Below are 96,402 nucleotides of genomic sequence, written 5' to 3'. Positions count from 1 at the left end.
GTCCTTCTTGGGTGCTCTGATGTAGCTGTCGAGGTCATACCTTCTCGCCCTACCGGATGGTGTACGTACTGCATGGATCCAGCCCTTCTGTTCCCATCGCCTCAAGGTGTGGAGACACACCCCAAAATAATCCGCCGCTTCTCTCGGTTTTACATACCTAGCCATACCAAGCAGCCATACTGAACATACTGGGCATTATTTTCAGTATAGTCCAGCATATCATTGACTAGAGTCATGCTCCCTTCCTGCAGCGCCGCCCGCCCCCCAGCCACCATCGGGTGAATCTTCTGGTTAGCTGACCTGTTGTACTTGGCCGACTGCCGCTTGCGTAAGCAGAAGAGGGAAAGACAGCACTCTGCACCGCTCCTGCAAGAGGGTGGCTGGGCGCTCTTTCAGCGTGGTTGGCCTACCAACCCTGTCGCTGGAAAAAGCTGGAATCCACAGCCATAGGTTTTGCCCTGCAATCAAGTCGATTCTTCCGGCAACAGACCCTTGGGATCCTCCGGCGGCGGCAGATGGGCCAGATCCCCACGGGATTCGCTCCCCAAAACTCGCGCCTGGATTCTCTTGATCACGACATAGAGCACCGGCACCACCAGCAGGCTGAGCAGGGTCGAGACGAACATACCGCCGATAACAGCCGTGCCCAGAGACTGGCGGCTGGCAGCCCCGGCGCCACTGGCCACGGCCAGCGGGAAAATCCCCAGGATCGTGCTCAGGGCCGTCATGAGGATGGCGCGGAAACGGGTCTCCGCCGCCTGGATCGCGGCCTTGACCAGCGGGATCCCCTGGGCAACCAGTTGGTTGGCAAACTCCACGATCAAGATCGAGTTCTTGCTGGCCAGACCGATCAACATCACCAGCCCCACCTGGCAAAAGATGTCGTTGGCCAGGCCCCGCAGCAGTTGGGCCGAGAGCGCCCCCAGAACCGCCAGCGGCACCGCCAGCAGAATGATCAAGGGATCCACATAGCTCTCAAATTGGGCCGCCAGCACCAGGAAGACGAACACCGACCCCAAAGCGAAGATCAGCGGCGCCTGTCCCCCCGACTCGATCTCTTCCAAGGACAGGCCCGACCACTCGAAGCCAAACCCCTGCGGCAGCAAGCGGGCAGCCAGACTTTCCATAGCCCGAATGGCTTGCCCTGAGCTGAAGCCCGGCAGCGGGCTGCCCTGGATCTCCGCCGAGCGGAAGAGGTTGAAGTGGTTGATGATTGCAGGGCCGGTGGTCTCCTCCACCTGAACCAGGGTGCTCAAGGGCAAAAGCTGCCCCTGCCCACTGCGCACGTAGAACTGGCCGATACGTTCGGGGCTGCCCCGGAAAGCCTGATCCGCCTGCACATAGACCCGGTAGTTGCGGTTGAACAGGTCGAAATCGTTGACATAGGTGCCCCCCAACAGGGTCTGCAGCGTGCCGAAGACCTCGGCCAGCGGGATCCCCAGCACCTGGGCCATGTCCCGATCCACCTTGACCTGCAACCGGGGGGAGTTGGCGTTGAAGGTGGGCGGGTTAATCCGCACGCCCAGGGGGGGTTGGCCCGGCGGGGGCGGCGCGTTGCCCACGAAGAAAAGCGTGTTGGCCGTCTGCTGCAGCAGGTTGAAATCGTTCACCCCCCGATCCTGGAGCTGGAAGGTGAACCCGCCCGTAACCCCCAAATCGGGAATGGCTGGCGGCAAAATCGGGATCACCAACGAGCGGCTGATCCCGCCCAAAAAGGGCCCGAACAGCCGGTTGACAATCGCCTGCGCCGATTGTTCCGGTCGCCGCCGCTCGTCCCAGGGCTTGAGGGTGGCGAAGATTAACCCGTTCCCCGGCGAGGGCCCGGTAAAGCTGAACCCCCCCACGATCACCTGGTTTTCGATTTCCGGGATCCCGTCCAAAATGGCGCTGGCCTGCCGGATGACCCGGTCGGTGTAATTGAGAGAAACCCCCGGCGGCCCCTGGATGATGGTGATGAAAAAGCCCTGATCCTCATCCGGCACAAACCCGGTCGGCACGACCTGGAACAGCCAGTAGGTGAGGCCCAGACAGGCGACAAACCCCGCCACCACCAGCAGCCGCAGCTTCACCACCAGCTCCAGGAACCGACGATAGGCGGCGCGGATCCCTTCCACGGCCCGGTCAAACCAGCGCAACAGCCAAAACATCTGCTCCGAACGGGGGCGGATCAGCAGCGCCGACAACGCCGGAGCCAGGGTAATGGCATTGAAGGTAGACAGCGAAACCGATACGGCAATGGTGACGGCAAACTGCCGGTAGATGCGGCCACTGGTGCCGGGAAAGAACGCGATTGGCACAAACAGGCCCAACAGCACCAGCGTCGTGGCGATCACCGCCCCCAGGACCTCGTTCATCCCCGCCGAGGCCCCCTGCAGAGGCCGCATGCCGCGGTCGCGGATGTAGCGGGAGATGTTCTCCACCACCACGATGGTGTCGTCCACCACCAGGCCGGTGGCCAAGGTGAGGCCGAACATGGTCAGGGTGTTGATGGAAAAGCCGAACAGGCGCACAAACGCAAACGTCCCCAGCAGCGCCACCGGGATCGTGACAGTGGGGATGAAAGTGATGCGCCAATCCTGCAAAAAGATAAACAGCACCAGCACCACCAGGACAATAGCCTGCAGCAGGGTGAAGATCACCTCCTGCACCGACTCCGTAATAAACAGCGTGGCGTCGAAGGCGATCTCGTAGATCAAGCCGGGCGGGAAGCTACGGGAGAGCTCCGCCAACGTCTGCCGCACCTGCCGCGACACCTCCAAGGCGTTGGCATCCGGCTGCTTGGTGATGGCGATCCCCACCGCCTCCTGGCCGCCGATGCGGAAGAACGTATCGTAACTTTGGGCCCCCAGCTCCACCCGACCCACGTCGGCAATGCGCACCAAGCTGCCGTCGGGGCTGGCTTTGAGCACAATTTGGGCAAACTCCTCCGGCTGCGACAGCCGCCCCGTAGCCTGGACGCTGATCTGAACCTCCTGATCCGGGGGGCTGGGCTGGCTGCCGATCTGTCCGGCAGGCACCTGGATGTTTTGCTGGCGCACGGCGTTCACCACATCCAGCGCCGTCAGCCCATAGCCGGCCAGCCGCGTCGGATCCAGCCAGATGCGCATGGCATAGGTGCGCTCCCCGAAGACGATGACATCGCTGACGCCGCGAATGCGCCGCAGGGCATCGCGCACGAACAGCTCGGCGTAGTTGCTCACAAACAGCTCGTCGTATTCCCCTGCCTCTGAGCGCAGCGCCACCACCTGCACAAAAGCGCTATCGCCGGCCTTTTCTACACTAAGGCCGTTTTGGATCACCTCTGCCGGCAGCCGCGCCTGCACCCGTGCCACCCGGTTTTGCACATCCACAGCCGCCGTGTCCAGATCCCGATCCGGGCTGAAAGTGACGGTGATCTGGCTGGTGCCGTTGCTGCTGCTCACCGAAGAGATGTAGCGGATGCCCTCGACGCCGTTGATCTCCTGCTCCAGCACATTGGTTACCGCCGTCTCCACCGTCTCGGCATCGGCTCCAGGGTAAACGGCGGTCACCCTCACCGCCGGCGGCGCCACCTGCGGGTAGTAGTCCACCGGCAATAGGGGAATGCTCACCGCTCCCACCAGCACAATGATGATGGAGCAGACGCTGGCAAAAACAGGACGGCGAATGAAAAAGTCGACAAACATAGGCCAGGGATCCGCGTAAGGAGTAGAAGGGGATGACCAAGTTGGGAAACCGCTCAAGAGGAGAAATCTAGGGCGGGGATCCAGGCGGTCTCCCCTCCCCTTGCATCCTCTGCTGCAAAAGCACCTCATCGACAATCGGGGCGCCATCGCGGATTTTTTGCAGGCCGCTCAGCACAATCGGCTCGTTGGCCTTCAGCCCCTCCAGCACCTCGTAGCTGTTGCCGTAGAGGGATCCCAGCCGCACCGGCCTTTGCACCGCCACCGCCCCGGGGGGCTTGCCCTCCTCAGGTGGCTCTGTCGTCTGCACCGTGTAGACAAAGGTTTGGGCGCCCAGACGGGCTACCGCCGTTGCCGGCACCAGCAAAGCTGGCCGCTCCTCCCAGAGGATGCGGGTTCGCACAAACTGGGCTGGTCGCACCAGCGGGCCGTAGGCCTTGCGCAACTGGCCGGCGGGGTTCTCCAGCAGGGCCTTGGCCAGCACCGATTGCGTGCTGGCATCGGCTTCAGGCGCGATGAAAGAGATTTGGCTGGTGCCGATCACCTCGCCGCGGCTGTCCAAGATCTGCACCGGTGTGCCGATGCGCAGGCGGGGGGCCTGCTGCAGCGGGATATTCAGGTTCAGCTCCAGCGCCTGGGTTTGGGTCAGGGTGGTCAAAACCGTCTGGGGCGTCACATAGTCCCCCTGCCGCACCAACACTTCCCCGACAATACCGGCAAAGGGAGCCGTGACCTGGAAAAACTGCAATTGCACCTGCTGCCGCTCCGCCTCGGCCCGGGCCCGCTCCACCTCCCGCTCTGCCCGCACAATGGCCGCCTCTTGGGCCCGGATCTGCTCCTGTTGCGCCGCCAAGGCCGCCTCCGCCTGGCGCAGATCGCGGCTGGACTGATCCACTTGCGCCTGGCTGATGGCCCCCTCGGCCAAGAGGCGCAGGTTGCGCTGGTGTTGATCCCGGGCGAACTCCGCCGCTGCCTCCAGCCGCAGGCGATCCGCCCGCAATTGGCTGAGCACGGCTCGGCTGCTCTCCAGGTTGGCCTGAGCCGCCGCGATCCCGGCCGCTTGGCCGGCCACCGCCGCCTGTTGTTGCCGGCTGTCGATGGCAAACAGAGGCGCCCCGGCAGAAACCTGGGATCCCAGCCGCACGAACACCTGGGTCACCTGGCCGCTCACCTGGGGCCGAATACTGGCCACCTGCTGGGATCCGAGGCTGGTGATGAACTCCGACGTCTCCTGAATGAGCCGTTCTTCCACGGCGCCGATGGCCACCGGTGTCGGCTGGCCTTCTCCACTCTCCATGCCGCGAGGGGGCCCGCCGGGCCGACAGGCAGCCAGGAGCAAAGAAAAACCCAACAGCGGCAGAACTGTTCGCAATCGCATCCTCAACCTGCTCCCCCAACGAGCACCCAAACAGAGGGATCCCCCATCTGCATTGGCTCAACCAACCAAGGTAATGAGCCTGTGCCTTCCTGTGCCTGTGCAAAAGCGCTGGCCATCCTTCCCAATCCAGAACTAAGTTGACACTCCCGCCGCCTGAAGGCGGGGGATTCTTACGCAGTCCACAGAAGGACCCGTAACGGCGTTGTCAAAGCGCCTCTAGACAGTTCCTTAAGGCAAAGCCCCAAGGTTCTGCTTACTTTCTTAAGCAGGTTGGCGGCAGCATTTGCCTCAGCGTTGACCAACCACCCCTTTGCCGTTTGGTACAGGCCCCGCTTGACACGCTTCCCAGAGGGTCTCCACCCGTCGGGTTTTTCACCATAATTAGGTAGCTCATCTCCATCTAGGAAGCTCGCCTGCGAACTGTACGCCTCCTCCGCCTCGATAAACTCAATGCCATAGTGCTGACATAATTCCGCAATACGCTCCTTTAACCAACCTGTTGGAATTAAAACAAAGTTTTGGTTATTGACCTTCCCTAAACCGCATTCTTGCTTTTGTTCTTTGTTCCAACCAAAGATGATTCTCCCAATCGAGTGGTGCAAACAGAAGTCAATGACCTTGCGCGCAGCTTTGTGAATTGCATCTCGCATCCTCCGGCTTCTTTTTTCCGTAATTCGCTCAAGTTTCTGCGACCAAAACCCCTGCGGCTTGTCAGTCTTAAGCCTAGCCACCTCCTTGTTGTACCACTGGTTAAAGGATTTGACTTTGCGTCCGTCAATGATGAAGCTATGCCCTAAGTTGCTAACGCACGTAAGCCAGTTGTTTACTCCGTGGTCAATTGCTAGTACCTTTTTTGGATCCAGCGATTGCGGTTGAGCGGGCTTAGCATAGATCCACTCCAAGTAGAACACCCCATGCCTGGGCAGAATTCTTAGCTCCTTAATATTTTTCCAATCTAAGTTGGTAGGAAATCGTATCCAGAAAGCGTCTATCCCAAACCAAGCTTTGACCTGGTTGCCGAGCGGCACTCTGACTCTTCCTTCTTGGAACTTAAGCCACTTCTTCGGGTATGCTACCGTGAACATTCCCTTCTTACGGTAGCGCGGTAGGTTTGGTCTTAAGCTAATCTCTTCTTGCAAGAAAAGTTTCAGCTTTGTCTTAAAACTACTTAGTGCCTCAGCTACAGACTTACACGTCTGTTGTGCGGCGGAAACATACATTGCGATAAAGTGCTTGTTTTTGGTTCTCACCATTTCAGCGCAAAGCTCACCATAGCTTGCCCATCGCTTTGTTTTGAAATAGACTTGTCGCGCATAGTACAAAGCGCAGTTGTACACCTTATTAGACTGTTGACACAAGTACTCTAATACGGGGAGTAGCTCCCTGTCCCTGACGAGAACCTGCTGACAGCCGTACCCCATACTTGTTGGTAAGTGGCATGATAACTGCAGTCTAACATAAGTAAGCAACAATGCGAGAGGGAAGCCAACGGTACAATCACTACAACCATGCTGTGGGGCTAGCGGTTGTTCGCCTCGTTTTTTGCCCAAAGAGAAGGAAAAAGGTCTTGGTAGGAGAAGTCAGGAACAGGTTGTTTGAGCTATGGCAGGAGCTGTCTAGCGAGAAGGGTTGGCATGTGAGAGCGATTGAAATAGCTCCAGACCATGTCCACCTGTTTCTTGAGATTAAGCCTACCGACCCAATTCATCTTGTGGTAAAAGCATTCAAAGGTAGAGCTTCCAAATATTTAAGGCAGAAGTTTCCTAACCTGCGAAAACTACCTAGCCTTTGGAGCAGAAGTTATTTTTTCTGTACTGCGGGGAATGCTAGCGCTGAGGTAATTCAAAACTATATCAATGACCCACATCATTGGTAAGCGACTAAAGTCGCTCTCGGGCTTTTCCGCCCCGCGCTAAAGTGCGAGGCTACCAAGCTATCCCTCTGTGTAGGCTTAGCCAAAAGCCCAGCTTCGGGATCCAGAGCCCCAACTGGCCGGACAACGGCCATCTTCGGCTAGACTGTTCCAAAGTTGTCGCGCAAGCAGCGGGTCTTTTGTTGCCTGGCGCGAAGGCGAGTTGCCGGGGTTAAAAAAGCTGACATGAGAACTGTGGCCGTAACCTGGTTTCGCCCACCGCAGCTTCAGCTTCGTCCTCAGCACTGGCTGTGGAGCTGCCTCGGGGCAGCAGCCATCACAGCCCTCACGGCGGCTGCCGCTTGGGCGCGGCCGGTGTTGGAAGTGCGCATGACCATGGGCTTGCCCATCAGCCCCAACTACTGGTACCTGGTGGCCCTCAGCCGGGCCGGCAGCCCCGGCCCCACCGCCAATCTGGTGGATCCCAATGTCCGCGTCGGGCCCAATGAGTATGCTTTTGTCCAGAACTGGGACTACCTGATCCGGGTTACCCCCCTCAACGAAGAGTCGGTCTTGCAGTCCACCATCCAGCGGTTTGGCGAGCCGGAGCGGGAGCTTGCCGTCGGCTTCAACCAGGTGCGGGTGGAGCGCCTCAGCCGCGACCGCGACACCCTCCGCTTGCAGATCGACATCTCCGAGCTAGAGGGCCTCGACGGGCGGGATCAGGATATCCAGGTGGCTCTCCTCACCGCCCGCGCCCCCTTCCGCGTCGCCCCCGAGGAAACCAACTTGGCCATTGACGCCACCCGCGGCGAGCTGCCCCACTACTACCGCCTCAGCCTCTCCAACCAGCGGCAGGTGGTCGTGGACGATCCCCAGCGCCAGGAGACGATGCGCCGCAGCCGAGAATTGATCCAACAAAGTGGCTCCGGGGCTGCCCTCAGCCGCGAGCTCATCGAGGGGGGAGCCTTGGAAATTTTGGCCGCCAACATCCTCACCTTTGAGCTGCGCCTGGTGGATCGCTAGGGATCCGCTCCCCTGCGCGCCCAAGGCGGGGCCCAGATTGCCGCCATTTCAAGCCCCTTCTGCGCCAAGAGAAGCTGGGCTGGGATCCAACATCACAAACAGAAACGACTCCAGCCCCGCCAGGTAGGTGAGCACCTGCTCCTGGGCCGCTTCCGGTTCTATCTGATGGGCTTGGGCCGCCTGCTCGATCAAGCTGGCCACCGCCACTGGCCCCTGCAAGAGGGATCCCAGCCAGGCCATCTGGGGAGCCGGAATGGCGAGGCGGCCGCGGCTGGCCCCCGGCCAGTTCATAGTAAACTCCAGCTTCTTTTCGTAGGCCTGGGCGAAGTTGCGGCGAAATTCGGCATTGTCCATCAGGATGGGGTTGAGCTGCACCCTGCCCTCCAGCCAGTCGGCGTCGCTCCAGGGCAAGACCAGGGAAGAGCCGGGGTGCTCGGCCCAAAAGTCGATCAGGCGGTGGTCGGGGTAGATCAGCTCGTAGAAGTGGTTTTGCTCGGCGGGAGAGAGCTTGTCCAGCTCCGCCTCTAGCCAAGCCGGCATGGCTCTGTCTTTAAACAGCAGCGCCGGATCCCAGTCGGCGTAGTCCACCAGGCAAACCAAGCCCAGCTCTGCCTCTTGGAGCATGCGCATCAAGTCTGGGATTAAAAACCCCTTGTCGCCGGGCAAGAGGTAGTTGGCGCGGATGTTGGTGTCGTCGCTGTAGATCTGGGGATCCCAGTGCAGGGAGACCCGCAGCTCGTCAGAGGCCAGGCTGGCCATGAACTCCCGCACCCGCCGGCAGGCTTCGGGCGTGGGCAGATCAAACAACCCCAGCAGCCGGAACGCCTCCTGCATGCGCAAGATCACCTGCCGCTGGTAGGCGTGGTGCAGGTTGGCCCGCAGGATGCCGTCCGGCTTGAGCACCCGCTTGAGCGCCTTCAAGCCCGCCACCGGATCCTCGAGCAAATAGAGCACGTCGTTGAGGCTGATGAAGTCAAACTGCTGCCCCAGTTGTTCAATTTCCAGCAGGTCGAGGGCGTACAGCTCCACCTCTCCGAAGCCGTGGTAGCGCAGGCGTCGCTCCGTCCCCCGCACCGACTCCGGCGAGAGGTCGCAGGCCACCAGCCGTGCCCCCGGGTTGGCCTCCGCCAAGATCAAGGTCTCCCAGCCGGAGCCACAGCCGACATTGAGGATGGCGATCCCCTCGCTGGGCAGGATGGCGCGGGTGCGGGCGTATTGGGCCGTCGTCCAGCTTGAGCGGTATAGGCTGCCGATGGCGTTGCGCCCTGAGGCCTCAACGGGCACGTTGGGATAGGGCAGTTCCTCGTAGACTTGCCGCAAAGACTCGGTCGTGCTGCCGGCCATGGGATCCGCTCCAAGAAGCTGCTCCCTATGCTACTGCCTCAGGAAGGCCGCGATGGCAGCGGCAATGGCCTCATTGCCCCCGCGATCCAGCTCCTCCGGCGCCTGGGGTGGGTGAGGGGGATCCCGCAGGAAGTCCCAGGATCCCGCAAAGAACTCTTCCGGCGAGAGGATGCGGTGCCATCCGTAGCGCCGCAATCCCTCCACCAACAGGGGCGACTCGGCAAACCCCGACCGGTTGACACAGGCCATGGGCGTGCCACAGCGCAGCGCCTCTGCCAAGGTGCCATAGCCCGGCTTGGACACCACCCAACGGCAGAGGGGCATGACATCCACCGGCCGCCACACCTGGCCGTCTAGAATCTGCAAGTTGGGCAGAGCAGGAGCCTTTGGGTCGAAGGTGAGAAACTGCCAGTCGGGAAAATCCGTCAGCCGCTCGTAAGGCAAGCCCTGCAACCCCAGCCCGCCAAAGGTTAACAAAACCGTGGGCCGCTCCCGCTCCAGCCCCAGGCGCCGGGCCACCTCCTCTCCTGAGTAGCGCGGATCCGACCCCGTCAGCCCCACTGCCTCTTGGTGAGGGAAGGCGGCCATAGGCTCGGCAAAGGGCAGGCGAAACAGCCGCTGGCAGCGCCCGTACAGCTCGCGGATCCAGGCCACCAAGGGCTGAAACTGGGGGCCGTAGTCTTGGTAGATAAAATCCCAGCCGAAGTTGCTGGCCATCCAGCAGGGGATCCCGGCGGCCTCGGCAATGGCGGTGGCGATGGGGGGCACATCCGCCAGGATCAACGGCACCCCCTGGCTGCGAATGAACTCGGCCTCCTCCCGGATGAGGTCGGCAGCCCCCGCTTGAAACGCCTTGAGAGCAGCCAGCGTGGCCGGCAGATCCGCCTGCAAGCCATCCGGCTGCACCACCCCCACATCCAAACCCCGCGGCCGGTGCACAAACTCCCCTTCCCCGTAGCGCTGCAGCAGCCAGGCGGGGGCCGGCGTCACCCAAATGGGCAGGATCTGCGCATCCTGCCGCCGCAAAGTGTTCACCACCGCCGCCAGCCGGGTGACGTGCCCAAACCCGTGGGCCGTTGCCGCTACATAGAGAGGAATGGGATTCACCGCCATAGCCTTAAGAAAGAACAGGCTGAGGTTTTTCCCGCCGGGATCCCCAGAGGTTGCCGGCCAAGATAAGTCCCAGGCCCAGCACCGATCCCGGCGCGATCGGCTCCCGCAACAGCACCCCAATCAGCCCCAGCGACAAGAATGGCGTTACATAGACCCAATTGGCCAGGGATCCGCGCTCGTGGGCCAGCTCCAGGGCCCGCAGCCAAAACACAAAAGTCAACCCCATCTCCGCCAAGCCGATGTAGGCTGCCCAGGCCAGCCCCGCCATTGTCCACCTCAGCTCCTGAAACGGCAAGAGCAGCAGGCAGTAGAAGCTGCCGAAGACAAACCCCATGAACAGCTTCAGCACCGCGTCCCGTCCATCCCGCACATTGAGCAGCCAGTAGAGGGCCCAAATGGCAGCGCTGCCCACCGCCAGCCCCACCCCCCAGGGATCCTCCACCTGCCAGGTGTCCCAGGATCCCCCCGTGGCCACCAGCACCGCCCCCACTAGGCTCATGCCCAAAGCCAGCAGCAGCCGCCCGCGCAGGCGCTCCCCCAACAGCGGCGCCGCCAAGAGAGCCAGCAGCAGCGGCCAGGTGTAATTCAAAGCCAGCGCCGCCTGGGCCGAGAGGCGATCATAGGCCTGGAACAGCACCCCGTAGTAGCCAAGCGGGTTAAGTAGCCCCTGCAGCGCCGACAAGGCAATCTGGGATCGCTTCTGCTGGCGGACAAGATGCGCCCGCCCTGTAGCCACCAGAACCATCCCCAAGATCAGGCAGGAGCTGCACGCGGAAAAAATTAGCAAAAGCGTTGGCGCAAGGTGTTGCAGGCCAAACTTAAAGGCGCTGGCCGCCGTGGCCCAGCCCAAGATAGCTGCCGCCAGGTAGGCATAAGCCCGCCAGGGATCCCTGCCCATCAAAAGCGGTCCAGATCCCTGTCGTCCGCCTTTGGCCTAGCTCCGGTGGAAAGGCCCAGCCGCGGCGCCACCACCCAAACGTAGAGCAGATAGCCCAGCCCCGCCACCACTGCCCACCTGAGAACGGTGCCGAAAACCCGGAAGAACAGCCCGACCAGAAGAATACAGCCCAGAATGGCGAAGACCGTCACCAGTGGACGCCCCCAAGTCTCAACCCAAGCTCGGACGGCACTTTTCCCCTGAGACGCAACGGATGTTCCTGGATCCCCAGAGGCCGCCGCCGCTTGCTCCAGTTCACGCTCAAGCTGTTTCAGCCGTTCTTGTTCTGAGAAAGAGAGATCGGACATAGAGAGCAGTCTCCAGCGGTGTCACCTCCATCTTACGAGCTGCTCCCGAAGATGGGCAGACTAAGCCCGCGCCGAAGGGATCTCCTGAACCATAGCCCGGAACAGATCCAAAGCCGGGCCAGGGCGACGGTTAGGACGCGGAGCCGGGATCTCGTTGGGCACAAACGGCTTCTCAACCACCACCTTGGGCTTGGCAGGCGTAGCCGTTGCCGCAGGGCTAGAGGACTGGGTTGGAGCGGATTGGGCAGGCGCCGGACGAAAAGGGCCGGTAACAAAATCCACTAGGCCGCCGAAGAGAATGCCAAAGAAGGAAAAAAGACCGCCGAACAGCTTTTTGAGGATGCCCATATAAGAGTTTGCCGATGTCGTAAAGTTCTGCAACTGGCCATTCATTATTGTTAAGAACGGGCAGCTTGGCTATAGGTAGATATGCTTTTTTCGACTCAGGGATCCCATACCTGCCTGCCGGTGGCATCAAACCGCCGCAGCGGCAGGGCCAACTCCAGCTCCTGCAGCTCCAGCGGCTCCGAGAAGCGCCGGCTGCGCCCCAGCTCAAAGCCATCCGCTGCCGCCGGATTCACCGCGTAGCCGATATCCGCCATGGCTCCCACCGTGAGGATGCTCAAGGGGTTGGGCACCCCCCGGTCGAGGCGGCTGGTCATCAGCTCGCGGCCCAAGACGCTCTCCCGCCAATGGGCATCGCGGGATCCCTCCCCAAACTGATTCTCTAAAGGAACAGAAGGGGCGTTCCCCCCCAATGTGATAAAAGCGTCAACTGCCCGCGGGCCGATAAAGCGGGGGTCATAGCCCGGCGGCGTCGGCTGATCCCGCCCCACCAACCCTACCGTCAGCCCCTTGGGATCCCAGACGCTGGGCAAAAAGCCAAGCGCATGGCCCAACTCGTGCAGGGCAGTAATGGGCAGATCCCCCCGCTCTTCCAAAGCCGAGAGGTTTTGGCTGTTGAAGAGCACAATTGAATAGAACGGCAAGCCATTCGAGGCCCGCACAAAGCAAGGAGCCGCCCCCCCCAAAACCCGCTCGTTGCCTAGGTCTCTCGCCCTCACCTCTACCAACAGATCGTCAATGGGGAAATTGAGCGGCGTGCTGGGAAATCCCCGATTGCATGCGTCGGCCTGAATAGAGGTGGGGGGCAAATCTGGCTGGTCCCCGACAATGATCTGCTGCCATCTCAAGGCCGCGCTGCGGACAATGGCTTGCTGACTGGGAGTGAGGCTGTTGTCGGGAAAGCGAAGGTCGATCGTGAACTGGGGAACAGAGGTAGGCGTCAGCGAAGGCAGAACAGTCGGGGTAGGGGTGAGGACGACAGCTGGAGTAGAGGTGGGAACGATGGTTGGAATGGGAGTAGGAATGACACTTACCGAAGAGGAACCACCACTTCCCCCGCAAGCCTTGAGCGCCAGCAGCAAGAGCATCGCCACCAGGGATCCGATCGGGCGCAAGCTCCACGTTCTGCCGCCAAGCTTCCGAAAATCCTTCACACTGCCTCCCAACCCAAAAGCCCCACAGCCCAGACAGATCATACCGGTTGCCTCCATTTGCCGAGCAGGATTGGCCCTGGGCTCTGCCACCCATACCCATTCTCAATGGGCGATGTCTAGGAGGCTGGGGAAACCTCTGTGGATCCTCATGAACAAAAACTGGGGCCTGAATGACACAGCAAGGATAGCTTGGTAGCCCCGTATTTTAGTGCGGCGAGGAAAAGCCCGTAAGCAAGTTGCTCGCCAATGGTGTGATTGTTGATGAGGCGTGCCCTTCCTAGGCAAGCACCCAAAACGGTGAAAAACCCGAGTAGGGGCAAGCGCCCAGGAGATGTCTCAGCTAACTTGCTAAGTAGGCAGAACTTTGGGGCTTTGCCCCAAGGAACTGTCTAGAAGCGTCTTGACAGCCCCCTTGCGAGTCCGTTCCTGGACTGCGTAAGAATCCCCTGCCTTTAGGCAGTGGGAGTGTGAATAATAACAGTCACCTCAAGAGTGAGCGAAGATGGGCCTGGCGGCACGTTTTTTTGAGCCCTTTCAATCCAGCAGGTCGGAAGAACCGTCTTCCTCTTCTAGGCTCCAACCCGCCCCCAAAGCGTCCGCTGCTGCCGCCCGCAACGCCTGAGTGTCCGCCCACAACTGCGCAGGATCCGATAGCGGATCCGACAAAGGCACCAAACGCAAGATGCGGCTCTCTTGAACCAGATCGATCACCACACTGGGCCGTTCCCCCTCCAGGCCTGCCACCTCCGAGGGGGAGGGATCCCGCAAGCAGGCGTAGTCAAAGCTGTTTAGGTTGAGATAAAGGCTGCGATTGGCCACCAAGGTAGCCGCCGTTGCATCCTGAAACACCTCCATCACATAGCCCTCCCCCTGCTTTCGTACCCGACCATCGACAATATCGAAGTAGCGAACCCGCCCCAGATCCGCCAGAAGACGGTAAATATCCCGCTTATTAACCAAAATTCCGCTATCTACGATACAGGGGGCACAAGGACGAGTGTCTGTCATGGAGCAGTCGGTCTTGGGGAGCAAGCGGATCGACAACAGGCAAGAAGCAATTAGAAGTAATGCTCAACAACAGCTAGCAACCATCGCAAATCCTCTAGAAAATAGCAACCCCCCACAAGTCTAAGACTCGGGCAAACAAAACCAGAGAACCTCAGGCAATCAAGACGAGAAAAAGTCAACAGCCCTACAAACTTAAGCCATTGCAGTACAGCCCTTTGCTTTGCTCCAAAAAGCCTCTAGCCTGCTTCTCGGAAAGGCTCAGTTCTGGCCTCCCTCGAATGTACCACAGCTTTCCAAAAAGGGGCACCGATCCCTCCCAGGTAAAGGACAAGGGAAACTGGTCAATAGCCAGCAGATTTTCATCTGTATATTGTGGGAAAATAGGTGATTAAAGGGTTTGAGACACTAGATATTGTAGGTAAGGGTGAGGACGGGCCATCGCGACCGAACCTCTGCCCTAGGATGGATCTTGGCTACCCTTTTGATTTACTTGTCCAGATCGTCTGTCATCGATGACGAAAGCTTGCCAACAGCCTGTTGGGCCGCACCACCCACCGCTTGACCAACTTGGGGGCCGAGAGGGGTAGCCTCAGTTAGACGAGTTCTGCTTAGAACATCCAAGAGGCTCTATTAGGTTTAAAGTGAGGAGTAACCCGACAAAGAGTGAGGCTCGACCATGACGCTGGCTCAGGAGGCAACCGCCCAAATCCCCGCCTTTTGCGAAGGGATCCGCTACTTTGGCGATCCCTGGCCGGAATTCGACCGCCTGGGTCAGGAGCCTGCAGTGGATGCTGCCACCGGCAAGCTGCGGGATCCGGGCAGTCGCATGGCCGCCTACCAAACCCTGCTCTATGCCGATGCGCTGCGCTATCTCACGCTGCAGATGACCGCCAGCAAAGCCTCGGGCCACCCGGGCGGCTTTGCCAGCCAAGCGGAAGCCTACGCCGCTTTGGTGTACTTGGGCCAAAAGAACATCCCTACCGAGGTGGGCCACCACGCGCCCGGATTCTATGCCGCCATGTTCTTGGATGGATCGCTGGCGGAGATGGGCATCCACACTGTCTCCGACTTGCAGGCCCGCTTTCGGGAACGGGAAGGGCTGCTGGGTCACCTCTCTGGCTACATCCCCGGCCTGCTGGCGCCAGCAGGGCCGCTGGGGCAGGGGCAGCACTTTGCTATGGCCGCCGCCTTGCTCTACCCGGATCGGCTCTTCCCCGTCACCATCGGCGATGGGGGCCTGGGGGAGCCCTACGTGATGAGCTCCATGATCCACTTTCACACCGCCTTCCCGCAGCGCACCAACTTCCTGCCGGTGCTGGTCTGGAACGGCTACAGCCAAGAGCACCACAGCATGATCTCTACCTTCACCAACGCTCAGATGGCCGAGTACTGGCGGGGCAACGGCTTTGAGGAAGTGGTGCTGGTGGATGCCAAAGACTTCGACGATGCCCAACAGCCTGGCCCCTACGTGGATAGCACCCAATTTTCCCTGGAAGCCCGCTTGGCCTTTGTCCAAAGAGTGCTGGTAGAGATGGAACGGGCCATCCAGTGCGCTCTAGGCGGCCACCTGACGGTTTTCATCCTCAAGCAACTGAAGGGGGCAGGCGTGCACGCCAAGGGATCCAAATCCCACAACCTCTACGCCCACCACACCTTGGATCACCCCGACATCGTGGCCGCTCTGGAGGCACGGGCCCTGCACCCAGCCGCTTGGGCTCTGGTGCGCCAAAATTGTGAACGGGCTGCTGGCGGGCCGGCAGCCAAGGTGGTGGTAACCGAATTCGTCCGCCCTCTGCCGCCCTTGGGATCCCTCAACTTAACCGAGTTCTCCCTCGGCGATAAGCAGGTTTCCACCACTGCCATCGGCGCCCTGGTGCTACAGGTGGGGCAGAAAGACCCCGACTTTCTGGTGGCCAACGCTGACGGCAATGAGGCCTCTGGCCTTGCCAATGTCAACCAGGGCCTGAAAGTGATCCACCCCACGGCGGATCCCCTCTACAACCAACAGCCCCAAGGGCAGGTCTACGAACCCCTTAGCGAAGATGCTTGTGCCGGCCTGACGGCAGGCCTGGCGCTCTTTGGCGGGCGCTCCCTGTGGTGTTCTTACGAATCCTTTGCCGTCAACGGCCTGCCCATCTGGCAGACGGTAACCCAGGCGATGGCCGAGCTGCGCCGCCCCACCCCTTCCGCCATTGCTCTCTACACCGCCGGAGCCCTGGAACAAGGCCGCAACGGCTGGACCCACCAACGCCCGGAAATTGAAGCCTACCTGGCGGCCATGATGCGCAACGGCAACATTTTCCCCCTCTTTCCCCCCGACGCCAACTGCGCCCAAGCCGCCTACGAGTGGGCCTTGTCTACCTACAACAAAGGGATCCCGATCTTTGCCAGCAAAACCCCCCTGCCCATCCGCACCACCCTGGAACAGGCTCGCCAAGCAGTAGAGCAGGGCTGCACCGTGCTGCAGGAAGTGCCCGGATCCCGCACCGTGGTCTTTGCCGTGGTGGGGGATATGATCCTCCTGCCCGTCTTTGCCGCCGCTGAACAGCTCAAGGCCCAGGGGATCGGCAGCAAAATTGTCTCTGTGGTCAGCCCCCGCCGCCTCTATCGCCCCGGCGATATAGCCTGGTCTACCTGTGCCCAACCCGATGGGGAGTTCATGTCTGACCAGGAGTTTGCCGCCTGGTTTGCCGGCGAAGCCCTTATCGGCGTGACCGGCGGCTCCAGCCTGATGTTGGAGCCCCTGTTGCTGCGCTACACTGGCCCGCGCGACATCTTTGCCTGGAAACGCGGCGAAACCACCGCCACCCCTACTGAGCTCATGGACTACAACGGCCTGACAGCCCAGGCGCTGGCAGAGAGGGCAAAGCAATTGCTAGGCTAAGGGCGAGCTTTTAGCTTGGTCAGCATTGTCCACCTTATTTTTTCCTATGACTGAGGCTAGCTATCTCCGAGAGAAGCTTGAGAGTATATCTCCCACCGAGAGGGTAGAGCGAATTGTTGTCCAACGCTTTGCTGTTCCTCTCCTGCAGGCGCTTGGCTTTGACGAGTCGGAAATTAGAGAAGAATTCGAGACAGGTTGCGGCCAGGTCGATCTCGCAGCAAGAAAGAACGTAGATCCTGAAGATATTTTCTTGAGATCCCCGAAGAATCCCTACTTGCTTTTGGAGGCAAAATCTAGAGCAGTTAATCTCAGAGAAGGATCTTACTATAGAGATGCAGTTTGTCAGATAGAAAGTTACTTGCTTGCCAAGAACTGCAAATCTGCAAAATGGGGAATTATCACCAATGCAAATAACATCCAGCTTTGGAGGAAGCACGGAAAAGTCGTCCACCCCGCTACAGCAAACCTTGATATTAGCTCAGATAACATTGAGAGCATAGTGCGTAACTTGCGAGACAAGATAGAAAACTATGAGCGCGCTCTGACTGTATGCATGTATAACAATAAAGGGGGCGTAGGCAAAACAACGACGGTCATTAACCTTGCGGCAACACTAGCAACCAAGAGAAAAAAGGTCTTAGTTGTTGACTTTGATTCTCAGGGTGATCTGACAAGAAGTTTGGAAGCCACTCCTGGAAAAATTACACTGACGCAATGTTTAAAGGATCCCAAAATAGACGTCCATGCCATTGTCCAAACATATAAACTCAAGGGATTTTCCATCTTCGACATTATCCCAAGAGACCCTGAACTAGAGACGTTGACTGATAGCCGGGCAGTAGCATATATCCCAAAGGGAACTCGGCGCCTTCGCGATCTCATTGCCCCTCTTCGCAATGAGTATGATTACATCCTAATCGACTGCCCAACTCAATGGCTTTACTTTAGCCAGAGTGGTGTTTTTGCTGCCGATGTTATTTTGATACCTACCCGCCCCGACGATCTGTCTTCCCTGAATAATGCTGCTAGAGTAATCACCAGCTTTGTTCCAGAAACTGCTAGGTCACGACAGGATGGTGGCCCTATTGCTTTGCCTACCTTTTTCAACGGCGTCTCTTCGGGAAGTGAATACACTATTAGACTAGCTCACGAAGAGATACAGAAGCTTATCAACCAGGAGAAAAGTGTAGATCTACGTCCATATTTCTGGCCGCATTTTAAGAAAGGTAATGAAAACAAAAGCATTTTTAGGATACCTGACTATGCAGTGATATCCTCTGCAAAGTTTGCTCGAATTCCTGCCGTCTTTAAGGACAGGAGAGTTTTAGAATACTACCAGAGTCTTGCCCGTGAGTACTTTATCGATGAGTGAGTTTTCAGATCTAGGTAGGTTGGTTAACTTACCCCTTGAGAGCATTACGCCCGCCGACGGGTTTTCTGCTCCCTCCTTCCTTGTTGCCGCAGCCGCAGATCAGCTAAGGGCGACAGGAGGACACAACTGGGTTCCTCTGCTGGTGGTCGAGGCTGGCAACTATCAGTACAAGGCCATTGGTAACCATTTTGTCTATGCAGTTGCTCGAGAGGCAGGGCTGGAGAGGCTCTGGTGCATTGTTGTCGATCCCGACCCAGAGCAGGTTAAGCAGGCCCAAATCCTCACCAGAGAAATTGTCCCAAAGGTGAATCTGACAGAGGCCCCGAGAGAAACTATCTTGGCCGCGTTGAGATACCTGGCCGAGCAGCCCGGCACCCCCCTTAAGGGAGTTGATATAACCATTGCAGCCGCGCGAATTGCGGAGGCAGATAGGAGCTGGTGGCAGGACTTAACCCCCATAACCAAGCTGGGGTGCAAAATTACACGAGGCAAAAAGTTGGAGGCCCTGAAAGAAGTATTTTTTCTAGCTCCTACAGCGCCACCTCCTAGCCAGAAGAAGTCGTCTAAAAAATCCACAGCATCTGCCAGGGCCAAGAAAACAAGCGCAACTCGCTCCCGCAAAAAGAAAGAGGGCTAGAAGGGCGGCAGAGCAAGACCAGCTTTACTCTTCTCTTAGTACCGCTGTTCTCCTACCCAAAGGCCCACCAGCGCTGCCTGGCCCCAGGGATCCACCTTCACCTCTGCTCGCAGGGTTTCTGGGTTGCGGCGGATCTCTAGTTCCAGAACATCTCCCAGCGCTTCCGAAATGAAAAACTCTTCGATCCCAAACCTAAGCTGCCACCCATCGAACCAACCTTGCAGGGCGACCTCCGCAGGCTGCAGATCCTTGGGTCGGTCGCGGCTGATGCCGATGGCCTGCCAGGGTTGAGCGGGATCCCCGGCAGGAGGAGCCAAGCACAGGTAGAGGATCCCTGGCTTAGCGAGCTCAGGGGACCAGCCGGGCAGTTTCTCTAGGGTGGAAAGCTGGGCAACGGTGTAGCTCAAAGCTACGTAGCGGCCCCGCAAGGGGTCATAGGGATCCAGAGGAGCAATCTGCAAGTAGATCGGGGAGCCAGTGGCAAGGGTAAGCGCCTTCCGAGCTGGCACCAGCCCAACCAGGCCCACCTGCAGCACCAGGGCCAGCCAAAACAGGGATCCCTTAAGAAAAGGAGGCGACATTGCCAGCCGACGAGAGCAACTTCCTGCACAAAGATGCTATCCTAGTTAAGCATCTTCCCGGCTCAGTAGCTCAGCGGTAGAGCAGGGGACTCATAAGCCCTGGGTCGCGTGTTCAAATCACGCCTGAGCCATCCTTCCTAAGGCTCTGGTTACAGCTTGTGGAGGACAGTTAAGCTGGAGCTCCGGCTTTTGCTCTCAGGTTGCAAGAGGCGGCACTTCCAAGGGCGAGCAAAGCCCCTTGAGCTATTCCGATCCCGGATAAAAGCCGAGATCCATTACCTGCTCAAGCGTGTAGGGACACTCGGCGGGCAGATCCTCTTCCGAGAGCGGCGTTTCTTTCACCACCAACAGGATCCCGTCTTGGTAAGCCTCTGGCAGAGCTGCCAAAAGCTCAGGCTTTAGGCTAGGACTCTCTTTGAGCAATTGCTGGATTTGGCGACGTTGTTCGCTAATAGTTGCCCGCCAACTTTTGCCGCGAAGCTGGAGCTGGAACTGCCCCTTGAGGAGGTGTCCCGGCAGGATCCCCAAGCGATTGACCAATTCGCGGCGCTCTTGCCTGCCCAAAGCCTCGATTTCCTCTGCCAGATGGCCCGCTCGCTCCGAGAGGCAGGGTTTCGCTTTGAGCAGTTGGAACAATTCTACATGCCTAGCCAACCAAAGTGGTTCGGCTACACCTACTGGGGTATAGCCTCCCCTGAGCCGGAGGGGGGATCCCAGGCGGGTTAGCCGCTTCTAAAGCCCGACCTTGCCTTTCTCAGGGCTAGTCACAGAACTGCAGCCGGGATTGCGGCTGTCGCATGGCCGGATCCAGCTCGCAGATCAGCTCGAAGTTGATCACCCGCCAGCGCTGCGGCGAGCCACCGGCTCCTTCAGGAAGCTGGGAGCTGAAGCTAACCGGCAGGCCGTAGAGGCGGGGTGGGCCGGGGCGCCGCTGGGATCCCTGCTCCAGGTAGGGGGTGAGCAAAGAGCGGTAGCGCTCGGCCACGATCACCTGCGTGGCCCGCATCCCCTGCATGCGCAGGCGATCCAGCTCTTCGTGAATCTCGAAGCGGATCCCATCGGCATGGGTGTGCTGGCGGTACCAGCGGCCTTCCCAGAGGCGCCAACGCCGCCCTGATTGCAGGTGAACCAGCTCCTCTTGCTCGGGATCTGCCTCAAAGGCGCCGTGGCGATGGCAGAGGTAGGTATCGGTCAGGGTAAGGGCCGCAATCGTCTGCCGACAGTGGGGGCATTGAATGCTGGGGCCAAAGATGGGATAGGAGAAAGCAACGGTCATAGGAAACCCCACAGAATGCGGCTGGGTGTCTGGGCAAATCCGCGGCTGTCCACATTAATTATAGGTGTGGCCTTTTGCAGATCTGGCTCACGCGGATCCCTCTGGCCAAATCCGACAAAGTATTCTAAGATCATAGCCAGGGAAAAGCCTGCCCAAAGCCCCCCGCGACGGCAGGTAGATTCCCAAGGATCTCCGCAATGATAACGGGGAGTGGGTAGCGCCCACTTCTTTGCTTTTTTAGGGGGAAGATGCCCCCGCTGCCGGCTCCAGCTTCGCTGGGCTGGGATCTGGCCGTTACACCGAGTTGGCGATGAGTTGGCTATGGTTCACCCTCTGATCCCGCAGTTGGAGAGTCTGGCCCGTCCCTTGGCCGCTCGACTGGGGTACGAGTTGGTACAGATGGTTTTTCACACCAACCAGTATCCGCCGGTGCTGCGGGTGGATATCCGTCCGCTGGATCCGGAGCAGGAAACCAGCCACGCCGATTGCGAAGCTATGAGCCAGGCCTTGGAAGTGGAGCTGGATCGAGTGGATCTGATCCCCGGCCATTATGTGCTGGAGGTCTCCAGCCCCGGCATCAGCAACCTCCTCATCAGCGACCGCGACTTTGTGGTTTTCAAAGGGTTTGCGGTGGAGGTGACGGTGGATCCCCCCTACAAGGGCAAAGCTGTCTGGTCAGGGCATCTGCTGGGTCGGGATGAGGAGAAAGTTGCCCTATCCCTCAAGGGACGGCGCGTGCAGTTGCCCCGCGCCTCGGTGCAGCGGGTTGTCCTCTCAGAGGCGGAAACCGAGTAGAGGAATGGGGATAGAGAGGACGTTCGAGCGCGAAGTGTGTTGCCCTGTCTTCGCGTCGGAGCTGCCTGCTGTGCGGCGATGCATTTCCCGTCAGGATTGCGGAGCAACAGTGATAGCAGTTTCATCCCAGCTTAAGTTGCATTAGGAGGACAACAGCTTATGTCGATGGTGCCTCTGCCCGGTTTGGCAGAAATGGTGGAGATGATCTCGCGGGAGCGCAACTTGCCCCGCCATGCGGTCACCAACGCCTTGCGGGAGGCGCTGCTCAAGGGCTACGAACGCTACCGCAAAACCATTCAGCGAGATGTCGTCTTTGAAGAAGACCACTTCCGCAACTTCGATGTGGAGCTGGATGTGGAGGCAGGGGGCTTTCGCATTTTGGCCACCAAAACCATTGTCGAGGAGGTACGGGATCCAGATCACGAGATCTCCCTGTACGACGTGCAGCAGGACTACCCGGAAGCCGAAGTTGGCTGGGAAGTAACCAATGACGTCACTCCCCAACAGGCGGAGTTTGGCCGCATGGCGGCCATCCAAACCAAGCAGGTGCTGGCCCAGAAGTTGCGTGACCAGCAGCGCCGCCTGATTCAAGAAGAGTTCCGCGACCTGGAAAATACCGTGTTGCAGGCACGGGTGCTGCGCACGGAGCGGCAGACGGTGATCATGGCGGTATCCAGCGGTTTTGGGCAGCCGGAGGTGGAAGCCGAACTGCCCAAGAAGGAGCAGTTGGCCAGCGATCGCTACACCCCCAACGCGGTGATGAAGGTCTACCTCAAAAAGGTATACGAGGGATCCCGGCGGGGGCCGCAGCTTTTGGTTTCTCGGGCCGACGCCGGCTTGGTGGTGAACCTGTTCGCCAACGAGGTGCCGGAGATCGAAGAGGACATTGTGCGCATCGTGGCGGTGGCGCGGGAGGCCAACCCGCCTTCCCGCAACGTGGGGCCGCGCACCAAGATTGCCGTCGATACCGTGGAGCGGGACGTGGATCCGGTGGGGGCCTGTATTGGGGCAAGGGGATCCCGGATTCAGGCGGTGGTGGCAGAGCTGCGCAACGAGAAGATCGACGTCATCCGCTGGTCGCCGGATCCGGCCACCTACATCGCCAACGCCCTCAGCCCGGCCAAGGTGGTGGAGGTGCGGTTGGTGGATCCGGAGATCCAACAGGCCCATGTGCTGGTGACCAGCGACCAGCTCAGCCTGGCCATCGGCAAAGAGGGGCAAAATGTGCGCCTGGCCGCTCGCCTCACTGGCTGGAAAATTGACATCAAGGAAGTGGAGAGCTACCGGGCAGCGCTGGAGGAGGCGCAAGCGCAGGGGCTGCCGTATCCCTTCATCACGCCGGCGGCTTTGGAGCGCTTCCGGCGGCGGGAAGAGCGAGCCGCTTTGGGGCTGGACGAGGAGTACCCAGAGAAGCTTCGCCTAGAGGAGGAGCTGGAAGAGGACGATAGGCTGGAGGAAGACTGGGTCGAGGAAGACGAGGACTTCGACTACGACGCCGAGTTCGACATCGCCCAGCCCAAGGCCTAGAGCCGAGGGGCCTCGGCAGTCGGTAAACTGAGGTAAAGACCCTTTCCGCCTGCCCTTGAACTCCTCCCAGCCGATCATCCTTGGTATATCGGGCGCCTCCGGGATGCTCTACGCCGTGCGCGCCCTACACGTTCTGCTCAGCCTGGATTACCGCGTCGAGGTGGTGGCCTCCAAAGCGGCCTATCAGGTGTGGCAAGGGGAGCAAGGGGTGCCGTTGCCGGCAGATCCCCAGCGGCAGGCCCAGTTTTGGCGGCAGCAGGCCGAAAGCGAGGGCGGATCCTTGGTCTGCCACCGCTGGCAAGATGTGGGGGCAACCATTGCCAGCGGCTCCTACCGCACGCAGGGGATGTTGGTGATCCCATGCAGCATGGGCACGGTAGCCAAGTTGGCCGCTGGGCTGAGCTCTGACCTGCTGGAGCGGGCGGCTGACGTGCAGCTCAAAGAAGGCCGCCGCCTGGTCATCGTGCCGCGGGAAACCCCCTTCAGCCTCATTCACCTGCGCAACCTGACCATCCTGGCAGAGGCAGGGGCGCGCATCGTCCCGGCCATTCCGGCCTGGTACCACCAGCCGCGTACCCTCTTGGACTTGGTGGACTTTGTGGTGGTGAAGGCCCTGGATCAGTTTGGCATCGACAGCGACCTCATCCAGCGCTGGCAGGGGATGCGTCAGCGTCAGATCCTCAAGCTGCCCCCCGAGGACTAAAGGGATCCCTTGGCCCTCATCCCTAGCCGCTTTCCCAACCGGAGAGGGAGGTTCCCACCTAGCGCGATCATTCATCCATACATAAGGTTTCACCGCTAGCAGGGAGGGCACTGCTGAACCTGGGCAGGGGAACTGGCTGGACTAGCCAGCCGCGGGATTCTTGCGAAGGTGGGTGGACAAGTTAGGGCAAGTCTCCAGGCTAGCTGCCCACTCACTAATGAGGGTGTTGACCCAGTGGGGCAGCTCGTCGTGAGCGCAGTGGCCCACCCCTGGCAGCTTCACCAACGTAAGAGCCGGCTGCCAGCGCTTAAACTGATCCGCCAAAAAGCTGGGCACCGCCGGATCTTCCTGGCCCCAGAGGAGGAGAATGGGCATCTTGAGCGTGGGCAACAGGCGCTTGGGACTGTCGAAGCGGCGGCAGAGAATGGCCCTCAGGCTATCCAAAAACACGTGGGCTGCCCCCGGCTCAAAGGCCGGCCTCTGGAAGATCTGCACCAGCTCCTCGTCCACCTGCTCGTCCCGCTTGTAGACATTTTTGATCCAGGCCCGCAGCACCTCGGTTTGTCGCAGCCAGTTAAACAAATGAGGATAGGTGAGCGGGCAGCCCAAAACAGCCAGGATCCCTTCGCAAAGGGCCTGCACCAACACATCCCAAGGAGGGGACAATTCTTCGGGGTGAGGCCCATCGGCACAACTGATCAAGCACAAACCCTTCACCATCTGGGGATAGCGGGCAGCCACAATCACCCCCACCAGGCCCCCAATGGAATGGCCTACCAGGAGGCTGGGCTGCTGGATGTGGGTTCGCCAAAACTCGTACACCTGCTCGACCCACAGATCGACGCTGTAGGCGATCTCCGGCTTGGCACTCTCGCCAAATCCCAGCAGGTCGAGAGCATAGACGGAGCGCTGGGATCCCAGAGGAACAATGTTGTGGCGCCAATGGCCCACCGAGGCCCCAAAGCCATGGATCAAGATGGCCGGAGCCGCCGTCAAGTTCACCTGGCCGCTGGCGGTTTGGGCGCGACTGGGGGTGTAGGTGAAATGAATAGGCCAGCCGCGCCAGAGCCAGGTTTGGGAATGACCATAGCGAGGAAGCCCTGAGACGGGATCCCTGCTGCCGACCGAAGAGGGGGGCGTCGCAGGGGAGGGGAAACCTGCCCCGCCGACAGCAGCAGAGGGAGAAGAAGAAGGAGGGTTATGTTCAGGCAAGGGAGGATTGACACTCCCACCGCCTAAAGGCGGGGGATTCTTACGCAGTCCACAAAAGAACCCATAACGGCGTTGTCAAAGCGCCTCTAGACAGTTCCTTAAGGCAAAGCCCCAAGGTTCTGCTTACTTCTCGCTCCAGAGGATTTGTTGCTGCTCGGGTTTTTCACCGTAGTTAGCGTTTTCCCCTGGTCTGGCTAGGATTATAGCAGTTAGCAACTAAAGTCGCTAGCGGGCTTTTCCGCCCCGCACTAAAGTGCGGGGCTACCAAGCTATCCTTTTGTATGTGACAACAGCAGGCCCACCTCCATCAGGATAGACCGATCTTAGCGGTTGCTGGAGGGCGTCTAGAGTGGACTGGAGGGGCGTTTCTCTCAGATAACCCTCTTGAGCGGCTTTTTCTGGACATTCCCCACCCCTTTTTCCAAACAAAACCGCTTGCGTCAACAGGATGGAGAAAACCCTCCTGCCAGATGTGGCTCTGCCTACCGATCCCATGATGGATGAAACAGCTTGGATAGACCCCATTACAGCGGCCAGCTTCCGCCAGATTGACCAAGAGATCGGCCCCCACCCCTGGCAAGGGATCCCCTATGAGATCGTGCGCCGCGCCATCCACGCCACCGCTGACTTCGAGCTGCGGGATCGCTTTGTGTTCAGCCCCACGGCAGTTGAGGCGGGACTGGCGGCCCTGCGGCAACGGCGGCCGCTGGTGGTGGATGTGCGGATGGTGGCCGCCGGGATCCAAGCTGGCCTCGCGGCGCAGGGGATCCCGCTCCATTGCGCTTTGGACTGGGCAGAAGAGCCTCTTGAAGCCGGGCAAACGCGCACGGCCCAGGGGATGGTCAAGGTAGCCCGGCGCTACCCGGAAGCGATCTTTGTCGTCGGCAACGCGCCCACGGCGCTGCTGGCGCTGGTGGAAGAGATGCGGGCCCAGCGGATCCGGCCCAGCCTGGTGATCGGGGTGCCAGTGGGCTTTGTGGCAGTGGAAGAGGCCAAACGGGCGCTAGCGCAAACGGATGTCCCCCAGATTCGGGTGGAGGGCCGCAAAGGCGGATCCCCGGTGGCCGCTGCCATCGTCAATGCCCTACTGCTGGCCGCCCGCCGGGATCCCATCCCCAACTGACTAGAATTGGAACGACATCTTCAGACCTTTCCCATGACCCCCGAACAAGAGGAGTGGCTGATCCGCAACCTTCAGCTTCAACAAGAACAGCTTCAAGAGATCCGAGCCGAACAGCAGAGAGCTGCCGAGCGGTTTGAGGCCCAGATGACGGAGATGCGGCAGGCCTTTGCAGCCCAAATTGCCGAGATCCGAGCCGAGCAGCAGCGGGCCGCCGAGCGTTTCTCCGCCGAGATCGCCGAGATCCGAACTGAGCAGCAGCGGGCTGCCGAGCGCTTTGAGGCTCAGATGACGGAGATGCGGCAGGCCTTTGCCGCCCAAATTGCCGAGATCCGGGCCGAGCAGCAGCGGGCCGCCGAGCGTTTCTCCGCCGAGATCGCCGAGATCCGAACTGAGCAGCAGCGGGCTGCCGAGCGCTTTGAGGCTCAGATGACGGAGATGCGGCAGGCCTTTGCCGCCCAAATTGCCGAGATCCGGGCCGAGCAGCAGCGGGCCGCCGAGCGTTTCTCCGCCGAGATCGCCGAGATCCGAACTGAGCAGCAGCGGGCTGCCGAGCGCTTTGAGGTCCAGATGGCCGCAATGCGAGCCGAGCGGCAGGCCATCGAAGCCCAGCTCCAGACCGAAATCCAGGAGATCCGGACGCTGATTCAGCACAACCAGGAGCGGATTCGCCAGAACGAAGAGCGGGGAGATGAGCTGGAGAGGGCCATCCAGGAATCCCGCCGCGATATGCAGGCCGGCTTTGCCGAGCTGAGGGAGGCGCAAGCCCTGATGATGGAGCAATTCCGGGAGCGGGATGGCCGCCTGATCGAGGCTCATCTGGGCTTTATTCGGGAAATGCGGGAGATGCAGCGGGAAGTGGCGGAGTTGCGCCTGGATTTTCTCAACCACATGCGCCAGTACCACCCGCCTGTCGAACGCTAGATGGCTACGACAACATCTGGCCGATCACCTCAGCTTGCGGTTATAGGGGTAGCAGCAGATGGCTCGGTGGCCTCTTGGGCGATTCCCCCCCTCTCCCAAGCGCAAACCTTGGCCGGGCCCTCCAGCTTGCTGCAGCACTTTGCTGACCATCCGGCCCGCCAGATCCGGCTTACTGGACCAGTGGAAAGTTGGATCCCGCTTTTGCAAAAGGAGCTGGCGCAGGGATCCCTGGTTTTGTTGGCCAGCGGGGATCCGCTGTTTTTTGGGATTGGGCGCCTGTTAACGCAGTACTTCCCGGCGGAGCAACTGGCCTTTTATCCCCAAGTCAGCTCAGTGCAGTTGGCCCTCAACCGCCTGCAGATCCCCTGGCAGGAGGCCACCATCCTCAGCCTGCACGGGCGGGGGGTGGAGCGGTTGCAAGACGCCCTTAGGCAGGGATCCCCTCTTATTGTGGCCCTGACCGATCCGGAGCACACCCCGGCGGCGGTGGCCCAGTTTATCGCCGACCTGCGGCTGCCGGTGCGCTACCAGGGCTGGGTGTGCAGCCAACTGGGATCCCCCCACGAGCAGATCCTGCCCCTGCAAGAAGGGGAGAAATCTGCCTTCCCCAGCCCCAACTTGGTGGTGTTGCGGCGCGTTGAGCCGGAACCGGATCCCCGCCGCTGGCCTTTGGTGGGGATCCCGGACGACCAGTTCCACACCTTTCCCGACCAGCCCGGCCTGATCACCAAGCAGCCCATCCGACTGCTCACGCTGGGGGCGCTGCAACTGCCGCGGCAGGGAGTGGTGTGGGATATCGGGGCCGGCACCGGTTCCGTAGCCGTGGAGATCGCCCGCCTCTCCCCCCAGCTCCAGGTCTATGCCATCGAGCGCAACGCCACAGGCATTTGTCTTATCCGGCGCAACCGCCAACGCTTCGATCTGGAAAACCTGCACGTGATCCCGGGGACAGCGCCCCGGGTGCTGGCCGACCTGCCGGATCCGGAGCGGGTGTTGCTGGGGGGAGGCGGCAAAGGGATCCGCGATCTGCTGCCGGCGGTGGCGGCCCGCCTGCGGCCTGAGGGGATCTTGGTGGCTAACTTCGCCACCCTGGAAACCTGCAGCGAAGCTCTGCAATGGCTGCGCTCGCGGAGCTGGCAGGTGCGGGTGGAACACATCCAGATCTCCCGTTCCACGGCCTTGGCCGAGGGCACCCGCTTTTCCCCGCTCAACCCCGTTTACCTGCTGCAAGGGATCCCTTCAAATTTGAGGTTGCAGTAACGGCCTCGTCGCCCTGCCCCCAGCTGGGGGCAATTTACCCCTCGTCCTCCTCATCGGTGGTGAAGCTCGGTCGGTACAGGTAGGAGGGGCGGTTGGTCTTCTTAATTTGATCCTTGATGGACTCCAGGTCGATGTAGCGATCCGCCAAGTTAATTAGCTGGTCGCTGGTCATCGAGCGCAGGCTAACTACCTCCACCCGCGCCCCTTGGTAGCTGACGGCATTGACTGCATAGGCCAGATCCCCATCGCCGCTCACCAGCACCGCCGTCTCGTACCAGCGCACCAGCGACAACATGTCCACAGCGATTTCCACATCTAGATTGGCCCGCTTGGAGCCATCGGGCAGTTGGGTCAGCTCTTTGGTAACCACACGGTAGCCGTTGCGGCGCATCCAGAGCAAAAACCCCTGCTGCTTTTCGTTGTTGCGATCGACGCCGGTGTAGAAAAAGGAGCGCAGGAGGGGAGAACGGCCGGTCAGCGTCTTCAGCAGGCGGGTGTAGTCGATCTCAATGCCCATCTGTAGGGCGGCATAGAAGAGGTTGGATCCGTCGATAAAGATGGCCACGCGCCCACGGTCGTCCTGGAAGGGATCCGGGGGCTGAAAGCCGGGCTCAGGATCAAGACGCAACATTCGGGCTTTCTTCTCCAAGTTTTGGCAAAGGGATAGAAAAAGATAAAGTATTAAAAGCTATAGGAACAAGGCGTCGGCAAAAAAGGCCCTGGCTGGAGAGATACGTCATTTACCCTAGCGCAGGAAGCTCCCTCCACCCGGAAGACTTCCAAAATCCTAAAGAAAAATACTCACCGGAGGACGCTTGCAGATGCCCGCCCAAGAGGGGCCGCCCCCTTACTGTTTTTCCACCCCCTTGCGCAGGGGGGTGTTGCGCAGCCGCTACCGGCGCTTCTTTGCCGAGGTGGAGCTGGAAAATGGGCAACCGGTAACCGCTCACTGCCCCAACACCGGGCCGATGACGGGGGTTTGCCAGGTGGGAGCGCCTGTGTACCTCTCCTATCACCCCGATCCCAAGCGCAAATTGGCCTACACCTGGGAGATGATCCAGGTGGAAGGGGTGTGGGTGGGGATCAACACCGGCCTGCCCAATCGCCTGGTGGAATGGGGGCTGGCACGAGGGTGGTTTCCCCAATTGGCGGAGTTCTCCCGCTGGCAACGGGAAGTGACTTGCGGCAGGAGCAAAATCGACTTCCTGCTGATGGGAGACTCTGGCTTGGCCTACCTAGAGGTTAAAAATACCACTTGGGCCGTGGGATCCCGCGCCCTGTTTCCCGATACGGTGACGACTCGCGGCCAAAAGCACCTGGAAGATCTCATCGAGATCCGCCGGCAAGGGCAGCGGGCTCTGCTGCTGTATTGGATCAACCGCGCCGATTGCACCGAGTTTGCCCCCGGCGAAGAACGGGATCCCCGCTATGCCCATCTGTTTCGCCAGGCGCTGCAGGCTGGGGTTGAGGTGCTGCCCTACCGGATCGCGGTCTCGCCACAGGGGATCCGTCCGCTGGGTTTGGCCAAAATAGTGGCCTGAGCGTCGTCTTGGAAACCTGCTGCCATGCAAGTGGCCACCTGGAACGTCAACTCCATTCGCACCCGGCTGCCCCAGGTTTTGGCTTGGCTGGACAAGCAGGGATCCCTGGATGTGCTCTGCTTGCAGGAGACCAAGGTGGTGGATGCGGACTTTCCCCGCGCGCCCTTTGAGGAGCGAGGCTTTTACGTAGAAGTGTACGGGCAGAAAGCCTACAACGGCGTTGCCCTCATCAGCCGGGAGGTGCCGGAAAAAGTAGAGCGTGGCTTTGGGGCCCTGCTGCCGGCAGCGGCGGAGCTGGACGAGCAAAAGCGGCTGATCGGCGGCCTCTACCGCGGCATCCGCATTCTCAACCTCTACGTGCCCAATGGCGAGGCGGTGGGATCCGACAAGTACGCTTACAAATTGCACTGGTTGGCCCGCCTGAAGGATTACCTCAACATCGCCCTGGGCCAGGGGCAGCCCATCCTCCTCTGCGGCGACTTCAACATCGCCCCCGAAGACCGGGATATTTACGATCCCCGCAAAGCCGGGGAAATCATGGCCTCGGAGCCGGAGCGGCAGGCCCTGCGGGAGATCCTGGCTTTGGGGTTTGAGGATGCCTTTCGCAAGTTTAACCCGGACCCTGGACATTTTAGCTGGTGGGACTACCGCGGGGGTGGGTTCCAGAAGAACCGCGGCTGGCGCATCGATCACTTCTACCTTTCCCCTCTGCTCCAGGACAAAGCTACTGCCTGCTGGATCGACGTCGAACCGCGGCGGGCACAAAAGCCCAGCGACCATGCCCCTGTGGTTGTGGAGCTGGCAATCTGAAATCCCCAGGCTGCTCGCTTGCCAATCCTTAATTTCAAGACAACAGCGGCCACCTGCGTTAGGCTGATAAGTGTTAACGAATGTATCGGGCTATCGCGATGGCGCTCTTTGGTTTTGGCAAATTGGGCAAGAAACTGACCCTGCCCACCCCGGAGGAGGCTTTGCCGGGCCGCTCCGAGCCAATGGCGATCGTCAACCGGCACTACGTCAAGGGCACGCCGCTAAAGCCCCCCTTTCCGGAGGGCATGGAGCTGGCCCTGTTCGGCATGGGCTGCTTCTGGGGAGCCGAGCGCAAGTTTTGGCAGTTGCCGGGAGTGTTCACTACTGCGGTGGGCTACGCCGGCGGGTATACTCCCAACCCAACCTATGAGGAGGTTTGCACCGGCTTGACCGGCCACAACGAGGTGGTGCGGGTGGTTTACGATCCGGCTCAAATCAGCTACCTGCAGCTTTTGAAGGTGTTTTGGGAAAACCACGATCCCACCCAAGGGATGCGGCAGGGCAATGATGTGGGCACTCAGTATCGCTCCGGCATCTACGTCTATTCCCAGGCCCAGCAGGAGCTGGCAGAAAAAACCCGCGATCTCTACCAGCAAGCCCTGAGCGCCCACGGCTACGGCCAGATCACCACTGAGATCCTGGAGGCTCCAGAGTTCTACTACGCCGAAGACTACCACCAGCAATACCTGGCCAAGAATCCGCGCGGCTACTGCGGCTTGGGCGGCACCAAAGTTCCCTTGCCAGAGCTGGCTGCCGAGTCTGTTTGAGCCACACCCTGGCCGTCCCACCCTCACCCCCGGCCCCTCTCCCTGAGGGAGAGGGAAGTTAGAGCGGCGCGTTCGTGATGAGGTTGCCTAGCGATAAGGATCCCAAAGAAGGCCTAGAAGATGCGGCGGGAAGGGGATCCCCGCTCTAGCAGCTCCTTGGCCACCAGGGTCACCACTGCCAGCAAGGAGAGCACCACCGCTGCCGCATAGGCCGAGCCCGTGGCATAGCTGCGGTAGGCATCTTCCACAAACAAGGGAAGGGTCTGGGTACGGCCGATGATGTTGCCGGAGACCACGGCCACCGCCCCGAACTCCCCCATGGCGCGGGCATTGGTCAGGATGACGCCGTAGAGAAGGCCCCAGCGGATGTTGGGCAGGGTGATGCGCAAGAAGATCTGCCAGGAATTGGCCCCCAGCGTTTTGGCGGCCTCTTCCTCTTCGGTGCCGGCCTCTTCCAACACCGGCAATACTTCCCGCACCACAAAGGGCAAAGTGATGAAAGCGGTGGCCAGCACAATGCCCGGAAAGGCAAAAATGACCCGCAGATTCCAGGATCCCAGCCAACCCTGACGGCCAAAGATCAGCACCAGCATCAGGCCGGCTACTACCGGCGAAATGGAAAAGGGCAGATCGATGAGGCTGAGCAGCAAGGCCCGCCCCGGAAAACGGCGGCGAGCCAGGGCCAAGGCGGCACAGAGGCCGAAAAGGGTATTGAGAGGCACGACAACCAAGGCAGTCAGCACCGTCAATCGGAGGGCACTGAGCAGCTCCCGCTCGGTCAGGTGCTGCAGAAAAGCTGGGATCCCTTCTCGAAACGCTTGGTAGAAGATGTTCACCACCGGGATCCCAAGCAGCAGGGCAATGTAGAGCCCGACAATGCCGATCAACAGGCCCGACAGCCAAGGGTTTGTCGATGGCTCCGGTTGGACCCCCGATATCCCGTCAGGTTTCATGGCGACTTCCCCAAGCTTGCAGAAGGTTAATCACCACCAGCGACAAGAAAGAGATCCCCAGCATCACTGTCCCGATTACCGTTGCCCCGGCATAGTCGTACTGTTCCAGCCGCTGGATCACCAGCACTGCCGCGATGAGATCCCGGAAGGGGATGCTGGAGGCGATGATAACGATGGAGCCATATTCGCCCACAGCGCGGGAAAACCCCAGGGCCACCCCGGTTAAAACAGCGGGCAAAATCTGGGGCAGCACCACCCGCCAGAAGGTCTGCCAGCGGGAGGCGCCCAAACTCCAGGCCGCTTCTTCCACCTCTTGTTCCAGCTCCTGCAGCACTGGCTGCACCGTCCGCACCACAAAGGGAAAAGAGATAAACAGCATCGCCACCCCCACCCCCAAGCGAGTGAAGGCAATGCGGATCCCCAAGGGGGCCAACAGGGATCCAATCCAGCCGTTGCTGCTGTAAACCGTCGCCAGGGTGAGGCCGGCAACAGCCGTGGGCAGGGCAAAGGGCAGATCAATCAACCCCTCGAGGAGCTTTTTGCCGGGAAAGGTGTAGCGCACCAACACCCAAGCCGTCAGGGTGCCCATTACACCATTCACTAAGGCCGCCAGCAGCGCAGTTACAAAAGTAACTTCATAGGCGGAGAGGGCCACCGGATCCGTCGCGATCCGCCAAAACTCCGCCCAGCCCACGCTGCTGGACTTGGCGATCAAGGCGGCCAGCGGCAGGGCCAACATCAGGAAGAGATAGCCCAAGCTCAGCCGCCACGGCCAAGACAGTTGAAACCCAGCTTGCTGCAACTTTCCTCAAGCTCCCAGCGACATCGGACTTCGTCCCGCCGTCGCCAGCGGGGTCATGGCAGTTTTCTTGTCGTTTTTTTTGAGGGGAAAGGCCTTGACCACCTTGGGACGGACATAGACCTGCTGCCCCACCTGCAGCGGCTGGCTGGCGTATTGATCCCGGCTCAGGTGGGCCCAGAGGGATCCGCCATCGCTCAAGACCAGCTCCGCCTGGATCTCCCGCCCCAGGTGGATGATCGCTTTTACCCACGCGGGGACGCCGCTGCTATTGGGGTTGACCTCGATCTGCACATCGTGGGGGCGCAAGAAAAGCTGGTGCGGGCCGGCCTGCGCCTCGGGAAGCTGGCAAGATAACAGGGAGCGGGGAGAGAGCTCGTTAACCGGGCCGATAAAGCTCATGACAAAGGGGGTGGCCGGGTGATCGTAGATCTCGGCAGGGGATCCCACCTGTTCGATCCGCCCCTGGTTCATGACCACGATCTGGTCGGCCACCTCCATGGCCTCCTCTTGGTCGTGGGTAACCAAGACGGTGGTGACGTGCACCTTGTCGTGCAGGCGCCGCAGCCACTGGCGCAGCTCCTTGCGCACCCTGGCATCCAGCGCCCCAAAAGGCTCGTCCAAAAGCAATACCTGCGGCTCCACCGCCAAGGCGCGGGCCAGGGCCACCCGCTGCCGCTGCCCCCCCGAAAGCTGGGAGGGGTAGTGATCCCCAAACCCCGACAGTTGCACCAGCTCCAACAGCTCGTCCACCCGCGCCCGGATCTCGGCCCGCGAAGCTTTGCGGATCTCCAGGCCAAAGGCAATGTTCTGCCGCACCGTCATGTGCTTGAACAGGGCGTAGTGCTGGAAGACAAAGCCAACATTGCGCTCCTGGACGCTGGCGTGGGTGGCATCCCGCCCGGTGAGGAAAATCCGCCCCGTGTCCGGCTTTTCTAGACCAGCAATGAGGCGCAAGAGGGTGGATTTGCCCGAACCCGACGGCCCCAACAGGGCGACCAGGGATCCCGTGGGAATGGTGAGATCCGTAGGGTGGAGGGCCTGAAACTGCCCAAAACGCTTCGATACCCCTGCGATGGTGATGCCCATAGGTTCTGCCTAGCTAAGGGTTGGCCGGACGGCGTTTCTGACGAAGGAGGGAGCCTCTAATCTACGGTAAACCTGTCAACAAACCGTTGATACAGCCCCCAGGATACCCCGAACGGGGAGAGGAAGACAAGGGATCGGTCTACAACTGGGCTTGGATGCGGTCAAACAAAGCCCCGTCGGCAAAGAAGCGGTTCTGGACAGCTTCCCAGCCGCCCAGGTCGGCGACAGTCACCAGATTTTTGATGGGAGGGTAGCGCCAGGCAAACTCTTGGGCCACCGTGGGCTCCACCGGCCGAAAACCCACCTCGGCAAAGGCCCGCTGCGCCTCGGGCGTAAAGAGATAGTCCACAAAGGCTTCGGCCACGGCGCGGGTGCCCTTGCGGTCTACGTTGGCATCCACCACCGCTACCGGGTTGTCGATGGAAATGTTGGGATCCGGCACCACGTAGGGCAAGGGCTGGCCGCGCAAGCCCGCCAGGATCACCTCATGTTCGTAGGTGAGCAGGGCATCCCCCTGCCCTTTTTGGAAAAAGACATCCGTAGCCTCCCGCGAGTCCCGCGGCAGGACGCGGACGTTTTTGTAGACCTGAGTAGTGAAGGCTAGGGCCTGCGGCTCAGGGACAGCGCTCCAGAGGGCCAAAAAGTTCCAGCGGGCACCCCCGGAGGTTTTGGGGTTGGCAGTAACCACCTGCAAGCCGGGCCGAGCCAGATCCGTCCAGGAGCGGATATCGTGGGGGTTGCCCTCCCGCGTTACCATCACCACCACCGAACGGGTGACGATCCCCTGGTTGGGTGTGCGACTTTCCCAACCCGGCCGAATCAGGCCGGCAGCCACAATGCGCTCCACATCCAGGCCTAGGGCCAGGGCCACCACATCGGCATCCAGCCCCTCGATGACCGCCCGCGCCTGCGTTGCCGAGCCGGCGTAGCTGCTTTCCACCCGCACCCGTTGTCCGGTCTGGGCCAGCCAATGGGCCTCAAAGGCAGGGATGATCTGGCGGTAGGCATCGCGGGTCACCGCAAAAGAAGCCAGAAGAATCCTCACTTCCCCGTGGGATCCCACCCCACAGCCACCTAGCCCCAGCAGAAGGAATCCCACCGCCAGCCACCGCCCCGCTCTCCCCCACCAGGCCACCGCGACGGGTGAAGGGATCCCCAATGGCTTCCCCGCTGCCCCTTCCATCTTCACCGCCATCCCCAAAAACTTCTCCACTTCTCCGTCCCTCACCCCCAACCCCTCTCCCAAAAGGCGAGGGGAGGTTGGAGGCTAAGGAACTATTCTACGGTAATCCAGTCGGCAAACCGTTTTTAGACCAGGGATCCCTAGGCGGGGCAGGGGGTGGGGGGGCGCCGCGTCGGCAGCGAGATCCAGCGTGGCATTGAGGAGGCCGGGATCCTCCGGGGAGGGGAGCAACTGGAACCCTAGCCGCTTGCACAGGCGGCGCATGCCCTCGTTTTCGCTGAGCACCTCGCCGGCCAGACGCCGGATTCCTTCGCAGCGGGCCACCTGAATCAGGCGGGTCAGCAGCTCCGTGCCGATCCCCTGCCGTTGATAGGGATCCGCCACCAGCAGGGCAAACTCCGCCTCTTCGGGGAGGCCGTGTCTTTTGGAGAGGCGGCTGATGCCGAGGATTGTGGCTTCTGGCTCCTGTTTTTCCGCCACCAGGGCGATCTCGCGGTCGTAGTCGTTGAAGCAGATGCGGATTAAGCGCTCGTGGGCGATGCGGGCGCTGTATTTGATGGGGTGGAAGTAGCGCAGGTAGATGCTGTAGTCGGAGACGTGGCGATGAAACTGGATTACCAGCGGCTCGTCTTCAGGGCGGATGGGGCGGATGGTGATGCCGTCCCGGAAGCTCCAGATGTACTGGGTGGGATAGGGGCGGATGGCCAACGGCACCGGTGGTTCTTGCTCTGAGCGCAGAATGACGCGGGCATCCAAAGCCACCAGCCCCTCGCCCGAGGCCAGCAGGGGGTTGATGTCGATCTCCTTGATCTCCCGCTGTTCGGCCACCAGTTGGCTGAAGCGCACCAAAAGCTGTTCCAGCGCTTCCAGCTTGACGGCTCGGCGCCCCCGCACCCCCTTGAGGGCCTTGTAGATGAGGGTATTCTCCATCAGGCGCCGCGCCAAGGTGGTGTTGAGGGGGGGAAGGCCGATGGCGCGATCCTGGAACACTTCCACCAATTGGCCGCCGCTGCCAAACAGCAACACCGGCCCAAACTGGGGATCCTCGCTGCTGCCCAGGATCAGCTCGTAGCCGTCGGTGCGGATCATCGGCTGCACCGTCACCCCTTGAAAGTGCTGGGATCCGGCTTTTTCGGCAACATTGGTCTGGATCTGCCGGTAGGCCCGCCGCACCGACTCGGCATCGGGCAGGTTGAGCTGCACGCCGCCTACGTCGCTTTTGTGGGTGAGGGTGTGGGAGTAGAGCTTGAGCACCACCGGGTAGCCGATTTGTTCGGCGGCCTCTACAGCCGCTTCCGGGCTCTCGGCCACCCGCGTGGGCACCACCGGGATCCCGTAGGCGGCTAGGATCTCCTTGGACTCGACCTCGGTCAGGAGCGTGCGGCCTTGCCGCCGGGCTTGGCTGAGGATTGGCTGCACCCTCTCGCGCTCGACCGCTGTTGCAGGGGGCAGCGCGGGGGTTTCGTAGAGGGCCTTGAGGTTGTCGCTGAAGCGCCACAGATAGCTGAACACCCGCGCCGCCTGATCCGGATAGCGGTAGGTGGGGATCCCGGCCTGGTTGAGGATCTGCTCGCCGGCATCCACCAGGGCTCCCCCCATCCAACTGGCCAGGATGGGTTGGCGAGATCCGCTGCGCCGCCAGGTCTCCACCACCTTGGCGGCCGTGGCGGTGGGATCTGTCATCGCCTGGGGGGTGAGGATCACCAGACAGCCCTGGCTGCCGGGATCCCGCAGCACGATCTCCAGCGCCTGGGCAAAGCGCTCCGGCCCGGCATCGCCCAAAACGTCGATGGGGTTGCCGTGGCTCCAGTGGGGCGGCAGGATCTGGCTGAGCTGCTCCAGCGTCTCCGGGGCAAGAGAGGCCAGGGATCCGCCGGCGCGAATGAGGGCGTCGGTGGCCAGCACCCCTGGCCCGCCGGCATTGGTGAGGATGCTGAGGTGGGGCCCTTGCGGACGGGGCTGTTTGGCCAGCACCTCCGCCATGTCGAAGAGATCTTCAATGTGATCCACCCGCAGCACGCCGCAGCGGCGGAAGGCCGCATCCAAAACCGCGTCGCTGCCGGTGAGGGATCCCGTGTGGGAGGCCGCCGCCTGGGCCGCCGCCTGGGTGCGCCCCGCCTTGATGACGATGATGGGCTTGCTCAGCGCCACCTCGCGGGCCGCCGACAAAAACGACCGCGCATCCCCGACGGATTCCATGTAGAGGACGATGCTGTGGGTATGGGGATCCTGGCCCAGGTAGTCGATGAGATCCCCCCAGCCCACATCCAGCATCGATCCCAGGGAGATAAAGGCGCTAAAGCCGACATTTTCCTGCAGGCTCCAGTCTAGGATCGAGGTGCAGAGGGCCCCGCTTTGGCTGATAAAGCCCACGTTGCCGGGCCGGGCCATCTGGGCCGCAAAGGTGGCATTTAGGCCCGTGTGGGGGTTTTGGATCCCCAGGCAGTTGGGGCCAATCAGGCGCAGCTTGCCGCGGGCAGCCTCTTGGATGGCCTTTTCCAGCTCCAGCCCCTCGGGGCCGATTTCCTTAAAGCCCGCCGAGAGGACAATAGCTCCCTTGACGCCGGCCTCGACGCATTCTTGAATAACCGCCGGCACCCCGGCTGCCGGGATGGCGATGATGGCCAGATCCACCGGCTCCGGCAAAGCAGACAGCCGCTCATAGGCCCGGATGCCCAACACCTGGTGCCGCTTGGGGTTGACCGGGTAGACCGTGCCCCCAAACGGGTGGCTGATCAGGTTCCACAAGACCGTGCGCCCAACACTGCCCTCCCGCTCTGTTGCCCCCACCACCGCCACCGAGCGGGGCAGAAAAATGGGATCTAAGGGGTGGGATCTGGCCTTCCAGATGTCGAGGCTGGGGTCAGGGCGGCGCCGCATGGGCTTACTCCTCAATGTCTGGTGACTAGGCCAACACCGGCTCCGGCTGGTGGTAGAGGGCAGCCTCCACCCGGCAGCCCCGGTAGGCCAAGACGTACAGCTCCTTCATGTCCTGAATCAGCGGGTAGCGGGGGTTGGCGCCGGTGCATTGATCATCGAAAGCCTGCTCCGCCATCGCCTCCAGACGGTCGTAGAACGCCTGCTCGCTCTCGCTGAGGGCCTCGCGGATGGTAGCCGGGATCCCTAGCTTCCGCTTTAGCTCCTCGATGGCCTCAATGAGGCGCATGACCTTTTCATCATCATTGGCTCCGCCCAACTGCAGGTAATCGGCAATCTCGGCATAGCGGTGCTTGGCGTTGGGGTAGCGGTATTGGGGGAAGATGGCCTGCTTAAAGGGGGCGTCGGTGGCGTTGTAGCGGATGACGTGGGTAATCATCAGGGCATTGGCCAGGCCGTGGGGCAGGTGGAAGGTGGATCCCAGCTTGTGGGCCAAGGAGTGGCACACCCCCAAAAAGGCGTTGGCAAAGGCCATGCCGGCAATGGTGGCAGCGTAGTGGACTTTTTCCCGCGCTTCTGGATCTTCGGCCCCCTTCTCGTAGGCCCGCGGCAGGTAGGTCATCAGCAGCTTAATCGCCTGCAGCGCCAGCCCGTCGGTAAACTCGCTGGCCATCACCGAGACATAGGCTTCCAAAGCATGGGTGAGGGCATCGAGGCCGCCGTAGGCGGTTAGCTTCTTGGGCATCTTCAAAGTGAGATCCGGATCCACAATGGCCATGCTGGGGGTGAGGGCGTAGTCGGCCAGTGGGTACTTGATCCCCACCCGGTCGTCGGTCACCACCGCAAAGGGTGTCACCTCGGATCCCGTCCCGGAAGTGGTGGGGATGCAGACCAGTTGGGCTTTTTGCCCCAGCGGCGGCAGCTCGTAGACCCGCTTGCGGATGTCCATAAAGCGCGTTGCCAGGCCTTCAAACTCCACCTGCGGCTGCTCGTACATCAGCCACATCACCTTGGCCGCGTCCATCGGGGATCCGCCCCCCACGGCGATGATCACATCCGGCTGGAATTGGCGCAACTGCTCCAGGCCGCGGTTGACGGCGCTGAGGGTGGGATCCGGCTCCACGTCGTGGTAGACATCCCACTTGATCTGCAGTTCGTCCAAAACCCGGGTAACCGCCTGCAGCACGCCCAGCTCGAAGAGGGGCCTATCGGTAACCAAAAAAGCCCGTTTTTTGCCGGCCAACTCCCGCAGCGCCACCGGTAGACATCCCGGCTTGAAGTAGATCTTGGGCGGCACCCGAAACCAGAGCATATTTTCCCGCCGGTAGGCCACCGTTTTAATGTTGAGCAGGTGGCGCGGCCCCACATTGTCCGAGACCGAATTGCCCCCCCAAGTGCCACAGCCTAGGGTGAGCGAGGGATCCAGCCTGAAGTTATAGAGATCCCCAATTGCTCCCTGGGAAGAGGGGGTGTTGATCAGCACCCGCGCTGTTTGTAGGGCATTTTCAAAGTAGGCAATATCGTCCCGATTGGCGGGATCGGTATACAAAACAGAGGTGTGGCCCCGCCCCCCGAAATTGACCACTTGGACGGCCATATCGACAGCGCTGGGGAAATCCTTGGCGCGGTAGAGGGCCAAAACAGGAGCCAATTTTTCGTAGGAAAACGGCTCTTCGGGCCCCACCTTCTCCACTTCCCCAATCAGCAGCTTGCTGCCTTCGGGTACCTGGATCCCGGCCAGAGCAGCGATGGTCTGCACCGATTGGCCAACAATAGCTGGATTGAGACGGCCATCCTTGAGGAGAATGCGGCGCACCGCTTGCGTCTGTTCCGGATCCAAAAAGTAGGCCCCTCGATGGCAAAACTCCGCCTTCACCTGCTCATAAACGGCCTCCACCACGATCACCGCCTGTTCCGAGGCGCAGATCATGCCGTTGTCAAAAGTTTTGCTGAGCAAGATCGAGCTGACAGCTGTGGGAATGTCGGCGCTGGCGTCGATCACCGCCGGCGTGTTGCCCGCCCCCACACCCAGCGAGGGGTGGCCGGAGGAATAGGCCGCCTTGACCATGCCAGGGCCCCCGGTGGCCAGGATCAACTTCACCTCCGGATGTTGCATCAAAGCCTGAGACAGCTCGATGGTGGGCTCGTCGATCCAGCCGATCAACCCCACAGGCGCACCGGCTGCCTCAGCCGCCTCCTTGACCACCTTGGCCGCGGCAATGGTGCATCGTTTGGCGCGGGGGTGAGGGGAAAAGATGATGGCGTTGCGGGTTTTCAGGGTGATGAGAGCTTTGAAAATGGTTGTCGAAGTGGGGTTGGTGACTGGCACAATGCCCGCCAAAAGCCCCACCGGCTCGGCAATGCGCTCGTAGCCAAAACTCTCGTCCCGCTCGATGACGCCACAGGTTTTCTCGTGTTTGTATTTGTTGTAAATGTATTCAGAGGCAAAGTGATTTTTGATCACCTTGTCTTCCACAATCCCCATGCCGGTCTCTTCCACGGCCAGCTTGGCCAGCGGGATCCGTTCGTTGTTGGCGGCCAGGGCAGCTTTGTGAAAGATCCGATCCACCTGTTCCTGGGTGAAGGTGGCATACTCAGCCTGGGCAGCTTTTACCTGTTGGATCAGAGCTTCCAGTTCCTCGAGGTTGGTGACAGGCATAGGTGGATCCTCCAAAATTACATCCATACAGGTTAAAAGTTGAGGCAACCGTTAGAAATTGCTGCAAGACTCCATGGGCCTGCTGACCGGCTAAGCGCCAACAGGCGCGGGAACCTGGATCTCAGTGGTCATTTTTGGGGGATGGGTAAGGGTGTTGTGGATGATGCACGCATCGACTGCCTTTTCCAACCCTTTTTGGTGTTTTTCGTCGAGCGGGATCCCACTTTTCACCCGAATGCAAATGTTGTCTAGGCGGGCAGGGTGCTCGACTTTATCTGCGGTAACAACCACTTCCAGCCCTTTGGGATCCAACTGCCGCGCTTCCAAATACTTGACGGCATAGAACCCCACACAAGCACCCAAAGAGGCCAAAAACCACTCCGGCGGCGTCATTCCCTGATCTTGGCCGTGGTTGTCCAAAGGCTGATCGCTGAGGATGCGATGGCCGCGGCTTTGGGCTTGAAATTGAACGCCATTTTGGTAGGTTACGCGCACTTCCACCGGGGATCCCTCCTCATTTTTGGAGCTACCAGAGTTGGCAAGCTGCTAGACTATTGGGTTCAACTAAGTTCAACTTAGCATTACCTTGGAGACAGCCTAAGGACTTTAGAGATGACTTTGGGATCAGGCTGGCTCAAGTCAGAATTGGCTCTAGTTTTGTTGCTGTCGCTCCAGCGATAAACTAAACTGCCACCAATCCCCGCTCGCGAAAGATCTGCAAAGCGTGGTTGATCTGTTCCGGGGTGGGCGGCTGAACATCGCTGAGGGTATAGGGCAATCCCAACTGCTGCCATTTGTATTCCCCCATCTTGTGAAAGGGCAAAACTTCCACCCGCTCCACGTTGGAGAGCGTGGCCACAAACTCGGCCAAGCCCTTGATGTTTTCCTCGGGATCTGTTAGCCCGGGAACCAGCACAAAACGAATCCAGGTGGGCTTGTGAATCTGATCCAAATAGCGAGCCAGATCGAGAGTGGGCTGCAGCGAAACGCCGGTAACTTTGCGATAGAGCTCCGGCAGATAGGACTTGATATCCAGTAGCACCAAGTCTGTATGGGCCAACACCGGCTTGGCCACGCCCAAGGGCGCATAGCCGGAAGTATCTAGAGCCGTGTGCAAGTCCAGCTCATGGCAGCGGCGGAAAATCTCCGCCACAAAGTTGGGCTGCATCAACGGTTCCCCCCCGCTGGCCGTGACTCCCCCGCCCTTGAGGTAGTAGTTGCGGCAGCGCTGGATCTCCGCCATGAGGGAATCCACCGTCACCACCTGGCCGGCATTGGGATCCCGACAGTCGGGATTGTGGCAGTACAGACAGCGCAGAGGACAGCCCTGCAGAAAGATGACAAAGCGGATCCCTGGCCCATCTACCGTGCCACAGGTCTCGACCGAGTGAATGCGGCCGGTTATCGGCGTCAAGGGGTTGAGCGGGGTATCCATACTTCTATCCTCAACAGCTTTTGCAAAATATCAATTAATCTTGAGGTTTTCTTCCCAATTGCTGTCTATGCTGCGCACACCATGGTTTTGTCTCTTTTGAGATTTGGGCTTTACCCGAACTGGGTTTTGCTTAACAGTTGACAACCCCTGGAAAGACCCCCCTACTGGGAAACACCTGCCGAGATGTTGTGCAGGCGATGGGCTTTGGGATCAAAGCCCGCCGGGAAATGGGTATAGGCATCGTAATCGGCGTGATCCAGCAAAGCCCCCTCCAAGAGAGCACCGCGGAAATCGCTGCCGAAAAGCAGGCATCCCCGCAGATCCGCTCCCGATAGGTTGGCGCCGGTGAAATCGGCAAAGCTGAGGTCACACCCCCGCAGGTTGGCGCCTGCCAGGTTGGCCCCTCTGAAATCAGCAGAGCGCAGGTCGGCACCGGCTAGGTGGATGCCCCGCAAGTCGGCCTGGGGCAGCTCGATCTCCTGGAAATCGCGCCGTCCCGCCGCGTAGTCTCTAACCAAGTCCAAAACGCTATAGCTCATCGAACCTCCTTGCTTGGGGAGGGGGATCCCTTCCCTCGACCCTGCTACGGGCAGCCTTCCGGGATCCCCCACTCCGCCGTTTTCCGTTAGAAGTGTTGGTGGAAGGTGCGGTTAATCACATCCAGTTGTTGCTCGCGGGTGAGCTTGATGAAGTTCACCGCGTAGCCAGACACTCGGATGGTGAGCTGTGGATAGAGCTCTGGGTGCTCCATGGCGTGCAGCAAGGTCTCGCGGTTGAGAACGTTCACGTTGAGGTGAAAGCCGCCATCCCGCATGTAGCCGTCCAGCAGCCCCACCAGGTTAGCAACCCGCTCCTCGGCGGTGCGACCTAGGGCCGCCGGCACGATGGAGAAGGTGTTGGAGATGCCATCCAGAGCGTCGTCGTAGGGCAGCTTGGCCACCGAAGCCAGCGAGGCCACCGCCCCCTTGGTGTCGCGGCCATGCATGGGGTTGGCCCCCGGCGCAAAGGGCTCGCCGGCCCGCCGCCCATCGGGGGTGTTGCCGGTTTTTTTGCCGTAGACCACGTTGGAGGTGATGGTGAGGATGGACTGGGTGGGGATGGCATTGCGGTAGGTCTTGTGCTTGCGCAGCTCGGCCATGAAGGTCTGCACCAGTTGCACCGCAATGGAGTCAACTCGGTCGTCGTTGTTGCCGTATTTGGGGAAGTCGCCATCCACCGCGTAATCCACCACTAGGCCCCGCTCATCCCGGATGGCCCGTACCCGCGCGTATTTGATGGCGGATAGGGAGTCGGCTGTTACCGACAGGCCGGCCAGGCCAAAGGCCATGGTGCGCAGCACGTCCCGGTCGTGCAGGGCCATCTCCAGGCGCTCGTAGCAGTACTTGTCGTGCATGTAGTGGATGATGTTCATGGTGTTGACGTAGGTCTTGGCCAGCCAGGCCATCATCTGCACCAGGCGCGGCCACACCTCGTCGTAGTCCAGGACATCGGCGGTGATGGGGGCGAAAGCAGGAGCCACCTGCTCGCCGGAGATCTCGTCCCGGCCGCCATTGATGGCATAGAGTAGGCACTTGGCCAGGTTGACCCGCGCTCCAAAAAACTGCATCTGCTTGCCGATGCGCATGGCCGACACACAGCAGGCGATGCCGTAGTCATCCCCCCAGTAGGGGCGCATCAAGTCGTCGTTTTCGTACTGGATGGAGCTGGTTTCGATGGAGACCTTGGCGCAGTAGCGCTTGAAGGCTTCCGGCAGCCGCTCCGACCAGAGCACCGTCAGGTTGGGCTCCGGTGCCGGCCCCAGGTTGTAGAGGGTATGCAGCATGCGGAAGCTGGTCTTGGTAACCAGAGGCCGCCCATCCAGCCCCATGCCGCCGATGCACTCGGTTACCCAGGTGGGATCCCCGCTAAAGAGCTCGTTGTACTCCGGCGTGCGCAAAAACCTGACCATGCGCAGCTTCATGACAAAGTGGTCGATGAGCTCTTGGGCCTCTTCCTCGGTGAGGATCCCGGCCTGCAGATCCCGCTCGATGTAGATGTCTAGGAACGTGGAAACCCGCCCCAGGGACATGGCAGCGCCATTTTGCTCTTTGACGGCTGCCAGGTAGGCCAGGTACAGCCACTGGATGGCCTCGCGGGCGTTGCTGGCCGGACGGCCCAGGTCAAAGCCGTAGCTGGCCCCCATTTCCTTGAGCTCGTGTAGGGCTTTGATCTGCTCCGAGAGCTCCTCCCGCAGGCGGATGGTTTCTTCATCCATCGTGTCCAGGTCGAGGCTGGCTTTTTGCGCCTCCTTGTCCTCAATCAGCCGATCCACCCCATAGAGGGCCACCCGCCGGTAGTCGCCGATGATGCGGCCCCGCCCATAGGCGTCCGGCAAGCCGGTGATGATGCCAGAGCGGCGGCAGCGGCGCATCTCCTCCGTGTAGGCGTCGAAAACCCCGTCGTTGTGGGTCTTGCGGTACTTGGTAAAGATTTCCTTAACCTTTGGATCCAGCTCGTAGCCGTAGGCCTTGAGGGCCGTCTCCACCATGCGGATGCCGCCGAACGGCATAATGGCCCGCTTCAGGGGCTTGTCGGTCTGTAGGCCTACAATTTGCTCCAGCTCCCGGTCGATATAGCCCGGCGGGTGGCTGGTGATGCTGGAAGGAAGGTCCGTGTCGGCATCCAAAACCCCCCGCTCCCGCTCCAGCGCCATCAAATCCTTAACCTTGGCCCACAGCCGCTGCGTGCGTTCGCTGGCCGGCGCCAAGAAGCTTTCGTCGCCGGTGTAGGGAGTGTAATTGCGCTGAATAAAATCTCGGACATCAATGCAGCGTTGCCACCGTCCCGGCAGAAAATCTCTCCCAATCGTTTGATCGGATACTTTGCGTTCTGTGGTTTTTTGGGCCTTCGATTCTGTAGATAAAGCTACAGAACGCTGCGCGCTTGCTATCATAACAATCCTCCCGGCTATTACGCCTAACAACTCCGCCAATAGGCTGGCGACAGGGCGAGGCGACGCCTCAGCAGCTGCCAAAAGCTACAACAATCTTTGCAAAAGGGAAGGCCTAGCCACTCACTTGAGGGAGAGCTTTTAGCAACTCTGCTGTTTCTTTTTTTAGATGTTGGCCCTACACCTCGCCCACTTCAATTTTAGTCTCTTGCCCTGGGAAGATGTTTTTGTGGGCGCATTTTTAACCGTGTTTTTTAATGTTGTCTTAAGAGTTTGCTGGAAAGAGTTTTGACCTTTTCCCTCGCCGAAGGGCCGACCTATGCTGAGGTAGGGCAGCCCCGGTTGCCCCACCAGAAGACCTGGTGTTCGCGTTAGCAGTGCGTTTTCTATGAAGTTTTCTATGAACCCGTCCATTCGAATTGTCCAAGGGATCCACCACCTGCACTTCTACCTTTGGGATCTGCCCCGTTGGCGGGAACACTTTTGTCGGGTTTGGGGCTTCCGGGTGGCAAGCGACGCCGGCAACACCCTGGAGCTGGAGCAGGGATCCCTGCGCTTGCGCCTGTCTCAGCCGGCACGGGCGGGGGACGAGGTGGACCGCCATTTGCAGCGGCATGGGCCGGGGGTGGTGGATGTGGCCTTGGCGGTGGGAGAGCAGGAGCTACCGGCCTTGGCGGAGCTGTTGCGGGGCCGAGGCGCCCAACTGGCGTGGATCCCGGCAGCAGCGGCGCTCTGCCTCCACACCCCCTACGGGATCCGGCATTCTCTGATCCCTGGCCCCTTGGATGCCGCCCCTGCCGAAGCGGGCCTGTTTTCCCACTGGGATCACGTGGTGTTGAACGTGGAGCAGGGATCCCTGCAGGCGGCAGCCGACTGGTATGGGCGGGTGCTGGGCTGGCGGCGGCTGTACCGCTACAGCATCGGCACCGCCACCTCCGGCCTGGAAAGCGTGGTGGTGGGGGATCCGGAAGCGGGGATCCAATGGGCCATCAACGAGCCCACCTGTGCCGCTTCCCAGATTCAGGAGTTTTTGCATGCCCATGGCGGCCCGGGCATTCAGCACGCGGCGCTGCACAGCTCAGACATTGTTGCCAGCCTGCGCCGGTTGCGGCAGGGGGGAGTGGACTTTTTGCAAGTGGCGCCGCAGTACTACACCAGCCTGGAAAGGGAGCTGGGGTTGGCGCTCCGTTCTGCCCTTGGGCAGGCCATCTCCTGGCAAGACCTGGTGGAGCAGCAGATCCTTCTGGATGCTACCCTGCCCGCTTCTGATGGCCAGGATCGCCCCCTTCTGCTGCAGACCTTTACCCAGCCCCTCTTTGGTCGGCCCACCTTTTTCTTTGAAGTCATTCAACGGCTAGGCGGGGCCACGGGCTTTGGCGAGGCCAATTTTCAGGCTTTGTTCGAGGCCCTGGAACGGCAACAGCGACAGCGACACCAGGCGCTGACCCCTTAGCTACAGCCGGCAGGGATCCGGAAAACTTTTCTCGGTTCCCTGGAAGTTTTATCCCAATAGTAAATGGCTATAGCTAAGAGTTCAGAGCAGTTGGGCGGCGATTGCTCTCAACAGGTGATTTTGGTCGATGGGCTTGGTTAAGTAGGCATTAGAGCCAAGCCGCAGCCCTTCTTCCATGTCTTCTCGGCTGGTTTTCGAGGAGAGAAAGACAAAGGGGATGTGGGCAGTGGACCGACCCCATCTCACGGCATCTAACACTCCATAGCCGTTCAGCTTGGGCATGACCACATCGCACAACACCAAATCCGGCAGGAGAGCGTGCACCATCTGTAATCCTTCCTCCCCATCGCTGGCCGCGACAGTGTCGTACCCAGCTCGTTGCAACACTTTCTGCAAATAGGTGCGGATGGCGGGTTCGTCTTCAATCACCAAGATGCGTTTGGACATGTGGCTTCGTAAAAAAGCAAACAAGAAACCCCCAATCCCTTGGGCTGGCCGTCGGCTTCCTGGAACAACCGAGAGCCGAGTTGATGCGGGAACGAACAGGGAAGCTACAGAGACAGCATAGAAAAACTCTGGGGAAAAAAGCTCCGCCAAATGGCTCATTCTGGTACCCTAACCCTCTGCAAAAATCCTGATACGGTGCAGAACCCCTTTCCTCATCCGCGGATTTGCGGCTATGGTCATTTCAAATAGCAATGCAACGTTTATCCCTAACTCCCCTCTCCCAGAGGGAGAGGGGCAGGGGGGTGAGGGTCTTATTCCGAGGTGAGTTGTCGCTCCATCAGCCTGGCCAGGGCAGCAGTGGGGGTGGTCTGTCCTTGCAACAACCGATGCACCTCCTGGGTGATAGGCACCCGGATGTTGTGTTGGGCGGCGATCTTGACCACGACAGGAGCGGTGTAAACTCCTTCGGCAGTGCCCTCGATTTCAGCCAGAACCTGGGACAAAGGCCTACCTTGGCCCAACCCGTAGCCCACCTGGTAGTTGCGGCTCAGAGGACTGTGACAGGTGGCCAGCAGATCCCCCAGGCCTGAGAGGCCGTTGAAGGTCTCAGGCCGCGCCCCTAAGCGGGATCCCACCCGGATCATCTCTGCCAAGCCGCGGGTAACCAGGGCAGCCCGAGCATTGGTGCCCAGGTGCAGCGCATCACACACCCCCACGGCGATGGCGATAACATTTTTCAGGATGCCTCCCAGCTCCACCCCCAGCGGATCGCTGCTGGTGTAGAGGCGAAAGCGCTCTGAAGCCAGGGCATGCTGCACCTGCACGGCTGCCCAGAGATCCCGGCTGGCTACCACTGCTGCTGCCGGCAAACCCTGGCGGATCTCGGCGGAAAGGTTAGGCCCGGAGAGCACCACCAACGGCTGGTTGGGGAAGGCAGCCCCCCAGATTTGGGCAGGAGTCAAAAGTTGGAGCGGATCCAGTCCCTTAGTGGCTGAGACCAAAATAACCTGCGGTGGGATCCCCACCTGGCGCACAACCTCGGCCACGGGGCGCACCCCTGCCATCGAGACTGCCGAGATGAGGATTTGGGATCCCTGGAGCACCTCTTTGAGATCCAGATCTTTGCGCCGGTCCCAAACCTGCACTCGGTGCCCCTGGGCCTGGGCCAGCAGAGCCAGCGTACTTCCCCAGGCTCCCGCCCCTAGAATGGCGATCTTCTGGGGGGATGTTGTGTTAGTTTTCATCTGACCTTTGCAGCCGCAGCTTCTCTCCCAGGATGCCTTAAACTCCCCGTTAGCAAGAGAGCGACAAAGGTTAGTATGGTTGGATACCAAATCATGGGTTCGGCCAAAGAGCAGACGAGATGACAGAAGCAGGGATCCGACGCCTTCCTGCTGAGGTAGCCGCCAAGATGGGGAGCTGGCGGCACGGCTATGCCCTCACCAATGGTATTCAACTGCACTACGTCACCCAGGGGGAAGGGGAGCTGGCCATCTTGCTGCATGGTTTCCCGGAGTTTTGGTACTCCTGGCGGCACCAGATCCCGGTGTTGGCGCAGCGGTTTTGCGTGGTGGCCCCCGATCTACGCGGCTACAACGATTCCGACAAGCCGGATCACGGCTACGACCTAGATACCCTCACGGCGGATGTCCGCGGCCTCCTGGATCACTTTGGGGCCAAGAGGGCGGTAGTGGTGGCCCACGACTGGGGAGGAGCCATTGCCTGGCACTGGGCGCAATTTTTCCCCGACGAGATCCGCAAGCTGGCCGTGCTCAACTCTCCTCACCCCGCTTGCTTTCGCCGGGAGTTCCTGACCAATTTGGACCAGATGCGCCGCAGTTGGTACTTGTTTTTCTTCCAGTTGCCCTGGCTGCCGGAGTGGGTGCTCCAGTGGAACTTGGGCGATTGGGTGCAGCGCATCTTCCGAGAGACCTCGGTGCGCAAAAGCGCCTTCACCCGACACGACCTGAAGATCTACCAAGAGGCTCTCGCCAAACCCAAGGTGCTCACCTCTGCCCTTAACTACTACCGCCACCTGTTTAGCCTGCCCACTCTGCAGAACCTGTTTTTACAGCCCCTGCGGCAGATCCTCGCCCCCACCCTGCTCATTTGGGGAGAGGAAGACTTTGCCCTCAGCCGCGAGCTGACCGAGGGAATGGATCCCTTTTTCCCCAACGGCATTCGCAAAGAATACATCCCCGAGTGCGGCCACTGGGCGCAGCAGGAGGCGCCGCAAACCGTGAATCGGCTGCTGATGGAGTTCCTCTAGGTGTCAAGTTGGGAGAGCTTTACCAGCCCCAGGGGTTCACCCTAGAATAATCCACTGAATTCTAGCAGGGGAAACGGCATGGCCCTGGAGTATCCGCCCCATCTGCGCTATGTGGACACCCACGAGTACATCCGCGTTGAGGATGACATTGCGGTGATTGGGATCACGGCTTATGCCGTCGATCAGCTCGGGGATATTGTCTTTGTCGGCCTGCCCGAGGAAGGAACAGAGATTGAAAAGGGAGAAAGCTTTGGCTCGGTGGAATCCGTTAAGGCGGTCGAGGATCTCTATGCCCCTGTTTCGGGGGAAGTGGTGGCAGTGAACAAAGCAGTGGTGGACAGCCCAGAGAGCATTGCCGACGATCCCTATGGAGACGGCTGGCTGATCAAGGTGCGCATGACCAACCCGGAAGATCTCGACGACACGATGAGCGCCGAGGCCTACGCCAGCTTGGTAGAAGGATCCTAAGACCTACAGCAACACTTCCCGGTTGCCCCCCTGCCTTTTGGCCTGGTAGAGGGCTTGGTCGGCTGCCGCTAGGAAGCTTTGTGCAGAAGTCTCTGCTGGAAGCCGGAGCAAAGAGGCGACACCGATGCTACAGGTGAGGGGAATTCCCCCCTGTAGGGGAAGGGATTGGACGGCCTGCTGCAGGCGCCCGGCCAACTGCAGGATCTGAGAGTCTGGGATCCCGCGCACCAGGAGAGCAAATTCGTCGCCCCCCATGCGGGCCAGCAGATCCTCTTGGCGAACCTGGTCCTGCAGTTGGCGGGCCACCTGGATCAGGGCTTGATCCCCGGCCAAGTGCCCCCAGCGGTCGTTGATGAGCTTGAAGTTGTCCAAGTCCAGGTAGAGCAGGTGGAGGGGAAGGCGATGGCGCAGGGCAAAGGGGATCTCCCACTCCAGCTGTTCTAGAAAAAAACGGCGGTTGTGGAGGCCGGTGAGGGGGTCATAGAGGGCAGCGGCGGCCATCTGGGAAAAGAAAGCCTCCGCCAGCCGGTCATAGTAGGCAAACTGCAGCAGGCTATTTCCCACCTGGATGCGATCCCTATCGGCCAAGGGAAGGCGAGTTACCCTCTGCCAGTTGACATAGGTACCGTTGAGGCTGCCTAGGTCGGTGAGGATGTAGGTTCCCCCTTCTCTCTCCAGCCGACAGTGCTGCCGAGAAACGGCGTGATCCCAGAGCTGAATGTCAGCCTGGGAGCTGCGCCCCACTACCGCTGTTTCCCCCAAGGGAAAGGTCATGCCCATATTGGCCCCCCAGAGCACGGTCAAAAAGGCGCCCACAGGCTCTCTCTCCACTCCCAGCCCATAGCACTCCAGGGAGATGCAGGTGGTCGGCTCTTCGAGAGACAAAGGGTAAGTATCCAAAGTTACAGGGATCCCACCTAGGCAGAGGTTATGGAAGGCTTAAGACGGCCTCTCTCCGTATTATGACGGTTTTGTCGAGCTCTGCCCACCCTCCTGCCTGCCCCGCCAGGACAAGAGGGATCCTCTACTCCAGGCCCAGCCGGCGGCGAAAGTAGGGGATAGTCAGCTCCAGGCCAAGCTGCAGAGGAATCTGGGGATCCCAGCCCAGCAGGGCGCGGGCCTTGCCGATATCGGGCCGGCGCTGCTTGGGATCGTCGGTTGGGAGAGGCCGGTGGACGATGGGAGAAGAGCTGCCGGTGAGGGCCAAAATCTGCCGAGCCAACTCTAGAATGGTGACCTCCTGCGGGTTGCCCAGGTTAAAGGGGCCGGGATAAGGGCTGTTCATCAGGCGCACCAGGCCCTCGATGAGGTCGGAGATGTAGCAGAAGCTACGGGTCTGGGAGCCATCTCCATAGACGGTGAGGGGATTCCCGCGCAGCGCCTGGACGATGAAGTTGCTGACCACACGGCCATCGTCTTCCCGCATGGCCGGGCCATAGGTGTTGAAGATGCGGGCCACGCGGATCTCGGTTTGGTGTTGCCGCTGCCAGTCAAAGGTCAGGGTTTCGGCCAGGCGCTTGGACTCGTCGTAGCAGGCCCGCGGGCCGATGGGGTTGACATGGCCCCAGTAGTCCTCCGGCTGGGGGTGCACCTGGGGATCCCCGTACACTTCCGAAGTGGAGGCTAGGAGGAAGCGGGCCCCCGTCTTTTGGGCCAGCTCCAGCAGGTGGTAGGTGCCCCAGACGCCGGTGCGGATGGTGCGGATGGGATCCGCCTGGTAGTGGGGCGGCGAGGCGGGACAGGCCAGGTGGTAGATTTGCTCAATGCCAGCTTTCTCCAGCTCCGGCGGCAGCGGCTCGGCCACGTCGTGCCACAGCAAGGTCAAGGCAGGGTTGTTGCGGTGGGCCTGCAGGTTCTCCTCCCGCCCCGTGTAGCCGTTGTCGAGGCAGATCACCGTGTGGCCCTCCTGCAGCAGACGGCTGACCAGATGGGAGCCGATAAACCCCAAACCACCCGTAACCAGGATCTTCACCAGCCCACTCCAATCAGGGTAATGCCCGCCTGCTGAACGGCCTGCCGGTCAAGGCAGTTGCGGCCGTCGAGGATGAGGGGCCGCCGCATCAGCTCGGCAAGGCGCCGGTAATCCAGCGACAAAAACTCCGGCCACTCGGTCACCAGCACCAGGGCGTCGCAATCCTGGGCCAGGCGGAACACGTCCGTTTCCACCACCACGTGGGCCAGGCCCTCCCGCATCCCCGAAGCCGACACAATGGGATCATAGGCTTTTACCTTGGCCCCCAGCCGGTGGAGCTGCTCGATGAGGGTCAGGGACGGCGCATCCCGCAGGTCGTCGGTGTGGGGCTTGAAGGTGAGGCCCAGAAGGCCGATGGTCTTGCCCTTGAGCACCTTGAGGGCCTGCTGCAGCTTTTCCAGCAGGCGCTGCCGCTGCTCGCGGTTGACCTCGACGGTGGCCCGCAACAGCTTGGCCTCATAGCCGTAGTCGGCTGCCGTCTGGATCAAAGCGGCCAGATCCTTGGGAAAGCAGCTCCCTCCCCAGCCTAGACCAGCGTTGAGGAAGGCGCGGCCAATGCGCTTATCGAGGCCGATCCCTTCGGCCACCTGGGTGATGTCGGCGCCAGTGCGCTCGCAGATGTTGGCGATCTCGTTGATGAAGCTGATCTTGGTGGCCAGGAAGGCGTTGGCCGCATATTTGATCATCTCGGCCGAGGCCAGGTCGGTGACCAGCAAGGGCACGGGATCCCCGCCCAAGCCCTGCTGGCGGCTGAGGATGGGCTCGTAAAGCTGCCGCAGGATCTCGACGGCGCGGGGGCTGCTGGAGCCAATCACAATGCGATCCGGGTAGAAGGTATCCTGGATGGCGCTGCCCTCCCGCAAAAACTCGGGGTTGCTGACCACGTCGAAGGGCGGCACCCAGGAAGACCTGTCCAGGGTGGCCAGGGAGGAGGGGGTGGGATCCCCCCCAGCCAGGGCCATCTGTTGGCTGCTTAGGCGCTGCTGGACAGCCTCGGCGGCGCCGTCGAGGATGAGCATGCGCACCCAGTCGCCGGAGCCGATGGGCACGGTGGACTTGTTGACGATGACGCGGTAGCGGTTGTCCAGGTGCTGGCCGATCCCTCGCGCCACGGCCTCTACGTAGCGCAGGTCTGGCTCGCCGCTGGGCAAAGCCGGGGTGCCCACGGCAATGAAGATCACTTCGCTGGCCTTCACCCCCAGGCCCAGGTCGGTGGTAAAGTGCAGCCGGCCAGCCTCGGCGCCTTCCCGCACCAGCTCTTCCAGGCCGGGCTCGTAGATGGGCAGACGACCTCGCTGCAGGTTTTCGATTTTGACAGGGTTGTTGTCTATACAAATAACGCTGTGGCCCAGGTGGGCCAGACAGGCGCCGGTTACCAACCCCACATAGCCAGCTCCCACGACCGCCATGTCCATGGCCGCCTCCCCCTCGCGTCGGTGCTTGGTTCTAAAATACCCCGCCGGCCCGCATTTCCTATCCCCTCGAAGAAGGTCGGCCCCTAGGGGGAGTCGGTGGCAAAATAAAGCTGAACCGGCTTGGTCTGAGGCTCCCCAGCGGTGAGCTTCCCCGATTCTGCTGCCATAGCCAGCCGCCGTCAGCGCCAGGTGCAGAGGGTGCTCTATGTCACCCTGGGGCTCAATCTTTTGGTGTTTTCGGTCAAGTTGATCCTGGGATTGGCGACGGGATCCCTCAGCTTGGTGGCCGATGCCCTGCACAGTGTTACCGACAGCGCCAGCAACATTCTTGCCCTGCTGGCAGCCCGCTTTTCCTCGCCAGAGCCGGACGAAGACCATCCCTATGGCCGCAGCAAGTTTGAGGCCATTGGAGCGCTGGGGATCGCCGCCTTTTTGGGAGTGGCCAGCTTCGAGATCCTCAGCGCAGCGGTGGGGCGGTTTTTTGCACCCCAGCCGCCGCAGCTCCGGATCGAGGGGTTGACCTTGACGCTGATGCTGGGCGTGCTGGGGATCAACCTCTTCGTGGCCGTCTATGAACGTTTCTGGGGCAGGGCGCTGGCCAGCTCGCTGCTCTTGGCCGATGCCCGCCATACCCTCAGCGATGTCTGGGTAACCCTGACGGTATTGCTGGGTCTGGCCGGGATCCACTTCTGGGGGATCCCTTGGCTGGACCAGGTGCTGGCGGTGCCGGTGGGGCTGCTGGTGTTCTGGAGCGGCTGGGAAGTGCTGCGGGAAAACGTTCCCTTCTTAACCGACCGGGTGGCTATCCCCCCCAAAACCTTGCGGGAGCTGGTTCTCAGCCTGCCCGGGATCCTCGACTGCCACGACATCACCTCCCGCGGCATCCCGGGGCAGATGATCTTTATCGAAATGCACATGGTGGTGGAGCCGCTGGATGTGGAGTCGGCCCATCGCCTTACCGAAGCGGTGGAGCAACTGCTGCAGCAGCGCTACGGGCCGGTGCGGGTCACCATCCACCTGGAGCCCTACTCCCACATCGAGGGATCCCGTTCCTAGCCACAATGGGCCTTGCATTCCTTGCTCTGCGTGGGTTTAATGGGGGTAGATTTCCCCCTTCGGGGGGGTTCCTAGAAAGTGGAAAGAAAGTGGAAAGAAAGTGGAAAGCCCGTCCTCATAGCCAAAAGCTCGGTAGTAGCGGGGAAACTCTGCCAATGCCTCGGGCTGGGGCACGTCGTGGTTGCCGGGCACCACAAAAGCCGGAAAAGGTAAACGGGCCAGCCGCTCTGCCAACCAAGCGTGGTTTTCTGGCTCCCCGTGCTGGGTCAGATCCCTCGGCAGCAGCAAAAAATCCAAGAGCAACTGCATCCGGTGTTGCAAAACCTGCTCCAGAGCCGGGATGCTTAGCTTCACCAAATGAAACCGGTTGAGATGATCCCAAAGGACAGATCCGGCGCAAGGCCCGATTGCCCCTGGGGGGATTCCGGTCTTTTGGCAGAGGATCTCCGGGATAACCTCGGCAAGGCCACCTTACAGGTGACGGCTGGGGAGGCCGACGGGGAGCAAATCGAGCTGAAAAAGCCCAATCTCTAACTCTGATTACCAACTTCGGCCGCGAGCCGGAGCAGCCTCAGCAGCCGAAGCCCACCCTGCCTGGGATTAGGGCCGGCTCTAACAGCAAGGGCTAGAAAGTGCCTCGGGATCTCGATCCACCACGTCGGGATCCTGTTGTGCTGAGCCGGCAGAGGGAAGGGAACCCGAGGTTTTACCGGAGTGAAGTGGGCTACCTCGCCTCTAAAGCTGTGTTAAGATTTTGCGTAACTTCAAGAGAGCTGGCGCCTTTCAGATCCGGTAGGGGATTTCGTCAGCGGTGCGTAGCACTATGGGCAAGGTTTTGGTTTTAAATGCCTCCTACGATCCGCTCAACATCACCAGTTGGCGCAGAGCTGTTGTCCTTTTGCTCAAGGGCAAGGCCGAGCAAATCGAGCACAATGGCAAAGTAGTCTACGGCAACATCCCTCTGCCCACCGTCATCCGCCTGCGCCACTACGTTCACGTTCCCCACAAGGAGATCCCCCTGACGCGGCGCAATGTCCTCTACCGCGATGGGCACCGCTGCCAGTACTGCGGCTGTTACGGCGAAGACCTAACCCTGGATCACGTGATCCCGCGCTCCCGCGGCGGTGAAGATACCTGGGAGAATGTAGTCAGCGCCTGTGTGCGCTGCAACGTGAAAAAAGGGAATCGCACCCCTTGGGAGGCCGGCATGCCCTTGCTCCGCCAGCCCCGCCGCCCCCACAGCACCCTTTACTTTGAAATCTCCAAAGCCGTCGGCAGCGGATCCCATCGGGAATGGCTGAAGTACGCCATCGGCCTGGAAGGGGATCCGCCGCCGGAGCTGGCAGTCAAGCCCGCCTAGCTCCCAAGGCTAAGGATGCAGGTCTGAGACCGGCGCTGCTTTGGAAAGGGGAGGAGAGGTGGTGGCCGGGATCCCCAGCTCGATCCAGCGATGGATCAGGGCGTTGACCTCTTCGGGGCGCTCATCGTGAGGGCAGTGGCCGGCCTCCAGGAAGTATTCCACCGCCTGAGGGTAGTGAGCCCGGTAGAGCTTAGAGCGCTCGCGGACCCGCATCCAGGGATCCCGTTCGCCCCAAATCAACAACAGGGGGCGCACCAAGCTGCGCAGCAGCTCGTCCACATAGCGCCCCTTCTGCCCGCCCCGCATCAGGGCCACGAACACATCGGCAGCCCCCGGATCCCGCGTGGGGCGATGAATGTCTTCCACCAGTTGATCCGTCACTGCCGCCGGGTCGTAATAGACCTGCTTCAGCTTGGAGCGAATCACCCGCGGCTGCCGCAAATACTGAAACAATAGGTAAGACACCAGGCGCTGGCGCAGGCCCCAGCCTACCAGGCCACCCAGCCATTGCCGCCAGCCAGATGGGGATCCCTTAACCGTGGAAAAGCCGCCTGCCCCGTTAAGCAGCACCACCCCCCGCACCCACTCCGGCCACTCTGCCGCCAGGCTGAGCACCACATAGCCGCCCAGGGAGTTGCCAATGGCCACCACAGGCCGCCGGATCACCTGTTGACAGAAATCCCGCAGTTGATCCCGCCAGATCTCGGCGCGATAGTCCCAGTTGGGCTTGGCCGAACGGCCAAAGCCGAGCAAATCGATGGCATAGACCTGGTAGTGTTGAGCCAATTCGGGAATGTTTTTACGCCAGTGGTCGGTGGAAGCCCCAAAGCCGTGCACCAAAAGCAAAGGCTGCCCCTGCTCGCCCTGTTTGACGTAATGGACGGATTGCCCCCGCCAAATCCAGCGTGCCGAGATAGGAGTGGCCGATGCCGATGTTGAAGCCATAGAGGTCGCTTGTAAGCTTTTGTTATTTAAGTATTCTAGATTCTTTTAGATTCTGCTCGGCCGACTCTGGAGCTGTAGCCGAGCAGCGTATCCTAAACACGGATTGGACTCGCAGCATGATCGCGTTTTTGAGCGGCCACCTCGTCGCCATCGAATGGGGAGAGCGCAGTAGCCTCACCGTTGAGGTGCAGGGGATCGGCTATCGGGTCAAGGCCCCGGCGCGTTTTCTCAAGCAACTGCCCCCCATCGGAGAGCCCGTGCGGGTGTTTACCCACTTGGTGGTGCGAGAGACCGAGCTGGTGTTGTACGGGTTTGGCTCGCCAGCCGAGCGCGATGTGTTTGTGGAGCTCATCAAAGTTTCGGGGGTGGGGCCGGCTTTGGGCTTGGCTCTGCTGAATACCTTCGGCCTGCCGGAGCTGGTTCAGGCAGTGGTGACCGAAAACGTGCGCCTACTTTCCCTCACGCCAGGGGTAGGGCACAAAACGGCCCAACGGCTAGCCTTGGAGCTGAAAACCAAGCTGGCCCACTGGCGACAAGGCCTGGAGAACGCCGATCGCCCCCTGGCCGGCGGGCCGCCTCCGGCCATCCGGGAAGAGGTGGAAATGGCCTTGCTGGCCCTCGGCTACAGCCTCCAAGAAATTCAAGCGGCCCTGCAAGCTTTGCCCTCCCAACCCCGCCCAACGGAAGAGTGGCTGCGGGATGCCATCACCTACCTCAGCCGGCAGCCATGAGCCCTCCGGATCCCCAGCAGCGCCGCATTGGCATTCTGGGCGGCACCTTCAACCCCGTCCACCACGGCCATCTGATCATGGCGGAGCAGGCCCTCTGGCAGTTCAACCTGGATCAGGTGCTGTGGATGCCGGCAGGGGATCCTCCCCACAAGCCCTTGGCCGCCGGCGCCAGCAAAGCCGATCGCCTGGCCATGGTGAAGCTGGCCATTGCCGACCACGAGCGCTTTGCCTGCTCCGACCTGGAGATCCGCCGTCCCGGCCCCTCCTACACCATCGAGACGCTGCGCAGCCTGATGCAAGAGCAGCCGGATACCCAGTGGTATTGGATTATCGGCGTGGATGCCCTGCGGGATCTGCCCCAGTGGTACCAGGCGGAAGAATTGGCCCGCCTCTGCCATTGGATTGTTGCCCCCCGTATCGATGCCGGCGACGCCGCCCAAGTGCTGCGGTCGGTGGCCGCAAAGCTGCCCATCCGGGCAGCAATCCTGGACGCCCCCACCCTAACGCTCTCTTCCACCTACCTGCGCCAGCAAATCCAAAAGGGGGGATCCATCCGCTACCTGGTGCCCCCTGCTGTGGAGCACTACATTCGCCAACACCGGCTCTACCTCAACCCTTGAAGAAAAAAAGAGGAGGGATCCCTCCTCTCCGATAAACCCGTTCACTAGAGCAACAGCCCGCCCAACTTTTTCCCAGCCAGGAGGGGCTGAAGAGAGGCTGTTTCGCTGAAAGTAGGAAGGCTTGTCTCAAATGAAAATTGCAACCCAACCTGCCGATGGCTTAGTAAGCCAAGCCCATGCTGCGGGTGGTTTCGGGGCCAAGGTAGACGCGGATGCTCAAGAAGTCCGTGGGGCAGGCAGTCTCACAGCGTTTGCAGCCAACACAGTCTTCGGTGCGGGGGGCTGCGGCAATCATGCCGGCCTTGTTGTTCCCCTTCCAGGGCACCATTTCCAACACATCAGTAGGGCAGGCCCGCACACACTGAGTACAGCCGATGCAGGTGTCGTAGATCTTGACCGTGTGAGCCATTAGCGTTCTCCAGTCGAGCTGTTTGAAAGATTAAAAAAAGGTTTACCGAAGGGCGTGGCAGCAACACCACTGCACGGGTGCCTTCAGTGTACTGTAGTCCTGCCAAACCACCCCGATCTGCGATCCAAATGTTCAAACAAATTTACATCCCCAGGGATCCCTTGCCGCGCCGACGGGAAGGTCGCCCTCGCGGTTGGGCTAGGATTGCCTGAGGAAGGACAGGGCAAGGATCCTACGAATGGGACGCTCGCTGCGGAATTGGAGAAGGCAAACTCGAAGCCAAATGCACCGCCTGGGGCCCGTTTTGGCCGGCATTCTCCAGGAAATCTATGCGGAGAACATACCTCGCCTGCGCCGCTGGGATCGGCAGCTCACCGACTGGGTGTACAGGCGTGGCTGGAGGGTGGATCCTTCCTTGCCCAAGGTGGCCATCTACGTGTTGGGCGCAGTGGTGATCCTGGCGATTCCAATTCTCACCTTGGCAGTTTTAGTGGCTCTCGCGGCCTTTCTTGCCATCCAAATAGCCCAAAAGTGGCCCCAGGAAGCCCGCCGTTATCTTCCCAGCGCCGACGAGGAAGACGACTCCGATCCCCGCCAAGGGGACTGGGACTATTGACAGGCTAGCCGTCCCTGCCCTAAAGCGGGGCATCGCCCTCGGGCGGACGGGGCGAGTCTTTTTGGCTGCTAAGGCGCTGCTTCATCCGTCTGACCAGCTTTTGCTGGGAGTGGCTTTCCAGCCTGTTGAGGCCGAGGGCGCCGGCCAGGATCCCTAACTGTAAGGCCAAGCTGGGCAGGGTGGTCTCCAGATCCCGCCCTGCCAAGGCTCGAAAGAAAAATACAAATGCCCCGATGGTGGCCGAAAAACCCACCGCCAGGTAGACAAAGCGCCGCAGACTGCGGTAGGGGGCGGCCAGTTCCGTGAGCAGCCTCACCCGATCTGCCGCTGGATCCCGACCTGGGGGCAGGGGCGAGCCAGGTTTTGGGGAAGGTTTGGGCTCCGATGTTGCCACGGCTACACCTCCTCGGGCAATAGTAGGGGATCCCGGCCAGAAATCGCCGCCAAGCTTTCCTCGGCAGCCCGACAGGCAGCCAGAATATCTTGCTCTTCCCCGCCCAAGTAGACGCGGCCAAAGCTGCCAAAGGGCATCACTTCGAGGATGTTGATGCGGGCCGATTTTTCTGCCTCGTTGGCGGCCAGGGGGGCATAGCCTGCCGGCTGCACCTCCAGGATGTAGAGGGTTTGGCCGGCTAGGAGCATCTGGCCGCGGCGGAAACGGTTGATCAACTGGGTTTGGTGGGGATCGATGTTGCGAATGATCTGGCTGGAGATGATGCGCGGCCTGAGGCGCTCCTTTTCGCTCACCCCCAAAGCCGCCAGGATGGCCCGACCGGCAGTGCGGGTATCCCCCTGGTTGCTGGAGTGTACCTCCAAAAGGCCGTAGAGGCGCTCCACCACCTGCAGCCCCGGCCTTACCGAGGTGGCTTTGAGGGCGATGTCCATAACGCGGTTGATCTCGATGCCGGGGGAAATCTCGACCCAGAGGGAAGTATCCCCTGGCAGAGGCAAAAAGCCCTGGGCCACCGTGCCCAGATAAGCAGCGTACTGGGGCTGGAGCCGATCCAAAAACACGTAACTGCGCAGGTCAATCCCCAAAGGAGTTCTCCCCCCTGTCTGTTGGGCTGGGTTGGACGTCGGACGACGGGGCCGGCATTCCTCCCTTTCTAGTCTCACGCCATCTCTTGGCTTTTGGGGAGAACAGCAGTTCGGTATCCCAACTTTCCCCTGCTACAGGTCACCCTGAGCCACTACCTTCACCGTTGTCAAGGCTTCCAGGTCGATGGGCCCGCGCACGTGCAGCCGCTGGGTGGAAATGCCCAAAGACAGGTCGCGAAACGCTCCCAAGGTGGGGATCCCGGCTCCCCGGCCTGCCGAGAGGGGAGAGGTGTTGATGTGGATCAGGGCGGCATCCACCTCCTGGAGAAAGCGCTGGGCTGCCGATTGGCTGTCGGTGAGGATCGTCTCCGATTGACGACAGCCATTTTTGTTGATCCAGGCGATCGCCTCCGTCAGGTCGGCAACGGGCTGGAGGCGCAGATGAGGCCGTTCTGTGGAGTCAAAGCCTTCCCCCAGCGGCTGAAGCTGGGGGAATCGCTCCAGAATGGGGGCTGCTGCCTGTATATCGATCCCTTGACCCAGCAAGTCTTCAATCAGGGCGGTCAGATGATGGGCGGCCCAATCGGTGTGGATCAGCAGCCAAAGGGTGAGGGGCTGATAGATCGGGATCCCTTCTGGGCCATAGCGAGCCAAGGGATCCAACAAAACCGACTTCACCAAAGGCCAAGGAGCGGTGCGATCCACATAGATGTGGCCGTACCCCAGATGCGTGACCAGAGTCGGCACTTTGCTGGCCTGCAACAGGAACTCCACCCAGCCGGGGCGACCGCAGGGGATCACCAGATCCACATAGCGGGTTTGCTGCAACAACAGCAACAGTGGGGAATCGGCCTGGGGATCGGTCGCTTGGTCTTGGGCGGGGAGGGTTTGAATGGCCCCTTCCGGGATCCCGTGCTCGTAGGCGGTCTCTGCCAACAGGTTGACCAGGGCCTGATGGGTTTTCTGGATGGGGCCGCTGCCGGCCAAGATCACGCCATTGCTCGTCTTGAGACACATGCCAATGCCATTCAAGGCAAACTCGGGGTAGATCTCGTAGACCAAGGCGATCAGCCCCAAAGGGACGCGGTAGCGGCCAATAAACAGCCCGTTGTCCTGACGGCACCCCCTCTCCAGGCTCCCGATGGGATCCGGCTGTTGGGCCAGGAGAGCAAGCAACTGGGCGGATCGCTGCAGGCGCTCGGGGGTAAGCTTGAGGCCGTTGAGGATCCACTCCGGCAGGGTTTGCTCGCGGCAGCTTTCCAGGTCGAGGGTATTGGCCTCCAACAGCAGATCGGAGCGCTCCAGCAAACGGCGCGAGAGAGCCAGCAGGGCCTGGCGTTTGGTTTCGCCGCTCAAGCGCTGGAGCTGAGGCAGCAAGCGGCGCACCTGGCGCAGGGTGGTGCTGAGGTCAAAGGCTGAACCAAAATCGGTCACTCGCTTCCCTCCTGCCCGGCTGACCGACGACAGACCTGCTCCTGACCACTGCTAACAAGAAATGGCTAGATCCACAAGGGCTGAAACTAGGGATCCCTGGCAACGATCCCAAGCATCTCAAGGCCGCCGCAGCAGCAGGATCGCCGTCACCATCAACAGCGTCAGCAACAGGCAAAGAATCAGGAACCAACTGAGCAACTGGGCTTGGCTGGGGAAGAGCAACACGCCCAGAAACCCCACCGCCAAAGCAACCCCCAGGCTGAGGGTGAGGCCCAAGAGCGCAGATCCCTGGAAAGTGCTTTGCCGGTGCAACACCCACTGATGGCCGTTCCAGAACCAGATTTTACGGTAGGGGTAGGAGACGGCCAGTTGCTCAATGTGCAAACGGTCGGGGGTGATGGCGAAAATATGCTGGCAACGGCTGCAGCCAAAAGCCTCAGTCAGGGTAATCAGGCGCAACTGACCTTGGTGGCAACAGGGGCAGGGGTAAATTTTGGTGGGCTCGATGGGCTGAGCCACTCGCAGGGACGATTTCTGCCGAGGCCACTTGTGGGGAGAGGAAAACGCCACAGCTCTCAGTCGGTGAGAAGTCGGGATCCCTCACATCCTATCCTCAAGAAAGCAGGGTCAAGCCACCCAGAGATGGTGGACGTAGCGCCAGGTCAAGATCTGGTTGAGGACGAGGAAGATCAGGCCCAGAAGCCCATAGCCCAGCTTGAGAACTCTGCTTAGGTGGGGGCGCGCCCACAGGGGAAGGAAGCCGAAATCTGTGTGCTTGGCCCAGTGCAGGAGGGCCAGCACTTGCACGAGGTGAACCGGTAGGCAGTAGCGAATCATGCTTCGCTGGCCTAGGGGACTCATGCCGGCTACAGCGATGTAGAACATAGCCCAGGCAGCTAGGTGAAACCCCAGCCGCTCCTGCCAGCGCCGGCTCTTACCGGCCACGACACTCAAACCATCCAGCAAGCCTGTAACAACTAGGGATCCCAGCGTAACAGACACAAACAGTTGGCTGAGAGCATCAGACCACAGGCCAGGATCCTGCAGCGGTGCAGAAGGAGAGAGCAAGACCTGCCATCGCTCAGGGGAAAGAACATAGGTATGAGCCTGGAAAAGGGCTTGGTAATTGGCCTGGACGCCGGTAAAGTAGCGCTGCATCTCCATGTAGAGATCCCAGCGACCGAAGCGGAGCTGACAGTAGAGGAAAAAACTCAGCCCCCCCAACAAGGCCAAAACAACGGCGCCTGCCGTCCAAAACCAACGGCGGGATAGCCGCAGCAGGGGAACCAGCGCCACCGGCAAACCCACAATGCGGGTGGCACTCATCGCAAAACCGTGGATCCCGGCCAGGAGCCCTGCCTTCATCGAATTCAAGCAGGCCAACCAGTAGAAAAAACCCAACAAGCTGGCCATGAAGAGGGATTCGCTGTAGCCCACGACAAGGTAAAAACTGCTGGGATAGACCAAGATAATCAGACTTGCCAAAACTTGCCAAAGAGTGGGGATCTGCCAGCGGCGGTAAAACAGGAAAAGGTAAATCCACATCAGCCAGCAAAAGAGCTGGGCAGTGAGATAAAGCCCCAGTTCAGGGTCAACTCCCAACAGGCGGCTCATGGCGGCCACCGCCAGGGGATAGCCTGGAAAGAAGGCCACATTGCTCTGCTCGTAGGCAATCTTGTCAAAGCCCACAAACTGATACCCCCGCTCCACAATGCTCAGGTACCAGTAGCTATCGCGCTGGGTTAAACCCTTGAAGATGGAAGCATAGTCATCCTCCTGGCTCCAAAAGGAGATCAAGAAAATCTGCAGCAGCGTCAAAGCCACAGCGGGAAGCAAAACTTGGACGGCAAAAGAGACCAGATGCTGCCGGCTGTGCTGCAAGAGGTGGCTAGGAGGGAAGCTCATTGTCGCACCTTTGCGGGTGGGGATGGCACTTTAATCTCCTCTTGGTAATCGTCATCGGAGTTCACCTGCCAGAGATCGTGGCTGCCGGGTTGGAGAATGTTCTCAGCAGCCAGCAGGCCCATCAGCAAACTGTGATCTTGGTTGTTATACTTAAACGAGCCGTAGCGGCCTACCAGTTGCAGATTTTCAAACTCGCCAAGATACCTCTGCAAAATGGCCAAGTCTTCTTTGTAGCTGCCGGCGTAGATGGGATAGGTGCGGGGCAGGCGCACCACAAAGCCACCGCAGATCTTCTGATCCTGGAGCAGGCCAATTTGGCGCAGCTCCCTCTCAGCCAAAGCCAGCAATTCCTCCTCAGGGGCTTGCCACAAGGGATCCTCAAAGTTGCACCAATACTCACAGCACAAGGGGGTTTGTTCTCGGTTGGGGAGCATAGCCGGCGACCAATTGGCAAAATTGGTTACCCGACCAACTTGTACTGTTGGTTCATTGATATACAGCCAGTTATCGGGGAAAAGCTGGGATCCCTGCACAATCAAGTAAACCAAAACGGTGTTGCGAAACTTGAGCTTGCGAGCTGCCTGCAGCACTTGGGGGGGAGGCAGTTCCCGCAGGCTCTGCACCAACACTGTCAAAGGGATGGAAGAAATGACGTGGGAGGGGGAGACCCAAGTTTCCCTTCCATCCTGGAGATGGCGCAATTGCAGCTCGACAATCCGGGATCCCTGATGTCTAAGGGCGATGACTTCTGTATTTAGCCAAACCTTTTGACCCTCAGCCAGCAAAAACTCCTGCATTTTTTCGTAGAGCTGTCCGGATCCCAGGCGGGGAAACTGAAACTGGTCGATCAGGGATTTGACCGAACCGCGCTTCCAGCCCAAGGCCTTGCGGATGGCTTGCCCAAGGCTGAGACCTTTGATGCGCTGGGCAGCCCAATCGGCGCTGATTTCGGTACAAGGGATCCCCCAGAGCTTTTCCGTGTAGCTCTTGAAGAACATCTGAAAAAGCCGGCTACCAAATTTTCCCTTGACCCAGTCGGCAAAGTTCTGGGGAGCTGGGTGCGGGATAAGTTGGGCCCAGAGGTAGGAAAGAACAATGAGCAGGCTTTCCCACCAGCCAACTTTGCGCAGGACTTCCCAGGCTTGAATGGGGTACTGAAAATAGTGCTTGCGGTAGTAGATGCGGGTAAGCCGCCGGACAGTCACTTGTTCGGATCCCAAAACCTGGTTCCACAGCTCCAGCACCGCTGGGATCTTGGTAAAAAAGCGGTGCGGGCCATAGTCGAGAATGAACCCCCGGTAGCAAATGCTTTTGGCCAAGCCCCCAACCCTGTCTTCCCGTTCCACTACCACCACAGGGAAGCCCAGTTGGGTCAAGCGGTAGGCAGCCGCCATGCCCGCCGGCCCTGCTCCCAGAATGTAGATGGGATCCCGCACGCCGCCCCTTCCCCACGATCGTCTTCAAGCGTTGCCGACATTGTACGGTAGTGCGAGAAACCCTTTCCTACACAACCCTGGGAAAATGGGTAGAGGTTAGACTGAGGAGGCTGCGGCTGGAGGCTGGCCTGTGCTGTTGACCAAGGGCTTTGAGGTAGAGATGTACACCGGCACCGCCGCCGGAGAAGTGGTGGGGTTGTCGGATCGCATCTGCCAGGCTTTGCCGGGGTTTGTGCGAGAACCAGATCGGCGCAACGTCGAGTACATCACTCCGCCCCTTCGCCGCTACGAGGATCTGCTCTGTGCCCTGCTGCGGCCTCGGCTGCAACTGCGGCAATTTTTGCGCCGCCTTGGCCCCTACACCCTGTTGCCGGGGAGCACGCTGGCTTTGGGCGGCAGCGACCACTTTGAGCGCTCGGATCCGGACAACCCCTACCACGACTACATCGAGCGCACCTACGGCACGCGGGTGGTGACCGCCAGCATTCACATCAATGTTGGCCTGCCGGATAGCGAGGCCATTTTTCTTGCCTGCCGTTTGCTGCGGGCGGAAGCTCCCCTGTACTTGGCCCTGAGCGCTTCTTCTCCGTTTCTGGACGGCCAGGTGACAGGCTACCATTCCAGCCGTTGGCAGGTGTTTCCCAAAACGCCGGCCCAGGTGCCCTTCTTCCGGGATCACGCCCATTACATCGCCTGGATGCGGGAGCAACTGGCCCTGGGCACGATGCAGAATGTGCGCCACCTCTGGGCCTCTGTGCGGCCCAACGGCCCAGAGCGGCCCTACCATCTCAACCGGGTGGAGCTGCGCATCTGCGACCTGGTGGCAGATCCGGTGATGACCCTGGCCATCACTGCCTTGGTAGAGGCCCGTCTCTGGCAGTTGCTGGCCCAGCCAGAAGCGCTGGATCCCTTGCGGGGGCCTTTGACACCGACGGAGCTGGAGAGCCTTTGCGAGGCCAACGAGCAGGCCGCTGCTCGCGAGTCCTTGCGAGCCCGTCTGGTCGATTGGCGCACGGGCCGAGAACGGGTGGCCCAGGAGTGGATTGAAGAGCTGCTGACCGAAGCGTGGCGCCTCGGCCAACCCCAGGGCCTGGGCTGCTTTTTGGCTCCCCTGCAAACTCTGCTCCAACAGGGCAACGAGGCCCAGCGCTGGCTGAAGCAGGTCGACCAGGGATCCACACCCGCCCAGGTGTACCAACGGGCCATTCAGGAGCTGGCCGAACAAGACCGAGAAAGACAAGAGACCCTCTGCCAGCTTGTTGGCTAAGCCTTTGCCCAACGGTGGGCGCTTCTCAGTCCGGTGCCTGCCCCCCACCAGATCCCCAGTTCAAACCTGACTTAGATTCGCCTAGACAGGCTCCACCACTTCCCCTAGGGCTTGCCGAGCCACACAAAAGGATAGCTTGGTAGCCCCGCACTTGAGTGCGGGGCGGAAAAGCCCGCTAGCGACTTTGGTCGCTTACCCATGATGGGGGTCGTTGATATAGTTTCATAGCTCAAACAACCTCTTCCTGACTTCTCCTACCAAGACCTCTTTCCTTCTCTTTAGCCAAAAAATAAGATAAACAACCGCTAGCCCCACACCATGGTTGTAGTGATTGTACCGTTGACTTTCCTCTCGCACTATCGCTTGCCCATGTCAGACTGCGGTTGTCATGCCGCTTGCCAACAATGATGGAGTACGGCTGTCAGCAGGTTATAGTCAGGAACAGAGAGCTAGTCCCCCTATTAGTGTGTCAACAGTCTAATAAGCAACTGTGCTTTGTACTATGCGAGACAAGTCTATTTCAAAACGAAGCGATGGGCAAGCTATGGTGAGCTTTGCGCTGAGATGGGGAGAACCCAAAGCAAGCACTTCATCGCAATGTATGTTTCCGCCGCGCAACAGACCTGCAAGTCTGTAGCTGAAGTGGGTCTATGCCAAGCCTGCTCAACCTCAATCGCTGGATCCGAGAAAAGCTTTAGCAATTGACCACGGAGTCAACAACTGGCTTACGTGCGTTAGCAACTTAGGACATAGCTTCATCATTGACGGCCGCAAAGTCAAGTCCTTTAACCAGGGGTACAACAAGGAGCTGGCTAGGCTCAAGACTCACAAGCTGCCGGGGTTTTGATTGCAAAAGCTTGGTCGAATTACGGAAAAAAGAAACCGGCGGATGCGGGATGCAATCCACAAAGCTGCGCGCAAGGTCATTGACTTCTGTTTACACCACTCAATTGGGAGAATCGTCTTTGGTTGGAACAAAGAACAAAAACAAGAATGCGGCTTTAACCAAAACTTTGTTTTCATTCCAACAGGTCGGTTCAAGGAGCGTATTGCGCAATTATGTCAGCATTATGGCATGGAGTTTATTGAGGTAGAGGAGGCGTACAGCTCGCAGGCAAGCTTCCTAGATGGAGATGAGCTACCTAATTATGGTGAAAAACCCGACGGGTGGAGACCCTCTAGGCTGAGGCGAATGCTGCCACCAACCTACTTAAGAAAGTCAGCAGAACCTTGGGGCTTTGCGTGAAGGAACTGTCTAGAGGCGCTTTGACAACGCCGTTACGGGTTCTTTTGTGGACTGCGTAAGAATCCCCCGCCTTTAGGCGGTGGGAGTGTCAATTCTGGCTTTCCCGAACTCCTCTTCTTCCACCAAAATCACCGGGATGGGGCTGGTCTCCAACACCGCTTGCGAAGTGGATCCCAGCAATACTTGCTCCCAGCCCCGCTGGCCCCGCTTGCCCATGACTATATCGGTAACCTGACGCTCCTGGGCTAGGCCCACGATGGTCTCTGCCAAAGGCCCGGAGGCCAGGCAAAATTCGTGGCGAATGTCGGCCAAGAGGCGCTGGGCCAGCTGCCGCAACTGTTCTACTCTCTTCCCCTGCGGCTCGTCGGTAACATGGAGCACAATCACTTCCCCGTCCAGCCGCCGCGCCAGATCCGCTGCCTTGCGCAGCACTGCCTCGGCCAAGGGAGAAGTATCGACGGCTGCCAAGAAGCTCACCTTGCCCTGGCTGCCCACCTTGGTGGGATCCACCTCCCCTTTTTCCAGCAGGCGAGGGGCAAAGACCTGGGTCAGCCAAGCCCCTAGGGGTGCTGTGGCCAGAATCGACAAGGCCGCTATGGCCAGGATGGTCTCTCCGCCAGGGATCCCTTGGGCCAAGGGGATGCCGCCGATGGCCGCCTGCACCGTGGCCTTGGCCATGTTGCCCGGCAGCAAAAAGAGCCGCTCCCGCCAGTTCCAGTTGCTCCCTACCGTGGAAAGCCACCAGCCCAGGCCCCGGCCCAACAGCAGGCTCAGGGTCAAAAGCAGCAAGCCGGGCAAGAGCAGGGATCCCAGTACCTGCAGATCCAAAGAGGCCCCCAGCAGGACAAACAGCACGATCTCCGCCACCGTCCAGAGGGCGTCGAACCCAAGCCGCAGCCGCCGCGCCAGCGGCCCATCCAGTTGGACGAGAAAAAACCCCAGGGCCATCACCGCCGGGTAGCCGGAAAAATAGGGCCACACCTGCGACGCCAACACCAGGCCCAGCGCCAGGCAGGCTGCCAGCAACACCTCTTGCGTGCTGTTGCGCGTCCAGTTCTGCTGCACCAGGAGCGCCACCAAAAGCCGCGCCCCCAGGTAGCCGATGACCACCCCCAGCAGGATCTCCATCCCCACCTGGAACGGCAGCCACTGCAGCGGCGACAGCTCCAGGCCGAACAGGCGAAGGCCCTCTGGAGATCCCTGCCCCAAAAAGCTCAGCAACAGGCTAAAGCCCAACAGCAGCAGCACGTCGGAAAGGGCGCTGCCGGTCAAAATGGCGTCCGGGATCCCTTTGGCCACCCCCCAGCCCAAGCTCTTGAGGCGCAACATCCCCGGCACGATCACCGCCGGCGACTCCGCCCCGATTACACAGCCCAAAAGCAGCCCCGTCGCCCAGTCCAACCCCAGGATCCAGCGGCTCAAGAGCGCCACCGCCAGCGCCTCACAGGCTGCCGGCAAAAACCCCAGCCGCAGCGCCACGGATCCCTGCTGGGCCAGCTTTTCCCGATCCAGCCCCAGCCCGGCCTTCATCAGGATAATCGTGACGGCCACCAAGCGCAGATCCCCGGCTGCCGCCAACAGCTCTGGGGACAAGACCTCTTGCAACAGGATCCCGACCAGGATCATCCCCACTAGCGGCGGCATTCCCAGCCGGCCCAGGATCTGGCCGACAAAAAAGCCCATCCCCAAGATCCACAGCCAACTGCCCAGCATCAACAAAACCTCTCTCCTCGCCGTCCGCGTGTTGAAGGGCAGCCCAGGGAGAAAAAGCCGTTCGCGTTTCTGCGGGGTGAGAACTCAACATCAAAGACTCCCACCCCCTGGATCTGCCCAGAAGAGTAGGAGTCATCAGCCCCAGCTCTAAGTCTTAGAGAAACTTTATCCCTAGGATCTGCCTGAGGCGGTTGCGGCGAACCCCATCGCCCGTTGCCGGGAAGGACCAAGCAGCCTGCCCGCAACACATGTGCCCCTTACCATATCACGCCCCATCTTCCACCGCAACCAAGCGATAGGGGTGATGGGAACGGCCAATGGAGCCATAGAAATCGCTGCAGACATTGTGGGTAAAGCGATCGCTGAGGCCGCGGGTAACCTGCTGCACCACCTGGCTGCCCACTTTCTGAACCAACTTGCGCGGCAGAACCTGCAAAAACTTGGGCAAATGCAGCCGGATATTCAGCTGGAGATCCCAGTGGACGCGGGTGGTGGCCAGGGATCCCGGTAGTTCTTCCAGCCGGAAGCTGGCCCGACAATCCACCCAGTAGGGCAGGGCGGCATCCCCCGGCAGCTCAATGGAAGTCAGCCGAAACAGGTAATCTTCCTCTGGCCAGATCTTCACCCCAAAGCTGGGCTCCAGCTCAAACCCCAGCCCGCCCATGCGGAAAAACTGCAGCCTATAGATTTCGGCAGAGAGGGGCTCCACCTGGAGTGGCCGGAAGCAGCGCTGGATCCACTGGCCATGGCCGCGCAGGTAACGGGCCAAAGTCTCCCGGTCGGTTTCCAGATCCACCTGGCCCCGTCGCGCAGCCTGTAAATCTAGGTAGGTCTTGGCGGGGGGTTGCTCCATCTCCTCCAAAGGCAGCTCCCCCTCCTCGGACAGAGCACCTTCACTGAGGGGAACGGCGGGCTTGGAGCTGGCGATAGACATCCCGAATATCCACCTGATGATGAGCAAGAGCCACGAGGCAGTGGTACCAGAGATCCGCCACCTCGCGGGCCAGGGCTGCCTTGTCTCCCTCTTTTGCCGCCATCACCACTTCAGCCGTCTCCTCGCCGAGTTTTTTCAGGATGGCGTTGTCTCCCTTGGCCAGCAGGCTGCTGGTGTAGGAATCGGGCCGGGGATCCGCCTGGCGGGCCTTGACCACGGCAAACACCTGCGACAGGGTATCGGCGGCCGGCATGGGATCCCCTTCCTTCTCGGGGAGAGTGCGGAAGAAGCAGCTTCGCGCCCCTGTGTGGCAGGCCGCCTCTCCCACCTGCTCCACCAAGATAACCAGCGCGTCGCTGTCGCAGTCGTAGCGGATTTGCTTGACCCACTGCACGTGGCCAGAAGTTTCCCCCTTGGGCCACAGCGCCTGGCGGGAGCGGCTCCAGAACCAGGTGCGGCCCGTTTCCAGAGTCTTCTGCAGCGACTCGCGGTTCATCCAGGCCATCATCAGCACCGTCCCGTCCAGGTAGTCCTGCACGATGGCCGGGATCAAACCCTGTTCGTTGTAGCTGAGGTTGTCTAGATGGGCGATTTCCGCCGGCAGAAGAGTGCGGGGCAGATTTGCTGAAGCAAGAGAGGCCAAAGCAACAACCATCAAAGGCGGCAGAAAATCAGAAAGGTTAAAGATTCCTGAAAGCAGGATAGCAGAACTCGCCCCAGAAAGGATATCTCTCACTCCCCCCAGATCCCAACCCCGCTCGGCCACTTTCACGCGCAACAGTCGCGACCAGCCTGGCTTCTGCCGGGAGAAACTTCACCCTGCAAACCAGGGGGGCCTAGCCTGGCTTTGGCCTCAGCTTGAGGTTAAATCGCTGCGCTCACCAACTCTTTGCAGCTATGGCTGTGGGGAGTATGTCAATCCAGAGCCGCTCTCGGCAGCAGCTTCCGGGTCGGCTTGCGCTCCAGAGGCCAAGTTGGCCGCTCCAGACGGGTATCCACCAACACAGAGGCTGGGGCGAGATTAACCCGCTCCAGTAAGCGTTGCAGCAGTTGAGCATCGATGGCATCCACCCTAAGGACTCCGTCCCACGGACGCGATCGGGACAGGGTTGCCGTTCCCGCCACCAGGGGAGTGGGGGTTGTTTGCGGGGATCCCGTCTCACCGCCCCCAGCTAAGGACTCCGTCCCGCTGACGCGATCGGTCAACAGCAACTCTGCCACTGCCTGGGCCACCTCATTGCCATACACCCCATCGGGGCCAGAGGGGAGCAGATCCAGCCGTCCCTGCTGAGCGGCCAGGCGGCTTAAGCCCAGTTGCACCGCCACCACGGCCGGGCCCCGCTCCCCCCGCTTGAGGGTGCGCTGGCCGGCCAGGATGCTCTCCAGCTGCGCCTTGGCCACTTCCTGGTCGCCGCTGGGGAGCAACTGCACCAGCCCCTCCAGCTGGCTGCCGGGAGAGTTGGCGCTTGCCTGCTGCTGGGGATCCTCCCTCCACAAACGGGTTAGGTCGTAGAGCAAAATGGCATGGGGCACCGGGCGGCTGGGCTGGTTGGGGCCGGCATGGCCAGTGGCCAGAATTTCTCCTCGGTAAACCAACGAAGTGCTAAAGCCAGAGTCCAGCAGCACCGCCTCGCGGATCCCGATTTTGGGCAATAGGCTAGCCAGGATGGCGGCGTTGACGTGGGTTTTGGTAACTCCGATTACCACCTGATCCTGGTCGTCCACCCCAAAAAAGGCGCGGGGTCGGAACTCGGCGGCGCTAGAGAGGCGAAACGAGTCAATCTCCGCTGGCGAAAGGGCCCGGCCATCCTTGACCAGCCACAAGCCCGCCACAAACAGGTCCGTGACATCCGGCATGAGCTGGCGAAGGTTGTCGAGCTGAGTCATCGTGTCGGGATCAAAAGGCACAAAGCGCAGCCGATCCCTGCCCAGCAGCACCAGGGGGCGACCGCGCACCACCTTGTCGTCTTCGGGGCGACCGGGGATGAACGTCTTGTGGTTGGCGGCCATCACCGGTCCCACCATGACGTTGCTGGCGGAGTTGATCCAAGGAATGGAGAAGAAGCTGCCGTTGATGCCGGCATCGGCCTGGTAGCGCTGGGCCAAGGTTCTCACCTCGTAGCGCCGCTCCGCGTGCACCGTGGCTGCCCGTCCGCCGCGGATGGTGAGGATCCTCACCCCGTCAATGACCTCATCGGTCGGGGCCAGGGGCTGAGTCACATCCAGCCAGTAGTCGGGGCTGCGGCTGAGGGTGAAGGTGCGGGCGCCGATGATGGCCTCGGTGATGCGAAACTGGTTAAAGCGCCGTACCTCCAGCAAGTTGGGCGACTGTCCCGTAAAGCCGGGATCCATCGTAAAGGCCATCCAGTAACCCGCCTCGGCCAGGTATTGCTTTACCCGCTCGTCCCGATTGCCTTCCGGATAGGCGAAGTAGTGGATGGGGTGGCCCAGCTCCTCTTCCAGCTTGGTCTTGCAGTCAAACACCTCTCGCCGCAGGCGGGCATCGTCTAGCACCCGTAGGTCAGGGGGATGGTTGACGGTGTGGGCAGCAAAGTCGATCAACCCGCTGGCATCCATCTCCCGCATCTGATCCCAGGTGAAGTGATCTTTGCTGGTGGGCACGCCGACAAAGCCGGTCTGCACAAAGTAGGTGGCGGGGTAGTTGTACTCCTTCAAAAGCGGGTAGGCGTTTTCGTAAAGCCCAAGGTAGGCGTCGTCAAAGGTGAGCAAAATGGCCTTTTCCGGCAAGGGATCCCCATCTCGCAGGTGTTTGTAAAGCTGGTCGATGTGGATGGGAATCAGCCCCGCCTGCTTGATGGCTTCAAAGTGCTGTCGCAGCTCCGCCGCCGTGGTGTCAAACCAAACCTCTTTGCGGCCGGCCACCACATCGTGATACATGATGGCGGGCACGTAGGAGAGGCTGGCCAAGGGATCCAACGCAAAGGGATCCCGCTGCAGTTGCGGCTGTTGGGGGAGGGGCGGGCGCTGTCGGGCTGCCTTGGCCTCGGCCCGAGGCGCTGGCAACTCGGCTGGGGGTGGCAGCAGCCCCGACAGGCGGCTCACCCAACCAGGATGGGCAGTGGCCCAGGCCACCAGGGCTCCCGTCCCAAATCCCAGCACTGTGGTCAACAAAGCCAAGAAGCGGAGCAGCTGGAAGCGCAACTGGGTTGGCGGTCGCTGCGCAGAGCTAGAAAGACTTCGGCCCAGGAAGGGGGATCCCCTTTTTGCCCTAGGAACTGGATGGCCGCCCCGGCGCGTCGGCGGCTGTCGAGACGTCATGTCCTCCTCCTCACCGGCAAAACCAACGTCAGCCTACCACCCCCATCTCCTGGTTGGGGATAGGGAAGCCCTTGCCCGTGGTTCCCTCCAAAACGCCCAGGGATCCCTTTCCTCGCCCAGGTAGCACCCCAGCCCATAGAAGTGGCAGCAGAGCCAAAGCCCACCGCCCCAGATGCCTTCCAGGCAAGTTAGTCGAGGTTGCTCAACAAATTGGACTCCGTAATGCTGACGATCTTGCCCCCCCTTTGGGTAATCCGCTTTACTTCTTGAGAAAGGCGGCTGAAGGGCACTTTGTACTCGACAACGCTTTTGCGCACGCCCCCTCCCACCAGACCGGCTACCTTGATGGTGAAGATCTTGTCGCTGTTGGGCAGGGACGAGGCTGCCGAAGGGGCAACCTGAGCAGGTTTGGTCGCTGGAGCCGCTTCCGCTTGCGGTGCAGCGGCACTCTCCCGCTCCAGAAGCAGCCGCCAACTGCGAGGATAGGCGGGAGCCAGACGATAAACCACCTTGTAAGAGCCGGTTACATGGTCATCTTCCGACTCCACCCTCACCACTGTTCCTGCTGGGATATCCAGTTTGGCGCCCTTGGACATGACTTTAATTCCAGGCCAATTGGTGGGCACATCCGTCAGCAGCTCAACTTCAAAGGACTGATCCCCCAACAACAACTTGGCCATGTGAATAACTCCGTTTTGCTCATCAGCAGGCGGCAGCCGAAGATCTGTGGCCGACCACGGCTTCACCGCTAGACATTTTACCGTTGCGGCTGCACCCCCTGAAGCTTCCCGCCGGCATCTGTCATCGAAAGTGGGTTTGTTGTAGATTTGTTAAGAAGTTGTAGTTGTCCCGAAGGTGGAGGGATCCCTATGCTGAGTGTGGCTCTGCCCGATCTGTCGGCAACTTCGGAGAGGTTGACGGCTGCCTTGCAGCCGGTGGCCCAGTTTTTTGCCGGCTTCAACCTGCCCCAGCCAATCGTGCAATGGGGACATCCTTTGATGATGGGCATTGTGGTAGTGGTCATGGGCAGCTTTGTCGGCCTGACCGGCTGGCGGGGGCGGGTCTTGCGCCTAGCAGCCGAGGGATCCCTGCCGGAATCGGCCCAAAAGCCGCTTTGGGATCACCGCAAGCTGGCCCCTTGGATGGCCACCTTCATTGCCCTAGGCTACACCGGCGGCCTTCTCTCCTTGGTCATGCAGGGCCAGCCCCTGCTGAGCAGCCCCCATTTTTGGACGGGATCCCTGGTGTTGCTGCTGTTGGCAGCCAACGGTGCCCTGTCCCTAAGTGGCTTTGGGGGCAACCGCGAGGCCCTGCGCACCACCCATGCCTACTTAGGCAGCCTCATCCTCTGCGTGCTCTTCGCCCATGCTTTGCTGGGACTGAAGCTGGGCCTATCTCTGTAGGCGATCCCGGCTTTCTTCCTTCCAGTGCCTGGGGTGGGGGCGTTGCTCAGCGAAGTAAGCAGAACCTTAGGGCTTTGCCCTAGAGAACTGTGTAGGGGCGTCTTGACAACGACTTGATGAGTCCGCTTGTGGACTGCGTAGGAATCCCCCGACTTTAGTCGGGGGAGTGTTTCGGGACAAAGAGACGGCCCCAGAAGTTGTAGCCAAGGGATTTTTCTGGAACTTCAAGCGAGATGAGGCTCTGTTCCCGCTGGTTTCCGAAGCCTAACGAATTCGTCTAGCCCACTTTTCAATCCCCTACTTCCAGTTCATACCTCCCTGGCGGAACCTCTGCCCTACCAGATTAGCGCCGTCTATGAAAAAATGCTGACGCGGCAGCCGCTGCGCTTTTTGCTGGCTGAAGATCCCGGCGCCGGCAAGAGAGTTATGGCGGGGCTCTTGATTCGCGGCAATCTGCACCGTTGTCTCATTGTCTGTCCTGGCAGCCTAGTGCTGCAGCGGATTGAAGCTGCGCGAACGGGAAATTTGTTTCAAGAGATCCCTTTGCTGATTGCCCGGCTGGATAAACTGAGCCGAGATGAGGCGCTGCAAGAAAAGCTGAAGGCAACAGATTGGGATTTGATTGCTGTCAATGAGGCTCACAAGCTCTCGGCCTCTTTTTTCGGCGGAGAAGTCAAGGAAACCAAGCGCTATAAGCTAGGTAAGTTGCTCTCCCAGCTAACGCGCCATTTCTTGCTAATGACAGCTACCTCCCACAATGGTAGGGAAGAGGATTTTCAGCTCTTCCTAGCCCTTCCGGGCGGGGATCGCTTTGAGGGAAGATTCTCAAGAAAGTGATGGCAATTATTGCGGAACAACCAGACTTCTACCTGTGGCAGTATCAAGAACTCTTGCGGGAGGGCTTAGCGATTGATGTGAGTACCGTCACGATACACAATCTCTTGAAAAAGCAAGGAATGACTCTAAAAAAAGACTTACCGCAGTGCGAGAGACCAAGAAGAAGAGGTGCAAAGAGAACGACTAGCTTATAGTCAAGAAGTCAGGGATATTCCAGCGGAGGATTTGATTGCCCTCGACCAGACAGGGGTGTGGGAGGGAATGAAACGGGGAGTAGCTCGGAAAAGAGGGCCTATGAGCAGGAGACAGGCACTGGCTAGAGCAGTTCTGGGCGGCTTAGCTTGTGTCGGCTTAGGTTTTGGGTGTGGTCGCGGCCCTTGGCTGCGCCAGTTGGGCACCCCTTCCTCTGACGAAGCCCGCGCCATCGCGATTGATGCCCAGGGAAATGTTTGGGTGGCAGGGGTAACCGAGGGAAACTTTTTTGGCCAAAGCTCGGCGGGGAGCAGCGATGTTTTCTTGCGCAAGTACACAAGAGGATAGCTTGGTAGCCCCGTACTTGAGTGCGGGGCGGAAAAGCCCTTGAGCAACTTTAGTTGCTTCTTTGTTATAGTTAGTACAGAGCTTCTCCAGGAAAACAACCTACTGCGGTGCAAAACCCGCGCGGCAATAACTAACCTGGAGGAACTTAAGTCCGAAGTAAGCAGAACTTTGAGGTTATGCCTCAAAGGACTGTCTAGGGGCGTCTTGACAGCGCCTTCGCGAGTCCATTTTGGGCTGCGTAAGAATCCCCTGGGTGGGAGTGTCAACCAGGGAACTTTCCCCGGCCAGACCAGCGCCGGCGGGCAGGCTGCTTTTGTGCTTAAGTACGGTCGCTAAGCTGAGGTGTACGCTGAGGAGAAGTTACTGGCGGAGCGCTTGGCGCTGGCTCTATGCATCGGATAGCCGCTTTGCCAGGGGGATGGGATCCTTCGCAAGGCGGGGTCGTTTTCCTGGAGCAGGATCCGGCCCCCATCGTTGTCCTGTCGGCAGCCGACACGGATCTGACGGCCTTGAGCGCGGCGATGCGGCTGCTGCCGGCTGATTTTCCAGCGGTGCGGGCGGCCAATTTGCTGCAGTTGCAACAGCCCCTGAGCATCGACGACTACGCCGAGAAAGTGTTGCGGCGGGCCCAGGTGGTGCTCCTTCGCCTTTTGGGGGGAAGGGCCTACTGGAGCTATGGCCTGGAGGTGGCCAAAGAGGTAGCGGCAGCAGCGGGATCCACCCTGATTGTGATCCCTGGGGATGACCGCCCCGACTGGGATTTGGTCAGCCACTCCACCGTGCCCCTAGCGGTGGCAGACCGGGTGTGGCAGTACTGGCTGGAAGGGGGGGCGGCCAATGTGGCGGCCTGCTTGAAACTCTTGGCCAGGGAGTTCCTGGGGCAGGAGTACGCCGTGCCGGAGCCGCAGGTGCTGCCCCGCCTGGGGATCTACTATCCCCCCCTGCCCAGGGATCCCCACGCCCCCAAGGTAGGGATCCTGCTCTACCGGGCCCATGTTTTGGCGGGGAATACGCAGCCCATAGATGCCCTGGCCGAAGCCCTGCAGGAGCGGGGGTTGCAGCCGCTGTGTCTTTATACCTACAGCCTGCAGGAGCCGGACTTGCCCCAGGCCATGCGGGAGCACTTCGGCGGCCAAATTGAACTTTTGTTGAACACCACCAGTTTTTCCCTCGCTCGGCTGGAGAGCGAGCAGCCCGATGTTCGCCTTTGGCAGGAGCTGGATGTGCCGGTTGTGCAGGTGGTCTTGAGCAGCGGGTCGCGGGAGCGCTGGGAGAACGCCACGCGAGGCTTGGGGGCGCGGGATCTGGCCATGAACGTGGTGCTGCCAGAGGTGGACGGGCGCATCCTCAGCCGGGCCATCTCGTTCAAGACGGTTCAACAGTGGGATCCCCGCCTGCAGACGGAGATCATGGCCTATGAGGCCGTGCCGGATCGGGTGGCGTTTGTGGCCGAGCTGGCGGCCAACTGGGTAAAGCTGCGGCGCACCCCTGCCGAGCAGCGCCGTCTGGCCTTGATTTTGGCCAACTACCCCAGCCGGGATGGGCGGCTGGCCAATGGGGTAGGGTTGGATACACCGGCAAGCTGCGTCGAGATCCTCAAAGCCCTGGCGCAAGCCGGCTACCGCGCCTGTCCACTGCCCCAGAGCGGAGATGAGCTCATCCGCTGGCTAACCCAGGGCCAAACCTATGATCCGCTGGGATCCCTACGCCCGGCGCGGCAGGTGCTGCCGGCTGCCCTCTATCGGGAGTGGTTTGCCCAGTTGCCTGCCGCTGTCCAAGGCGATCTGCTGCGGCAGTGGGGGGATCCGCCTGCCCACGACATCCCCATTGTCGGCCTGCAGTTGGAGCACGTTTTTGTCGGGATCCAGCCGCCGCGGGGCTACGACCGGGATCCCTCTTTGAACTACCACGCTCCGGATCTGGTGCCACCCCACGAGTACCTGGCCTTTTACCTGTGGCTGCGCCAGGTGTTCGGCGTCCACGCGGTGGTGCATGTGGGCAAGCACGGCAACCTGGAGTGGCTGCCCGGCAAGGGATCCGCCCTTTCCGCCACCTGCTACCCAGAAATTGCCCTAGGGCCTCTGCCCCACTTCTATCCTTTCATCGTCAACGACCCCGGCGAAGGATCCCAGGCCAAGCGGCGGGCCCAAGCGGTGATCCTCGACCACCTCACCCCGCCCCTGACCCGCGCCGAGCTCTACGGCCCCTTGGCAGAGTTGGAGCGGCTGATGGACGAGTACTACGAGGCCCAGCAGATGGATCCGGGCCGCTGCCCCCTGATTCGCGCCCAGATCCAAGAGCTGGTTCGCCGAGAGCAGCTGGACTGGCAGTTCAACCTGGAGAAAGAGGAAGACTGGGGCCGCCTCGATGGCTACCTCTGCGAGCTCAAAGAATCCCAGATCCGGGATGGGCTGCACATTTTTGGCCGCACCCCCACTGGCGAGCAACTGGTGGATCTCCTGTTGGCCCTGGCCCGCTACCCGGGCGCTGGCCAGTTGGGCCTCACCCAGGCCATTGCCCGCGACTGGGGCTGGGACTGGGATCCCCTAGCCGTTGACCTGACAGAGCCCTGGCCGGACAAACCGCCGGCTTAGTTGCAAGAAAAGGCTCGTTGTCTCGATCCCCAACCCCCCTCTCCCTCTGGGAGAGGGGCCGGGGGTGAGGGGTTGACGTTTTAATAGCGAGTTAATAGCGAGATTGGAAGTTGCGCCGCCGCTCGCCGCCGTTACCAGAGCGGAAACCGGAGGTGGGGCGTTCTTCCCGCGGGCGAGCCTTGTTGACCTTGAGGTCGCGGCCCATCCATTCCGCGCCATCCAGAGCGGCAATGGCAGCCTGCTCTTCGGCCTCAGAGCTCATTTCCACAAACCCAAAGCCGCGGATGCGGCCCGTCTCGCGGTCGGTGGGGATCTGCACCCGCTTCACAGAACCGTACTCGGCAAACACAGCGGTCAATTCCGCTTCCGTCACCTTAAAGGAAAGGTTACCTACATAAATCGACATCGACGATCTCCGAAAGAGAGAGGAACAAGCGAGATATTCGGAGAGCCGTCTGCCAATACAAAACGTGAAAACCCGTCCAGACCGGAAGAACCGAACGCTACAACCGACATTTATCTCGAGCTAAGCCTTATCGTAACACAGAGATGGGGAATGGCCACTGCAATTTCGCAAAAATAGCCGGTGCCATTAAGCTCGAGGCTACGAAAGTCGGCTGCCCAGGGCAAGAGCCGCCAAGGAGAGCGCTCCCCACTGCTCTAGCCCAACTTTTCCATGCGGGCTTGCAAAAGCTGCATCTGGGCCTCCAGCTCCGCCAGTTGCTCGCGGCTGGCCTGCACCACTTCGGGGTTGGCCCGGCTGAGGAAATTGGGGTTCTCCAGGCGGGCGCGGATCCCTTGGGCTTCTTTTTCCAGCTTGGCCAGATCTTTTTGCACCTTGGCCCGCAGCGCCTCCACATCCACCAGCCCTGCCAGGGGCACCAGCACCTGCACTGTGCCCACTACGGCAGCCGCCACCTGCTTGGGATCCCTGGCCAGGGATCCCGTGATTTCTAAGGACTCCACCTTGGCCAGCTCGCGGATGTAGGCCTGGGCGGTGGTGAGGATCCGCTGCTCGTCCGGATCGGCGGTAACCAGAAAGGCGGCGATGGTCTGATGCGGCTTAAGGCCAGCCTCTGCCCGCAGGTTGCGCAGGCTGCTGATGGTCTGGATCACCAGGCCAAACTCCCGCTCCAGTTGCGGGTTAACCCAGCTGGGGTCGGGGGTGGGATAGGGCTGGACGGAGATGGAGGTGGCTTGGTTGGCCTGGGTGAGGAGCTGCCAGACTTCTTCGGTGATATGGGGCATCCAGGGGTGCAGCAGCCGCAGAATGGTCTCCAGCACGGTGGCCAATACCTGCTGCGCCGTGCGCTTGGAAGCGAGGTCTTCTCCCCGCAGCCGGGGTTTAGCCAGCTCGATGTACCAGTCACAAAAGTCATCCCAAATCAGGGAGTACAAGAGCCGCGCCCCCTCGCCCAGGCCGTAGGCTTCCAGCTCTTCAATAACCTGGGTGGCCGTGGAGTGCAGCCGCGACAGGATCCAGCGATCGGCCAGCTCCAGCGCCTCCGGAGCCGGGGATCCCAGTTGGGCGGGGGTTTGCCCCTCTAGGTTCAGCAGCACAAAGCGGGAGGCGTTCCAGATCTTGTTGGCAAAGTTGCGGGCCGCCTCGACGCTGGCGCTCTCGCCAGTCTTGCGGTCGTAGGCCAGGCGGATATCCTGGCCGGCCCCCACCACTTCTTTAACCAAAGCGTAGCGCAGGGCGTCGGTGCCGTACTTGTCCAAAAGCTCGATGGGATCGATGCCGTTGCCCTTGGACTTGGACATTTTCGCCCCGTGCTCGTCCCGCACCAGGCCGTTGATGTAGACATCTTTGAAGGGGATCTGGCCGGTAAACTGCACTCCCATCATGGCCATGCGGGCCACCCAGAAGAAGATGATGTCGAAGCCCGTAGACATCAGGGAGGTGGGGTAGTAGCGCTTGAAGTCCTCCGTCTCCTCCGGCCAGCCCAGCGTGGAAAAAGGCCACAGCGCCGAGCTAAACCAGGTGTCCAACACATCGGGATCCCGCTCCAGCCGCTCCACGTCGGGGCCGAACTTCTCCCGCGCCTTGGCCCACGCCTCTTCGGCGTTGCGGGCCACCACAAAAGCCTGCGGATCCTCAGGGAGCTGGCCGTCGATGACCGGATACCAGGCCGGGATCTGGTGCCCCCACCACAGTTGCCGCGAGATACACCAGGGGCGCAGCTTCTCCAGCCAGCCCGTGTAAACCTTGGTCCAGCGCTCCGGAATAAAGCGGGGGTTGTGGTGTTCCCGCTCCTCCTGCAAGCAGCGGGCCGCCATCCCGGAAACATCGCAAAACCACTGAATGGAGAGCAGCGGCTCAATGGGCACACCCCCGCGGTCGCTGTAGGGCACGCTGTGGGTGTACTCCTCCACCTTCTCCAGCAGGCCGTGCTCAGCAAACCACTGCACCACCTTCTCGCGGGCCACAAAGCGATCCAGGCCGGTGAAGGGATCCCCGTTCTCGTTGAGGGTGCCGTCCTTGTTGAGAATGTTGATCAAGGGCAACTGGTGGCGCCGGCCCATCTCAAAGTCGTTGGGGTCGTGGGCCGGGGTGACCTTGACGCAGCCAGACCCAAAGGTGGGATCCACATACTCGTCGGCGATGATGGGGATGAGGCGATCCTTGATGGGCAGCCGCACAAACTGGCCGATGAGATGGCGGTAGCGCTCGTCTTGGGGGTGGACCGCCACGGCTGTATCCCCCAGCATCGTCTCCGGGCGGGTGGTGGCCACCACCAGGTACTGGCCGGGATCGGCGGCCAAGGGGTAGCGGAAATGCCAGAGGTGGCCCTTGACCTCTTTGTTGTCCACCTCGATGTCGGAGACTGCTGACTGGGTGGCCGGACACCAGTTGACCAAATACTCGCCCCGATAGATCAGCCCTGCTTCGTAGAGGCGGACAAAGGCTTCCGTAACTGCCCGGCTCAGGCCCTCGTCGAGGGTAAAGCGATCCCGCGTCCAGTCCAGCGACAGGCCCAGCCGCCGCAGTTGGCTTTTGATGGTGCCCTGGGATTGCTCCTTCCAGGCCCAGGCCCGCTCTAGAAAAGCCTCGCGGCCCAGCTCAAAGCGGCTCTTGCCCTCCTGGCGCAGTTGGTTTTCCAGGATGGTGTGCACGGCAATGCTGGCATGATCCGTGCCCGGCAGCCAGAGGACGTTGTAGCCGCGCATGCGCTTGTAGCGCACCACCACATCGGGCAGGGTAAAGGCAAAGGCATGGCCCATGTGTAGGCTGCCGGTGACATTGGGCGGGGGCAGCACCATGCTGAAGGCTTCTCCCGGCGCCTTGGGATCCGCTACGTAAAACCCCTTTTCCTCCCAAAAGCGCTGCCACTTCGGCTCGGTCTCAAAGGGGTTGTACTGGCTGGGCAGGTGGGCGAGGGAAGGTGCAGCAGTCATGCAGAATCCAGGCCAGGCTTGTTAAAGGACTACCCTATAGGTTAGCAGGCTTACTTTAAGCCGGCGGGCTCTTGCTAGGGATCCCTCTTGACCTTGTAGTTAGCTATAGGGTTTAGGCTGAGAGAGCTTCTGGAGAGAGGGAATCAACCGGGCATGTCTGAACTGCTGCGGGTGGGTCAGGTAGCCGAGAAACTGGGCATCACCCCCCAAACCCTCTACTTCTACGAGCGCCTGGGGCTCATTCCCAAGCCGCGCAGGACGGAGGGGGGCTATCGCCTCTACGGGGAGCCTGAGCTGGAGCGGCTGGCTTTCATCGCCCGCGCCAAGGCTTTGGGACTTACCCTAGCCGAGATCAAGGAACTGCTCTTGCTTCAGGAGAATGGGCAGGCTTTGCCCTGTTGGCAGGTGTACGTAAAGCTAACCGAAAAGCTCAGACAAATCGATAAGTCAATTGCCCATCTGCAGGAACTCAGAGGGGAGTTGTCAACACTCATTGAAAAGTGTCAACAAAAATTTTCTGAGCAAGAGAAAAGCTCTTCTTGCGCCATCTTTCAACAACAGCTTGATAACTCATGACAAGAGAACCCCTTGTACCATTTTCTGCTAGTGCTTGGCAGCCCTTGTGCCCAAGAAGTGGGGAGCAGGGGATCTCAATTCAACTGATTACCCTGAAGAGCCTGCTATCTCCTCCAGCTTTGGCACAATTGGATGCCGACAGCAGCTATGCGTTTTGTCGGGATCCCATTTGTCCTGTTGTTTATTTTTCTGAGCAAGGTCAGAGCTTTGGGGTTGACGACCTCAAGGTTCCAGTCTTTCAAAAAGAAAGTGGCGAGGACGTGCCCGTCTGCTACTGTTTTGGCTGGACGCGCCAGCGCATCCGGCAAGAGCTGAAGGGATCCAAAACGCCCCAGGCCATTCTGGAGGAAATTGCCGCCCACATCAAAGCCAAGCGCTGCGGCTGCCAGGTCAACAACCCGCAGGGGTTTTGCTGTCTGGAAAATGTTAGGCAGTTTATCTCTGAAGTGCAACAATGAAAAGCTCAGGAACAAAATAACTCGGACCTCTGCCCGCAACTCTAGCTATCTCAAACCCAGTTGAGAGTTTTGCCGCCGACCCACAGCTCCGCGCTGCTATCGCAATACCCTCAGCCCTGAGAGATGCGGCTAAAGTATGTCAACGATTGAAATAGGCGCTAAGCCACTCCAGGCATTGCATAAAGTAAAACACCAGGGGCCCGGTAAAGACGTAGCTATCTCCCCGATCCAAAATGCCGCCGTGGCCGGGGATGAGATCCCCGGAATCCTTGACGCCGGCATCTCGCTTCATCAGCGATTCGGTCAGATCCCCCAGCAGGCTGGTCAGCCCAATTAAAAACCCCAACACCCCGCCGCTCAGCCAGCTCCACGGCCACTTGAGGTAGTAGGCTCCCGCCACAGCCAGGGCCATGCTGGCGGCAATCCCCGCTACGGCCCCTTCCACCGTCTTCTTGGGGCTGAGGATGGAGAGCTTGGTGCGCCCAAAGGTCCGCCCACAGAGATAGGCGGCCACATCCGCTGCTATGACACAGCCGATGGCCAGCAGCGTAATCCACAGTCCTTCCCCAAGCTCTTGGGAAAAAGACAGGGCCCTGACCCGGATCCAAAAGCTGGGCAACAGCGCACAGTAAAACAACCCCAAAATCGAAGTGGCAATGTCGGCAATGGTGGCCACCTTGGGCTTAAAGAGCAAATAAAAACAGATGATGGATCCCGCCACAATAAAAGCAGGGCTGGTCCATTCCGGCTTTGCCTGCTGCAAAAACACCAGCACCTGGCTAGACAACATGGTGGTGCGCATGGCCGGCGCATTGCCCTTGGCCTGCACCAGGCGGAAGAACTCCAGTTGGGCCAGGAAAATGATCAGCCCCATGGCTGCTGTGAAGTACCAGCCCCCTAGCAGGGTAACCGTCAGGGCAAACAGGACCGCCGCAAAACCGCTAACCCAACGGGCTCCCATAGGCACACCCCGTCACGTTGGTTGGCCAAAGACCTCCTGCCCGCGGCTCCAGGTCAAAGTCCACGCCGAAGGCAGAAGCAGCCCTCAGCCTTGCGCTCTTGGTGTTTAGGATTTGCGTCTGCGCGATGAAGTCCTGCTGCGGCTGCTGCAACGAAAATGCCTCTTGCCCTAGCCTTCCAGTTTACTCTTCTTGATCCCAGAGGAACCCCTCTCTGGAACTGGGATCCCTACCTATCCCTGGGTTGGGGGCTTCAGATGTCGCGGAGCATGGAATAATTGAAAAGCTGCAAAAATTGGTTACCCTCGACCCGATTCCAGCATGGTTCAGGAACTGACGTCCCCCGTGGCTAGCGCTCGCATCTCTGCCGAAGAAGCCCGCATGCTCTACGAAGACATGGTGCTGGGCCGCCTGTTTGAGGACAAGTGCGCCGAGATGTACTACAAGGGCAAGATGTTCGGCTTTGTGCACCTGTACAACGGGCAGGAGGCTGTGTCCACGGGGGTGATCAAGGCGCTCAAGCCCACCGACTACGTCTGCAGCACCTACCGGGATCACGTGCATGCCCTTAGCACCGGGATTCCCCCACGAGCAGTGATGGCGGAGCTCTTTGGCAAGGCTACCGGCTGCAGCAAGGGCCGCGGCGGCTCGATGCACCTGTTTTCGGCAGAGCACAACTTTTTGGGGGGCTATGCCTTTGTGGCCGAAGGGATCCCGGTGGCGACGGGAGCAGCGTTTTCGGCCAAGTACCGCGGCACCGACCAGGTGACCGTCTGCTTTTTTGGGGATGGAGCCTGCAACAACGGCCAGTTCTATGAATGCCTCAACATGGCCGCCCTCTGGAAGTTGCCCATCGTCTACGTGGTGGAGAACAACTTCTGGGCTATTGGCATGGCCCACAGGCGTGCCACTTCGGTAACCGACATCTACCTCAAGGGCCCCGCCTTTGGCATGCCCGGCTACCAAGTAGACGGTATGGACGTGCTGGCGGTGCGGGAGGCAGCCCAGCAGGCCATTGCCCGTGCCCGCGCCGGGGAAGGCCCCACCTTGCTGGAGTGCCTCACCTATCGCTTCCGCGGCCACTCTTTGGCCGACCCCGACGAGCTGCGCAGCCCGGAAGAAAAAGAATTCTGGCGGCAGCGGGATCCCATCAAACGACTGGAGCGCTACGCCTTGGAACACAACTTGATGACTGAAGCGGACTTCCAGGCCATTCAGGAAAAGGTGAGCGCCGTGATTGAGGATGCCGTCCTTTTCGCGCTGGAAAGCCCTGAGCCTACCCTGGACGAGTTGCACCGCTTCGTTTTCGCTGAAGACGAGTAGATCCTGCTTGGTTCCCAGTGTCGAGGGAGTGCGGGGGCCCAACTCCGCGCAACTTTCCACCCGGGCTGCCATCGCCGCTCCCTTGGCAATCCTCCCGGCTTAGCCTCAGAGAAACCTTCTCCAGATCTGCGCAAGAGCGCAGATCTGTAAAAATCGCTTTCCATTTGTTTACATAGCTTCATATCATTGGGGTATCGAGCATGAGTATTTATTCCCGGTCATGAGCAATTCTCTTGAGTTTCCCTGGCTGTCGGCCCTGGTGCTCTTGCCGCTGCTGGCAGCCTTTGGGATCCCCCTGCTCCCCCAGAGCCGCTGGGCGCGTTGGTATGCCCTCGCTGTGGGGGCTTTGGATTTGGGCCTGATGGTCTATGTCTTCGGGCAGCGCTACGACCTGCGGGATTTTTCGCTGCAACTGGCGGAGCGCTACGCCTGGGTTCCCCAGATTGGGTTCCACTGGTCGCTGGCGGTGGATGGCCTCTCCTTCCCGCTGGTGCTGCTGTCGGGCTTGATTACGACTTTGGCGATCGTGGCGGCTTGGAATCTCACCCACAAGCCGCGTTTGTTTTTCTTCCTGCTGCTGCTGATGTACGGCGCCCAGGTGGGCGTGTTCTTGGCGCAGGATCTGCTCCTCTTTTTCTTGATGTGGGAGATCGAGCTGGTGCCCGTTTATCTCCTGATTGCCATCTGGGGTGGGCCACAGCGCCAGTACGCCGCCACCAAGTTTATCCTCTACACCGCTGCCGCCTCTATTTTCATTCTGGTGGGATCCCTGGCGATGGCCTTTGGCAGCGAGGGCTTTAGCTTGGAGATGGCAGAGCTGGGGGCCAAGTCCTATCCGCTGGCTCTCCAGATCTTGGCGTATGCAGCTTTCCTAATTGCCTTTGGGGTGAAGCTGCCGGTCTTTCCGCTGCACACCTGGCTGCCGGATGCTCATAGCGAAGCCTCGGCGCCCATTTCCATGATCCTGGCCGGGGTGCTGCTCAAGATGGGGGGCTACGGCCTGATCCGCCTAAACGTGGGCATCTTGTCGGAGGCGCATGTGTACTTCGCGCCAGTGCTGGCGGTGCTGGGGGCAGTGAACATCGTCTACGGAGCCCTGGCCGCCCTGGGGCAAAACTACCTCAAGCGGCGCTTGGCCTATTCCTCCATTGCCCATATGGGCTTTGTCTTGATCGGCATTGCCGCTTTTACGGAGCTAGGTCTCAACGGCGCCCTCTTGCAGATGATCTCCCACGGTCTGATCGCTGCGGTTTTGTTCTTCCTGACGGGGATCACCTACGAGCGCACCCACACCCTTGCCCTCGACAAGTTGGGCGGGTTGGCTAAGCAAATGCCGAAGGCCTTTGCCCTGTTTACAGCAGGATCCCTGGCCTCGTTGGCGCTACCCGGAATGAGCGGATTTGTGGGCGAGCTGACGGTGTTCTTGGGCTTGATCACCAGCGATGCCTATGCGCCGACCTTCAAGGCAGGAATTGCTCTGCTGGCGGCAGTGGGCATTATTCTGACGCCCATTTACTTGCTCTCTATGCTGCGGCAGGTGTTCTATGGGGCTCAGGATCCCGGCTTGGTGTTGGAAGACTACCTGGGGGATCTGCGCCCGCGAGAAATGGCGGTGGCTCTCTGTCTGCTGTTGCCGATTCTCGGCATTGGCCTCTACCCGCGGCTGGCTACCCAAACCTACGACGTTACAACGGTGGCGGTAGCTGCTCAGTTGCGCAGTGCCCTGCCGACGGAAATTGTGCAACGGCCCCTCCTGCCGGTGCAACCGGCTCAGGTGGCGGCTTTGCCCCCGACAGATTAGGGAGCATCGGGATCCCCGCTTCTCTCTATTGGTCTCGCCTTGAACGGAAGAGCTGTTGCTTGAGAAGTTGCTTACCTCAAGTTTCAGCTCTTCTTTTGTTTTTTTAGCTTGCTTTAACTTTCGAGTTGGACTCGTGAGTGAGGATGTTTTGGGCTGGAATTCCCTTCTAACCGACTCTCCTTGGGCTGTCAATCCTAGCGAGGATCAGAATGAATGGAGTTGTGCTCGCTCAGATTGAGCTGCACCACCAGCCACCAAAGGGTAACGTCGGAGTAAGTTGCCCGCCGCTTCAGCCGGGAAATGGAATGAACCGGATTTTGGCTGTCGATCATCCACTCCGAAGCGATGATTTGGCTCCGTTGCTGAGCATTCATTGCCTCTCCCCCTTCGCAACTGCTCAAGACTTGGAATAGCTAATATTTAGGATGGCGAATTTGTAGGGGAGCGTGTGAAAAAATATATTACGCAGGGATCCCTAAGGACAGCTAACTTTCTTAGCAATTGGGATCTCGACGGCTGCTCAGTTGAGGACCTACTGGCCGAGGAGCCCAAAAAACTTTGCAAAAGATGAAAGATTGAGCAGGGAGATTTGTCTTTGTCTTTACAAGTCTTAAGACCCAGAAAAATTCAATTCTCTCCTTCTCTGCCAGCCTGGAAACATGGGTCTTCAGCAGGGATCCCTCCCTAGGAACCGGCGGCCAGCCGATCCCAAATCTCCTCGTGGGAGAGGCCTTTGCGCACCCATTCTTCACAATTGTGCAGGCGCTGGGCGGTGCCGATGAGGAAGCGGTTGAGGTCGGCCCCCAGGGACTCGCAGGTGGTCTGCACACAGACTAGATCCCGTTCCGAGAGCAAGGAGAAGAGGCCGGCCAGCATGCCCGCCTCCAGATGGCCAGCCGGCTCCCGCCGCGCAGACAGTTCCTCCGGCCTAAGGCTGGCACGAGCAGCCAGGGCAAAGCCGGAGTTGCGGATCTTGGCTTGAACCAGGCCGCGGTCGGCGGCGGAAAAATCCAGCTCCAGGCGGCCCCAGCCGTGGGTGGCCCAGAGATCGCTGAGGGCATCGAGGAAGATCCCCATCGGCAATTCCTGCAACGGCTGTTGGTAGTAGCGGGAGAGTTCGTCTTCAATGCGGCGGAAAAACGCCTCTCCCCACTCGCGACCACAGTTGTAGAGGATGACGCGGGTGGCTTGGCCGGTTTCGTAGCGCAAGCCGGCGTAGATGGCTTCCAAGAGGGGCATGGGAAAGGCCGCCAGGCGGTATCCTCCCCGGCTGTAGAGCAGGCCGCTGTGGATGTCGGGGCGGATGTAGTAGGCAGGGCTGAAGCAGTGGCCGGGCAGGATCTGGTCTTGCAGGAGCTCTTGCAGGGTGGTCATGGCTGTCCTCTGGACTCTAGTTGACCAGCATCGACTTGGCCAAGAGCACGTAGGGGCGGATGGACTCGCTCTCTTCGGGGCCGAAAACAGCGCTGAGGGAGTCGAGCATCAACTTGTAGGCGGGCTGGCACTGGTCGCGCATCTTGAAAGATTTCAGGATCGTCTCCAGCCAGTAGAGCAACTTATCCCGCAGGTAATCCTCGTCATTGAGCAGCATAGCCAGGCAGCAGTAGCGCCACACCATGATCAGGTCGCGGCGGCAGCGCTCCCAGGCCAGGTGCCCATGTTGGCGGGGCAAATTCGGCATCATCTGTTGGAACTTTTCCATCACCCAATCCACCAGCTCCTGCTCCTTGGCCTGCAGGACTTGATACAGGCGGACTCGTTTGGGGATCCCTTCCACGTAGGCGTGTAGGGTTTTCAACTCATCTGGGCGCAGATAGCGACCCTCGCTTTGCTGCATCAGCTCGGCCACGCTTGAATTCATCAGCATCATCGGGAGCCTCCGTTGGCTGGTCTTACGCGAACATTTCCATCAGGGTAGGTGCCGGTTCCGAGGCCCCTTCTGCCTTGGCTTTAGGCAAAGGGGCAGAAGAGGGATCCCCAGTAGCCCGCAGGAGTTGCCAGTAGGGGGCAAGCAGTTCCCATTGCTCTGCTGACAGGGATCCCTGCACCACTGCACCTAGTTGATCCAGCGCCTGCGGCAGCCCCAAATACTGTTCCATCGCGCCAAGGGTCCCCTGCTGCAGAGGGGTGGGATCCCCCAGCAACAGGCTCAAGCCCAGGGAGCGCAGGCAGAAGGCCAGTTGCCGGGCCAAGAGGCGCTGAGCGGGGGTAAGAGAGGATTCTGCCCCGCCGGTGTACCCGTGCTGTTGCAGAACCTGCTCGATCCACGCCCGCTCTTGTTGTTGCAAGACTTGGTAGAGATCCAGCCGCTCTGGAAACGAGAGGGCGTAGCGGATGAGATCTTGCAGATCGTCGGGTGTCAGGTAATCCCCTTCTCGATCGGCAATGCGCTCCGGCCAAGGGCGAAGGTCGTTCATGGGTGAGGTCTCCTTAAAAAACGCGATACGAGTCAAAAGATCGAGCGGCTCGAGGAAGCAAGGCCTAAGTTGGGGCCAAGCAGGGCTAAAGCAAAGCTCCGCCAAACAAAGCGGCAAAATCCTCAAGGGTAAAGGGATCCTCTGGCGGCAGCTCTGGGCGCAGGCAGATGCCCGACCAATTGCAGCCGGCAAAAACACCGACTGGGCCAAAAGCAGGGACGCGCCGAACTCCGGCAACACTTCTGAGGAGAAAAAGGTCTGGACTGAGGGACGGTTATCCCAATTCAACCCTTGCAAAAAAACTGCTAGCGGTTGCCCTAAGTCCAGATTGGGGTTGAGGTTGGAAGTAAGCATAGGCATCCTCCCCACAATGCCGAAGAGAGGGACTGCAAAAGCCACAGGCAGGCCTCACAGTTGGCGCAAACGCTGCTCGATCTCACGGGCGCTGGCCCCTTCGCTCATCCAGAAATTGGCGGCATCGATGCGCTCTTGGCTGCCCAGCAAAAACTTGCAGTAGGTTTCGCCCATTGCGTAGCACTGGATCTCGATGCAGGCCAGCTCACGGGAGGTCATGGCAGAGAAAAATCCGGCAAACAGCCCGGCATAGAGGTGACAAACCGGTTTGCCCACGTCGCCCAGGGTGCGGGCCACCATCGAGTCAAACAGGTTGATGAACAAGAACCCTTTTTGTTTGGATTCGGTTTCCACCTCCCACTTGCCCCACCCTTGCGCCGTAAAGGGCCACCACCAGGTCTCCAGCAAAAACAAAAGGTTGGACTGCTTGACCCCAACCCCGTACTCCCGCTCGTACCACTGGGAAAAGTGCTGGGCATCGCGGACGCCCCACTCCTTGCCGATGGTGTACATCACCGCCGCAGAGGCATCGCCCACTTCCCGCTCTAGGCCGGCCTGCAGGCCGACAATGAAGTCTTCGCTAAGCAGCAGGTTTTGGGTGTTATTCCAGTCGATAATCGTGCCTTGCTCTCGGTTAAAGCGGAAGAAATCGCGGTAGCTGTAGTGAGCGTGCTTGTCGCGGCCCACCGGCATGGTGACTGCGGGACGGGGATCCGATCGAGTGGTGGTGCTAACCATGGCTTTCTCCTAAGGAGCAATCTAGACGGCAAAGTAATCGGAAAAGTCCCTAGCTTTGATGGGCTGCCTTCTTGTTGAAATTCAATCTATTGAGCCTCTAGCCTGGCCTTTTTTGCCTGTGAGCCACGGGGATTGCGCCCCCGCAGCGGCCTAGCTAAGCTGCCGCGATCCCTTAGGCCTCGCTGGTCTGGGCAAGGGTGCTGCCGATGATGCGAAAATCTTCGTTTTCCAGTTGCTTGACGGTGGAGCGAGTGATGATCTTGCCCTGCTCCACCAAAACGCGCCCCGTCCGCGGGTGGAGCAGATCTTGTTCGGCCCGCCGACCGATGAGCACTTCGATATCCCTGAGCGAGTTCACGTACATCCCCGGCGGCAGCTCCACCACCACCCCATCGGCCACCACCCGCGCCTGACAGGCCAGCCGGGAATTGCTGCGGGCGCTGGTGATTGTCTCCAGGGTTTTCGCCTCGCGGGGGGTGATGGGAGTGAGGCTTTCCATTCCCTCTTTGACGTAAACATGACAGGTGGCGCAGAGGCCGCGACCGTTGCATTCCTTTGAGACATGGAGCTCCTCCGACAAAATGGCCGACAGAAGATTGCTGTAGGTATCGACCTCCGAGACACGAGATAAAGGCTCTAGCCGGATTTGTTTAACCATAGACGGGATCCACATTAAGGGCAGACAAAAAACCCCGGCGGGCAGGATCTACTGCATAAGCAACGCAAACCAATCACAAAAATTGATTGATCCCTTCCCCTGCAGCCCCCTTGCAGGTCTACAGCAACACCTGAGTCCCCAGTCAATCAAACCAGAGCACTTCACCAGAGCACTTCAAATGATGAGCCCTGCACCTGTGACCCTGGGAGAGACTGCATTCTTTACTTAACTTATATTCTGGATCTATCTGGAGCAGGTTATTCTGGATGGAAGTGTCATAATACTTATGGAAGTGTCATAATACTTAACTACGAATAAACACGGAATTTTTTTTATCGGCTAGAAAGTTACAAAGTGAAATCACGTAAATTGGAGAAAATGACAACCCTTTCGTAAATATTTATCGCAGATCTCCCCCGGTCGTTCTGTCGGCAAGGTAAATCTTAAGTAGAACCTTCACGGTCTTTTATTGGCAATTTTGTTACAGAAGGATGTGCTGAAGTTTGCCGTAAAAGCGTATTGAGCCATTCGCTACTCTCTTGGCCATTTCTTTAAAGTAGCCCCTCGTTTTGTCTGTTTTTGTCAGTTCTGTCGATTGGGAGCTATTGCCATGGAACCACGCCAGCGGGATCCGCAAACGTTGCAAAACCTGTTGCGGGCCGCCTACCAACAGCTTTTGGAACGCCAGCCCTACCAGCACGAGAAGGCGGGAGAGCTGGAGAAGATCGAGCAGGACTTCTTGCGGGGCCAAATTGGGATCAAGCGCTTGGTTCGCCAAATTGGGGGATCCCGGCTCTACCGGCAGCTCTTTTTCAGTGCCGGCTGCAACACCCGCTGTGTGGAGCAGGCTTTTAAGCACTTTTTGGGACGGGCGCCGGCCAGCAGGGAGGAGGTGGCGGCCTATCACAACATTCTGGTGCGCCAGGGCTTTCAAGCCATGGTCAATGCCTTTATCGACTCGGAGGAATACCGCCACCAGTTCGGCAACGACCATCTGCCCCACCCCCGCCAACGGCTGAGCGGCCACCCACCTTTGGCCTACTTGCTGACAAACCAAATGCACCGGCGCCATGAGCTGGGGATGCAGGGATCCCCGCTTTTGCACAGTTTGGCGGCGATGGAAGTGGGGATCCCTTAGGCAGTGGGGCCGGGGAGGAAGTCGAGGGTATAGGCTTGGCGAACCTCCAGACCCGCTGCGCCGATCCCCAGGGCCACCATCTCCTGAAAGTAGGTTTGCCAGCGCTGGTGGGTCATGGCGCCGATCCCCAGGGTGGCGGCGTCGCCGCCGGTGAGGAGGTTGTAGTCTTGCAGGGCTTGGTGGGCATAGGCCAGAAGGGCCTCGCTCATGTTGGGGTTGTCTTGGCGGATGAGGCGATTGCCGGGGCGGGGATCCTCTAGGTAGCTCTGCCAGCCCTGGATGGAGGCGGCCACAAATTTTCGCACCTCCTCAGGGTGTCGTTCGGCAAAGGGGCGGGTGGTCTCCAGGGTGGTGGCGTAGGGGGAATAGCCGTAGTCGGCCAGCAGAAAAACGACGGGATCAAAGCCCCCCTCCTGGCGCACGCGGAAGGGCTCGGAGGTGACATAGCCCTGCTGGGCAGAAGACTTGTCCAGCAAGAAGGGCGTGAGGCTGAGGTTGTAGGGGCGCTTCTGCTCGTCGGTAAAGCCAAATTTGGCCCGCAAAAAAGGCCAGTAGGTGAGGTTGGCCCCTGGAGAGACCCAGATGGGCTTGCCCCGCAGGTCTTCTAGGCGCTCGATGCCCACCCCCGGATGGGCCAAAAGACACTGGGGATCCTTCTGGAAAAAGGCGGCCACGGTGAGCACGGGGATCCCAGCTTGCAGAGCCGCCAGAGCGTCGGGGCTGCCGCCGAGCACAAAATCTGCCGCTCCCCCGGCTAGCAGTTGCAGCACGTTAACCGCCGTTCCCCCCATGCGGATTTCCACCTGCAGACCGTAGTCGGCGTAGATGCCGGTGGCCAGGGCTTGGTAAAAGCCGCCGTGTTCGGCCTGGGCGTACCAGTTGGTGACCAGTCGCAAGGGCCGGGATCTGGCCGAAGAGGGGCGGGAGCCCGCTCCTACTGCTAGCAGAGCAGCTCCACTGGCCAAAAAACGCCGCCGCGGCCAAGGCTCTGGAGTTACACCGGACATAGGCAGGGATCCTCAGGCGGCCACGCTTTCAGTATCTCGCAAGTAGACCAGTTTTTCCTCAGGCTGGCCACCCCTTGGAAGAGGAGCTGTTGGGAGGCGTCTTCGATTTATATTTGCAAAGCAAGCGGGATCCCCTTCTTACAAGGGGCAAGATCGACATTCCAAGGGGTAGGGCATGGGCAAGGTGTATCTGGTGGGCGCGGGGCTGGGCGGGCGGGCGGGCCTGACGCAGGGAGCACTGGAGATCCTACGGCAGGCTGAGGCTATCTGGATCGACGAGCTGGTGGATGAGCGCTTGTTGGCAGAGTTGCCGCCGCAGGCGCAGGTGTGGCGACGCTCTGGGCCAGGAAGCCTCCAGGAGGGCATCCACTGGCTCATCCAGCGCTGCCGAGAAGGCAAACAGGTGGTTCACCTCAAGTCAGGGGATCCCTTGATCTTTGGCCGCGCTCGCGAGGAGATCCAAGCCCTTAGGGAGGCGGGCTGTCCGTTTGAGATTTGGCCGGGGCTGTCTTCGGCGCTGGCTGGCCCCTTTTGGGCAGGGATCCCCCTGACCGATAAGCACTTAAGCCGCGTTTTTGCCGTGCTGACTGCCCACGAGCTGGAGGCCTTGCCCTGGAGCGCCCTGGCCCAGTTGGATACTTTGGTGATTTTGATGGGATCCCGGCAGCGACAGCACATTGGCGCACGGCTGGTGGAGTCTGGGATCCCGGCAGACCGACCGGTGGCTGTGATCTGGGGAGCGGGGCAGGCAGAGCAACAGGTGTGGGTGGGCACCTTGGCGGAGCTGCAGCAGGAGGCGGGTCAGGCGAAGTTGCCGGGTCTGCTGGTGGTCGGGGAGGTGATCCGGCTGCGGCAGGACTTTTTGCCGGGGATCCCTCCTTTGCCTCCGCCGGCTCCCCTGGCAGGCAAGACGGTGCTGGTTACCCGTTCTGAGGGGCAATCACCAGCTTTTTGTGAGTTGCTGCAGGCCCAGGGGGCGCGGGTGCTGGAGATGCCGACCCTGGTGATCCAGCCGCCCACGAGCTGGGATCCCTTGGATACAGCCATTGCCAACCTGGAACAATTCGACTGGCTGCTGCTGACCTCTGCCAATGGAGTGCAGGCTTTCTTTGAGCGGCTGCAGCGGCAGGGGCGAGATAGCCGAGCACTCCACTCCCTGCAAGTGGCGGTGGTGGGATCCAAAACCGCTTCCGTGCTGGCCCAGTACGGCATTCGCCCGGATCTGATGCCCTCCGAGTTTGTGGCCGAAGCCCTGCTACCCATTTGGCCGCAGCCAGTGCAGGGGCAGCGCATCCTCTTTCCCCGCGTTGAGTCAGGAGGGCGGGAGGAGCTGGTACAGGGGTTGCGGCAGCGAGGAGCAGAGGTGGTGGAGGTGGCCGCCTATCAGTCCGCCTGTCCAGCAGCAGCGGATCCCCAGGTCCTGGAAGCTCTTAAAGCCCACCAGGTGGACATCCTCACCTTTGCCAGCTCCAAGACAGTACAGCATTTTGCCCACTTGATCCAGCAGGCAGGGCTAGGCCCTGAGATCTGGGATCCACCCGTGCAGATTGCCGCCATTGGCCCCAAGACGGCCGCAACCTGCAAGGCTGCATTTGGTCGAGTGGACATCGCAGCCCAGGAGTATACTTTGGAAGGATTGGTGGAAGCCCTCATCCAAGCGACCAACCGTTCTACCTAGCCTTTTCAGGCCGTTCGCGGTAGCGGTGCAGAGTACCCAGGTGCTCCTCATAGTGAGCCCCCATCAGCCAAACGGAACTCTCCTGGCCCGGCATCCCAATAGATACACCCAGACACCATGTGGCAGACGGCCAAGCTCTACGAAGACATTCTTTACGAAAAAACGGATGGCATTGCCAAGATCACCATCAACCGCCCCCACAAGCGCAACGCCTTCCGCCCCAAGACCATTGCCGAGCTGATTGATGCGTTTGCCGATGTGCGAGAGGATCCCAGGATTGGAGTAGTGCTCTTAACAGGCGCCGGGCCCCATACCGATGGGAAGTATGCCTTCTGCGCCGGCGGGGATCAAAGCGTACGGGGCGAGGCCGGTTACCTGGATGAGGCCGGGATCCCTCGTCTCAATGTGCTGGATCTGCAGCGCATCATCCGCTCTTTGCCCAAGGTGGTGATTGCCCTAGTGGCAGGCTACGCCATTGGGGGTGGCCATGTTTTGCATCTCATCTGCGACCTGACCATTGCCGCCGATAATGCCATCTTTGGGCAAACCGGCCCTAGGGTGGGCAGCTTCGATGGGGGCTTTGGGGCCGCCTACCTGGCGCGAGTGGTGGGGCAAAAAAAAGCCCGCGAGATTTGGTTCCTCTGCCGCCAATACACCGCAGCCCAAGCCCTGGAGATGGGTCTGGTCAATGCCGTGGTGCCGGTGGAAGAGCTGGAAGCTGAAGGGATCCGCTGGGCGCAAGAGATTCTCCAGCACAGCCCCTTGGCCATCCGCTGCCTCAAAGCCGCCTTCAATGCCGACTGCGATGGGCAGGTGGGGCTGCAGGAGCTGGCCGGAGATGCGACGTTGCTGTTCTACATGACCGAAGAAGCTGCTGAGGGCAAACGCGCCTTTTTGGAAAAGCGCCCACCTAACTTTCGCCAGTTTCCCTGGCTGCCATAGTTTGTTTGTTTTCATTAATTCCACTTCCCCGAAGGGAAGCGACTTGCCCCCAATTTTGTTGTTCTGGGGGAAACAGGAGGGTTTCCATTAATTCCACTTCCCCGAAG

General features: G+C 60.2%; 92 protein-coding genes, 1 tRNA gene, 2 pseudogenes and 1 riboswitch. Of the genes and pseudogenes, 39 read left to right on the top strand and 56 right to left on the bottom strand.

Features of this window, described 5'->3' with window-relative positions; translation table 11 throughout:
- The 4 genes from SYN63AY4M2_RS05180 to SYN63AY4M2_RS05165 all read right to left on the bottom strand — a co-directional run.
- Positions 1-165 (bottom strand): helix-turn-helix domain-containing protein (locus SYN63AY4M2_RS05180; RefSeq protein ID WP_143597422.1); only part of this gene is annotated, 165 nt, incomplete at its 3' end.
- Positions 166-464: 299 nt separating this feature from the next.
- Positions 465-3,665, bottom strand: coding sequence for a multidrug efflux RND transporter permease subunit (locus tag SYN63AY4M2_RS05175; RefSeq protein WP_099812482.1), 3,201 nt, complete (start codon positions 3,663-3,665; stop codon positions 465-467).
- A gap of 67 nt (positions 3,666-3,732) precedes the next feature.
- The gene (locus SYN63AY4M2_RS05170) at positions 3,733-5,040 is read right to left on the bottom strand and encodes an efflux RND transporter periplasmic adaptor subunit (RefSeq protein ID WP_099887255.1); all 1,308 of its coding nucleotides are present in this window, start codon (positions 5,038-5,040) and stop codon (positions 3,733-3,735) included.
- Positions 5,041-5,210: 170 nt separating this feature from the next.
- A complete protein-coding gene (locus SYN63AY4M2_RS05165) occupies positions 5,211-6,461 on the bottom strand; it encodes an RNA-guided endonuclease TnpB family protein (protein ID WP_099887254.1) in 1,251 nt (416 codons plus the stop codon).
- Between the two features lie 50 nt (positions 6,462-6,511).
- Between SYN63AY4M2_RS05165 and tnpA the strand changes: the two genes are divergently transcribed.
- Both tnpA and SYN63AY4M2_RS05155 read left to right on the top strand, forming a co-directional pair.
- Entirely contained in the window at positions 6,512-6,916 is a 405-nt protein-coding gene (gene tnpA / locus SYN63AY4M2_RS05160; RefSeq protein ID WP_011429345.1) for an IS200/IS605-like element ISSoc6 family transposase, read from the top strand.
- Between the two features lie 222 nt (positions 6,917-7,138).
- Complete coding sequence (locus SYN63AY4M2_RS05155) at positions 7,139-7,918, top strand: hypothetical protein (protein WP_099812479.1); 780 nt, start codon at positions 7,139-7,141, stop codon at positions 7,916-7,918.
- A 48-nt stretch (positions 7,919-7,966) separates the two neighbouring features.
- Here SYN63AY4M2_RS05155 and SYN63AY4M2_RS05150 read toward each other — a convergent pair whose 3' ends face one another.
- The 7 genes from SYN63AY4M2_RS05150 to SYN63AY4M2_RS05120 all read right to left on the bottom strand — a co-directional run bounded on the left by SYN63AY4M2_RS05150 (position 7,967) and on the right by SYN63AY4M2_RS05120 (position 14,079).
- Positions 7,967-9,262: a class I SAM-dependent methyltransferase gene (locus tag SYN63AY4M2_RS05150; RefSeq protein ID WP_099887253.1), complete on the bottom strand. Its 1,296-nt coding sequence runs from the start codon at positions 9,260-9,262 to the stop codon at positions 7,967-7,969.
- A 30-nt stretch (positions 9,263-9,292) separates the two neighbouring features.
- Complete coding sequence (locus SYN63AY4M2_RS05145) at positions 9,293-10,375, bottom strand: glycosyl transferase (RefSeq protein WP_099887252.1); 1,083 nt, start codon at positions 10,373-10,375, stop codon at positions 9,293-9,295.
- Positions 10,376-10,379: 4 nt separating this feature from the next.
- Positions 10,380-11,273 carry a DMT family transporter gene (locus tag SYN63AY4M2_RS05140; protein WP_011429349.1) on the bottom strand — a complete coding sequence of 298 codons (894 nt, stop codon included), beginning with the start codon at positions 11,271-11,273 and terminating at the stop codon, positions 10,380-10,382.
- Positions 11,273-11,620: a hypothetical protein gene (locus tag SYN63AY4M2_RS05135; protein ID WP_099816174.1), complete on the bottom strand. Its 348-nt coding sequence runs from the start codon at positions 11,618-11,620 to the stop codon at positions 11,273-11,275. Before SYN63AY4M2_RS05135 ends, SYN63AY4M2_RS05140 begins: the two co-directional genes overlap by 1 nt.
- A gap of 60 nt (positions 11,621-11,680) precedes the next feature.
- Positions 11,681-11,968 (bottom strand): hypothetical protein, encoded by a 288-nt coding sequence (locus tag SYN63AY4M2_RS05130; RefSeq protein ID WP_240527745.1) that lies wholly within the window; start codon positions 11,966-11,968, stop codon positions 11,681-11,683.
- Positions 11,969-12,063: 95 nt separating this feature from the next.
- A complete protein-coding gene (locus SYN63AY4M2_RS05125; RefSeq protein WP_240530500.1) occupies positions 12,064-13,119 on the bottom strand; it encodes a leishmanolysin in 1,056 nt (351 codons plus the stop codon).
- 534 nt (positions 13,120-13,653) lie between these two features.
- On the bottom strand, positions 13,654-14,079 hold the full coding sequence (locus SYN63AY4M2_RS05120) for a hypothetical protein (RefSeq protein ID WP_228375410.1): 426 nt from the start codon (positions 14,077-14,079) through the stop codon (positions 13,654-13,656).
- Between the two features lie 724 nt (positions 14,080-14,803).
- Between SYN63AY4M2_RS05120 and SYN63AY4M2_RS05115 the strand changes: the two genes are divergently transcribed.
- The 3 genes from SYN63AY4M2_RS05115 to SYN63AY4M2_RS05105 are packed head-to-tail and all read left to right on the top strand — an operon-like array spanning position 14,804 to position 19,020.
- The gene (locus tag SYN63AY4M2_RS05115) at positions 14,804-17,011 is read left to right on the top strand and encodes a transketolase (RefSeq protein ID WP_099816175.1); all 2,208 of its coding nucleotides are present in this window, start codon (positions 14,804-14,806) and stop codon (positions 17,009-17,011) included.
- A gap of 46 nt (positions 17,012-17,057) precedes the next feature.
- Positions 17,058-18,383 carry an AAA family ATPase gene (locus tag SYN63AY4M2_RS05110; protein WP_099812472.1) on the top strand — a complete coding sequence of 442 codons (1,326 nt, stop codon included), beginning with the start codon at positions 17,058-17,060 and terminating at the stop codon, positions 18,381-18,383.
- Positions 18,376-19,020 carry a hypothetical protein gene (locus tag SYN63AY4M2_RS05105; RefSeq protein WP_011429357.1) on the top strand — a complete coding sequence of 215 codons (645 nt, stop codon included), beginning with the start codon at positions 18,376-18,378 and terminating at the stop codon, positions 19,018-19,020. The genes SYN63AY4M2_RS05110 and SYN63AY4M2_RS05105 overlap by 8 nt, the downstream gene beginning before the upstream one ends.
- Positions 19,021-19,055: 35 nt before the next feature.
- On the opposite strand, the gene SYN63AY4M2_RS05100 is transcribed toward SYN63AY4M2_RS05105, so the two are convergent.
- A complete protein-coding gene (locus SYN63AY4M2_RS05100; RefSeq protein ID WP_099812471.1) occupies positions 19,056-19,601 on the bottom strand; it encodes a GDYXXLXY domain-containing protein in 546 nt (181 codons plus the stop codon).
- A gap of 59 nt (positions 19,602-19,660) precedes the next feature.
- On the opposite strand from SYN63AY4M2_RS05100, the gene SYN63AY4M2_RS05095 reads away from it, so the two are divergent.
- Positions 19,661-19,732: transfer RNA gene (locus tag SYN63AY4M2_RS05095), tRNA-Met, on the top strand.
- Between the two features lie 112 nt (positions 19,733-19,844).
- Here the strand turns inward: SYN63AY4M2_RS05095 and SYN63AY4M2_RS05090 are convergent.
- The gene (locus tag SYN63AY4M2_RS05090) at positions 19,845-20,237 is read right to left on the bottom strand and encodes a DUF29 domain-containing protein (protein WP_049749706.1); all 393 of its coding nucleotides are present in this window, start codon (positions 20,235-20,237) and stop codon (positions 19,845-19,847) included.
- Between SYN63AY4M2_RS05090 and SYN63AY4M2_RS13770 the strand changes: the two genes are divergently transcribed.
- A complete protein-coding gene (locus tag SYN63AY4M2_RS13770) occupies positions 20,187-20,327 on the top strand; it encodes a hypothetical protein (RefSeq protein ID WP_168173307.1) in 141 nt (46 codons plus the stop codon). The two genes, SYN63AY4M2_RS05090 and SYN63AY4M2_RS13770, sit on opposite strands and share 51 nt — an antisense overlap.
- A gap of 34 nt (positions 20,328-20,361) precedes the next feature.
- Here SYN63AY4M2_RS13770 and SYN63AY4M2_RS05085 read toward each other — a convergent pair whose 3' ends face one another.
- On the bottom strand, positions 20,362-20,877 hold the full coding sequence (locus SYN63AY4M2_RS05085) for a TIGR02652 family protein (protein ID WP_011429361.1): 516 nt from the start codon (positions 20,875-20,877) through the stop codon (positions 20,362-20,364).
- Between the two features lie 321 nt (positions 20,878-21,198).
- Here SYN63AY4M2_RS05085 and rimP point away from each other — a divergent pair, with 321 nt between their 5' ends.
- From rimP to SYN63AY4M2_RS05070, 3 genes are all read left to right on the top strand, one after another.
- Positions 21,199-21,672, top strand: a complete 474-nt coding sequence (gene rimP, locus SYN63AY4M2_RS05080; protein WP_099812470.1) for a ribosome maturation factor RimP — start codon at positions 21,199-21,201, stop codon at positions 21,670-21,672.
- Positions 21,673-21,831: 159 nt separating this feature from the next.
- Positions 21,832-23,199 carry a transcription termination factor NusA gene (gene nusA / locus SYN63AY4M2_RS05075; protein WP_011429364.1) on the top strand — a complete coding sequence of 456 codons (1,368 nt, stop codon included), beginning with the start codon at positions 21,832-21,834 and terminating at the stop codon, positions 23,197-23,199.
- Positions 23,200-23,254: 55 nt separating this feature from the next.
- Positions 23,255-23,902 carry a flavin prenyltransferase UbiX gene (locus tag SYN63AY4M2_RS05070; protein WP_011429365.1) on the top strand — a complete coding sequence of 216 codons (648 nt, stop codon included), beginning with the start codon at positions 23,255-23,257 and terminating at the stop codon, positions 23,900-23,902.
- Between the two features lie 141 nt (positions 23,903-24,043).
- Here the strand turns inward: SYN63AY4M2_RS05070 and SYN63AY4M2_RS05065 are convergent, their stop codons facing one another.
- On the bottom strand, positions 24,044-25,114 hold the full coding sequence (locus SYN63AY4M2_RS05065) for an alpha/beta fold hydrolase (RefSeq protein WP_011429366.1): 1,071 nt from the start codon (positions 25,112-25,114) through the stop codon (positions 24,044-24,046).
- Between the two features lie 496 nt (positions 25,115-25,610).
- Here SYN63AY4M2_RS05065 and SYN63AY4M2_RS05060 point away from each other — a divergent pair, with 496 nt between their 5' ends.
- Genes SYN63AY4M2_RS05060 through SYN63AY4M2_RS05050 form a run of 3 tightly spaced genes read left to right on the top strand, consistent with a single transcriptional unit; the run spans position 25,611 to position 28,418 of the window.
- Positions 25,611-26,237, top strand: coding sequence for a cobalt-precorrin-8X methylmutase (locus SYN63AY4M2_RS05060; RefSeq protein WP_049749809.1), 627 nt, complete (start codon positions 25,611-25,613; stop codon positions 26,235-26,237).
- A gap of 33 nt (positions 26,238-26,270) precedes the next feature.
- Positions 26,271-27,158, top strand: coding sequence for a hypothetical protein (locus tag SYN63AY4M2_RS05055; RefSeq protein ID WP_228375411.1), 888 nt, complete (start codon positions 26,271-26,273; stop codon positions 27,156-27,158).
- Entirely contained in the window at positions 27,159-28,418 is a 1,260-nt protein-coding gene (locus SYN63AY4M2_RS05050) for a bifunctional cobalt-precorrin-7 (C(5))-methyltransferase/cobalt-precorrin-6B (C(15))-methyltransferase (protein WP_011429370.1), read from the top strand.
- Between the two features lie 34 nt (positions 28,419-28,452).
- Here SYN63AY4M2_RS05050 and SYN63AY4M2_RS05045 read toward each other — a convergent pair whose 3' ends face one another.
- Entirely contained in the window at positions 28,453-29,049 is a 597-nt protein-coding gene (locus SYN63AY4M2_RS05045) for an NYN domain-containing protein (protein ID WP_011429371.1), read from the bottom strand.
- A 190-nt stretch (positions 29,050-29,239) separates the two neighbouring features.
- On the opposite strand from SYN63AY4M2_RS05045, the gene sfsA reads away from it, so the two are divergent.
- From sfsA to msrA, 3 genes are all read left to right on the top strand, one after another.
- Entirely contained in the window at positions 29,240-29,959 is a 720-nt protein-coding gene (gene sfsA, locus SYN63AY4M2_RS05040; protein WP_011429372.1) for a DNA/RNA nuclease SfsA, read from the top strand.
- Positions 29,960-29,983: 24 nt separating this feature from the next.
- Complete coding sequence (gene xth / locus SYN63AY4M2_RS05035) at positions 29,984-30,769, top strand: exodeoxyribonuclease III (RefSeq protein WP_099834673.1); 786 nt, start codon at positions 29,984-29,986, stop codon at positions 30,767-30,769.
- A gap of 98 nt (positions 30,770-30,867) precedes the next feature.
- On the top strand, positions 30,868-31,536 hold the full coding sequence (msrA, locus tag SYN63AY4M2_RS05030) for a peptide-methionine (S)-S-oxide reductase MsrA (protein WP_099834672.1): 669 nt from the start codon (positions 30,868-30,870) through the stop codon (positions 31,534-31,536).
- A gap of 113 nt (positions 31,537-31,649) precedes the next feature.
- On the opposite strand, the gene cysW is transcribed toward msrA, so the two are convergent.
- The 10 genes from cysW to pflB all read right to left on the bottom strand — a co-directional run bounded on the left by cysW (position 31,650) and on the right by pflB (position 45,463).
- Positions 31,650-32,489: a sulfate ABC transporter permease subunit CysW gene (gene cysW, locus SYN63AY4M2_RS05025; RefSeq protein WP_099812465.1), complete on the bottom strand. Its 840-nt coding sequence runs from the start codon at positions 32,487-32,489 to the stop codon at positions 31,650-31,652.
- On the bottom strand, positions 32,479-33,291 hold the full coding sequence (gene cysT / locus SYN63AY4M2_RS05020) for a sulfate ABC transporter permease subunit CysT (RefSeq protein WP_099812464.1): 813 nt from the start codon (positions 33,289-33,291) through the stop codon (positions 32,479-32,481). Before cysT ends, cysW begins: the two co-directional genes overlap by 11 nt.
- Before the next feature lie 6 nt (positions 33,292-33,297).
- Positions 33,298-34,377 (bottom strand): TOBE-like domain-containing protein, encoded by a 1,080-nt coding sequence (locus SYN63AY4M2_RS05015; RefSeq protein WP_099816176.1) that lies wholly within the window; start codon positions 34,375-34,377, stop codon positions 33,298-33,300.
- A gap of 139 nt (positions 34,378-34,516) precedes the next feature.
- Entirely contained in the window at positions 34,517-35,605 is a 1,089-nt protein-coding gene (locus SYN63AY4M2_RS05010; RefSeq protein WP_240527742.1) for a sulfate ABC transporter substrate-binding protein, read from the bottom strand.
- Between the two features lie 39 nt (positions 35,606-35,644).
- On the bottom strand, positions 35,645-38,440 hold the full coding sequence (locus SYN63AY4M2_RS05005) for a bifunctional acetate--CoA ligase family protein/GNAT family N-acetyltransferase (protein ID WP_099887250.1): 2,796 nt from the start codon (positions 38,438-38,440) through the stop codon (positions 35,645-35,647).
- Positions 38,441-38,465: 25 nt separating this feature from the next.
- Positions 38,466-41,096, bottom strand: a complete 2,631-nt coding sequence (adhE, locus tag SYN63AY4M2_RS05000) for a bifunctional acetaldehyde-CoA/alcohol dehydrogenase (RefSeq protein ID WP_099887249.1) — start codon at positions 41,094-41,096, stop codon at positions 38,466-38,468.
- A gap of 90 nt (positions 41,097-41,186) precedes the next feature.
- On the bottom strand, positions 41,187-41,597 hold the full coding sequence (locus SYN63AY4M2_RS04995) for an OsmC family protein (protein ID WP_011429381.1): 411 nt from the start codon (positions 41,595-41,597) through the stop codon (positions 41,187-41,189).
- A 181-nt stretch (positions 41,598-41,778) separates the two neighbouring features.
- Positions 41,779-42,531 carry a pyruvate formate-lyase-activating protein gene (gene pflA, locus SYN63AY4M2_RS04990; RefSeq protein ID WP_011429382.1) on the bottom strand — a complete coding sequence of 251 codons (753 nt, stop codon included), beginning with the start codon at positions 42,529-42,531 and terminating at the stop codon, positions 41,779-41,781.
- A 161-nt stretch (positions 42,532-42,692) separates the two neighbouring features.
- Positions 42,693-43,070, bottom strand: coding sequence for a pentapeptide repeat-containing protein (locus SYN63AY4M2_RS04985; protein WP_011429383.1), 378 nt, complete (start codon positions 43,068-43,070; stop codon positions 42,693-42,695).
- Positions 43,071-43,156: 86 nt separating this feature from the next.
- Positions 43,157-45,463, bottom strand: a complete 2,307-nt coding sequence (gene pflB / locus SYN63AY4M2_RS04980; protein WP_206337005.1) for a formate C-acetyltransferase — start codon at positions 45,461-45,463, stop codon at positions 43,157-43,159.
- Between the two features lie 397 nt (positions 45,464-45,860).
- On the opposite strand from pflB, the gene SYN63AY4M2_RS04975 reads away from it, so the two are divergent.
- Complete coding sequence (locus SYN63AY4M2_RS04975; protein WP_011429385.1) at positions 45,861-46,913, top strand: VOC family protein; 1,053 nt, start codon at positions 45,861-45,863, stop codon at positions 46,911-46,913.
- An 81-nt stretch (positions 46,914-46,994) separates the two neighbouring features.
- On the opposite strand, the gene SYN63AY4M2_RS04970 is transcribed toward SYN63AY4M2_RS04975, so the two are convergent.
- Both SYN63AY4M2_RS04970 and SYN63AY4M2_RS04965 read right to left on the bottom strand, forming a co-directional pair.
- Positions 46,995-47,360, bottom strand: a complete 366-nt coding sequence (locus SYN63AY4M2_RS04970) for a response regulator (RefSeq protein WP_011429386.1) — start codon at positions 47,358-47,360, stop codon at positions 46,995-46,997.
- A 311-nt stretch (positions 47,361-47,671) separates the two neighbouring features.
- The gene (locus SYN63AY4M2_RS04965) at positions 47,672-48,604 is read right to left on the bottom strand and encodes an NAD(P)H-dependent glycerol-3-phosphate dehydrogenase (protein WP_011429387.1); all 933 of its coding nucleotides are present in this window, start codon (positions 48,602-48,604) and stop codon (positions 47,672-47,674) included.
- A gap of 119 nt (positions 48,605-48,723) precedes the next feature.
- Here SYN63AY4M2_RS04965 and SYN63AY4M2_RS04960 point away from each other — a divergent pair, with 119 nt between their 5' ends.
- Both SYN63AY4M2_RS04960 and gcvH read left to right on the top strand, forming a co-directional pair.
- Positions 48,724-49,629: an alpha/beta hydrolase gene (locus SYN63AY4M2_RS04960; RefSeq protein ID WP_099812457.1), complete on the top strand. Its 906-nt coding sequence runs from the start codon at positions 48,724-48,726 to the stop codon at positions 49,627-49,629.
- A 78-nt stretch (positions 49,630-49,707) separates the two neighbouring features.
- Positions 49,708-50,097, top strand: a complete 390-nt coding sequence (gene gcvH / locus SYN63AY4M2_RS04955) for a glycine cleavage system protein GcvH (protein WP_099812456.1) — start codon at positions 49,708-49,710, stop codon at positions 50,095-50,097.
- Positions 50,098-50,100: 3 nt separating this feature from the next.
- Here gcvH and SYN63AY4M2_RS04950 read toward each other — a convergent pair whose 3' ends face one another.
- The 3 genes from SYN63AY4M2_RS04950 to SYN63AY4M2_RS04940 all read right to left on the bottom strand — a co-directional run bounded on the left by SYN63AY4M2_RS04950 (position 50,101) and on the right by SYN63AY4M2_RS04940 (position 53,484).
- Positions 50,101-50,997, bottom strand: a complete 897-nt coding sequence (locus tag SYN63AY4M2_RS04950; protein WP_240530499.1) for a GGDEF domain-containing protein — start codon at positions 50,995-50,997, stop codon at positions 50,101-50,103.
- Positions 50,998-51,121: 124 nt separating this feature from the next.
- The gene (locus tag SYN63AY4M2_RS04945) at positions 51,122-52,069 is read right to left on the bottom strand and encodes a UDP-glucuronic acid decarboxylase family protein (protein ID WP_099816178.1); all 948 of its coding nucleotides are present in this window, start codon (positions 52,067-52,069) and stop codon (positions 51,122-51,124) included.
- On the bottom strand, positions 52,066-53,484 hold the full coding sequence (locus tag SYN63AY4M2_RS04940; protein WP_099835643.1) for a UDP-glucose/GDP-mannose dehydrogenase family protein: 1,419 nt from the start codon (positions 53,482-53,484) through the stop codon (positions 52,066-52,068). The genes SYN63AY4M2_RS04945 and SYN63AY4M2_RS04940 overlap by 4 nt, the downstream gene beginning before the upstream one ends.
- A 141-nt stretch (positions 53,485-53,625) precedes the next feature.
- Between SYN63AY4M2_RS04940 and SYN63AY4M2_RS04935 the strand changes: the two genes are divergently transcribed.
- Entirely contained in the window at positions 53,626-54,540 is a 915-nt protein-coding gene (locus SYN63AY4M2_RS04935) for a cation diffusion facilitator family transporter (protein WP_011429393.1), read from the top strand.
- Positions 54,541-54,576: 36 nt separating this feature from the next.
- Here SYN63AY4M2_RS04935 and SYN63AY4M2_RS04930 read toward each other — a convergent pair whose 3' ends face one another.
- Positions 54,577-54,894 carry a metallophosphoesterase gene (locus SYN63AY4M2_RS04930; RefSeq protein WP_240527739.1) on the bottom strand — a complete coding sequence of 106 codons (318 nt, stop codon included), beginning with the start codon at positions 54,892-54,894 and terminating at the stop codon, positions 54,577-54,579.
- 469 nt (positions 54,895-55,363) lie between these two features.
- Between SYN63AY4M2_RS04930 and SYN63AY4M2_RS04925 the strand changes: the two genes are divergently transcribed.
- On the top strand, positions 55,364-55,900 hold the full coding sequence (locus SYN63AY4M2_RS04925) for an HNH endonuclease (protein ID WP_011429395.1): 537 nt from the start codon (positions 55,364-55,366) through the stop codon (positions 55,898-55,900).
- Positions 55,901-55,909: 9 nt separating this feature from the next.
- On the opposite strand, the gene SYN63AY4M2_RS04920 is transcribed toward SYN63AY4M2_RS04925, so the two are convergent.
- Complete coding sequence (locus SYN63AY4M2_RS04920; RefSeq protein ID WP_011429396.1) at positions 55,910-56,845, bottom strand: alpha/beta fold hydrolase; 936 nt, start codon at positions 56,843-56,845, stop codon at positions 55,910-55,912.
- 116 nt (positions 56,846-56,961) lie between these two features.
- On the opposite strand from SYN63AY4M2_RS04920, the gene ruvA reads away from it, so the two are divergent.
- Both ruvA and nadD read left to right on the top strand, forming a co-directional pair.
- Positions 56,962-57,576: a Holliday junction branch migration protein RuvA gene (ruvA, locus tag SYN63AY4M2_RS04915; protein ID WP_011429397.1), complete on the top strand. Its 615-nt coding sequence runs from the start codon at positions 56,962-56,964 to the stop codon at positions 57,574-57,576.
- Positions 57,573-58,196, top strand: a complete 624-nt coding sequence (gene nadD / locus SYN63AY4M2_RS04910; RefSeq protein WP_099812452.1) for a nicotinate-nucleotide adenylyltransferase — start codon at positions 57,573-57,575, stop codon at positions 58,194-58,196. Before ruvA ends, nadD begins: the two co-directional genes overlap by 4 nt.
- A 160-nt stretch (positions 58,197-58,356) precedes the next feature.
- Here nadD and psaC read toward each other — a convergent pair whose 3' ends face one another.
- The gene (gene psaC, locus SYN63AY4M2_RS04905; protein WP_011429399.1) at positions 58,357-58,605 is read right to left on the bottom strand and encodes a photosystem I iron-sulfur center protein PsaC; all 249 of its coding nucleotides are present in this window, start codon (positions 58,603-58,605) and stop codon (positions 58,357-58,359) included.
- A 238-nt stretch (positions 58,606-58,843) separates the two neighbouring features.
- Here psaC and SYN63AY4M2_RS04900 point away from each other — a divergent pair, with 238 nt between their 5' ends.
- Positions 58,844-59,221, top strand: coding sequence for a hypothetical protein (locus tag SYN63AY4M2_RS04900; protein ID WP_011429400.1), 378 nt, complete (start codon positions 58,844-58,846; stop codon positions 59,219-59,221).
- 19 nt (positions 59,222-59,240) lie between these two features.
- On the opposite strand, the gene SYN63AY4M2_RS04895 is transcribed toward SYN63AY4M2_RS04900, so the two are convergent.
- The 6 genes from SYN63AY4M2_RS04895 to SYN63AY4M2_RS04870 form a co-directional block, all read right to left on the bottom strand.
- Entirely contained in the window at positions 59,241-59,615 is a 375-nt protein-coding gene (locus SYN63AY4M2_RS04895; protein WP_011429401.1) for a DUF3493 domain-containing protein, read from the bottom strand.
- 2 nt (positions 59,616-59,617) lie between these two features.
- Positions 59,618-60,259, bottom strand: coding sequence for a hypothetical protein (locus tag SYN63AY4M2_RS04890; protein WP_011429402.1), 642 nt, complete (start codon positions 60,257-60,259; stop codon positions 59,618-59,620).
- Positions 60,260-60,391: 132 nt separating this feature from the next.
- Positions 60,392-61,693: a gamma-glutamyl-phosphate reductase gene (locus SYN63AY4M2_RS04885; protein WP_011429403.1), complete on the bottom strand. Its 1,302-nt coding sequence runs from the start codon at positions 61,691-61,693 to the stop codon at positions 60,392-60,394.
- Positions 61,694-61,810: 117 nt separating this feature from the next.
- A complete protein-coding gene (locus tag SYN63AY4M2_RS04880; protein ID WP_011429404.1) occupies positions 61,811-62,263 on the bottom strand; it encodes a hypothetical protein in 453 nt (150 codons plus the stop codon).
- 57 nt (positions 62,264-62,320) lie between these two features.
- Positions 62,321-63,598 carry a hypothetical protein gene (locus SYN63AY4M2_RS04875; protein ID WP_011429405.1) on the bottom strand — a complete coding sequence of 426 codons (1,278 nt, stop codon included), beginning with the start codon at positions 63,596-63,598 and terminating at the stop codon, positions 62,321-62,323.
- Positions 63,595-65,034, bottom strand: a complete 1,440-nt coding sequence (locus tag SYN63AY4M2_RS04870) for an NAD(P)/FAD-dependent oxidoreductase (protein ID WP_011429406.1) — start codon at positions 65,032-65,034, stop codon at positions 63,595-63,597. The genes SYN63AY4M2_RS04875 and SYN63AY4M2_RS04870 overlap by 4 nt, the downstream gene beginning before the upstream one ends.
- A 130-nt stretch (positions 65,035-65,164) precedes the next feature.
- Between SYN63AY4M2_RS04870 and gshA the strand changes: the two genes are divergently transcribed.
- Complete coding sequence (gene gshA / locus SYN63AY4M2_RS04865; protein ID WP_041438083.1) at positions 65,165-66,301, top strand: glutamate--cysteine ligase; 1,137 nt, start codon at positions 65,165-65,167, stop codon at positions 66,299-66,301.
- A gap of 225 nt (positions 66,302-66,526) precedes the next feature.
- Here gshA and SYN63AY4M2_RS04860 read toward each other — a convergent pair.
- A pseudogene (locus SYN63AY4M2_RS04860) lies at positions 66,527-66,658 on the bottom strand (IS200/IS605 family transposase); the annotation flags it as partial.
- Between the two features lie 280 nt (positions 66,659-66,938).
- On the opposite strand from SYN63AY4M2_RS04860, the gene SYN63AY4M2_RS14440 reads away from it, so the two are divergent.
- Together SYN63AY4M2_RS14440 and SYN63AY4M2_RS13920 are read left to right on the top strand one after the other, a co-directional pair.
- Positions 66,939-67,148, top strand: a complete 210-nt coding sequence (locus tag SYN63AY4M2_RS14440; RefSeq protein ID WP_206337025.1) for a transposase — start codon at positions 66,939-66,941, stop codon at positions 67,146-67,148.
- Between the two features lie 42 nt (positions 67,149-67,190).
- Positions 67,191-67,547, top strand: a complete 357-nt coding sequence (locus tag SYN63AY4M2_RS13920; RefSeq protein WP_049749708.1) for an IS200/IS605 family accessory protein TnpB-related protein — start codon at positions 67,191-67,193, stop codon at positions 67,545-67,547.
- Between the two features lie 72 nt (positions 67,548-67,619).
- On the opposite strand, the gene SYN63AY4M2_RS04850 is transcribed toward SYN63AY4M2_RS13920, so the two are convergent.
- The 5 genes from SYN63AY4M2_RS04850 to SYN63AY4M2_RS04830 form a co-directional block, all read right to left on the bottom strand.
- The gene (locus tag SYN63AY4M2_RS04850; protein ID WP_041438822.1) at positions 67,620-69,260 is read right to left on the bottom strand and encodes a cation:proton antiporter; all 1,641 of its coding nucleotides are present in this window, start codon (positions 69,258-69,260) and stop codon (positions 67,620-67,622) included.
- 119 nt (positions 69,261-69,379) lie between these two features.
- Positions 69,380-69,480, bottom strand: a riboswitch (Fluoride riboswitch).
- Between the two features lie 45 nt (positions 69,481-69,525).
- A complete protein-coding gene (locus tag SYN63AY4M2_RS04845) occupies positions 69,526-70,194 on the bottom strand; it encodes a DUF1997 domain-containing protein (protein ID WP_228375414.1) in 669 nt (222 codons plus the stop codon).
- Positions 70,154-70,786 carry a bifunctional phosphoribosyl-AMP cyclohydrolase/phosphoribosyl-ATP diphosphatase HisIE gene (gene hisIE, locus SYN63AY4M2_RS04840; RefSeq protein ID WP_099813255.1) on the bottom strand — a complete coding sequence of 211 codons (633 nt, stop codon included), beginning with the start codon at positions 70,784-70,786 and terminating at the stop codon, positions 70,154-70,156. The genes SYN63AY4M2_RS04845 and hisIE overlap by 41 nt, the downstream gene beginning before the upstream one ends.
- Before the next feature lie 323 nt (positions 70,787-71,109).
- On the bottom strand, positions 71,110-73,473 hold the full coding sequence (locus SYN63AY4M2_RS04835) for a polysaccharide deacetylase family protein (RefSeq protein ID WP_083759144.1): 2,364 nt from the start codon (positions 73,471-73,473) through the stop codon (positions 71,110-71,112).
- A 188-nt stretch (positions 73,474-73,661) separates the two neighbouring features.
- Positions 73,662-74,153 (bottom strand): phycobilisome linker polypeptide, encoded by a 492-nt coding sequence (locus tag SYN63AY4M2_RS04830; protein WP_099812449.1) that lies wholly within the window; start codon positions 74,151-74,153, stop codon positions 73,662-73,664.
- A gap of 189 nt (positions 74,154-74,342) precedes the next feature.
- Between SYN63AY4M2_RS04830 and SYN63AY4M2_RS04825 the strand changes: the two genes are divergently transcribed.
- From SYN63AY4M2_RS04825 to cobN, 5 genes and pseudogenes are all read left to right on the top strand, one after another.
- On the top strand, positions 74,343-74,876 hold the full coding sequence (locus SYN63AY4M2_RS04825; protein ID WP_011429413.1) for a DUF4079 domain-containing protein: 534 nt from the start codon (positions 74,343-74,345) through the stop codon (positions 74,874-74,876).
- A gap of 489 nt (positions 74,877-75,365) precedes the next feature.
- On the top strand, positions 75,366-75,713 hold the full coding sequence (locus SYN63AY4M2_RS13915) for a hypothetical protein (protein WP_206336911.1): 348 nt from the start codon (positions 75,366-75,368) through the stop codon (positions 75,711-75,713).
- Positions 75,704-76,079 (top strand): annotated as a pseudogene (locus SYN63AY4M2_RS04815) (hypothetical protein); the annotation flags it as partial. The gene SYN63AY4M2_RS13915 and the pseudogene SYN63AY4M2_RS04815, both read left to right, overlap by 10 nt.
- A 24-nt stretch (positions 76,080-76,103) precedes the next feature.
- A complete protein-coding gene (locus tag SYN63AY4M2_RS14130; RefSeq protein WP_228375497.1) occupies positions 76,104-76,253 on the top strand; it encodes an SBBP repeat-containing protein in 150 nt (49 codons plus the stop codon).
- Between the two features lie 389 nt (positions 76,254-76,642).
- Positions 76,643-78,847: a cobaltochelatase subunit CobN gene (gene cobN / locus SYN63AY4M2_RS04810; protein WP_099887247.1), complete on the top strand. Its 2,205-nt coding sequence runs from the start codon at positions 76,643-76,645 to the stop codon at positions 78,845-78,847.
- Between the two features lie 91 nt (positions 78,848-78,938).
- Here the strand turns inward: cobN and SYN63AY4M2_RS04805 are convergent, their stop codons facing one another.
- On the bottom strand, positions 78,939-79,253 hold the full coding sequence (locus SYN63AY4M2_RS04805) for an RNA-binding protein (protein WP_011429415.1): 315 nt from the start codon (positions 79,251-79,253) through the stop codon (positions 78,939-78,941).
- A gap of 254 nt (positions 79,254-79,507) precedes the next feature.
- Positions 79,508-82,246 carry a valine--tRNA ligase gene (locus SYN63AY4M2_RS04800; RefSeq protein ID WP_099812447.1) on the bottom strand — a complete coding sequence of 913 codons (2,739 nt, stop codon included), beginning with the start codon at positions 82,244-82,246 and terminating at the stop codon, positions 79,508-79,510.
- Positions 82,247-82,399: 153 nt separating this feature from the next.
- Here SYN63AY4M2_RS04800 and SYN63AY4M2_RS04795 point away from each other — a divergent pair, with 153 nt between their 5' ends.
- Positions 82,400-82,822 carry a heavy metal-responsive transcriptional regulator gene (locus tag SYN63AY4M2_RS04795; RefSeq protein WP_011429417.1) on the top strand — a complete coding sequence of 141 codons (423 nt, stop codon included), beginning with the start codon at positions 82,400-82,402 and terminating at the stop codon, positions 82,820-82,822.
- On the top strand, positions 82,819-83,280 hold the full coding sequence (locus SYN63AY4M2_RS04790; RefSeq protein WP_049749709.1) for a copper chaperone Copz family protein: 462 nt from the start codon (positions 82,819-82,821) through the stop codon (positions 83,278-83,280). The genes SYN63AY4M2_RS04795 and SYN63AY4M2_RS04790 overlap by 4 nt, the downstream gene beginning before the upstream one ends.
- Positions 83,281-83,419: 139 nt before the next feature.
- Here SYN63AY4M2_RS04790 and SYN63AY4M2_RS04785 read toward each other — a convergent pair whose 3' ends face one another.
- Positions 83,420-84,241: a phosphatidate cytidylyltransferase gene (locus SYN63AY4M2_RS04785; RefSeq protein WP_011429420.1), complete on the bottom strand. Its 822-nt coding sequence runs from the start codon at positions 84,239-84,241 to the stop codon at positions 83,420-83,422.
- A gap of 319 nt (positions 84,242-84,560) precedes the next feature.
- Between SYN63AY4M2_RS04785 and pdhA the strand changes: the two genes are divergently transcribed.
- Together pdhA and SYN63AY4M2_RS04775 are read left to right on the top strand one after the other, a co-directional pair.
- Complete coding sequence (gene pdhA / locus SYN63AY4M2_RS04780; protein WP_099812446.1) at positions 84,561-85,562, top strand: pyruvate dehydrogenase (acetyl-transferring) E1 component subunit alpha; 1,002 nt, start codon at positions 84,561-84,563, stop codon at positions 85,560-85,562.
- A 220-nt stretch (positions 85,563-85,782) separates the two neighbouring features.
- On the top strand, positions 85,783-87,363 hold the full coding sequence (locus SYN63AY4M2_RS04775; RefSeq protein ID WP_099812445.1) for an NAD(P)H-quinone oxidoreductase subunit 4: 1,581 nt from the start codon (positions 85,783-85,785) through the stop codon (positions 87,361-87,363).
- A gap of 194 nt (positions 87,364-87,557) precedes the next feature.
- On the opposite strand, the gene SYN63AY4M2_RS04770 is transcribed toward SYN63AY4M2_RS04775, so the two are convergent.
- From SYN63AY4M2_RS04770 to SYN63AY4M2_RS04745, 6 genes are all read right to left on the bottom strand, one after another.
- Positions 87,558-87,737, bottom strand: coding sequence for a hypothetical protein (locus SYN63AY4M2_RS04770; RefSeq protein ID WP_011429425.1), 180 nt, complete (start codon positions 87,735-87,737; stop codon positions 87,558-87,560).
- Between the two features lie 310 nt (positions 87,738-88,047).
- Positions 88,048-88,737 (bottom strand): V4R domain-containing protein, encoded by a 690-nt coding sequence (locus SYN63AY4M2_RS04765; RefSeq protein WP_011429426.1) that lies wholly within the window; start codon positions 88,735-88,737, stop codon positions 88,048-88,050.
- A 16-nt stretch (positions 88,738-88,753) separates the two neighbouring features.
- Entirely contained in the window at positions 88,754-89,224 is a 471-nt protein-coding gene (locus SYN63AY4M2_RS04760) for a phycobilisome protein (protein WP_240527736.1), read from the bottom strand.
- Positions 89,225-89,255: 31 nt separating this feature from the next.
- The gene (locus tag SYN63AY4M2_RS13765; protein WP_168173316.1) at positions 89,256-89,780 is read right to left on the bottom strand and encodes a hypothetical protein; all 525 of its coding nucleotides are present in this window, start codon (positions 89,778-89,780) and stop codon (positions 89,256-89,258) included.
- Positions 89,781-90,188: 408 nt separating this feature from the next.
- Positions 90,189-90,872 (bottom strand): V4R domain-containing protein, encoded by a 684-nt coding sequence (locus SYN63AY4M2_RS04750; RefSeq protein WP_011429429.1) that lies wholly within the window; start codon positions 90,870-90,872, stop codon positions 90,189-90,191.
- A 172-nt stretch (positions 90,873-91,044) separates the two neighbouring features.
- A complete protein-coding gene (locus SYN63AY4M2_RS04745) occupies positions 91,045-91,530 on the bottom strand; it encodes a 2Fe-2S iron-sulfur cluster-binding protein (protein ID WP_099887246.1) in 486 nt (161 codons plus the stop codon).
- A gap of 610 nt (positions 91,531-92,140) precedes the next feature.
- On the opposite strand from SYN63AY4M2_RS04745, the gene SYN63AY4M2_RS04740 reads away from it, so the two are divergent.
- On the top strand, positions 92,141-92,668 hold the full coding sequence (locus tag SYN63AY4M2_RS04740) for a phycobilisome rod-core linker polypeptide (protein ID WP_099887245.1): 528 nt from the start codon (positions 92,141-92,143) through the stop codon (positions 92,666-92,668).
- Here SYN63AY4M2_RS04740 and SYN63AY4M2_RS04735 read toward each other — a convergent pair.
- Entirely contained in the window at positions 92,665-93,675 is a 1,011-nt protein-coding gene (locus SYN63AY4M2_RS04735) for an ABC transporter substrate-binding protein (RefSeq protein WP_099812436.1), read from the bottom strand. The genes SYN63AY4M2_RS04740 and SYN63AY4M2_RS04735 overlap by 4 nt on opposite strands.
- A 175-nt stretch (positions 93,676-93,850) precedes the next feature.
- On the opposite strand from SYN63AY4M2_RS04735, the gene cobA reads away from it, so the two are divergent.
- A complete protein-coding gene (cobA, locus tag SYN63AY4M2_RS04730; RefSeq protein WP_099812435.1) occupies positions 93,851-95,353 on the top strand; it encodes a uroporphyrinogen-III C-methyltransferase in 1,503 nt (500 codons plus the stop codon).
- A gap of 117 nt (positions 95,354-95,470) precedes the next feature.
- Positions 95,471-96,295, top strand: a complete 825-nt coding sequence (gene menB / locus SYN63AY4M2_RS04725) for a 1,4-dihydroxy-2-naphthoyl-CoA synthase (protein WP_011432215.1) — start codon at positions 95,471-95,473, stop codon at positions 96,293-96,295.
- Positions 96,296-96,402 lie beyond the last annotated feature (107 nt).

It is taken from the genome of Synechococcus sp. 63AY4M2, from assembly GCF_002760475.1.
In the GTDB taxonomy this organism is placed as follows: Bacteria; Cyanobacteriota; Cyanobacteriia; order Thermostichales; family Thermostichaceae; genus Thermostichus.
The sequence above is the reverse complement of the archived record's forward strand: the minus strand, read 5'-3'. Positions and strand labels throughout refer to the sequence as shown.

Coding starts and splice junctions, on each gene's coding strand:
- SYN63AY4M2_RS05175 (WP_099812482.1), bottom strand. CDS start 3,665: ATGTTTGTCGACTTTTTCATTCGCCGTCCTGTTTTTGCCAGCGTCTGC.
- SYN63AY4M2_RS05170 (WP_099887255.1), bottom strand. CDS start 5,040: ATGCGATTGCGAACAGTTCTGCCGCTGTTGGGTTTTTCTTTGCTCCTG.
- SYN63AY4M2_RS05165 (WP_099887254.1), bottom strand. CDS start 6,461: ATGGGGTACGGCTGTCAGCAGGTTCTCGTCAGGGACAGGGAGCTACTC.
- tnpA (WP_011429345.1), top strand. CDS start 6,512: ATGCGAGAGGGAAGCCAACGGTACAATCACTACAACCATGCTGTGGGG.
- SYN63AY4M2_RS05155 (WP_099812479.1), top strand. CDS start 7,139: ATGAGAACTGTGGCCGTAACCTGGTTTCGCCCACCGCAGCTTCAGCTT.
- SYN63AY4M2_RS05150 (WP_099887253.1), bottom strand. CDS start 9,262: ATGGCCGGCAGCACGACCGAGTCTTTGCGGCAAGTCTACGAGGAACTG.
- SYN63AY4M2_RS05145 (WP_099887252.1), bottom strand. CDS start 10,375: ATGGCGGTGAATCCCATTCCTCTCTATGTAGCGGCAACGGCCCACGGG.
- SYN63AY4M2_RS05140 (WP_011429349.1), bottom strand. CDS start 11,273: ATGGGCAGGGATCCCTGGCGGGCTTATGCCTACCTGGCGGCAGCTATC.
- SYN63AY4M2_RS05135 (WP_099816174.1), bottom strand. CDS start 11,620: ATGTCCGATCTCTCTTTCTCAGAACAAGAACGGCTGAAACAGCTTGAG.
- SYN63AY4M2_RS05130 (WP_240527745.1), bottom strand. CDS start 11,968: ATGGGCATCCTCAAAAAGCTGTTCGGCGGTCTTTTTTCCTTCTTTGGC.
- SYN63AY4M2_RS05115 (WP_099816175.1), top strand. CDS start 14,804: ATGACGCTGGCTCAGGAGGCAACCGCCCAAATCCCCGCCTTTTGCGAA.
- SYN63AY4M2_RS05110 (WP_099812472.1), top strand. CDS start 17,058: ATGACTGAGGCTAGCTATCTCCGAGAGAAGCTTGAGAGTATATCTCCC.
- SYN63AY4M2_RS05105 (WP_011429357.1), top strand. CDS start 18,376: ATGAGTGAGTTTTCAGATCTAGGTAGGTTGGTTAACTTACCCCTTGAG.
- SYN63AY4M2_RS05100 (WP_099812471.1), bottom strand. CDS start 19,601: ATGTCGCCTCCTTTTCTTAAGGGATCCCTGTTTTGGCTGGCCCTGGTG.
- SYN63AY4M2_RS13770 (WP_168173307.1), top strand. CDS start 20,187: ATGGCCCGCTCGCTCCGAGAGGCAGGGTTTCGCTTTGAGCAGTTGGAA.
- SYN63AY4M2_RS05085 (WP_011429361.1), bottom strand. CDS start 20,877: ATGACCGTTGCTTTCTCCTATCCCATCTTTGGCCCCAGCATTCAATGC.
- rimP (WP_099812470.1), top strand. CDS start 21,199: ATGGTTCACCCTCTGATCCCGCAGTTGGAGAGTCTGGCCCGTCCCTTG.
- nusA (WP_011429364.1), top strand. CDS start 21,832: ATGTCGATGGTGCCTCTGCCCGGTTTGGCAGAAATGGTGGAGATGATC.
- SYN63AY4M2_RS05060 (WP_049749809.1), top strand. CDS start 25,611: ATGGATGAAACAGCTTGGATAGACCCCATTACAGCGGCCAGCTTCCGC.
- SYN63AY4M2_RS05055 (WP_228375411.1), top strand. CDS start 26,271: ATGACCCCCGAACAAGAGGAGTGGCTGATCCGCAACCTTCAGCTTCAA.
- SYN63AY4M2_RS05050 (WP_011429370.1), top strand. CDS start 27,159: ATGGCTACGACAACATCTGGCCGATCACCTCAGCTTGCGGTTATAGGG.
- SYN63AY4M2_RS05045 (WP_011429371.1), bottom strand. CDS start 29,049: ATGTTGCGTCTTGATCCTGAGCCCGGCTTTCAGCCCCCGGATCCCTTC.
- sfsA (WP_011429372.1), top strand. CDS start 29,240: ATGCCCGCCCAAGAGGGGCCGCCCCCTTACTGTTTTTCCACCCCCTTG.
- xth (WP_099834673.1), top strand. CDS start 29,984: ATGCAAGTGGCCACCTGGAACGTCAACTCCATTCGCACCCGGCTGCCC.
- msrA (WP_099834672.1), top strand. CDS start 30,868: ATGGCGCTCTTTGGTTTTGGCAAATTGGGCAAGAAACTGACCCTGCCC.
- cysW (WP_099812465.1), bottom strand. CDS start 32,489: ATGAAACCTGACGGGATATCGGGGGTCCAACCGGAGCCATCGACAAAC.
- SYN63AY4M2_RS05015 (WP_099816176.1), bottom strand. CDS start 34,377: ATGGGCATCACCATCGCAGGGGTATCGAAGCGTTTTGGGCAGTTTCAG.
- SYN63AY4M2_RS05005 (WP_099887250.1), bottom strand. CDS start 38,440: ATGCGGCGCCGCCCTGACCCCAGCCTCGACATCTGGAAGGCCAGATCC.
- adhE (WP_099887249.1), bottom strand. CDS start 41,096: ATGCCTGTCACCAACCTCGAGGAACTGGAAGCTCTGATCCAACAGGTA.
- pflA (WP_011429382.1), bottom strand. CDS start 42,531: ATGGATACCCCGCTCAACCCCTTGACGCCGATAACCGGCCGCATTCAC.
- SYN63AY4M2_RS04985 (WP_011429383.1), bottom strand. CDS start 43,070: ATGAGCTATAGCGTTTTGGACTTGGTTAGAGACTACGCGGCGGGACGG.
- pflB (WP_206337005.1), bottom strand. CDS start 45,463: ATGATAGCAAGCGCGCAGCGTTCTGTAGCTTTATCTACAGAATCGAAG.
- SYN63AY4M2_RS04975 (WP_011429385.1), top strand. CDS start 45,861: ATGAACCCGTCCATTCGAATTGTCCAAGGGATCCACCACCTGCACTTC.
- SYN63AY4M2_RS04970 (WP_011429386.1), bottom strand. CDS start 47,360: ATGTCCAAACGCATCTTGGTGATTGAAGACGAACCCGCCATCCGCACC.
- SYN63AY4M2_RS04965 (WP_011429387.1), bottom strand. CDS start 48,604: ATGAAAACTAACACAACATCCCCCCAGAAGATCGCCATTCTAGGGGCG.
- SYN63AY4M2_RS04960 (WP_099812457.1), top strand. CDS start 48,724: ATGACAGAAGCAGGGATCCGACGCCTTCCTGCTGAGGTAGCCGCCAAG.
- gcvH (WP_099812456.1), top strand. CDS start 49,708: ATGGCCCTGGAGTATCCGCCCCATCTGCGCTATGTGGACACCCACGAG.
- SYN63AY4M2_RS04940 (WP_099835643.1), bottom strand. CDS start 53,484: ATGGACATGGCGGTCGTGGGAGCTGGCTATGTGGGGTTGGTAACCGGC.
- SYN63AY4M2_RS04925 (WP_011429395.1), top strand. CDS start 55,364: ATGGGCAAGGTTTTGGTTTTAAATGCCTCCTACGATCCGCTCAACATC.
- SYN63AY4M2_RS04920 (WP_011429396.1), bottom strand. CDS start 56,845: ATGGCTTCAACATCGGCATCGGCCACTCCTATCTCGGCACGCTGGATT.
- ruvA (WP_011429397.1), top strand. CDS start 56,962: ATGATCGCGTTTTTGAGCGGCCACCTCGTCGCCATCGAATGGGGAGAG.
- nadD (WP_099812452.1), top strand. CDS start 57,573: ATGAGCCCTCCGGATCCCCAGCAGCGCCGCATTGGCATTCTGGGCGGC.
- psaC (WP_011429399.1), bottom strand. CDS start 58,605: ATGGCTCACACGGTCAAGATCTACGACACCTGCATCGGCTGTACTCAG.
- SYN63AY4M2_RS04900 (WP_011429400.1), top strand. CDS start 58,844: ATGGGACGCTCGCTGCGGAATTGGAGAAGGCAAACTCGAAGCCAAATG.
- SYN63AY4M2_RS04875 (WP_011429405.1), bottom strand. CDS start 63,598: ATGAGCTTCCCTCCTAGCCACCTCTTGCAGCACAGCCGGCAGCATCTG.
- SYN63AY4M2_RS13920 (WP_049749708.1), top strand. CDS start 67,191: ATGCGGGATGCAATCCACAAAGCTGCGCGCAAGGTCATTGACTTCTGT.
- SYN63AY4M2_RS04850 (WP_041438822.1), bottom strand. CDS start 69,260: ATGCTGGGCAGTTGGCTGTGGATCTTGGGGATGGGCTTTTTTGTCGGC.
- SYN63AY4M2_RS04845 (WP_228375414.1), bottom strand. CDS start 70,194: ATGTCTATCGCCAGCTCCAAGCCCGCCGTTCCCCTCAGTGAAGGTGCT.
- SYN63AY4M2_RS04835 (WP_083759144.1), bottom strand. CDS start 73,473: ATGACGTCTCGACAGCCGCCGACGCGCCGGGGCGGCCATCCAGTTCCT.
- SYN63AY4M2_RS04830 (WP_099812449.1), bottom strand. CDS start 74,153: ATGGCCAAGTTGTTGTTGGGGGATCAGTCCTTTGAAGTTGAGCTGCTG.
- SYN63AY4M2_RS04825 (WP_011429413.1), top strand. CDS start 74,343: ATGCTGAGTGTGGCTCTGCCCGATCTGTCGGCAACTTCGGAGAGGTTG.
- cobN (WP_099887247.1), top strand. CDS start 76,643: ATGCATCGGATAGCCGCTTTGCCAGGGGGATGGGATCCTTCGCAAGGC.
- SYN63AY4M2_RS04805 (WP_011429415.1), bottom strand. CDS start 79,253: ATGTCGATTTATGTAGGTAACCTTTCCTTTAAGGTGACGGAAGCGGAA.
- SYN63AY4M2_RS04800 (WP_099812447.1), bottom strand. CDS start 82,246: ATGACTGCTGCACCTTCCCTCGCCCACCTGCCCAGCCAGTACAACCCC.
- SYN63AY4M2_RS04795 (WP_011429417.1), top strand. CDS start 82,400: ATGTCTGAACTGCTGCGGGTGGGTCAGGTAGCCGAGAAACTGGGCATC.
- SYN63AY4M2_RS04790 (WP_049749709.1), top strand. CDS start 82,819: ATGACAAGAGAACCCCTTGTACCATTTTCTGCTAGTGCTTGGCAGCCC.
- SYN63AY4M2_RS04785 (WP_011429420.1), bottom strand. CDS start 84,241: ATGGGAGCCCGTTGGGTTAGCGGTTTTGCGGCGGTCCTGTTTGCCCTG.
- pdhA (WP_099812446.1), top strand. CDS start 84,561: ATGGTTCAGGAACTGACGTCCCCCGTGGCTAGCGCTCGCATCTCTGCC.
- SYN63AY4M2_RS04775 (WP_099812445.1), top strand. CDS start 85,783: ATGAGCAATTCTCTTGAGTTTCCCTGGCTGTCGGCCCTGGTGCTCTTG.
- SYN63AY4M2_RS04770 (WP_011429425.1), bottom strand. CDS start 87,737: ATGAATGCTCAGCAACGGAGCCAAATCATCGCTTCGGAGTGGATGATC.
- SYN63AY4M2_RS04765 (WP_011429426.1), bottom strand. CDS start 88,737: ATGACCACCCTGCAAGAGCTCCTGCAAGACCAGATCCTGCCCGGCCAC.
- SYN63AY4M2_RS04760 (WP_240527736.1), bottom strand. CDS start 89,224: ATGAATTCAAGCGTGGCCGAGCTGATGCAGCAAAGCGAGGGTCGCTAT.
- SYN63AY4M2_RS13765 (WP_168173316.1), bottom strand. CDS start 89,780: ATGAACGACCTTCGCCCTTGGCCGGAGCGCATTGCCGATCGAGAAGGG.
- SYN63AY4M2_RS04750 (WP_011429429.1), bottom strand. CDS start 90,872: ATGGTTAGCACCACCACTCGATCGGATCCCCGTCCCGCAGTCACCATG.
- SYN63AY4M2_RS04745 (WP_099887246.1), bottom strand. CDS start 91,530: ATGGTTAAACAAATCCGGCTAGAGCCTTTATCTCGTGTCTCGGAGGTC.
- SYN63AY4M2_RS04740 (WP_099887245.1), top strand. CDS start 92,141: ATGGAACCACGCCAGCGGGATCCGCAAACGTTGCAAAACCTGTTGCGG.
- SYN63AY4M2_RS04735 (WP_099812436.1), bottom strand. CDS start 93,675: ATGTCCGGTGTAACTCCAGAGCCTTGGCCGCGGCGGCGTTTTTTGGCC.
- cobA (WP_099812435.1), top strand. CDS start 93,851: ATGGGCAAGGTGTATCTGGTGGGCGCGGGGCTGGGCGGGCGGGCGGGC.
- menB (WP_011432215.1), top strand. CDS start 95,471: ATGTGGCAGACGGCCAAGCTCTACGAAGACATTCTTTACGAAAAAACG.